This is a genomic window from Candidatus Methanoperedens sp. (assembly GCA_027460535.1).
GTDB lineage: Archaea > Halobacteriota > Methanosarcinia > Methanosarcinales > Methanoperedenaceae > Methanoperedens.
In genome coordinates this window covers 57023-169824 of record JAPZAR010000027.1, presented here as the reverse complement: position 1 = coordinate 169824, position 112802 = coordinate 57023, and the positions used below count along the sequence as shown (strand labels likewise).

The 112802-nt window shown below is 44.6% G+C and carries 127 protein-coding genes and 3 tRNA genes (2 of these 130 running past the window's edge); 71 read left to right on the top strand and 59 right to left on the bottom strand.

The window, feature by feature from the left end:
• The 6 genes from ilvC to O8C65_12200 form a co-directional block, all read right to left on the bottom strand.
• Window positions 1–923, bottom strand: partial view of a ketol-acid reductoisomerase gene (ilvC, locus tag O8C65_12225; protein ID MCZ7357691.1) — the 5' portion only. Its footprint begins 73 nt before the window's first position; 923 of the gene's 996 nt are visible here — the first part of the coding sequence; the start codon lies at window positions 921–923; the stop codon falls past the left edge of the window.
• A 55-nt stretch (window positions 924–978) separates the two neighbouring features.
• Entirely contained in the window at window positions 979–1482 is a 504-nt protein-coding gene (ilvN, locus tag O8C65_12220) for an acetolactate synthase small subunit (GenBank protein MCZ7357690.1), read from the bottom strand.
• Between the two features lie 6 nt (window positions 1483–1488).
• Complete coding sequence (locus O8C65_12215; protein MCZ7357689.1) at window positions 1489–3168, bottom strand: acetolactate synthase large subunit; 1680 nt, start codon at window positions 3166–3168, stop codon at window positions 1489–1491.
• An 84-nt stretch (window positions 3169–3252) separates the two neighbouring features.
• Window positions 3253–4752: a 2-isopropylmalate synthase gene (locus tag O8C65_12210; protein ID MCZ7357688.1), complete on the bottom strand. Its 1500-nt coding sequence runs from the start codon at window positions 4750–4752 to the stop codon at window positions 3253–3255.
• Between the two features lie 57 nt (window positions 4753–4809).
• Window positions 4810–5859 (bottom strand): M42 family metallopeptidase, encoded by a 1050-nt coding sequence (locus O8C65_12205; GenBank protein ID MCZ7357687.1) that lies wholly within the window; start codon window positions 5857–5859, stop codon window positions 4810–4812.
• Between the two features lie 104 nt (window positions 5860–5963).
• Entirely contained in the window at window positions 5964–6257 is a 294-nt protein-coding gene (locus tag O8C65_12200) for a hypothetical protein (GenBank protein MCZ7357686.1), read from the bottom strand.
• Between the two features lie 249 nt (window positions 6258–6506).
• On the opposite strand from O8C65_12200, the gene O8C65_12195 reads away from it, so the two are divergent.
• A complete protein-coding gene (locus tag O8C65_12195; protein ID MCZ7357685.1) occupies window positions 6507–6773 on the top strand; it encodes a hypothetical protein in 267 nt (88 codons plus the stop codon).
• Between the two features lie 8 nt (window positions 6774–6781).
• On the opposite strand, the gene O8C65_12190 is transcribed toward O8C65_12195, so the two are convergent.
• Window positions 6782–6991, bottom strand: coding sequence for a hypothetical protein (locus O8C65_12190; GenBank protein ID MCZ7357684.1), 210 nt, complete (start codon window positions 6989–6991; stop codon window positions 6782–6784).
• A gap of 135 nt (window positions 6992–7126) precedes the next feature.
• On the opposite strand from O8C65_12190, the gene O8C65_12185 reads away from it, so the two are divergent.
• Genes O8C65_12185 through O8C65_12175 form a run of 3 tightly spaced genes read left to right on the top strand, consistent with a single transcriptional unit; the run spans window position 7127 to window position 10591 of the window.
• Window positions 7127–8539, top strand: coding sequence for a DUF262 domain-containing protein (locus tag O8C65_12185; protein ID MCZ7357683.1), 1413 nt, complete (start codon window positions 7127–7129; stop codon window positions 8537–8539).
• A complete protein-coding gene (locus tag O8C65_12180; GenBank protein ID MCZ7357682.1) occupies window positions 8532–9671 on the top strand; it encodes a DUF3696 domain-containing protein in 1140 nt (379 codons plus the stop codon). The genes O8C65_12185 and O8C65_12180 overlap by 8 nt, the downstream gene beginning before the upstream one ends.
• On the top strand, window positions 9668–10591 hold the full coding sequence (locus tag O8C65_12175; protein ID MCZ7357681.1) for a hypothetical protein: 924 nt from the start codon (window positions 9668–9670) through the stop codon (window positions 10589–10591). The genes O8C65_12180 and O8C65_12175 overlap by 4 nt, the downstream gene beginning before the upstream one ends.
• Before the next feature lie 187 nt (window positions 10592–10778).
• Here the strand turns inward: O8C65_12175 and O8C65_12170 are convergent, their stop codons facing one another.
• The 6 genes from O8C65_12170 to O8C65_12145 all read right to left on the bottom strand — a co-directional run bounded on the left by O8C65_12170 (window position 10779) and on the right by O8C65_12145 (window position 17520).
• Window positions 10779–11321 (bottom strand): hypothetical protein, encoded by a 543-nt coding sequence (locus tag O8C65_12170; GenBank protein MCZ7357680.1) that lies wholly within the window; start codon window positions 11319–11321, stop codon window positions 10779–10781.
• Window positions 11318–12631 carry an HD domain-containing protein gene (locus O8C65_12165; GenBank protein MCZ7357679.1) on the bottom strand — a complete coding sequence of 438 codons (1314 nt, stop codon included), beginning with the start codon at window positions 12629–12631 and terminating at the stop codon, window positions 11318–11320. Before O8C65_12165 ends, O8C65_12170 begins: the two co-directional genes overlap by 4 nt.
• A gap of 137 nt (window positions 12632–12768) precedes the next feature.
• The gene (locus O8C65_12160; GenBank protein ID MCZ7357678.1) at window positions 12769–13239 is read right to left on the bottom strand and encodes a hypothetical protein; all 471 of its coding nucleotides are present in this window, start codon (window positions 13237–13239) and stop codon (window positions 12769–12771) included.
• Window positions 13229–14197 (bottom strand): hypothetical protein, encoded by a 969-nt coding sequence (locus O8C65_12155; protein MCZ7357677.1) that lies wholly within the window; start codon window positions 14195–14197, stop codon window positions 13229–13231. Before O8C65_12155 ends, O8C65_12160 begins: the two co-directional genes overlap by 11 nt.
• A gap of 621 nt (window positions 14198–14818) precedes the next feature.
• Window positions 14819–17212: an anaerobic ribonucleoside-triphosphate reductase gene (gene nrdD / locus O8C65_12150; protein ID MCZ7357676.1), complete on the bottom strand. Its 2394-nt coding sequence runs from the start codon at window positions 17210–17212 to the stop codon at window positions 14819–14821.
• A 50-nt stretch (window positions 17213–17262) separates the two neighbouring features.
• Complete coding sequence (locus O8C65_12145) at window positions 17263–17520, bottom strand: glutaredoxin family protein (GenBank protein MCZ7357675.1); 258 nt, start codon at window positions 17518–17520, stop codon at window positions 17263–17265.
• A gap of 211 nt (window positions 17521–17731) precedes the next feature.
• Between O8C65_12145 and argS the strand changes: the two genes are divergently transcribed.
• The 3 genes from argS to O8C65_12130 all read left to right on the top strand — a co-directional run bounded on the left by argS (window position 17732) and on the right by O8C65_12130 (window position 21761).
• Window positions 17732–19426, top strand: coding sequence for an arginine--tRNA ligase (argS, locus tag O8C65_12140; protein ID MCZ7357674.1), 1695 nt, complete (start codon window positions 17732–17734; stop codon window positions 19424–19426).
• Window positions 19427–19476: 50 nt separating this feature from the next.
• Window positions 19477–20304: a molybdopterin synthase gene (locus tag O8C65_12135; GenBank protein MCZ7357673.1), complete on the top strand. Its 828-nt coding sequence runs from the start codon at window positions 19477–19479 to the stop codon at window positions 20302–20304.
• A 764-nt stretch (window positions 20305–21068) separates the two neighbouring features.
• Window positions 21069–21761, top strand: coding sequence for a hypothetical protein (locus O8C65_12130; GenBank protein ID MCZ7357672.1), 693 nt, complete (start codon window positions 21069–21071; stop codon window positions 21759–21761).
• Between the two features lie 207 nt (window positions 21762–21968).
• Here O8C65_12130 and O8C65_12125 read toward each other — a convergent pair.
• Window positions 21969–22051 (bottom strand) — tRNA-Leu (locus O8C65_12125).
• 203 nt (window positions 22052–22254) lie between these two features.
• Here O8C65_12125 and cofG point away from each other — a divergent pair.
• The 3 genes from cofG (at window position 22255) to O8C65_12110 (ending at window position 24767) form a co-directional block, all read left to right on the top strand.
• Window positions 22255–23244 carry a 7,8-didemethyl-8-hydroxy-5-deazariboflavin synthase subunit CofG gene (gene cofG, locus O8C65_12120; protein ID MCZ7357671.1) on the top strand — a complete coding sequence of 330 codons (990 nt, stop codon included), beginning with the start codon at window positions 22255–22257 and terminating at the stop codon, window positions 23242–23244.
• Window positions 23244–24359 carry a 5-amino-6-(D-ribitylamino)uracil--L-tyrosine 4-hydroxyphenyl transferase CofH gene (cofH, locus tag O8C65_12115; GenBank protein ID MCZ7357670.1) on the top strand — a complete coding sequence of 372 codons (1116 nt, stop codon included), beginning with the start codon at window positions 23244–23246 and terminating at the stop codon, window positions 24357–24359. Before cofG ends, cofH begins: the two co-directional genes overlap by 1 nt.
• A 96-nt stretch (window positions 24360–24455) precedes the next feature.
• Window positions 24456–24767, top strand: coding sequence for a DUF4389 domain-containing protein (locus O8C65_12110; protein MCZ7357669.1), 312 nt, complete (start codon window positions 24456–24458; stop codon window positions 24765–24767).
• Between the two features lie 60 nt (window positions 24768–24827).
• Here O8C65_12110 and purM read toward each other — a convergent pair whose 3' ends face one another.
• Entirely contained in the window at window positions 24828–25820 is a 993-nt protein-coding gene (gene purM / locus O8C65_12105) for a phosphoribosylformylglycinamidine cyclo-ligase (protein ID MCZ7357668.1), read from the bottom strand.
• Window positions 25821–26013: 193 nt separating this feature from the next.
• Here purM and hisF point away from each other — a divergent pair, with 193 nt between their 5' ends.
• Entirely contained in the window at window positions 26014–26835 is an 822-nt protein-coding gene (gene hisF, locus O8C65_12100) for an imidazole glycerol phosphate synthase subunit HisF (GenBank protein ID MCZ7357667.1), read from the top strand.
• Between the two features lie 9 nt (window positions 26836–26844).
• On the opposite strand, the gene O8C65_12095 is transcribed toward hisF, so the two are convergent.
• From O8C65_12095 to hisS, 3 genes are all read right to left on the bottom strand, one after another.
• Window positions 26845–27246, bottom strand: coding sequence for a type II toxin-antitoxin system VapC family toxin (locus O8C65_12095; protein MCZ7357666.1), 402 nt, complete (start codon window positions 27244–27246; stop codon window positions 26845–26847).
• Window positions 27243–27500, bottom strand: a complete 258-nt coding sequence (locus O8C65_12090; GenBank protein ID MCZ7357665.1) for an AbrB/MazE/SpoVT family DNA-binding domain-containing protein — start codon at window positions 27498–27500, stop codon at window positions 27243–27245. Before O8C65_12090 ends, O8C65_12095 begins: the two co-directional genes overlap by 4 nt.
• Window positions 27501–27656: 156 nt before the next feature.
• Complete coding sequence (hisS, locus tag O8C65_12085) at window positions 27657–28889, bottom strand: histidine--tRNA ligase (protein MCZ7357664.1); 1233 nt, start codon at window positions 28887–28889, stop codon at window positions 27657–27659.
• Between the two features lie 158 nt (window positions 28890–29047).
• On the opposite strand from hisS, the gene O8C65_12080 reads away from it, so the two are divergent.
• The 4 genes from O8C65_12080 (at window position 29048) to O8C65_12065 (ending at window position 31133) form a co-directional block, all read left to right on the top strand.
• Window positions 29048–29902 (top strand): hypothetical protein, encoded by an 855-nt coding sequence (locus tag O8C65_12080; protein ID MCZ7357663.1) that lies wholly within the window; start codon window positions 29048–29050, stop codon window positions 29900–29902.
• An 85-nt stretch (window positions 29903–29987) separates the two neighbouring features.
• Window positions 29988–30275, top strand: coding sequence for a winged helix-turn-helix domain-containing protein (locus tag O8C65_12075; protein ID MCZ7357662.1), 288 nt, complete (start codon window positions 29988–29990; stop codon window positions 30273–30275).
• Window positions 30276–30285: 10 nt separating this feature from the next.
• Complete coding sequence (locus O8C65_12070) at window positions 30286–30465, top strand: hypothetical protein (GenBank protein MCZ7357661.1); 180 nt, start codon at window positions 30286–30288, stop codon at window positions 30463–30465.
• 5 nt (window positions 30466–30470) lie between these two features.
• A complete protein-coding gene (locus tag O8C65_12065; protein ID MCZ7357660.1) occupies window positions 30471–31133 on the top strand; it encodes a thioredoxin family protein in 663 nt (220 codons plus the stop codon).
• Here the strand turns inward: O8C65_12065 and O8C65_12060 are convergent.
• The 3 genes from O8C65_12060 to O8C65_12050 are packed head-to-tail and all read right to left on the bottom strand — an operon-like array spanning window position 31130 to window position 33475.
• Window positions 31130–31732, bottom strand: a complete 603-nt coding sequence (locus tag O8C65_12060; GenBank protein MCZ7357659.1) for a class I SAM-dependent methyltransferase — start codon at window positions 31730–31732, stop codon at window positions 31130–31132. The genes O8C65_12065 and O8C65_12060 overlap by 4 nt on opposite strands.
• A gap of 32 nt (window positions 31733–31764) precedes the next feature.
• Complete coding sequence (locus O8C65_12055; protein ID MCZ7357658.1) at window positions 31765–32247, bottom strand: pyridoxamine 5'-phosphate oxidase family protein; 483 nt, start codon at window positions 32245–32247, stop codon at window positions 31765–31767.
• Window position 32248: 1 nt separating this feature from the next.
• Window positions 32249–33475, bottom strand: a complete 1227-nt coding sequence (locus tag O8C65_12050) for a pyridoxamine 5'-phosphate oxidase family protein (GenBank protein ID MCZ7357657.1) — start codon at window positions 33473–33475, stop codon at window positions 32249–32251.
• 79 nt (window positions 33476–33554) lie between these two features.
• Between O8C65_12050 and O8C65_12045 the strand changes: the two genes are divergently transcribed.
• From O8C65_12045 to O8C65_12025, 5 genes are all read left to right on the top strand, one after another.
• Window positions 33555–34097 carry a hypothetical protein gene (locus tag O8C65_12045; protein MCZ7357656.1) on the top strand — a complete coding sequence of 181 codons (543 nt, stop codon included), beginning with the start codon at window positions 33555–33557 and terminating at the stop codon, window positions 34095–34097.
• 157 nt (window positions 34098–34254) lie between these two features.
• Window positions 34255–34530 carry a UPF0058 family protein gene (locus tag O8C65_12040; protein MCZ7357655.1) on the top strand — a complete coding sequence of 92 codons (276 nt, stop codon included), beginning with the start codon at window positions 34255–34257 and terminating at the stop codon, window positions 34528–34530.
• Between the two features lie 139 nt (window positions 34531–34669).
• Window positions 34670–35563, top strand: coding sequence for a formylmethanofuran--tetrahydromethanopterin N-formyltransferase (gene fhcD, locus O8C65_12035; GenBank protein MCZ7357654.1), 894 nt, complete (start codon window positions 34670–34672; stop codon window positions 35561–35563).
• Complete coding sequence (gene hypB / locus O8C65_12030; protein ID MCZ7357653.1) at window positions 35514–36275, top strand: hydrogenase nickel incorporation protein HypB; 762 nt, start codon at window positions 35514–35516, stop codon at window positions 36273–36275. Before fhcD ends, hypB begins: the two co-directional genes overlap by 50 nt.
• 15 nt (window positions 36276–36290) lie before the next feature.
• A complete protein-coding gene (locus tag O8C65_12025; protein ID MCZ7357652.1) occupies window positions 36291–36866 on the top strand; it encodes a nitroreductase family protein in 576 nt (191 codons plus the stop codon).
• On the opposite strand, the gene O8C65_12020 is transcribed toward O8C65_12025, so the two are convergent.
• Both O8C65_12020 and O8C65_12015 read right to left on the bottom strand, forming a co-directional pair.
• A complete protein-coding gene (locus tag O8C65_12020) occupies window positions 36858–37541 on the bottom strand; it encodes an endonuclease V (protein ID MCZ7357651.1) in 684 nt (227 codons plus the stop codon). The genes O8C65_12025 and O8C65_12020 overlap by 9 nt on opposite strands.
• Window positions 37542–37554: 13 nt before the next feature.
• Complete coding sequence (locus O8C65_12015) at window positions 37555–38241, bottom strand: thymidylate synthase (protein MCZ7357650.1); 687 nt, start codon at window positions 38239–38241, stop codon at window positions 37555–37557.
• A gap of 196 nt (window positions 38242–38437) precedes the next feature.
• Here O8C65_12015 and mch point away from each other — a divergent pair, with 196 nt between their 5' ends.
• A complete protein-coding gene (mch, locus tag O8C65_12010; GenBank protein MCZ7357649.1) occupies window positions 38438–39388 on the top strand; it encodes a methenyltetrahydromethanopterin cyclohydrolase in 951 nt (316 codons plus the stop codon).
• Here the strand turns inward: mch and O8C65_12005 are convergent.
• Genes O8C65_12005 through O8C65_11995 form a run of 3 tightly spaced genes read right to left on the bottom strand, consistent with a single transcriptional unit; the run spans window position 39385 to window position 41176 of the window.
• Window positions 39385–39687: a transcription factor S gene (locus O8C65_12005; GenBank protein MCZ7357648.1), complete on the bottom strand. Its 303-nt coding sequence runs from the start codon at window positions 39685–39687 to the stop codon at window positions 39385–39387. The two genes, mch and O8C65_12005, sit on opposite strands and share 4 nt — an antisense overlap.
• Entirely contained in the window at window positions 39671–40081 is a 411-nt protein-coding gene (locus O8C65_12000; protein ID MCZ7357647.1) for an NUDIX hydrolase, read from the bottom strand. The genes O8C65_12005 and O8C65_12000 overlap by 17 nt, the downstream gene beginning before the upstream one ends.
• 3 nt (window positions 40082–40084) lie before the next feature.
• Window positions 40085–41176, bottom strand: a complete 1092-nt coding sequence (locus tag O8C65_11995; GenBank protein MCZ7357646.1) for a GTP-binding protein — start codon at window positions 41174–41176, stop codon at window positions 40085–40087.
• 56 nt (window positions 41177–41232) lie between these two features.
• Between O8C65_11995 and O8C65_11990 the strand changes: the two genes are divergently transcribed.
• Window positions 41233–42495: an ArgE/DapE family deacylase gene (locus O8C65_11990; GenBank protein ID MCZ7357645.1), complete on the top strand. Its 1263-nt coding sequence runs from the start codon at window positions 41233–41235 to the stop codon at window positions 42493–42495.
• Window positions 42496–42532: 37 nt separating this feature from the next.
• Here the strand turns inward: O8C65_11990 and O8C65_11985 are convergent, their stop codons facing one another.
• Window positions 42533–42832 (bottom strand): hypothetical protein, encoded by a 300-nt coding sequence (locus tag O8C65_11985; protein ID MCZ7357644.1) that lies wholly within the window; start codon window positions 42830–42832, stop codon window positions 42533–42535.
• A gap of 90 nt (window positions 42833–42922) precedes the next feature.
• Here O8C65_11985 and gatE point away from each other — a divergent pair, with 90 nt between their 5' ends.
• The 4 genes from gatE (at window position 42923) to O8C65_11965 (ending at window position 49888) form a co-directional block, all read left to right on the top strand.
• On the top strand, window positions 42923–44809 hold the full coding sequence (gene gatE / locus O8C65_11980) for a Glu-tRNA(Gln) amidotransferase subunit GatE (GenBank protein MCZ7357643.1): 1887 nt from the start codon (window positions 42923–42925) through the stop codon (window positions 44807–44809).
• A 20-nt stretch (window positions 44810–44829) separates the two neighbouring features.
• Window positions 44830–46173: a sulfatase-like hydrolase/transferase gene (locus O8C65_11975; protein MCZ7357642.1), complete on the top strand. Its 1344-nt coding sequence runs from the start codon at window positions 44830–44832 to the stop codon at window positions 46171–46173.
• Window positions 46174–46492: 319 nt separating this feature from the next.
• Window positions 46493–48616, top strand: coding sequence for an S-layer protein domain-containing protein (locus tag O8C65_11970; protein ID MCZ7357641.1), 2124 nt, complete (start codon window positions 46493–46495; stop codon window positions 48614–48616).
• Window positions 48617–48697: 81 nt separating this feature from the next.
• The gene (locus tag O8C65_11965) at window positions 48698–49888 is read left to right on the top strand and encodes a hypothetical protein (GenBank protein MCZ7357640.1); all 1191 of its coding nucleotides are present in this window, start codon (window positions 48698–48700) and stop codon (window positions 49886–49888) included.
• 127 nt (window positions 49889–50015) lie between these two features.
• On the opposite strand, the gene O8C65_11960 is transcribed toward O8C65_11965, so the two are convergent.
• Together O8C65_11960 and O8C65_11955 are read right to left on the bottom strand one after the other, a co-directional pair.
• The gene (locus tag O8C65_11960; GenBank protein MCZ7357639.1) at window positions 50016–50804 is read right to left on the bottom strand and encodes an ABC transporter permease; all 789 of its coding nucleotides are present in this window, start codon (window positions 50802–50804) and stop codon (window positions 50016–50018) included.
• Complete coding sequence (locus O8C65_11955; protein MCZ7357638.1) at window positions 50805–52919, bottom strand: PAS domain S-box protein; 2115 nt, start codon at window positions 52917–52919, stop codon at window positions 50805–50807.
• Window positions 52920–53280: 361 nt separating this feature from the next.
• Between O8C65_11955 and O8C65_11950 the strand changes: the two genes are divergently transcribed.
• From O8C65_11950 to O8C65_11920, 7 genes are all read left to right on the top strand, one after another.
• Window positions 53281–53682 (top strand): UPF0146 family protein, encoded by a 402-nt coding sequence (locus O8C65_11950; GenBank protein MCZ7357637.1) that lies wholly within the window; start codon window positions 53281–53283, stop codon window positions 53680–53682.
• Between the two features lie 125 nt (window positions 53683–53807).
• Window positions 53808–54512 (top strand): recombinase RecA, encoded by a 705-nt coding sequence (locus O8C65_11945; GenBank protein MCZ7357636.1) that lies wholly within the window; start codon window positions 53808–53810, stop codon window positions 54510–54512.
• Window position 54513: 1 nt separating this feature from the next.
• Window positions 54514–55683, top strand: coding sequence for a GTP-binding protein (locus O8C65_11940; GenBank protein ID MCZ7357635.1), 1170 nt, complete (start codon window positions 54514–54516; stop codon window positions 55681–55683).
• Window positions 55683–56051 (top strand): roadblock/LC7 domain-containing protein, encoded by a 369-nt coding sequence (locus O8C65_11935; protein MCZ7357634.1) that lies wholly within the window; start codon window positions 55683–55685, stop codon window positions 56049–56051. Before O8C65_11940 ends, O8C65_11935 begins: the two co-directional genes overlap by 1 nt.
• Window positions 56048–56302 (top strand): YhbY family RNA-binding protein, encoded by a 255-nt coding sequence (locus O8C65_11930; GenBank protein ID MCZ7357633.1) that lies wholly within the window; start codon window positions 56048–56050, stop codon window positions 56300–56302. Before O8C65_11935 ends, O8C65_11930 begins: the two co-directional genes overlap by 4 nt.
• Before the next feature lie 134 nt (window positions 56303–56436).
• Window positions 56437–56886, top strand: coding sequence for a 30S ribosomal protein S19e (locus O8C65_11925; protein MCZ7357632.1), 450 nt, complete (start codon window positions 56437–56439; stop codon window positions 56884–56886).
• A 2-nt stretch (window positions 56887–56888) separates the two neighbouring features.
• Window positions 56889–57227: a DNA-binding protein gene (locus O8C65_11920; GenBank protein MCZ7357631.1), complete on the top strand. Its 339-nt coding sequence runs from the start codon at window positions 56889–56891 to the stop codon at window positions 57225–57227.
• Here the strand turns inward: O8C65_11920 and cysS are convergent.
• From cysS to O8C65_11905, 3 genes are read right to left on the bottom strand one after another with little or no spacing between them, the layout of a single operon-like run.
• The gene (gene cysS, locus O8C65_11915) at window positions 57214–58431 is read right to left on the bottom strand and encodes a cysteine--tRNA ligase (GenBank protein MCZ7357630.1); all 1218 of its coding nucleotides are present in this window, start codon (window positions 58429–58431) and stop codon (window positions 57214–57216) included. The genes O8C65_11920 and cysS overlap by 14 nt on opposite strands.
• Window positions 58431–59189 carry an ABC transporter permease gene (locus O8C65_11910; protein ID MCZ7357629.1) on the bottom strand — a complete coding sequence of 253 codons (759 nt, stop codon included), beginning with the start codon at window positions 59187–59189 and terminating at the stop codon, window positions 58431–58433. Before O8C65_11910 ends, cysS begins: the two co-directional genes overlap by 1 nt.
• Complete coding sequence (locus O8C65_11905) at window positions 59186–60139, bottom strand: ATP-binding cassette domain-containing protein (protein MCZ7357628.1); 954 nt, start codon at window positions 60137–60139, stop codon at window positions 59186–59188. Before O8C65_11905 ends, O8C65_11910 begins: the two co-directional genes overlap by 4 nt.
• Before the next feature lie 87 nt (window positions 60140–60226).
• Here O8C65_11905 and larA point away from each other — a divergent pair, with 87 nt between their 5' ends.
• Both larA and rtcA read left to right on the top strand, forming a co-directional pair.
• Window positions 60227–61471, top strand: coding sequence for a nickel-dependent lactate racemase (gene larA, locus O8C65_11900; protein ID MCZ7357627.1), 1245 nt, complete (start codon window positions 60227–60229; stop codon window positions 61469–61471).
• A gap of 142 nt (window positions 61472–61613) precedes the next feature.
• Window positions 61614–62630, top strand: a complete 1017-nt coding sequence (gene rtcA, locus O8C65_11895) for an RNA 3'-terminal phosphate cyclase (GenBank protein MCZ7357626.1) — start codon at window positions 61614–61616, stop codon at window positions 62628–62630.
• Between the two features lie 125 nt (window positions 62631–62755).
• Here rtcA and O8C65_11890 read toward each other — a convergent pair whose 3' ends face one another.
• Genes O8C65_11890 through O8C65_11880 form a run of 3 tightly spaced genes read right to left on the bottom strand, consistent with a single transcriptional unit; the run spans window position 62756 to window position 64077 of the window.
• Window positions 62756–63097 carry an Lrp/AsnC family transcriptional regulator gene (locus tag O8C65_11890; GenBank protein ID MCZ7357625.1) on the bottom strand — a complete coding sequence of 114 codons (342 nt, stop codon included), beginning with the start codon at window positions 63095–63097 and terminating at the stop codon, window positions 62756–62758.
• 1 nt (window position 63098) lies between these two features.
• Window positions 63099–63323: an LSM domain-containing protein gene (locus O8C65_11885; protein MCZ7357624.1), complete on the bottom strand. Its 225-nt coding sequence runs from the start codon at window positions 63321–63323 to the stop codon at window positions 63099–63101.
• A 28-nt stretch (window positions 63324–63351) separates the two neighbouring features.
• Window positions 63352–64077: a dihydromethanopterin reductase (acceptor) gene (locus O8C65_11880; protein ID MCZ7357623.1), complete on the bottom strand. Its 726-nt coding sequence runs from the start codon at window positions 64075–64077 to the stop codon at window positions 63352–63354.
• A 149-nt stretch (window positions 64078–64226) separates the two neighbouring features.
• Here O8C65_11880 and O8C65_11875 point away from each other — a divergent pair, with 149 nt between their 5' ends.
• The 3 genes from O8C65_11875 (at window position 64227) to O8C65_11865 (ending at window position 67298) form a co-directional block, all read left to right on the top strand.
• The gene (locus tag O8C65_11875) at window positions 64227–65843 is read left to right on the top strand and encodes an NAD(P)/FAD-dependent oxidoreductase (protein MCZ7357622.1); all 1617 of its coding nucleotides are present in this window, start codon (window positions 64227–64229) and stop codon (window positions 65841–65843) included.
• A gap of 100 nt (window positions 65844–65943) precedes the next feature.
• Window positions 65944–66507 carry a flavin reductase family protein gene (locus O8C65_11870; protein MCZ7357621.1) on the top strand — a complete coding sequence of 188 codons (564 nt, stop codon included), beginning with the start codon at window positions 65944–65946 and terminating at the stop codon, window positions 66505–66507.
• A 50-nt stretch (window positions 66508–66557) separates the two neighbouring features.
• Window positions 66558–67298, top strand: a complete 741-nt coding sequence (locus O8C65_11865) for a type 1 glutamine amidotransferase domain-containing protein (protein MCZ7357620.1) — start codon at window positions 66558–66560, stop codon at window positions 67296–67298.
• Window positions 67299–67416: 118 nt separating this feature from the next.
• Here O8C65_11865 and O8C65_11860 read toward each other — a convergent pair whose 3' ends face one another.
• Complete coding sequence (locus O8C65_11860) at window positions 67417–68178, bottom strand: dienelactone hydrolase family protein (GenBank protein MCZ7357619.1); 762 nt, start codon at window positions 68176–68178, stop codon at window positions 67417–67419.
• A 124-nt stretch (window positions 68179–68302) separates the two neighbouring features.
• The gene (locus O8C65_11855) at window positions 68303–69160 is read right to left on the bottom strand and encodes a pirin family protein (protein ID MCZ7357618.1); all 858 of its coding nucleotides are present in this window, start codon (window positions 69158–69160) and stop codon (window positions 68303–68305) included.
• Between the two features lie 590 nt (window positions 69161–69750).
• Here O8C65_11855 and O8C65_11850 point away from each other — a divergent pair.
• Entirely contained in the window at window positions 69751–71499 is a 1749-nt protein-coding gene (locus O8C65_11850) for an IPT/TIG domain-containing protein (GenBank protein MCZ7357617.1), read from the top strand.
• Between the two features lie 208 nt (window positions 71500–71707).
• On the opposite strand, the gene O8C65_11845 is transcribed toward O8C65_11850, so the two are convergent.
• Genes O8C65_11845 through O8C65_11835 form a run of 3 tightly spaced genes read right to left on the bottom strand, consistent with a single transcriptional unit; the run spans window position 71708 to window position 73946 of the window.
• Window positions 71708–73222, bottom strand: a complete 1515-nt coding sequence (locus O8C65_11845; GenBank protein MCZ7357616.1) for a catalase — start codon at window positions 73220–73222, stop codon at window positions 71708–71710.
• 10 nt (window positions 73223–73232) lie between these two features.
• Window positions 73233–73499, bottom strand: a complete 267-nt coding sequence (locus tag O8C65_11840; GenBank protein MCZ7357615.1) for a hypothetical protein — start codon at window positions 73497–73499, stop codon at window positions 73233–73235.
• 12 nt (window positions 73500–73511) lie between these two features.
• Complete coding sequence (locus O8C65_11835) at window positions 73512–73946, bottom strand: flavodoxin domain-containing protein (protein ID MCZ7357614.1); 435 nt, start codon at window positions 73944–73946, stop codon at window positions 73512–73514.
• 386 nt (window positions 73947–74332) lie between these two features.
• On the opposite strand from O8C65_11835, the gene O8C65_11830 reads away from it, so the two are divergent.
• From O8C65_11830 to O8C65_11815, 4 genes are all read left to right on the top strand, one after another.
• On the top strand, window positions 74333–74692 hold the full coding sequence (locus O8C65_11830; GenBank protein MCZ7357613.1) for a hypothetical protein: 360 nt from the start codon (window positions 74333–74335) through the stop codon (window positions 74690–74692).
• 277 nt (window positions 74693–74969) lie between these two features.
• A complete protein-coding gene (gene eif1A, locus O8C65_11825; GenBank protein ID MCZ7357612.1) occupies window positions 74970–75284 on the top strand; it encodes a translation initiation factor eIF-1A in 315 nt (104 codons plus the stop codon).
• A gap of 418 nt (window positions 75285–75702) precedes the next feature.
• On the top strand, window positions 75703–77340 hold the full coding sequence (gene thsB / locus O8C65_11820; GenBank protein MCZ7357611.1) for a thermosome subunit beta: 1638 nt from the start codon (window positions 75703–75705) through the stop codon (window positions 77338–77340).
• Between the two features lie 268 nt (window positions 77341–77608).
• A complete protein-coding gene (locus O8C65_11815) occupies window positions 77609–78148 on the top strand; it encodes a KH domain-containing protein (protein ID MCZ7357610.1) in 540 nt (179 codons plus the stop codon).
• 454 nt (window positions 78149–78602) lie between these two features.
• On the opposite strand, the gene O8C65_11810 is transcribed toward O8C65_11815, so the two are convergent.
• From O8C65_11810 to O8C65_11800, 3 genes are all read right to left on the bottom strand, one after another.
• Window positions 78603–79604, bottom strand: coding sequence for an ice-binding family protein (locus O8C65_11810; protein ID MCZ7357609.1), 1002 nt, complete (start codon window positions 79602–79604; stop codon window positions 78603–78605).
• Window positions 79605–79647: 43 nt separating this feature from the next.
• Window positions 79648–79827, bottom strand: a complete 180-nt coding sequence (locus tag O8C65_11805; protein MCZ7357608.1) for a CsbD family protein — start codon at window positions 79825–79827, stop codon at window positions 79648–79650.
• A 383-nt stretch (window positions 79828–80210) separates the two neighbouring features.
• On the bottom strand, window positions 80211–80456 hold the full coding sequence (locus tag O8C65_11800; GenBank protein ID MCZ7357607.1) for a pro-sigmaK processing inhibitor BofA family protein: 246 nt from the start codon (window positions 80454–80456) through the stop codon (window positions 80211–80213).
• A gap of 225 nt (window positions 80457–80681) precedes the next feature.
• On the opposite strand from O8C65_11800, the gene O8C65_11795 reads away from it, so the two are divergent.
• Window positions 80682–80834: a lmo0937 family membrane protein gene (locus O8C65_11795; GenBank protein MCZ7357606.1), complete on the top strand. Its 153-nt coding sequence runs from the start codon at window positions 80682–80684 to the stop codon at window positions 80832–80834.
• A 236-nt stretch (window positions 80835–81070) separates the two neighbouring features.
• On the opposite strand, the gene O8C65_11790 is transcribed toward O8C65_11795, so the two are convergent.
• From O8C65_11790 to O8C65_11780, 3 genes are all read right to left on the bottom strand, one after another.
• On the bottom strand, window positions 81071–81364 hold the full coding sequence (locus O8C65_11790) for a hypothetical protein (protein MCZ7357605.1): 294 nt from the start codon (window positions 81362–81364) through the stop codon (window positions 81071–81073).
• Window positions 81364–81585 carry a hypothetical protein gene (locus O8C65_11785; GenBank protein MCZ7357604.1) on the bottom strand — a complete coding sequence of 74 codons (222 nt, stop codon included), beginning with the start codon at window positions 81583–81585 and terminating at the stop codon, window positions 81364–81366. Before O8C65_11785 ends, O8C65_11790 begins: the two co-directional genes overlap by 1 nt.
• A 266-nt stretch (window positions 81586–81851) precedes the next feature.
• Entirely contained in the window at window positions 81852–82016 is a 165-nt protein-coding gene (locus O8C65_11780) for a hypothetical protein (GenBank protein MCZ7357603.1), read from the bottom strand.
• A 93-nt stretch (window positions 82017–82109) separates the two neighbouring features.
• On the opposite strand from O8C65_11780, the gene mgtA reads away from it, so the two are divergent.
• Window positions 82110–84668 (top strand): magnesium-translocating P-type ATPase, encoded by a 2559-nt coding sequence (gene mgtA / locus O8C65_11775; protein MCZ7357602.1) that lies wholly within the window; start codon window positions 82110–82112, stop codon window positions 84666–84668.
• Between the two features lie 4 nt (window positions 84669–84672).
• Here mgtA and O8C65_11770 read toward each other — a convergent pair whose 3' ends face one another.
• From O8C65_11770 to O8C65_11755, 4 genes are all read right to left on the bottom strand, one after another.
• Window positions 84673–85791: a hypothetical protein gene (locus tag O8C65_11770; GenBank protein ID MCZ7357601.1), complete on the bottom strand. Its 1119-nt coding sequence runs from the start codon at window positions 85789–85791 to the stop codon at window positions 84673–84675.
• A gap of 134 nt (window positions 85792–85925) precedes the next feature.
• Window positions 85926–86177, bottom strand: a complete 252-nt coding sequence (locus O8C65_11765) for a hypothetical protein (protein ID MCZ7357600.1) — start codon at window positions 86175–86177, stop codon at window positions 85926–85928.
• Window positions 86178–86198: 21 nt separating this feature from the next.
• Entirely contained in the window at window positions 86199–86321 is a 123-nt protein-coding gene (locus O8C65_11760; protein MCZ7357599.1) for a hypothetical protein, read from the bottom strand.
• Window positions 86322–86394: 73 nt separating this feature from the next.
• Window positions 86395–86504, bottom strand: a tRNA-Met gene (locus tag O8C65_11755).
• Between the two features lie 396 nt (window positions 86505–86900).
• On the opposite strand from O8C65_11755, the gene O8C65_11750 reads away from it, so the two are divergent.
• The gene (locus O8C65_11750; GenBank protein MCZ7357598.1) at window positions 86901–88055 is read left to right on the top strand and encodes a pyridoxal phosphate-dependent aminotransferase; all 1155 of its coding nucleotides are present in this window, start codon (window positions 86901–86903) and stop codon (window positions 88053–88055) included.
• Window positions 88056–88242: 187 nt separating this feature from the next.
• Here O8C65_11750 and O8C65_11745 read toward each other — a convergent pair.
• Window positions 88243–88317 (bottom strand) — tRNA-Met (locus O8C65_11745).
• Between the two features lie 146 nt (window positions 88318–88463).
• Between O8C65_11745 and O8C65_11740 the strand changes: the two genes are divergently transcribed.
• The 3 genes from O8C65_11740 to cofD are packed head-to-tail and all read left to right on the top strand — an operon-like array spanning window position 88464 to window position 91139.
• Window positions 88464–89462 carry an ATP-binding cassette domain-containing protein gene (locus O8C65_11740; GenBank protein MCZ7357597.1) on the top strand — a complete coding sequence of 333 codons (999 nt, stop codon included), beginning with the start codon at window positions 88464–88466 and terminating at the stop codon, window positions 89460–89462.
• A complete protein-coding gene (locus tag O8C65_11735; protein MCZ7357596.1) occupies window positions 89462–90226 on the top strand; it encodes an ABC transporter permease in 765 nt (254 codons plus the stop codon). Before O8C65_11740 ends, O8C65_11735 begins: the two co-directional genes overlap by 1 nt.
• 1 nt (window position 90227) lies before the next feature.
• Complete coding sequence (gene cofD / locus O8C65_11730) at window positions 90228–91139, top strand: 2-phospho-L-lactate transferase (protein MCZ7357595.1); 912 nt, start codon at window positions 90228–90230, stop codon at window positions 91137–91139.
• Here cofD and O8C65_11725 read toward each other — a convergent pair.
• Entirely contained in the window at window positions 91122–91439 is a 318-nt protein-coding gene (locus O8C65_11725; protein ID MCZ7357594.1) for a hypothetical protein, read from the bottom strand. The two genes, cofD and O8C65_11725, sit on opposite strands and share 18 nt — an antisense overlap.
• Window positions 91432–91659 carry a dodecin family protein gene (locus O8C65_11720; GenBank protein MCZ7357593.1) on the bottom strand — a complete coding sequence of 76 codons (228 nt, stop codon included), beginning with the start codon at window positions 91657–91659 and terminating at the stop codon, window positions 91432–91434. Before O8C65_11720 ends, O8C65_11725 begins: the two co-directional genes overlap by 8 nt.
• Before the next feature lie 74 nt (window positions 91660–91733).
• On the opposite strand from O8C65_11720, the gene O8C65_11715 reads away from it, so the two are divergent.
• Window positions 91734–91907, top strand: coding sequence for a hypothetical protein (locus O8C65_11715; GenBank protein ID MCZ7357592.1), 174 nt, complete (start codon window positions 91734–91736; stop codon window positions 91905–91907).
• Window positions 91908–91953: 46 nt separating this feature from the next.
• Here the strand turns inward: O8C65_11715 and O8C65_11710 are convergent, their stop codons facing one another.
• Window positions 91954–92289, bottom strand: coding sequence for a hypothetical protein (locus O8C65_11710; protein MCZ7357591.1), 336 nt, complete (start codon window positions 92287–92289; stop codon window positions 91954–91956).
• A gap of 350 nt (window positions 92290–92639) precedes the next feature.
• Here O8C65_11710 and O8C65_11705 point away from each other — a divergent pair, with 350 nt between their 5' ends.
• From O8C65_11705 to O8C65_11665, 9 genes are all read left to right on the top strand, one after another.
• The gene (locus O8C65_11705; GenBank protein MCZ7357590.1) at window positions 92640–94073 is read left to right on the top strand and encodes a DHH family phosphoesterase; all 1434 of its coding nucleotides are present in this window, start codon (window positions 92640–92642) and stop codon (window positions 94071–94073) included.
• Window positions 94074–94139: 66 nt separating this feature from the next.
• Window positions 94140–96887, top strand: a complete 2748-nt coding sequence (gene alaS / locus O8C65_11700; protein MCZ7357589.1) for an alanine--tRNA ligase — start codon at window positions 94140–94142, stop codon at window positions 96885–96887.
• A gap of 16 nt (window positions 96888–96903) precedes the next feature.
• A complete protein-coding gene (locus tag O8C65_11695) occupies window positions 96904–97536 on the top strand; it encodes a M48 family metalloprotease (protein MCZ7357588.1) in 633 nt (210 codons plus the stop codon).
• A 161-nt stretch (window positions 97537–97697) separates the two neighbouring features.
• Window positions 97698–98009, top strand: coding sequence for a hypothetical protein (locus tag O8C65_11690; protein MCZ7357587.1), 312 nt, complete (start codon window positions 97698–97700; stop codon window positions 98007–98009).
• A gap of 175 nt (window positions 98010–98184) precedes the next feature.
• Window positions 98185–98352, top strand: a complete 168-nt coding sequence (locus tag O8C65_11685) for a hypothetical protein (protein ID MCZ7357586.1) — start codon at window positions 98185–98187, stop codon at window positions 98350–98352.
• Between the two features lie 10 nt (window positions 98353–98362).
• The gene (locus tag O8C65_11680) at window positions 98363–98503 is read left to right on the top strand and encodes a hypothetical protein (protein ID MCZ7357585.1); all 141 of its coding nucleotides are present in this window, start codon (window positions 98363–98365) and stop codon (window positions 98501–98503) included.
• A 122-nt stretch (window positions 98504–98625) separates the two neighbouring features.
• Complete coding sequence (locus tag O8C65_11675) at window positions 98626–99108, top strand: nucleotidyltransferase domain-containing protein (GenBank protein MCZ7357584.1); 483 nt, start codon at window positions 98626–98628, stop codon at window positions 99106–99108.
• On the top strand, window positions 99105–99503 hold the full coding sequence (locus O8C65_11670; GenBank protein ID MCZ7357583.1) for a HEPN domain-containing protein: 399 nt from the start codon (window positions 99105–99107) through the stop codon (window positions 99501–99503). Before O8C65_11675 ends, O8C65_11670 begins: the two co-directional genes overlap by 4 nt.
• A gap of 11 nt (window positions 99504–99514) precedes the next feature.
• A complete protein-coding gene (locus tag O8C65_11665) occupies window positions 99515–99802 on the top strand; it encodes a hypothetical protein (GenBank protein MCZ7357582.1) in 288 nt (95 codons plus the stop codon).
• Between the two features lie 12 nt (window positions 99803–99814).
• On the opposite strand, the gene udg is transcribed toward O8C65_11665, so the two are convergent.
• Window positions 99815–100480, bottom strand: coding sequence for a type-4 uracil-DNA glycosylase (udg, locus tag O8C65_11660; protein ID MCZ7357581.1), 666 nt, complete (start codon window positions 100478–100480; stop codon window positions 99815–99817).
• A 55-nt stretch (window positions 100481–100535) separates the two neighbouring features.
• On the opposite strand from udg, the gene O8C65_11655 reads away from it, so the two are divergent.
• From O8C65_11655 to O8C65_11640, 4 genes are all read left to right on the top strand, one after another.
• A complete protein-coding gene (locus O8C65_11655; protein MCZ7357580.1) occupies window positions 100536–100880 on the top strand; it encodes a histidine triad nucleotide-binding protein in 345 nt (114 codons plus the stop codon).
• A complete protein-coding gene (gene cobB / locus O8C65_11650) occupies window positions 100877–102211 on the top strand; it encodes a hydrogenobyrinic acid a,c-diamide synthase (glutamine-hydrolyzing) (protein ID MCZ7357579.1) in 1335 nt (444 codons plus the stop codon). The genes O8C65_11655 and cobB overlap by 4 nt, the downstream gene beginning before the upstream one ends.
• Window positions 102212–102414: 203 nt before the next feature.
• On the top strand, window positions 102415–103323 hold the full coding sequence (gene nadA / locus O8C65_11645) for a quinolinate synthase NadA (GenBank protein MCZ7357578.1): 909 nt from the start codon (window positions 102415–102417) through the stop codon (window positions 103321–103323).
• Window positions 103323–104165 (top strand): geranylgeranylglycerol-phosphate geranylgeranyltransferase, encoded by an 843-nt coding sequence (locus O8C65_11640; GenBank protein MCZ7357577.1) that lies wholly within the window; start codon window positions 103323–103325, stop codon window positions 104163–104165. Before nadA ends, O8C65_11640 begins: the two co-directional genes overlap by 1 nt.
• Here the strand turns inward: O8C65_11640 and hisB are convergent.
• Window positions 104160–104735: an imidazoleglycerol-phosphate dehydratase HisB gene (gene hisB, locus O8C65_11635; protein MCZ7357576.1), complete on the bottom strand. Its 576-nt coding sequence runs from the start codon at window positions 104733–104735 to the stop codon at window positions 104160–104162. The genes O8C65_11640 and hisB overlap by 6 nt on opposite strands.
• 57 nt (window positions 104736–104792) lie before the next feature.
• Here hisB and O8C65_11630 point away from each other — a divergent pair, with 57 nt between their 5' ends.
• Complete coding sequence (locus O8C65_11630; protein MCZ7357575.1) at window positions 104793–104996, top strand: hypothetical protein; 204 nt, start codon at window positions 104793–104795, stop codon at window positions 104994–104996.
• Between the two features lie 31 nt (window positions 104997–105027).
• Window positions 105028–105867, top strand: coding sequence for a DUF5919 domain-containing protein (locus tag O8C65_11625; GenBank protein MCZ7357574.1), 840 nt, complete (start codon window positions 105028–105030; stop codon window positions 105865–105867).
• 179 nt (window positions 105868–106046) lie between these two features.
• Here O8C65_11625 and O8C65_11620 read toward each other — a convergent pair whose 3' ends face one another.
• The gene (locus O8C65_11620) at window positions 106047–106739 is read right to left on the bottom strand and encodes a TIGR04283 family arsenosugar biosynthesis glycosyltransferase (protein MCZ7357573.1); all 693 of its coding nucleotides are present in this window, start codon (window positions 106737–106739) and stop codon (window positions 106047–106049) included.
• Between the two features lie 46 nt (window positions 106740–106785).
• Between O8C65_11620 and O8C65_11615 the strand changes: the two genes are divergently transcribed.
• The 4 genes from O8C65_11615 (at window position 106786) to O8C65_11600 (ending at window position 110064) form a co-directional block, all read left to right on the top strand.
• Window positions 106786–107439, top strand: coding sequence for a hypothetical protein (locus O8C65_11615; GenBank protein MCZ7357572.1), 654 nt, complete (start codon window positions 106786–106788; stop codon window positions 107437–107439).
• Window positions 107440–107500: 61 nt separating this feature from the next.
• A complete protein-coding gene (locus O8C65_11610) occupies window positions 107501–108586 on the top strand; it encodes a radical SAM protein (protein ID MCZ7357571.1) in 1086 nt (361 codons plus the stop codon).
• Complete coding sequence (locus O8C65_11605; protein MCZ7357570.1) at window positions 108579–109388, top strand: methyltransferase domain-containing protein; 810 nt, start codon at window positions 108579–108581, stop codon at window positions 109386–109388. Before O8C65_11610 ends, O8C65_11605 begins: the two co-directional genes overlap by 8 nt.
• A 4-nt stretch (window positions 109389–109392) precedes the next feature.
• The gene (locus O8C65_11600) at window positions 109393–110064 is read left to right on the top strand and encodes a TIGR04282 family arsenosugar biosynthesis glycosyltransferase (GenBank protein ID MCZ7357569.1); all 672 of its coding nucleotides are present in this window, start codon (window positions 109393–109395) and stop codon (window positions 110062–110064) included.
• A gap of 35 nt (window positions 110065–110099) precedes the next feature.
• On the opposite strand, the gene arsM is transcribed toward O8C65_11600, so the two are convergent.
• The gene (arsM, locus tag O8C65_11595; protein ID MCZ7357568.1) at window positions 110100–110933 is read right to left on the bottom strand and encodes an arsenite methyltransferase; all 834 of its coding nucleotides are present in this window, start codon (window positions 110931–110933) and stop codon (window positions 110100–110102) included.
• A 15-nt stretch (window positions 110934–110948) separates the two neighbouring features.
• Window positions 110949–111218, bottom strand: coding sequence for an HgcAB-associated protein (locus O8C65_11590; protein ID MCZ7357567.1), 270 nt, complete (start codon window positions 111216–111218; stop codon window positions 110949–110951).
• A 250-nt stretch (window positions 111219–111468) separates the two neighbouring features.
• Between O8C65_11590 and O8C65_11585 the strand changes: the two genes are divergently transcribed.
• Window positions 111469–112674: an MBL fold metallo-hydrolase gene (locus tag O8C65_11585; GenBank protein MCZ7357566.1), complete on the top strand. Its 1206-nt coding sequence runs from the start codon at window positions 111469–111471 to the stop codon at window positions 112672–112674.
• A gap of 2 nt (window positions 112675–112676) precedes the next feature.
• A protein-coding gene (locus tag O8C65_11580) for a tRNA (cytidine(56)-2'-O)-methyltransferase (protein ID MCZ7357565.1) crosses the window boundary here: on the top strand, window positions 112677–112802 show its 5' end (the start). 402 nt of this gene lie beyond the right edge of the window; only the first 126 of its 528 coding nucleotides appear in the window; its start codon is at window positions 112677–112679; the stop codon falls past the right edge of the window.

The following is a 112802-nucleotide window of genomic DNA, read 5'->3' as shown; positions in this document are numbered from 1 at the left end:
TGTCTCTCAAGGGCATTCAACACAGGCCTGTTTGCCCGGCTCTCAAGCACGAATTCCTTTGCGAACTCGCCGCTCTGTATCCTGCGCAGCGCCTCTTTCATGGCCTGGCGCGACTGCTCGTTGATTATCTTCGGGCCGACCGTCAATCCTCCGTACTCAGCGGTATTTGAAACATAATACCACATCTTGCTCAAACCGCCCTCATGGATCAGGTCGATAATGAGCTTCATTTCATGGAAAGTTTCAAAATAAGCTATCTCGGGCTGGTATCCGGCGGCAACGAGCGTCTCGAATGATGCTTTCATCAGGCATGTCACCCCGCCGCACAGGTCGACCTGCTCGCCAAAGAGATCTGTTTCAGTCTCTTCCTTAAAGGTGGTTTCTAACACACCCGCACGCGTAGCCCCTATACCTTTTGCATACGCCATACCTGTATCCCTTGCATTCCCCGAGGCATCCTGGTATATCGCGAGAAGCGCGGGAACACCATTACCTTCGGTGTAAGTGCGCCGTACCAGGAAACCCGGGCCTTTTGGCGCCACCATTATCACATCCACATCTTTGGGCGGCACAATCTGGTTATAATGGATGTTAAAACCATGTGAAAAGCACAGCGTCTTGCCCCTGCTCATGTGTGGTGCTATTTCACTGTAATACACTGCGCCCTGTATCTCATCCGGCACCAGCATCTGTATAAGGTCTCCTTTTTCAGCAGCATCTGACATTGTCATGACAGAAAGTCCGTCCGCCTTTGCCTGTGACCATGACTCGCCGCCTTTCCTAGCACCCACGACAACGTCAAGACCTGAATCATGCAGGTTCTGCGCCTGACCCCCGCCCTGGCTGCCGTAACCGATAACTGCGATCGTTTTATTTTTCAATACGTCAAGATCCGCATCCTTGTCATAAAATATTTTAACCATAATTTATCCTCCTTTGTCCTTTTGATTACATTGATAGTTATAAATGTTTCAATCTTTATTGCCGTTTCTCGGATTGAACCGTTTTTGCACCCCGGTTCACCGCTATTTTCCCTGTCCTCACCATTTCCTTTATCCCGAACTGGCGCAGAAGCTGCTCCATCGCATTCACCTTGCTCTCGTCACCCGTTACCTCTACGACAAGTGATTTTATTCCAACGTCCACGATCTTTGCCCTGAACACGTCCACAATCTGCATCACTTCGGCACGAGTGGATGGTTCAACGCCGACTTTGATGAGGGCAAGCTCCCTGTGAACCGCTTCATCCTGTGAGATGTCGCTCACGCGTATTACATCAATGAGCTTGTTGAGCTGCTTCATAACCTGTTCAAGCACGCGGTCGTCCCCGCTCACAACGATGGTCATGCGCGAGGTATCGGGATCTTCGGTGACCCCGACGGCCAGGCTTTCTATGTTGAACCCGCGCCGCGAGAATAAGCCCGCAACCCGTGTCAGGACACCTGATCTATTTTCCACAAGTACGGCAAGAGTATGTTTCATTTTTCTTCACTCCAGATCCAGTATTTCGTTGATTGCCGCGCCTGCCGGGACCATCGGCGAGACGTTCTCCTCATGTTCGACCACAAAATCGATGATGGTTGGTCGTTCAGATTTCACTGCTTCCTTTATGACATCCTTGACTTCGTCCTTCTTTTTCGCCCTCAGGCCCAATGCACCGTAAGCTTCGGCGAGTTTAACAAAATCCACGCTGCCTTCAAGGGACGTAGCTGAATAGCGCCTGTTGAAGAACAATTCCTGCCACTGCCTCACCATGCCGAGGAAGCCATTGTTCAGGATAGCCACGATCACAGGTATGTCGTTCTGGACAACCGTCGCCAGTTCCTGGGAGTTCATCTGGAAAGAGCCATCACCGGCAATATCGATAACCGTGGATTCAGGCTTTCCGACCTTTGCACCCATAGCAGCCGGGAAGCCATAGCCCATTGTGCCAAGACCGCCGCTCGATATGAAGGTGCGCGGGTTTTTATAATTATAGAATTGTGCAGCCCACATCTGGTTCTGCCCAACCTCTGTGACAATTATAGCATCGGGGCATATCTCACTTATCTGCTCCACCACGAACTGAGGGCGCAAAAAGTTATCCTTCTTATATGAAAGCGGATATTCCTTTTTCCATCCGTCGATCTTCTTGATCCACGAGTCTGTTCTTACCTGTTCCTGTTTAACGTATTTGAGAAGGGCTTTCAGGATGTTCTTTGCATCTCCTACGATCGGAATGTCAACCCGAACGTTCTTCCCTATCTCGGCTGGATCAATATCTATGTGGATTATTTTGGCGTTCGGGGCAAAGGCGGATATCTTACCTGTAACGCGGTCGTCAAATCGCACGCCCACGGCTATAATCAAATCTGATTCCTGGATCGCGTAATTGGCATACCTCGTTCCATGCATACCCAGCATCCCAACAGAAAGGGGGTGGGATGTCGGGAAGGCTCCCATGCCCATCAGGGTCGTTGTGACAGGCGCCATAATACCTTCTGCCAGCGCACGAAGTTCTTCGGTAGCATTCGAGAAAATGATCCCCCCGCCGACGTAGAAAATAGGTTTTTCGGACTTCAGGATAAGTGATGCTGCCTTTTTGATCTGCTGTTCATTTCCCGCGTAGGTTGGCTTATACCCGCGCAGTTTTACTTCTTGCGGATATTCGAATTCTATGAGTTCCGTCTGGGTATCCTTGGGCAGATCTATCAAAACTGGGCCCGGGCGCCCTGTCTGTGCAATATAAAATGCTTCCTTGAATACTCGTGGGATGTCCTTTGTGTCCTGGATCAGATAATTGTGCTTTGTTATGGGAAGTGTTATTCCCGTGATATTGGCTTCCTGGAAAGCATCATTTCCTATGAGGGACCGTGGCACCTGCCCGGTTATTGCCACAACGGGTATTGAATCCATATAGGCCGTTGCTATCCCTGTAACGAGGTTCGTGGCTCCGGGTCCGGAGGTGGCAAGGCACACACCCGCTTTGCCGGTAGCCCTTGCATAGCCGTCTGCGGCATGCGCAGCTGCCTGTTCATGTCTTACGAGAATATGTCTTATGTCAGCATCATAGAGTTCATCATACAGGGGCAGCACCTGACCGCCCGGATAGCCGAAGATGACATCTACATTCTCTTTGTAAAGTGATTCTATAACCGCCTTAGCGCCAGGTATTTTGGGTTTTGTCATTTTATTCACCTGTTTGATGAATCCAGATAATATCAATCTTTCTAGACGGGTTCAGTAAAACAGACTGATGTTTAATAAATATTTCTAAGGGCTCTTCTTCTGTTCCTGCTGCATCAACCTGTTAATTCCCTCGAGAACTGCCTCCACGGAAGCCATTATTATATCAGTCCGTGCGCCGCGGGCTGTTATCGTCTTTCCGCCTTTGCTGAGCTTCACCCAGACCTCGACAAGGGCGTCTGTTCCGCCCGTTATTGCATCAACATGGTACTCATCAAGATGGATATCTGCCACGCCCGATACGGCTTTATACAGGGCGTTGATGGCGGCATCAACCGGTCCAGTTCCAACGCCAGCTTCCACCACATGCTTGCCGTTGACGCTGAGGCGAATGGATGCAGTCGGCATAACTGTATTTCCCGAAACGACCGTGAGCTCTTCAAGCTTGACCTTGGCTTCCTGGTATATGCCAAGCACCGTTTCCGCAATGGTCTGGAGGTCTGCATCCGTGACGCGCTTTCCTTTGTCACCCAGTTCCTTCATTCGATCCACTATGTCATCGATCTGCTTTTCGGTAGCAGCTATGCCCATTTCTTTCATTGCAAGCACGACCGAACTTTTTCCCGCATGCTTGCCGAGCACGATGCGCCTCTCGCGCCCAACAAGTTCGGGCGTGATGGGTTCGTATGTAGCTGTGTTCGCAAGAAGGCCGTGTACATGTATGCCTGCTTCATGGGTGAAAGCGTTCCCGCCCACGATGGCCTTATTCGGGGCCACGGGGATGCCGCTCAACCTGCTCACGAGGCGTGAGGTGGTGTAAAGTCCTTTCAGGTCGATTTTGGTTTTGTATCTGTATAAGGAATAAAGCACCATGACAACTTCTTCAAGCGATGTGTTCCCTGCCCGCTCGCCGATACCGTTTATGGTGACGTGCGCTTCATGCGCGCCTGCCCGGAGCGCTGCGACCGTATTCGCCGTTGCCATCCCGAAATCATTGTGGCAGTGGATACTTATGGGGGCTTTGAGCAGCGACAGGTCACTGAAGATCTCATAAGTTCTCTCCGGGACAAGTATACCTACGGTATCACAGAAACACAGCCTGTCCGCGCCTGCATCAATTCCTGCATTGTAAACGGTCTTTAAGTAATCAAGGTCTGCGCGGGATGCATCTTCTCCGCTGAGTTCGACAATCAATCCGTGCGATTTTGCGTACTCCGTCATCTCAACGGCCATTTCTCTTACGGCCTCACGATCCTTTTTGAGTTTCTGCTGGATATGGAGGTCGGATACTGGCACCACAAGATGAATGGAATCCACGTCGCAGCCGAGGGCGCTGTCGATGTCTTCCTTACGGATACGGCAATAGCTGCATATCTCGGCGTTCAGGCCTTCACCTGCTATTTTCTTGATAGAGGCCCTTTCGCCTTCCGAGGTGATCGCAGAACCGGCCTCAATGATATCCACTCCAATGCTGTCAATTTTTCTTGCTATCAGTAACTTGTTCTCGGTCGTGAGCGAAACGCCTGGTGTCTGTTCCCCATCTCTCAGGGTCGTATCCAGGATTCTTATATCGTTAAATAAAGCGATCCCTTCTGTTCATTTGTATCACCGGATTCAGTGTGAGCTTTTCAAATACGCTTCTTATTAGAAAAACCTATCCACAATCTCGACCGCCCTGGCAACAAGTTTGACGGCGTTCTCAAGGTCGCTCATGCTCATAACTGATACGGGTGTGTGGATATACCGCGATGGCGGGCTTATTATGCCTGTGGGTATCCCTTCCTTGGTGAGATGTATCGCGGATGCGTCCGTGGTTCCGCCGCTTCCCACTTCAAGCTGGTAGGGGATGCCGTTTGACTCTGCCGCTTCCTTAAGCCATTTCAACACAGGCTCGGGAACGATGATGCCCCGGCCGTCGGCATCACTTACAGTAACCGCAGGTCCTTTTCCCATCTCGGTGGATGCCTCTTTCTTTTCTATGCCCGGATGGTCGCCTGTTATGGTGACATCGGTGGCCAGTGCAACGTCGGGATTCAATCCGAAGGCACTTGTCTTTGCCCCCTTCAATCCCACCTCTTCCTGAACTGTAAATACGGCATGGATAGTCGCTTTAACGTCCTTCATCTCTGCAAGAGCCCCGATGAGCATCGCGCAGCCTGCACGGTTGTCAAAAGCTTTGCCGGTGACCCTGTCGTTGCCGAGCGATTTGAACTCAGCATCCGAGGTGGCGGGAGTCCCGATCTTCACGCCAATCCTGTCTGCTTCCTCTTTGCTCGTTGCCCCAAAGTCGATGAACATGTCCTCGGCTTTTATCACCTTGTTCTTATCTTCTTCTTTAATGGCATGAGGAGGCTTTGAGCCGAGCACGCCGTAAACCGGGCCGTTCTCTGTGTGCAGTATCATCCTCTGGTTAAGGAGCGTCTGGTCGAACCATCCGCCCGTCTTTGTAAAGCGCGCAAAACCTTTCTCGTCCACGTATTTTATCATGAGGCCTATCTCATCCATGTGCGCAGCGAGCATGACAACGGGAGAGCCGCCGTGTTTTGTAGCGATCAGGTTACCCATCCTGTCCGTCCTGATCTCATCAACATAAGCTCTTACTTCTTCTTCAATGATCTGCCTCACGTTTCCCTCATATCCGGAAACCCCGTGAGCATTCGATAATCGTTCCAAAAGGTCTTTCAGGTCACTCATATTATTACCCCTGTCCTGATTGTCGGGGAGAGTAATTAAAGTATTGGAAAATCAGGTCTTCCGGGAAAGAAAAATCCCTGCATCCGCTGTTGGCGATAAAGCGATCATTTACAGCATTTCTCTTTCCAGTCTTTACCGAACTTGATGCCCCAGGAGGCCCACATCGCTCCAAGAATCGCTACTCCCACAAGCAATGCGACAAGGATAATGGCTATGTTTTGGGTAAGGCTGAATGATGAAGAGAAAAACGTTATGTAAAGAATAGCGAAGATCAGCCAGCCGAAGAAAATGATTATAGATACTGAGACTCTTAAGGCAAGCCCGGATGGGATCGCCCGTTCAACATCCTTGTTCTCACTTTCCACTTCCAAAATGGTTCCGTAGATCGAATCAATCATATGTCCACACTCCATTAAGCAAACATATTCCTGATAGTTAATAAAATTAACTTCAATGCATTGGAGAGATGTTCAAGAGTTATTTCAAAAGCAGGTGTCACCTGAGGAGGAGCTGGAATTATGTTGCGCGCATACTTTTATAAATCATGAACAATTAAAGTCCGGCGCTTTAGCGAAAAACGAACCGCAGATGAAGGCGCCCAGAGTCGCGAGCCTCCCGAGTCACGCCTCGGGAGGGCGTATCCGCATATGGCGTTGCCATATGCGTATGCTGAGTCGAGAACCCGCAGGGTTTCGGAGCGGTGCATTCACGTATGGCTTCGCCATACGTGTCACACAACGCAGATTTGTTGTGCCGGGTCTGTAAAGGAGCAACACGGCCTCGCTGCCGGCTGCGCCAGTGGAGGCGCGCGGAGGGGGCTGGGGTTTGGTGAGAGAGGGGCGCAGGAAGTTAGCATGGACATCACCGCAAAGAACGCAAAGATCGCAAAGATTGATGGATTAATTTTATATTGACTAATTTATTAATCTGCGGCGCTTCCGCAAAAAACGAACCGCAGATGAAGGCGCCCAGAGTCGCGCCTCTGGAGGGCGCACACACGTATTGCTTCGCAATACGTGGATATTGCTGTAGATATTGCCGGGCATGACGCGGATGAACGCAGATTTGTTGTGCCGGGTCTGTACCGGTGTAGAACGGGCTCGCTGCCGGCTGTGCTGGATAGAGCGTTCAAGAGGGAGTTATAATTAAATGAATGAAATAAGGAAAAGCAGTATATAATAAGAAGGTTTAATAACTTTGAAATGTAGTATAATTTCAAAAACATGAATTATTGTACTATTGATATAATTCAAGGCCCATATTGATCATGAAACTAAATATTCAACTAACGGATTCAGAAAATAAATTAGAAGCGATATTAGAAAAGAGCAGCATTGATGAAACATTATGGACTGGCTTTGTTGAAGGATTTAGCGATGATGAATACAGAATATCCATCAAGCTTGACAAAAACAATCAAATTAATTCAATCAAAAAAGGAGACAAAATAGCGAGTTCTCATAACGAATTAAAGGAAGAATTTCGGCGAAATTTAATTGCAATTGCAGAAAATAAATTAGAGAGTGAAATTGCAGGGATTGAAGATACGTTAGAAGAGGCAGATGTCGATCAAGAACCGCAGCCTTATGATCCAGAATTGATCAGGGTTGAAACTAAATCAATGTCTATAAGTTATGTTTTTGAAATGATGACAGGCAGACAAAAAGATTTAGATTTATCTCCTGATTTTCAAAGGAACTTTGTTTGGACTGATATTACTAGAAAATCTAGGTTAATTGAATCAATTTTATTAAGAATTCCGCTCCCTGTATTTTATTTATCACAGGATCAAAAAGGAATGTTGCAGGTGGTTGATGGCGTACAAAGACTTACAGTAATTAAAGATTATTTAAATAATGAATTTAAATTAAAAAATTTGGAATATTTAGAAGATTGTAGCGGGTGTTTTTTTGAGAAAGAAGGGGCAAAAAGCTTGGATCCAAAATATCTTAGAAGAATAAAACAAACACAATTAATTTTCAATATAATTGACCCTCAGACACCTCCAAAAGTCAAATTTGAAATCTTCAAACGTATCAATACAGGTGGTAAACCGCTGAACAATCAAGAAGTTCGTAACTGTTTGGCTAATTATCGCGTGAGAAATATGTTGAAAGATCTCTCCAATTCTAAGGAATTTTTGAAAACTACTGGTGAAAGTATTAGTAAGATTAGGATGGCAGATCAAGAACTAGTAATGAGATTCATTGGATTTTATTATCTTAAGGAACTAGGAAATGAAAATCTAAAATATAAAGGAGATATGGACCAATTTCTCGATGATACTCTAGAATTGTTGAATAAAGGAGAAAGTGAATTAACATTAAACGGAATAAAAAGTGCGTTCTTAAATGCAATGAATATTACTTACTACCTTTTTGGAGACTACTCTTTTAGAAAATGTAAATCCGAACATCTTAAACCTGAAGCGCGAAAACAATTAATCAATAAGTCATTATTTACAACTCTATCGATATTATTATATAATTATGATTTTAATGAAATTACAAAAAAGAATAATCAAGGATGCCTTATACAACCATTTGCTATACAATTGGACTCTAATCAAAGTTTCAATGATGCTATTACTGTCGGTACAAACGATCGGAAAAAAATTGATTTGACCTTTAGTATTGTAAAAAAAATTATCGATGATAATTTGAAGGTTAGTTATGATTAAAAATATAACTATAAACAATTTTAAGTGCTTCTTAGACTCATCAATCAATCTAAATAGGCTAACTATACTAGCTGGATCAAATGCTGTGGGAAAATCGTCATTGATACAAGCACTTCTAATTGTTAGGCAAACGATTGATAAATTAATGTCAGAATATAAATACCTAAAGGATTACCCTGAAATTGACATTCAATTGAATCATGAATATTTTCTGAATTTAGGAGATACCTCACAAGTACTTTCTTCAAATGCAACCTCAGAAGATATAACTTTTATCATAAATGATAAAACTCCATCAAGAGCCTCATTTAAATATTCAATGTCAAAAAAAAGTCCAGAATTAGTGTTAAAATTTCAAAGGGTTGGAATAGTTGTCGATCGAAATGAAGCAGTATCAATTTATCAGAATGAGTTTCATTATCTTAATGCAGAGCGCTTGGGACCAAGAGTCAGACAAGATATCGTCAATCAAAAATTTTCAAATACTGGATTTCAAGGAGAGTATACAGGGTATACCATAGAAAAAAATAATGAATATAAAATTAATGAGAAAAGAAGATTTGATGACGTTGAATTAACAGTCCCTAACCTAAATAAACAGGTTGAATATTGGCTAAATTACATTATTCCGGGTATCGAAATCAATACTACTCTATATCAACAAATTAACATGGTGGGTTATTATTTACGAAGAACTTATTCAGATACTAAACCTTTAAATCCCAACAATGTAGGCTTTGGCATTTCATATGTTCTCCCAATTATAGTAAGCGGATTAATCGCTGAGGAGGGGTGCCTTTTAATTGTAGAAAATCCGGAGGCACACCTGCATCCAAGCGGTCAATCCAGGATCGGTCAGTTTTTAGCGCAGATAGCTTCATCGGGTGTTCAGGTAATAGTAGAAACACATAGCGAACATGTGATTAATGGAATACGAATAGCTACCTTAAAAAAATTAATTTCAAATGATTTAGTTTCCATAAACTTTTTTAGCCTTGATAAAAAATCCAAAAACCCAAATATTCAACATATTACTTTGGATGAGAATGCTGAATTGTCGAATTGGCCTTATGGATTCTTTGATCAAGAAGAAAAAGATTTGGCAGATATATTTGAAGGTAGAAGGAAATGAGGGCTGATTTATTTTTATTCAACTCATCTTTTACTTATAAAGACGGTATCACTCTAGATAATTTGATTACTCAAATTAAAGAACTTAATAACACAATAAAATACATAAAAGAACATAATTCCAAATTCAAGATAAATGAAGATTGTATATACAAAAATGATAGTATATATTATCTTGAGATTTACCAAAATTATACAATTTCTAATTTTTTATTTACTCCTGAAATATCCATTAACATTCCCCACGATATAAAAAAGACTTTTATGATTCTTCTTGATCGTGCAAATACGCGTAACTTGAATGAACAAGAAGTAGTTGATCTCGTAAAATCAAATAGCGGAAGTAATTTAAATGGTTTACTTATCTTGCATTCAATTAATCTTGATGAACATGAAATCGATTCCACGGTTATCATTAAAACAAAAGAACAATGGTATAAATTTCATAGGTATTTTTTGGCAAAAAATCCTATAGATGAACTGAACTTCTATAATGAAGCAAGAAAATATTTTACACAGATAAACTTTCATCCTCATGTAGAAATCTCACTTGGGAGATTAGAAGGGGGTTTGGAAAGGTTCGCTGGTTCGATAATTTATAATCTAGCTCAACTTAATGATAAATTCAAATCATATCGCAATAAATACGATCTTGTTGAAACTCTAAGACGATTTTCCTCTGAGTGCAATGTTGATGCCTCACTTGAGGGTAATGCAGACAAGAAGCCAGCGTTGACTTTTGTATTTACTGATGATAATTCAAACCCAGTTCAGGTTTGTTGTGAACCACACCTCAAACTTAGTAAAAGCGACTCAACAGGTGACACGCATTTTTATTATAATAGAATTTATTTTCATGAGGGAAAGCCTAACATAGATAAGGGCAAAATCTTGGTTGCTCATATAGGAAACCATCTTTAATTATAGATAAGTGGTTCCTATTATCATCGAATACTTCGATGCACTGCAAACAAGATGGACGCGCTCAGGCGCCTCCAGGAAGAAACCGGCGCCGAACTGGATGCGCTGCTGCCGGCTGTGCTGGACAGGGCGTTTAAGGGGGAGTTGTGAAATATTTCATACATATATTTTCCGGCAATTATTCCATTTATACGTCACTCGATTCTTCAATGAACGTATCAACTACCCTGACAGCATCACGTGCTTCATCCAGAGAAACATGAGGTTTGAGCTTATGGATACATTGTGCCCTGGATTCAATACTATTGTCCGTATTTATTTCACGAGTCACATAAAGCGCTGTAGCTAAACGTTCAAGCTCTGTAACACCTTTATCTCCAAGTTTATTTGCAACGAATTTCACCATTGGATTGTACTTTTTCAAAGTTTTTGGATAACGCTTTTTTATTAATTTGCTACCAATGCTATGAATAAAGCTGGGGCCATAAGGTGGTGGTTGGGGTTGTAACTTGAGGATCGCATCTGCCCGCATGGCTGTTAGCTCATCGCTCAGATCAAATGAATACGGACCGTGTTTATACAGAACAAAATCAAATTCTAGAGGAACCCTAAGCAGTTCCTGAATGAAATATGTTGCCTTTTGAATGTGGGTTTCTCCGCACCAGCTTCCTTTTGCCCTGAGATTTTCTATTAACGATAATATAACAGCATCACGCTGTAATCTTTTCATATTTTTTCGCCCTCCTTCTTTGTAATTATAGCTTCACGCTTTTCTTTTAACCATTTTTCAGCCTCTTTTCGATAATCAGGATTGATAAAGACATAATCTACTGCGACGATGGGAACAGTCTTTAATACCTCCGACATTGCCAGGGATGATGATATGCGGCCATCTATAGAGAGCAGTACGGGAAAGTTAAGACCACTACCCTTTTGCTTGTAGGTATCATATCTCACATTTGCCTCACCGAACTTTTTGCATGCCTCGTCGAAGATTAATTTGCCAGCTTCGGGATTTTTTACGATATCATTAGGGTTCCTCTGATATAACAATCTGAAATGCTCTCGATTAATTATACGTCGCGCTGGATCATGTCCTGGATGTTTTTCGTCTCTGGCTGCCTTAAATAACTCTACTGATATTTCGTTGTCTGTCATCCGTAGATGTTCCTCGATCTCGATGGGTAAGTATCCGTTGGGGAACCATTTCTTGAGGAAGTCTCTCAAATGAATATCATAGATCCGCCTGACATGATGGTAGTATAGTTGTGTATACATAAAGTATCTTGCCAGTACCAGTGCTTCCGCTGAGTGCAAACCGCCTTCTTCTATGCCAAGGGCGGGTTCTGCAGAACCATCCTCTTCTTTGGGTAGAATACGCATAGTATCAATAAGTCGGTAATGATCGAACTTTCCGTAAGCTACTCCCACATGGTGAGAATCTCGTATCAAGTAGTCCATTCGGTCAACCCCAAAAGCATCGCCCACGATTATTTCAGAAAGAATTGCCTCCCAATCCGTGAAAGAAGAATCCTTATATTTCTTGGGACCTACGGCAAGTTTTGCAACATCATCTGATTGTATCTTGATCTCCTTCCAAATAGATTCCAGTTCCTCGCTTCTGATAATCTCTAAAGTGAGACGTTCATGATCCCAACCATCAGGAAGCAGATATTCTTCGGCTGTATGGGAAAACGGCAAGTGCCCGATATCATGACATAGAGCCGCCATGCGAAGAACCCGGCGCCAATATGTATGTTCATATGAATTGTGTGCAGGTACGACACTTCTAACGGATTCATGGAATATATTGGATGGCTCAGTTACAGTATCATAGACCCGTCCAGCCAATTCCATAACACCCAGCGAGTGTTCAAACCTTCTATGGGTTGCCCCTGGATATAGAAGATACGTTAAACCAAGCTGATGAATATATCGGAGGCGCTGGAATGGACGAGAATTAAGTACCTTCCTCTCATCCGAATCGAGGCGAATGAAAACGTGCAGTGGATCGCGGATTTCATGCATGTGTTTTGCCATCAGTTCTTTGCCTCCATAACAACTATGAGCCGGTGAACCGCGCTGAGACACTCCTCAAATAGCGAGCCATATTTCGATTTGATGAATGTACTGAGGGGTGTATCTGAGGGCATGATTATGGGTTATTTTGCATATGTCTATGTTAGCTTGTTATTATATTCTTGGAGAGGGATGTGAAAGTATTCACAGTGCGGATGAAATATTGTAATCAGCGGATGTACTTTGATCCTGCCGCTCGCCGGCGGTGTTGTCATTTTTGTCATCTCTGTCGCTTTGTTTAGTCTATGAATATTTTGCTCTCCTGGTGTGCATTGCGGAGTTAATCTTCTCATCGCAGAGAACGCAAAGGTCGCAAAGACAACGAATTTCGGAATGTGCGCATATAGCAAGTTTGCGCAACGATGGTGTGCCGGAGCTTCCACAAAAAACGAACCGTGGATGAACGCAGATTTATTGTGCCGGGTCTGCACATGACCTGCGCGGGGCAGGCTCGCTGTCGGCGCAGGAACAAGGTTGCACCAGTTATTTATAAATATATGGAGATTAATGTCCGACGCTTCTGGTAAAATGGCATGAATTTTACTATCCATAAAAATATTAACTTTCATATATCCTTGATATAAATAACTCATTATTTTTTTCATCATCTTCCAAATTAAAATCCAATACATTTTCTTTATCATTTTTAACTGTAACATTTTTTTGGTACACTGAATCTAGTAAGTATATGTGATTTACTCTCACAGTTACATTGTATTTTTGATATCCAAGTTTAAAAGAAGCAGTTCCCTCATTTCCCGTTGATTTTAGGAGCACTGGAATTGGTTTTTTATATCTGTCACTTCTACTTTCCATCAAATATGGATTCTGAATCATAACTTGTGCGTTGCTAACTGGCTTCCCATTATCAAGAACAACAATAGTTAAATTGCCTCTTTTGATATATTCATCGGACGCATCTATTTTGTTGCCTTGCGGATCTATCGCCTCTAGGTACGAGAATTTCACACTCATAATCTTTTCAAATTCTCTTTTATGACTTCCGATTACATAGTTTTGGGAAGGATCTACAGCGATTCTGTAACCATCGTGCATGTATTCGGCCCAAGCATGATCTTCTCCAGGTGCAGTGATTAACCTTGATTCTATACCCGCTTTGTTCATCATAGTAACAAAAACTCGTGCATATTCTTCACAGTTTGCCAATCTCGAGTAGATTATCCAAGAAACGGGAGCCGGTCGAGCTCCAAACAATCTATAATCTCCATTTACATTGAAGATTCCAAATTTCTGCGCGGTAGAGTTTGGATTATAGAGTGAATATGGATTGTAAAAGTATTGTTTTTCCCATCCCATTATTGCTAAAGCTTTCTTATCTGGGTCGGTAGTATTCGCTATGTATCTTGCCATAGCATGATTAATAACTTCTTCGCCATAAATAAGATCAAAGAAAGTGGGAACCCAAGCAGATGTAATCAGGTATATTGAGAGCGAAAACAATAAAGCATATTTGAAAACCTTTAAAAATTTTATGACAACTTGCTCTTGAATTTTTTCATTTTTCATTCTTTTTATTCTTTCTTTCTATGTATATCTTAAGTTCGTATAAAGGAACTGATTAGAGTTAAATATATTATTTTGAATAGCTTCTATATTCTGATTAACCTGAAGAATATTTTGATTTATTGTGACTATGTTATCTCGAATTTCGTTAACATTTTTATTGGAGGTGTTCGGTGATTCATTTTCATATAGATTTTGATAATACTGCGTCTGATTTTTGTAATAATCTGTCAGGCTCTGCAAATTATTGACTTGGGTTGTTAGATCTGTATAGGACGGAGAAGAACCTGACTGTGTTACAACAGGTGTGGACGGTGGGGCACTACCTATACTTCTTGTAGTCAGTAGAGTAAAACCGTACAGACTAAGAAGAATAAAAACCGAAACTAACCGGATGGCTCTATGTCGGCGGATATTCATCTTACCTCTCCCTTACGCGCATCTTGTGTGTCATGGGTTCTGGCGGTATACATGCAGGCGTAACTGTTCTTCCATTGTTTCTTTTTAGCGATTGACTTTTGCTCATGTTTCGGTCCTCATTCTTGCAAAGACCAATTTGACGGAACCGTCCAGTTGCATTATTTGTGGCAAGGATTGCAATTAATTTGTCAATCCACTTCATCATCACATCCCTCCCACCCCGTATCTCTTCCTGTCCTTCAGCTCCTGCTTCTTTCCCTCATTCCATCCAGAAACAGCCTGTATATACCCAGTAACACGACTAAGATGCTCCACATTCTCACTCTCGCAATTGGGGCATTCCTCCAACAAACCGGAAGCAACATGGAAATCATCCATGCACACCGTCATGTCCTTCGTGAATGCAAAATAACCCACCTGCGTGTTCTTGGCTATGTTCATGGCGAACTCCTTGAGCCCGTGGGGGTCTGGCGCAGCTTCTCCTAACCAGATGTGCAGTATGTTGCCCCCGTCCACTATGGGGAAGAAGGTCTCCTCAAGCTTGATGCGCTGGGGGAGCGACACATCGGCGCCCGGGGGCACGTGCGTACCGTTGGTGTAATACACCGGGAGGTCGCGCGTCTCATGTATGCGTGCCAGGGCCTCGGGTACGTTGCCTTTGATTATGGGCTCTGCGCATTTCCTGTATTCCTTGTGCAGCAGATCCGACACTGCAAAGCGCTGCGCTGTTGTCTCGGCAGGTGTTCTTGCGAGGGCTATCTCCATACCGTGCTTCTGTGAGAGTTCCTTCGCGTAAAACTTCATCTCGAACATCGCCCTGATGGCGAGTCGGCGCGCATCATCGCTCTCATAGATCTGCTTGCCCGTATGGTACTGCACCATCTCGTTGATCCCGACAACGCCTATGGTGTACACGAGCCCCTTCATATCCACGGCGATCTCGCCCTTGCCCATGGTTATCGGGTCCTTGGGTCTCTGCGTGGCAAAGGGCATCCTGTTGTTCTTGATTATGATGTCCATCCACTTTCGCTTCACCTTGAAGAGTTCAATGCTCAGGTCCATCAGATTCTTGAGCTCCCCGAAGAGCGCATCATCGTCCTTCTGCGCCTTGTAAGCAGCGCGCGGGCAGTTAACCGAAACGACCTGCCAGGCGCCCATCGAGAAATGCTTTCCGTCCCTGAAATACAGCTTGTCCTCGAACTCCGAGTCCTTTTCGCTGGAAGAAGAGAAGTTATAGGCGCAGCACTGGTAGCAGCTTATGCCCTTCCCAGCGCCGCGGTACTCGGGCAGCTGGTTATCAAAATACGGCGCTCCGTACTTGGCAGCAAGCTCGAACGCCTTGGTATAGAGTTCGTCGTAGCTCAGAAGCTCTGGATGCATGCGGTTGTATTCCTCGTCCTCGACCATGAAGTCGGGTTCTATGCTTATCTCGGGTTTGGGGAAGTTGAAGGGTTTCCCCCAGTAATCTCCTTTCAGCATCACGTTCATCAATGCCTCAAAGCTCAGGCGCACCTCGCGCTCGAACTCGCCGTATGTGCGCAGAGGTGCCTGCTTGCCGTCAAAGACCTTCCCTTTGTAAACCACAGGTTTGTCGCGCCACAATCCGGGGACGCCGGGGGAGAGCTGGACGGAGGAAAAGACCAGCTGTCCGCCCCGGGCCACCATCATCTGTGTCATTTCATAAACGAACATCTGCATGAGCTGCTCTATCTCGCCGTAGGTCATGCCCTCAAAATAAGGTGCAATGAAAGTGAGGAAATTATAGAATCCCTGGCCGCCCGCGAAATTTGTCTGCGCGCTGCCAAGAGCCTTCACTGCATGCAGTATGGCAACCTCGGCTTTTTTAGCGGGTCCAGCCACGCTTGCTTTTGTTCCGCTGCCATCGGGCATGAGACCGTAGTAGAAGAAGTATCGAAGGTCCCAGTCCTGGCAGAAGGCGCGTGTTCCGAGGTATTCCAGGTCGTGGATGTGAATATCGCCGTTAAGATGCGCATCCGCAAGTTTCGGCGGCACCATGAGAAGGTACTGCTCTTTGCTCATCTTATCCGCTTTCTTTTTATGGGAGGTTTCGGCGTTCTCCTGCAGGTTGGCATTATCGTTTTTCTCAAAACCCGTGCCCATGTCTATCTTATAGGCATCGTAAACCGGTGTGCCAACCCTCGTTGAGATATTCCGCCATTCAGTGTGACCGCGTTCAAGAAGTATTATATTGACCAGTTCACGCACAAGCGGGCCTGACAGGAATTTTACGCCCATATCTTTTATTCGTTTCTCAGTTTCCTTCGCTATTTCCCTGGCTTCCTCTTCTGTGATGGATGCTTTTCCGTGGAACTGCTCGCTCAGCTTTGTTTCTTTCAAAAGCTGTTTGATTATGGTGTTCCTGTCCCAGTCCATCAGGTGTCCGTCCGTTGTCCTGACTTTGGGTATTACGGAGACAGAATAGCCTCCAAGCGTTTTCTGGATGGTCTGGATATCTCTTGCCGCCCTGTTTCTCCCCTGGCTTTCGAGAGACTGGCGCGCCTCTTTCAACGCGTACGCCAGCTCTTCCTTATTTTCTTCTATGAGATTCGATGCTTGAACCTCGATATATTTACCCATCTGACATTCCTCCTTTTTAATGTCTACCGTGCTTACCGGAAAATGTTTGACTAAGTTTTAAGGAGTGTTTCCAGCTTGCTCTGGTCGATCCTGTCCTGGCTGAATAGATCACCGGTCGTATAGAACTTATTACCTATCTGGAGCACCGGCGCAGCCATCGTGAATACGCCGTTGATCCGAAGTTCAGTGAGCGCTGCGGGTGTAGCCATGTCTACCTCTTTGTATTGTATGTTCTTTTTTTCAATAAATTGCTTTAGTACCCTGCAATTTGGACAATTTTTGGTAGAGTAGATCAGGATGTCTTGCATTGCTGCGTCTCCTAGTAAAAGAGAGAAGTGCATTTCAAGGCATATAATGGTTTTCCAAACCAAGTTTGAATATAATAAATTATTAATTTGTTACCAGGTAGTTTATCAACAATGTTCACAACAAATCAACATTGTTATCATATTAGTTACCAATCTCATTGTATAAATTTAAGAAAAAATTATGTACTTGGCTTGTATGTTAGCCCTGTTTATGTTTCTAAAGTTCAAGAATGAGGTATCGTCGATTTTATCGATAGCTCTGGAGAAAGCAGGGTTTGAAACAGAAGATATAGCTTTAAGTGATTCGCCTCATGCAGACATTGCATCTTCCGTGGCATTCAAGCTGGCTCCAAAATACAGGCGAAGCCCAAAAGAGATAAGTGAAATAATTTATACGAATATCAAAATACCGCCGGATTCCTATGTCGACAGGGCGGAAATGAAAGGTCCGTATATCAATTTTTTTGTGAGCCGTCCCTTCCTCAATGAAACGGTTTTGAGCGTTCTGCTTGAACGGGAGGAGTTTGGAACTCTCAGTAACAGGGGAAAAATAATCCTCGAGCATACATCGGCAAACCCCGATGGCCCGCTGCACATAGGCCATATAAGGAACTCCGTGATAGGTGATACCCTTGCCCGGATATTGAAACGCGCGGGCTACGATGTTGAGACCCAGTATTACATAAACGATATGGGAAGGCAGATCGCGGTGGTGGTCTGGGGACTTTCGAACTTCAAATTCGATGATACCAAAAAGAAAGACCATGCCATAGCAGAGGTCTATATCAATGCTAACAAATCACTCGTTGATGAAAAAGAGCACTCGCCTGAAGTTGACATGTTAATGAAAAAGTATGAGACAGGCGACCATGAGATAATTGGAAAATTCAAGGATGCTATTGAAGCAGCAATGGAGGGAATAAAAGAATCACTACTTCGCATTAATATCCATCATGATAAATTCGTATGGGAATCCAGGTTCGTACGCTCTGGAGAGGTCAACAGGATGATAGAGCGCATCAAAGAGACAGGCCGGGCAGATATCAAGGACGGGGCTCTCATGGTTGACCTGAAAAATGAAGGGATCCAGAAATCCCTGGTGATACAGAGATCCGACGGGACCTCTCTCTATACCACACGCGACCTTACTTATCATGAATGGAAGGCATCCCATTGCGACAGGATGATCGACATTCTCGGGGCTGACCATAAGCTCATTTCCTCGCAGCTTAAAGCCGTCCTCGGTATCCTGGGTTTAACGCAACCGGAAATTGTTATCTTTGAGTTCGTGTCGCTGCCGGAAGGTTCGATGAGCACCCGGCGCGGCGTTTTCATCTCGGCGGATGAACTCCTAGACCAGGTTGAGAAAGCCGCGTATGAAGAAGTAAATAAAAAGCGCCCGGAGACCGATGAGGAATTCAAGAAAAAGGTGGCAGCTTTTGTGAGCATAGGTGCCGTAAGATACGATATTATCCGTGTCTCACCCGAAAAGGCAACCACTTTTGATTGGAAGGAAGCTCTGGACTTTGAAAAGCAGGGGGCGCCCTTTATCCAGTATGCCCATGCAAGGGCGTGCAGTATCCTGAAGAATGCACAGGCGGAAGGCATTACCTATGAGAATTACGACCCGAATATTCTCCTCGAGGAACAGGAGATCGCGCTCATTAAGAAACTGGCAAGTTTCGGGAGTATTATCGATAATTCAGCGCGTGAATTGAAACCAAATCTTGTTGCCATATACGCAAGAGAACTCGCGGATGCTTTCAATCAGTTCTACAGGTATATTCCAGTGTTGGGCGCCGAGCCAGAACTCAGAACTGCACGCCTGGCGCTTGTGGATTGTTCCCGTATCGTGCTTGCAAATGCTCTCGATACGCTCGGGATTACTGCGCCTGAGTCCATGTAGTTATGAATAGTGCTTTGAAGATGCACCTGCCATAAATGAGGTTTCGGTTCATGAGAATAATTTCGGTCATAGGCTATAAGAAATCCGGAAAAACCACACTTGTTGAACTGCTTGTAAAGGCTTTAAAAGAATATGGTTCTGTGGGAACAGTAAAACACATGCAGGAGCATAGCGTAAACACGCCGGACACGGATACATGGAAACATGCCCGGGCTGGCGCTGATGTGGTGATAGGTGTTACAGGGAGCGAACTTGTAAAATTCTCACATGACAATAATCTCGTATCAGCTATGGATGAGCTCGCCAATGAGGGAGTTGATTTTGGGGTAGTTGAAGGTTTTAAGGAAAGCACTTTATCTAAAATAGCTCTCGGCAGTGTGGTGGCCACTAATATTGTAAAGACTCTGGATAATTTAGAGAATGTGGATATCGGAGAAATTGTAAAAATTGTCCTGGATCAGCCTGAATATCATACCCTGGAATCACTCATCAAGAAAATAAGAGGATCAAAGGAAATAGAAAAAGCGGGAGCCATCGGGACATTCACAGGGATTGTGAGAACGCAGACAAAGGATGTGCGCACTGAATTTCTTGAATTTGAGGAATATGGAGGACTTGCCCGGCAAAAAATGGATCAGATATGCACCGAACTCAAACACAAAGAAGGTGTTGTGGATGTGCTCATGCATCACAGGACTGGCATTATCAAAGCGGGTGAGGATATTGTGTACGTTGTTGTGGCAGCAGAGCACAGGGAACAACTTTTCCCAGTGCTGCGTGAAGCCGTTGAACGGCTGAAGGCAGAAGTCCCTATCTGGAAAAAAGAACATACGCTAACGGGTGAGTGGTGGGTGCATGATGATTCCGGGCAGGGTTAGTGTGCGTGCGATGGGATTTGAGCGAATGCCTGCGCAACAGGATGATATTTATATTTAAGAAATTGTATTAAATTTAACTCAAAATTTTAAAATAAGCAAGATACTTACATTACAAACCATAATTTTTGGTCCAGGCTATGTGAAGTTAAATATAAGCACTTGATTTTTGCTTGTAATTATTTTAAAAAAGTTTACATGATTAATATTTGCATGCATGATTTTAAATATATGAAAAATATATCCTTTATCTAAGGGATCGAATTCATAGGAGATGAGACCAATGTATCCACTCATACTTGAAAGGAATCTTTATTTGGACCCAATTCACAATACGGCATGCAAACGCCATTTTATTTGTGCAGCGGCCAAATGCCCAAAAGATGATGGAATTTTTGAACAGAATCCATGCTATATAGATAGGTCAACTCGCCATCAGCCGGACGTTGATGCATCAGATACTGATATTTGGTTTGAAAAAAGGAAAAAAATCGTTAGAGATAGCACAAATGACTCATGGACGGCTATTTTAGTGATTATCTTTATTTTTGCATTGTTTGCGTATTTGCTAAGTATATTTTATAAGTTTTATGTTCATCACTAGAGATCATGTGCCATAATTATCTGATAGGCCCTCCACATTGGTCAATACTGGTTGAAACAGAACCAATAGCATCAAATTCAATTCAGTCAAGAGTCAAGTGCTGGGAAATATCACCTATTTTGAGCCGCGAAGAACGGCATTATCCATATCTTAAGAGGAGATAATGATGTGGCCTCAGAATCCACAAAAAAAAGTGAAAAGCATTCTTAATAAAATCAAAGCAGGTCAGGCAAGTGAGATGGACATAGCATCTCTTGGGGCATCACTTGATGAGCAGCCGTCCGTTGTAGCAGAAACTGTAACTTTCCTCACCGGCTTAATTCAAAAGGAGGATGCAAAAGCCTGCAGTATGGCGATTCAGGCTTTAAATGTCGCGGCTGATAAGGATCTCGGGAAGGTAGCGGATTCCTTGGATATGATCGTGGGTTTCATTGATACAGCGGGAAGAAAGTTCCATGAAGATTGGATATTAAGTTCTCTCGAAATACTGTTCAAAATCTGTCAAAAGTATCCGGAGAAGATGAGCATTGCTATTTCTGAATTGTTTGTGTGCCTGGGAAATTCCAGCCCGAAGGTCAGAGAGAAGGCTTATTTCCCGCTGGCCATTCTGGTAGTTACTCAACCAGGTTTTTTTAGGGGCCGCTCCAAAGAACTGATTCGGGCTCTCAGTGGGCTCACAGTAGATGAACGGATTTATGCATGCAGGATAATAAAGAAAATCGCCGAGAAGGATTCAGGGATCGTTGAGGATGTCTCTTGCATTCTGGAAGACTTGCGTTTCAACAGTCCAGATGGCAATTTGCGCTCAGAGGCCGCGTATGCGGTAGAAAAGTTAAAAATTATCGAAACCGCATAAATGTGGAGCCATCTCAGACGATAAAATGTGTTTTCTCTGGACTGCATAAGTGTGCTACTTATCCTGGCATGACTGCCACGGATTGTAGATGTTCGTTGCTTTCTTTATGGCAAAGGTTACCTCAATTGAAAAATGATACCCAGAGAGAAAAATAAAATAGCACAACGTCCATTTTTCTATGCGCCCTTATGCAAAATAGATAGTTGATGCGAGAGATGGGATTTGAACCCACGAATGCCTGCGCAATTGGATCTTAAGTCCAACTCCTTTGGCCGCTTGGATACTCTCGCATATATCAGGGCAAATTATCATCTGATCATATAAGCGAATCGTCATATTTCCGAAATTTTTTAGATTTTCCTCTCTAAAACATTCATCATCCTGTACCTTTGGCTGCTCGGTTACCCCAAATGGAGGTCACTTTAAATATCCTTTTGGTTACTTTAAACTAACGTTCGACATTCTTATGTACAATTCACTTCAATTATAGTCCATGCACCCGGCCTTTGTCACGTTTTCTCGCAATGTCTTTATCCCTCTCACCAATATCTGCAGGAATGACTGCGGTTACTGCGGGTTCAGGCGGGATATCGGAGATCCCGAAGCAAAACTCCTCTCACCCGCGGAAGTAAAGGATATACTTTCAAGAGGATTACATGCGGGCTGCTCTGAAGCGCTTTTCACTTTTGGCGAGAAACCGGAGGAGATTAATGGATTTCTGGAATTGCTGGAAGGTTTCGGATATAGCACGATCCTGGATTATCTTGAAGAGCTTTGCAGGCTTTCGATCAGGATCGGCCTATTGCCACACAGTAATCCCGGGATACTTGAAAGCCGGGAGCTTGAAAAACTGAAACCTTACAACGCAAGCATGGGGCTCATGCTTGAGACAGTGGGAGATGTCAGTGCACATCGCGGATGTTCAGGAAAATATCCTTCGGCGCGCATAAAGACCATCGAATGCGCAGGAAAACTCGGCATTCCTTTTACAACAGGGATCCTCGTGGGCATAGGCGAAACACACGATGACAGGGCACGTTCGATCCACATTATAAGAGAACTTCATGAAAAATACGGACATATCCAGGAAGTCATAATCCAGAATTTTATACCTAAACCCGGGACAAGAATGGCTTCATGTTCCTCTCCAAGCGTCAAAGAAATGATGGAAACCGTTTCTCTGGCCCGGCGGATTCTTCCTGAGGATATCGCCGTGCAGGTATCTCCCAACCTGATTCCCCCGAAGGACCTGATAGGATGCGGTGCTTCCGACCTTGGTGGTATCTCTCCTGAAACCATCGATCATATTAACCCCGAATGTCCATGGCCTGATATAGGGGAACTGCAAACAAGCCTCGGAGTTCCACTTCGCGAACGCTTGCCTATTTATCCGCAATACGTGAAAAAAAAGTGGTACAGTGAGGAAATTGCGCCATTGATTCAAAGTCTTTCTGATGCAGAAGGATTTCGGAAAACATATTAATGAGTATTGCGTTAATACTTCAAACCTCAGGTGGTACAATACAGAAATTACGATACTATCAGGACGATATTCAGGGGCGTATCGAGGCAGGAAAATGCACTCCGGATGATGCCCTGGCTCTTTACAAGGATACTTCGTTCCTGCTTTCATGTGCTGATACGTTGCGCAGGAAGGCAGTGGGGGACTCGGTCACATATGTTATCAACAGGAACATAAATTTTACGAACAGGTGCATCGGAACATGCAGGTTCTGCGCATTTAAGAAGCCGGATGGTTATATCCTGTCAATACCCGAGATTCTTGAAAAAACAAGAGAAGCCGTGCAGATCAATGCCACAGAAATATGCATCCAGGGAGGGCTTCTTCCTGACTGGGACATTTTTAATTACTGCGAGATCCTCGAGAGCATAAAGGAAGAATTCCCGCAATTGCATATCCATGCATATTCGCCCATGGAAGTGTTCCATGCAGCGAGGAACAGTAATATCAGTGTGAAAGAAGCGCTCTCGCGCCTGAAAAGGGCGGGGCTCGGCTCCATGCCTGGCACGGCCGCCGAGATACTTGTTGACAGGGTGAGGGAAGAAATATGTCCTGAAAAGCTCACCACGCATGAATGGATCGATGTTGTAAGGAGCGCGCACAGGCAGGGGATTCCAACAACATCAACGATCATGTACGGGCACATCGAGACTTTGCAGGAGAGAATTGAACATATCTTCATAATTCGAGAAATACAGAAAAAAACAGGAGGCTTTACAGAATTTGTGCCTCTTCCTTTTTTGCCGAATAACAACAGACTTGGCGGTAGCACGAATGTCCCCAGGGGAATTGAGGATTTAAAACTCCATGCGCTTGCAAGGGTGCTCCTTTATCCGCATATCAAGAACATCCAGACGAGCTGGGTGAAGCTTGGCAAGAAAATGGCTCAAGCTGCACTTGATTGCGGTGCCAACGATCTTGGGGGAACATTGATGGAAGAAAATATATCCAGGAGCGCAGGTGCTACTAACGGGGAATACATGACACCTGAAGAGTTTGGTCGATTGATTAGGGAGATCAAGCGTGTTCCACAGCAACGAGATACGTTATACAGATTGCCGATACCTGACAATTAGTAATTAATAATCTTATCATAAATGCGGGTATCGATAAGGCTATAATCATGCAGGCCCAGTTATAATTAGGCTTTTATAAGCCTAAAAGGTGGTACCATGAATGAAGAATCTGGGGAAATGAAACAGCTTTTTGTATATGAGCACGATGCAAGCCGGTTAGAGCTTTTTATCAGAATCCTTTACTGGATTGCGATAGGAATTGTATTAGCGGTGTACGGGATCATCGCCGAAATATGTATGATCATCCAGTGGTTCGGCATATTGATACTGGGTCGCAGGAACGAGGGATTGAGCAACTTCATTAAGGGATATCTTGAATATAAGGTCCACGTTCTGGGCTATATCTATTTCATGACAGACAAGCGTCCGGGGGTAATGCCAAAAACAGTGAAAATATTTGAAAAATAATCGGTGAGAACTTATTATTCAGGGATCATTAAGGTCGAATTGCAGGGCTTGATCCCTGTTCTACTTTATCTTCAGACCCTTTACAAGGATCCCTTCCTCCACGATCTCTCCAACGATCTTTCCGCCCAACATCTCGGAAGCTTTTTTAGCTTCATTGTGCGGCAATACGACCACGAAACCCATTCCCATGTTAAAGGTCTTGTACATCTCAACATCCTCTACATTCCCTTCTTCCTGAAGGAACCTGAAGATTGCCTGGGGCTCTAACGGGTCGCTGATATCGAACCCGTATCTGGTTATGCGGTGGAGTTTCATAAGGCCGCTGCCTGTTATGTGGGCAAGGCCATGAATATCGAGCTTGCCTGCCGCCTCAAGTATTTCCATATAGATCCTTGTGGGAATGAGCAGTTCTTCTCCGATTGTGGTATCTCTATTATAAGGGAATGGATTTGAATAGGAGTAGCCGGCCTGCTTTATGATCTTTCTCACCAGGGAATATCCATTGCTGTGAACCCCACTTGAAGGAATGCCGATAACTGCATCCCCGGGTTCTATGCGTTCACCTATGATTATCCGGTCTTTTTTCACCATCCCAAGGCACGTTCCCGCAAGATCAAAACCCTTTATGATATCGGGAAGAGTGGCGGTTTCCCCCCCAACGATGGTCATCCTTGATATCTCGGCGCCTTTTGCAAGCCCTTCCCCGATCTGCTTCATTATCTCATCATCGGGTTCACTTATGGCTATATAGTCAACGAACGCAAGCGGCTCGATACCCATTGCCAGGAGGTCGTTCACGTTCATGGCAATGCAGTCGATCCCCACTGTGTTCCATTTCTTCATCTCATTCGCGATGAGGACTTTTGAGCCCACGCCATCGGTGGTGAGCGCGAGCGCATATTCCCCGAAATCAATAAGGCCTGCATAATGCCCGACCTCCGTTAAAGGGGCGCCCAGACCTTTGCGTTTATAAGTAAGCTGTCTTGCCAGGGCGGCTATAGCTTTATTTTCCCTCTCGATATCAACGCCGGATTTTGCATAGGTCAGAGCCATGCATCACTCAATAAAAGTGATTGCATAAAGATTTTATGATAGGAAAGAGCAGGCGTGGATAGGAAGTGGAGTGACATAAAACAGCTTAATGCCTGCTCACCATAATAATGAGCATAATAGAATATAAAGTTTTTGGTAATCGTTGGATAGAACACAAAAAACTATTTCATTCCAAAACAACTACAGGAACGCAATGCTTACCAAACGTATCATCCCTTGCCTTGATGTGACACTTGATAAAAAAGGCGGATGTGTTGTCAAAGGGATAGAGTTCGTGAATTTAAAAGAGGCGGGAGACCCTGTCCAGCTTGCAAAGAAATATAACGAGCAGGGGGCGGATGAGCTTGTCTTCCTGGATATTACAGCGTCCCATGAGCGCAGGGGAACGATGATCGATGTGATAGAGAGAACGGCAGATGAGGTATTTATCCCCTTAACGGTAGGAGGCGGAATAAGCAGGTCAGACGCTATACGGAGCATCCTCAGGGCTGGGGCGGATAAGGTCTCGGTTAACACGGCTGCTGTGAAGTCCCCTGATTTCGTGAAAGAATCAGCGGAAATATTCGGCTCCCAATGTATCGTAACCGCGATTGACTGCAGGCGCAATACCGATCTCAGGGACAACCGGGATAAAACAATTATCGAACTTGAAGATGGAACAAAAGCATGGTACGAGGTCGTCATCTACGGGGGCAGGACGCCTACCGGCCTTGATACCGTGCAGTGGGCGCAGAAAGTGGAAAAACTCGGTTCTGGCGAGATACTTCTTACAAGCATGGACAGGGACGGCACGAAGGATGGGTATGATCTTCCTATTACAAGAACGCTCTCCGAGACTCTTGATATTCCCATAATAGCCTCAGGAGGCGCGGGGAATCTCGAGCATATGTACGAGGCATTCACCGAAGGAAAAGCGGATGCTGCGCTTGCGGCGAGCATTTTTCATTTCGAAGAGTACACGATTGGCGAGGCAAAGGAGTATCTAAAGAGAAAGGGTGTGGCAGTGCGGGTGTGAGAATATATTTTAGAACATCCATGTTCTTTTTAAACCCGGGATGTTATCAAAATCCGTATCCTCTGAAAAGATGGTCTCTGCGCCTGCAATAAAAGCCGTTGCTGCATGTATGGAATCTCTCGGTAGAAGCTGGTATTCCCTGATAAGTTCAAGAGATTTCCATATCACACCATCATTAACATCGATAAACCTCATATTTGGCATGGTTAAGAAGGCTTCAAGGTTTTTAATGGCAACGCCAGAGCCTTTGACTTTATTCACCTTATAAAAAACCTCATCGAACGTGAGAAAAGAAGTACATGCAGGCATCTCCTCATTCTGCATACGTTCCAGTAACCCTCTTGCCCACTCTCCAATTTCTGTTTCATCCAGCATTGCGTAGATAATCAGATTTGAATCAAAATAATTCAATTTATCCTCTCTTCCAGTTCCTCTTCATACGCTTCATGAGGATGGAACTTGAGTTTACCCATGCCTTTTGCGCTTTCTCTGAAGATGGCTATTGCGTCCTGTGGAGGTTTTTCTATCTCCAATTTTTTATTGACTAACCTGAACAGCACCTTTGATCCTGGATAGATGTTCAGAGCGTGCCTGATTTCCTGAGGAATTACTACCTGCCCTTTGGGACCTACTTTCATTATGGCTTCCATTTTGATTAGCTCCAATGTTTATGTCTGGTATAACTTGTATTTATACTTAATCGGGAGAGGGGATGTATGGTTGTATTGAAATGGCTGACCAGATGTCGCTAGATTTATTTGAAGAGTTAAAGGATGTTAGAAGCGCTAAAATTGTAAAGGAGAATATCGAAAGCTTAAAATCTATGTAATCATTCTCCCCACCACTTCCTCCATCGTCACCAGCTCCTGCTCGCCAGTCTTCATATCCTTGAGCGCCACCTTCCCTGCATCAAGCTCGTTCTTCCCAACAATCACCACATGGCTTGCGCCTATGGTGTTGGCATAGGAAATCTGATCCTTGAACTTGCGCCCCATCACGTCCAGATATGTCGAGACATGCTCTCTCAGATTCTTTGCGATAACAATTGCCTCCTTTCGCGTGTCATCAAACGATACGACCACTATTCGTTTTATTTCTGCGGGCTTAGCTTCACAAATCTCCATGATCCTGTCAAATCCGATGGCGTAACCTGTAGAAGGTGTGTCCTCCCCCCCGAACAACTGTGCAAGGCGGTACGAACCTCCCCCGCAAACCTGGTTCTGTGCGCCGAGTCCCTCGCAGTATATCTCAAATACCATACCTGTATAATAGTCAAGACCCCTTGCAATACCGAGATCCACCTGATATTCAAGATCGTAGATGTCCAGAAGATCAAGGAGCTCTTCGAACTGCGAAACAGCTTCTATATCGCCCACAAGCTGCCGCGCTTCAGGCACTGCATTGATCCCGCGAAGCCCTATGAGGCGGAATAGCTTCCCGCGCACGTCATCAGGAGCATTTATCTCATCAAGGAATTCCTCAAGACCTTTGTCGTCTTTTTTATCTACTAGCCTCATTATCTTGCTCTGAAGTTCGGGCAGCGTATCTTTCAGCAAAGCCCTGATTATGCCGAGATGCCCTACGTGCAGGTCTCCTTTTACACCTGCGCTTTTTAACATTTCTACAGCCAGCCCGATGACCTCAGCATCTGACTCCGGACGTGAACTGCCTATGATCTCCACGCCGAACTGGAAAAACTCGCGGAAGCGCCCTTTCTGGGGGCGCTCATACCTGAAACAGTTATCAAAATAATAGAATTTCAGGGGCTTTGGCGACCTCTGGAGTTCTTCTACGTACATCCTTACCACGGGCGCAGTGAGTTCCGGGCGCAGTGCGATCTCGCGGTCCCCTTTATCCCTGAAGTTGTAAATCTCGCCCAGTATGCCTTCCCCGGACTTTATGGTGAAAAGCTCGATATGCTCAAAAGTGGGCGTCTTAATTTCCCCGTATCCCCACCTCTCTGCAACCTCACGCAGTTTGTTCTCGACATACCTTCGCCTTGCCATCTCTGTGGGGAGAAAATCACGTGTGCCGCGGGGTCTCTGGATTTCCATTCAAATACTTCCTTTCGCCCGATAAAGGCTTAATCCCTTAAAATCCTTATGTTTTTTTTGCTATCAGTCAAAACGACGAAATCTTTATACCTTAGTAATATAAATTATATAATGTAAGAAAAACTTACATATGAAATAAGTAATTAAAGGTGAAATATATGAACATGAAAACAATTGCGGCGGTAGCAGCAATCATTATCGTGCTGGGAGCAGGCTATGTGGTCGCAAGACCTTCCTATGGCGGGTTCCGTAATGGCATGATGGCCGGCTATGGAAATGTAGCCGGGTATGGAATGATGGGCTCTGGATACGGAAATGGTTATACGGGTGGGATGATGGACGGCGGAATGATGGGATCCGGCGCTGGGGATGGAAAAGGTATGATGGGCGGCTACGGAAATGCGTCTGGAATGATGGGCTCTGGATATGGAAATGGTTATACGGGTGGGATGATGGGCGGCGGAATGATGGGATATGGTGCAAGCTATGGTAATGGCAGCTATGGCTGCGGCGGTTATGCCGGGGTGAATTCAACATCCATAACCATCGAAGATGCGAAAAAAGCAGTGGAACAACATCTTACCGCCTCGGGCAATATTGATCTTAAACTTTCAGAAGTCATGGAATTTGAGAACAATTTCTATGCGGGTGTAAAGGAGAAAAGCACGGATAAATATGCCTTTGAGCTTCTGGTCAATAAATATACGGGCGCAGTTATGCCGGAAATGGGTCCCAACATGATGTGGAACACTAAATACGGGCACATGGGCTGGAATACGCAGGCACAGGCAAATGTGACAGAAAAGCAGGCGCTGGTTCTCGCCCAGAGCTACCTCGACAGGGCGCTGCCAGGAACAAAAGTTAGCGATGCGGATGCTTTTTATGGCTACTACACGATTGAAGTGACGAAAGACGGCAAGATCTACGGAATGCTGAGTGTCAACAGTTACACTGGTGCAGTTTGGTATCACACATGGCACGGAGGTTTTTTAAGAATACTGGAGGTTGAGTAAACTTCCAGTCTTTTTATAGAAGGCTAAAAGATAGATCCCTTTTATTTTAAATATTTTCAGATTCTTTTAGTTAATTGGTGAACCATTGGATAAAAAAGCTCTTTCAGAAATATTAAATGCGCTCGGGAACGAGGTGAGCCTTTCCATTATGGCTGTTCTTGCGGAGGATGAATGCTATGTCTCAGAACTTGCCAAGGAAGTGGGAGTATCACGTCCACTTCTATACCTGCACCTAAAAAAACTTGAAAACGCAGGTCTTGTGGAGAGCGAAATAAGACATTTTGAAGAGCCGCCTTATACAAAGAAATTTTACAAAGCAAAGAATTTTGAATTAATACTGTCATTAAGTATGATTAAGGAGTTAACAAAGTAGGAGGAAAAATATGCAGATGATGCCATGGCTGTCGGATTCAAGCACGCAATGGTCGGTATATGCACTGATAATTGTGGTAGCAATTCTTGGCCTGATATCCATTTACTTAAGTTATATGATCCTGTCGGAGCTGAAAGAGATGAAAACAGTCTTCGAGAGGGTAGAAAAACTTCTTAAATCTGTTGAATAAGATGCATGATCCTCAATCCTGCCCAGAAAGAACTGATAAAAAAGCAGTTGGATAAACTGACCGGAGATGTTGAGCTCATAGTTTTCACTCAGGAGCTGGAGTGCCAGTTCTGCAAGGAAGCGCGCGATATAGTGCTTGAACTGGGGACTTTATCACCAAGGATAAAAACAAAAGTTTATGATTTCGTATTAAATGGCGATGAAGACCTCAAATACAACATAAAAAATATCCCGGCCATCGCAATTGTGGGAAAAAGAGATTACCACATCAGGTATTACGGTGTTCCCGCGGGTTATGAGTTTCCTGTTATAATTGAGGATATATTGGATGCATCTAGAGGCAGCACATCCTTACCCGACAATATAAAGAAAAGGCTGGCCGAGATTCAAAAACCAGTCCATATACAGGTGTTTGTTTCACCAACATGCCCTTATTGCCCGAGAGCGGCGAGGATCGCGCACCAATTCGCCATTGAAAATGAATTCATTCGTTCCGATGTGATCGAGATGACGGAATTCCCGTATCTTGCCCAGAGATACAGCGTGATGAGCGTTCCGACCATTGTGATAAATGAGGACACGTCGTTCATGGGCGCGCAGCCTCCCGAGATTTTCATTGAGCAGATAGGCATGGCGCTTCGCCAGAGCTACAACCCCATGTACTCTTAAAGCTGCACTGCTTTTCTTGCCTGAATAATGAACTCGTCGGCGAAAAGGTTCTTCCAGAGCACTGCAAGCCTGTACCATAAGAAATTCAATCTCTCTTTAAAAAGATAGATACTCGGTGTAACATCCAGCCAGATAAGAATGTATCCTGCGTCACTTGCAAGCTTTTTTGCAGAGTTGAGATCATAAAAACGCAGATGGCTTTTCTCAAAAACACCGCTTTCCGCATACTCAAATTTCCCAAAAAAAATGGTCATTCTCGAATGCCAGTTGACGATGTTCGGGACAGAATATATCAGGAAACCTTTGTCAGAAAGAAATTTCTTAAGTCTGGACAGTACTTCAGCGGGTTCCCTCATATGTTCAAGGACATTTCCAAGGATGATGTAATCGAAAAATCCAGTTTCAAATGGGAGATCGGTATTCTCAACATCAATATTGTGTATCTCCACGCATTTATTTCCCGCAATTACTGCCATTACCGGATCTTTCTCGACGCAATAAACCATGCATTTTTTCTTAAGTGTCAGAAGATTCGCAAGCCTGCCGGATTCGCAGCCAATTTCCAGCACTCTTGATCCTGGCGTTATCCGCGAGAACATTTTATTACGCGAAGTGCAGGTATCGATATACATCACATTACTTTACCTTCTTTGATTCGCACGGATTTAAAATGAGGTCCTTTCCAGTAAACCATTTTTTCGATGCTGATCTGAACTATCACATCATTCTCTCCCAGAGGTCGATTCTCTATTACAGCCTGGTATTTGCTCTTGAATTCCAGGTAAATATCACGGTAAAGCTGAAGCGTCTCTTCAGGCAGGAAATAGATGGGCCCTCTCTCCGTAATCTCCGCTTTGCCTTGTGCCATGACCCCTTCATTGTTGAATGGATTTATCGGATCTCGAATATCTACGGTTATGCTGATATTGGGGTTTTCGGAAATGTTCCCCACCTTTTTTGATTTCTCATTGGTGATGAAAAATATTTTCATGGAATGTTCAACAAATACGAAAAATACCGGGGTAAGATGCGGCTGATCAAGGCTATCGCTTGTGCATAAATAGCCGAAATAATTACCATATAATATGTTCAGCATTTCATCAGGTATTCTCATATCACACCGGAACACTGATCTGTTTTGCGCCTCTCCAGTAAATGATCTTAACCGGTTTTACCTCTACAAGTATTCTTGCGATAATAGGGGTCAACTGCCAGGCTTTTGGCAATTCTGAAGTCGAATATTTTCTTGTGTATTCAGGATATTTTTTTATGAAAAGGTGGACAGCCCCAAGCATCTGGATGAATTTCAGAGGAATATCAAGCAAGCCGTAGATTTTTACCTCGCCTGTGAATAATACGGCTTTGTTCTCGTAGATGTTGCTCATATCCCTTTTATCTATTAAGAAAGCCACCTTATTGTTTTCGCGCATTGTTTTCAATTTTTTTGCCTCTTTTGAGGTGTTAAAAAAAATTTTCTGCCCGTCAAAAATATAAACCACAGGAGTGACATGCGGGACGCCTTTGAGAGAGGTTCCAACATAAGCGAAACTGGACTCTTTTACGAGATTGTATATATCAGGAGGAAGCCAGGGCACCTTTGAGATTATGTAGGCTGAAATAACAGATATAAGAGTGACAAAGACCATGAAAACAACTATTATCGTTACGAGAAAATTGTCAGTTTGCAGAACAGGTAATAGCAGAAGTGATATCATTCCAAAGAGCACATTATTCGTATCGAGTTTTCGAAGGGAGCGCAGTTCGGTATATGGCGTATGCTCAAGTTCAGTCCTTTTTTCTGCAAGCCTTTTGAGCCGGACGGATCGCCAGAGCGCAAGTATGGAAGTCCATATGCCGAGCCCCATCCTGTAACAGATGTCCCAGATGAGAAGGCTCACGAACAGAAGCAATATGAGATTCGGGTTTTTTCCCAGCCAGTATTCCAATAAGTGCGATCCAAAATATATTAGATAAACCATGAATGGAATGAAAATGGCAAGTCCGGGGATGGCTTCGTAATGGTTCCGATGGAAAAGAATTCCTTTGTACCTCTCAAGCAGCTCATTTTCATCCCTGCTCAGTGGCGCCCTGAATTTTCGAAGAGTTGGGCCAAGTTGGAGGATAAGCCGGCTCCATAACACCGCCACAAGTATTGCCAGAGAACCATAAAAGAGAGCGATAGGCTCCAGATTGAAAATGAACCCAAGCATAAGCCCGAGGACCAGAAGGAAGAGCAACTGGAGAAGTATGCTGTATTGATACGAAAGCAGGGAAAATGGAGGGATCCTTCCCACGATCTCTTCATAGATCCATTTCATCTCTTTTTTCTCTTCATTATCCATACATGTGATTCATGTTAGGCAATGATAATAAACTTCTCTGATTAAATCGCTATCAGAGAACAAATCGATAGAGTTATTTATGAACAATGATATTACGAGACAGGTGAATGATTTGAAAAATATTAAGTTAATTTCATTAATTCTTATAATCTTATTTTCCTCTGTCCTTGGATGTGTTAATGCGCCTGTCCGTACTCCGACCCCAACAGAAACTCCAACAGCGACCCTGACCGTATTGCCCACGATTATGCCAACCATTCCCATTCCTACGCCGACCCCAACAATTGCCAGAGTTTCGGTTTTTTATTATTCCGACGTTGATAACTATTATGGTTTTCCCAGGATAGTTAGCAATTCTTCAAGGCCGGTCAAGTATGATGTTTATAATAGAACAATTACCATTAATTCAGGAGATTCCATAATATGGATAAATGATGCCACCAGTCCTGAAGAAAAGCTAACCATTGTGAATGAGGAGGGCTTATGGACAAACAATACAAGAGCGATATTAAGATGGAATCGTGCCCAGTTTAACTACACGTTCAGTCAACCAGGAACATACGGCGTTTATATCAAGGAATATCCGCGTTTCCAACACCTGAAAATCATAGTGACACCATAAAATTAAATAGTCACGATGAATCATTAAGATTAAATCGGAAACTTTAAGTCTATTGGGTAGGAAGGCGTCTTCCGTGCAAATGGTTTTAGTATCGAATAAATGTGAACAGACATACAACTGCTGTGCCCGCAGTTACGCAAAGATAGGAGGCGGTTCTATACACAAAGAAGAGTTGATTCAGCTACACACACTGATGGTGCAGATGAAAAAGTTTTTTGAGGAAAAAGGAGAGGGAGAGTTTTCCCAATACCGGTCTCTTCAAATAAGCCCCATACATGTGCATCGCAGTAAAGCCGAACACAAACATGCAATCTTCGTGCTTGGTAAGGAGATTGCGTCCATAATGTCCCATGATGAATTCTCCGGAGCCGGGAGGACTTCAGTGCGAATGCATGAACTTGCAAGCCGCGCCATGGAAGAATTTGCCAAATAGAAAAACGTTTTATTTTCTTTTCTTCTGCTCGAAACATTTCGAAGCATATATCAGGTAATACATAAAAAACAAAGATTTGTTTGATGAACCTTTTTGAAAGGGATGAATATCTTGGTTTCATCAAAGTGAGGGATATAAAATGGAACTTAATGGAATAGAAATAGAAGATACATTCGCGGAAGCGTTTCCGATAAAGATAGCAAGAATTTTGATCACAGGTGCAACCAAGAGATGGGCTCTTGTTGCGGCGCAGGAAGCAACAGGTTTTGGGACTTCAGTAATAATGTGCCCGGCCGAGGCCGGCGTCGAGAAAGTCGTAAACGGCAATGAAACGCCGGATGGAAGGCCTGGAGCATATATCCAGATATGTACGTTCGGCTTCAAAGCCCTCGAAGAGCAGCTTTTGAAGAGGCTGGGCCAGTGCGTCCTGACCGCGCCAACCGCAGCAATGTGGAACGGTTTACCCAACGCTGAAAAACAGTTCGATACTGGTTTCAAGCTCAAGTTCTTCGGGGATGGCTTTGAATCAGAGACCAATATTGGAGGAAGGAAAGCATATAAGATACCTATGATGCAGGGCGATTTCATTGCAGAGCACAGCATCGGCGCGCAGGAAGGCATTGCAGGCGGGAATTTCTTCATAATGGCCGATAACCAGATGGCTGCCCTTGCAGCGGCCGAGAATGCCGTGGATGCGATAGCCCAGCAGGATGGCACGATAACCCCTTTCCCCGGCGGAATAGTGGCGAGCGGCTCAAAAGTGGGCTTCACGAACTACAAGTTCATGAAAGCCACCACGAACGAGAAATTCAGCCCTTCGCTCAAGGCAAAAATTAAGGATACGAAGGTGCCCGCAAATGTAAATGCCATTTATGAGATCGTTATCAATGGCCTGAGCGTTGACGACATCAGCAGATCCATGAAAGCCGGAATAGCCGCTGCAGTGAAGATCCCTGGTGTCAAAAAGATAAGCGCAGGGAACTATGGCGGCACCCTCGGCCCATACAAGTTCAATCTCAAGGATATGGTTTAGAATAAAAGAGGAATTAGACCTCCCTTTCGATTTTTTTAATATGCATACCATCGAGGATATCTCTATTAATTATGACGTTCTTGGAGAGAATTCCAGGATAGCGAGCAAAACTCGCAATGATCTTTCAAGGCATGGAATTACAGCTTTTAACATAATGGGCGCAATCGGTTCTGGAAAGACATTATTGATAGAGAAAACGATCGAGCGGCTTGGCAGCGAATACAGGATAGGCGCCATCGCAGGCGATGTGATAGCAAGAATTGATGCTGCACGATTTGAAAAGTATGGGATTCCGACAATCGGGCTGAACACAGGGAAAGAATGCCACCTCGATGCGCATCTGGTCGAGCATGGGCTTGAAAGTCTGCCGCTTGACTCTATTGACCTCCTTTTCATAGAGAACGTGGGGAATCTCATCTGCCCCACCGACTATGAACTTGGTGAGCATAAACGGGTAGTAATTGTGAGCGTTAGCGAAGGCGACGACATCGTGGAAAAGCATCCCCTGATCTTCAGTGCCGCAGCCTTAATTATAGTGAATAAAATCGATATTGCTGAAGCTGTAAATGCTGATGCAGACAAAATGGTGAGGGATGCCCGTACCATCAATCCGCGCATTGATGTGCTGAAAATGAGCCTTAAGACGGGGGAAGGATTTTCGGAGTGGATTGGTTTTGTCAGGAAAAGTATAATTGAAATGAAGGATAATTAATCGTGGGGTGTTATTTTGAAAGACATCATTGAAATGATCAAAACACGACGCAGTGTTCGTGAATTTAAGCAAGACCAGATCCCGGATGATGAGATCAAATTCCTCATCGATTGTGCCAGGTATGCGCCAACCGGTTTCAATACGCAGCCATGGAGCTTTCTTGTGATAAAAAATAAAGATGCAATGAGAAAGATATCGGAAAGCGGGAAGAAATCCATGATCCCTCTGCTTGAGCCAATGAAAGATAGTTCTCAAAAGGCAAGAGATTTCCTCGTCTTTCTTAAAACAAAAGGCACGGATATGTTCTATAATGCACCTGTCCTTGTGATTATTCTCGGCAACAAGAGCGCACCGACCGTTGATTTCGATTGTTCAATGGCAGCCCAGAATATGATGCTTGCCGCCCATTCAAAAGGGATCGGGAGCTGCTGGATCGGAGGTGTTCTCCCTGCCCTGATGAATGAAGAATTGCTGAAGGAACTGGGCGCCCCGGACGGCTATAAAGCTATTGCACCTCTGATATTCGGTTATCCAAAAAGCAAAACTTCCATGCCCGAAAAAATAGAACCAAAAGTGGTCTGGTTAAAATAGAGATTCAGAAAGTTTTCTTTTTAGCTCGTTCACGTACTCATGGGCAAGTCTTGCAGGCTCCGGGAGCTTATGCCCGTGAAGGCATGCCTTCGCTATCGAAAGTGAGCTTTCAAGCGAAACCCTGTGACCGGGTGCCACGATGATTGGCTTGGTCTTCTCTCTGGATTTTAACACCCATCCGACTATCTTGCCTTCATGGACAAGAGGCGACGCCTCTCCTTCTTGCGAGGGCTCAACCCCTTTCCCGCAGAGAATCTTTTTGGTAATGCCGATTGTTGGTACGTTTAGCGCGACTCCTATGTGTGTGGCAATACCTGCGAAGCGTGGGTGATTTATCCCGGCGCCGTCCACCATCAGAATGTCGGGAGGATTTTTCAATTTTCTAAAAGCGCTAACAATTGCTGGCCCTTCGCGGAAGCTCAGGAATGTTGGGATGTAGGGATAGCTCACTGTTTCGACAGAATGAACACTCCCGACAACATCAAGCGAACCATAATCCAGGACAACTATCCCTGAGATGATTTTATCTTTCACAAATGCCTGGTCCACGCCCGCGATAAGTCGAAGATCGCCGACATCATCTTTGATTTTCGCTTTCCTGGCTACAATCCTTTGTGCAGCAAGAAGGGATTCTCTCGAAGTATCGGATGGAAAGTATTCAGATAAGATATTCATTTAGACAATATTATTACCTCATCATCTGCGGGCTCTTCGGCAGAGGCTTAACCTTCGATGCCTCTTCCCAGTCCGCCTCATAGATATGCAGCGAATTGCAGAAATCTACCACCTTTAAAAGTTTCAGGTTGTTGGGGTCTAGCACCTCCCGTCTTATCATGGTAAGCAAACCGACCATATTGCTGTTCCATGCAGCAAACAGGTCGCGCGAGCGCCACATGCAATGCATCTCGGCATTTCCTTCACCCAGCGCCCTGACCCACAGGCGCTGAAGGCATGGCTGGTCTTCCTTTACGAAAAGGTCGCGTTCCGGTATCCATGTAATAGCCTGCCTGCGGCGCGATACGCCCTGGGGGAGCAGGTCCCTTATTGCCTTCAACTGGTCAACATCCTTTCCGCGAGATGGATAATTTATCAGCCTGTCCATGTAATTATACTCAAATCCCTGCTTTCTCCAGTCATATTCCCTCTCCCACTGCTTCAGGTACTCCTTAACATGCAACTCTTTTGTAGGGAACTGGGGATGCAGCATGGGTTCTGCATACGGGTCACGGATCTCTATTGCAGAACAGATATCCCTTGACATTGGGCCGTACTCGGTCTTTATCTCCATGCCGTGCTTCATGACAAAATTCACGGCTTGTGCCCAGGCGTCTGCAAGACCGACTGCCTGGATAAGGTTAGTTGGAGGATATTTCATAACTATCGCTTCCTGAAATTACGCGTGCTCCTTCGATAGCACTATTTCATAACACCTATTCGAAGGCATATGATTAAAGGTTAACGTTTGGATGAATCCAATGTTATATCCTTTTTGAACAAATCATGATAGCTGGATAATTTCAAAAACCTTATAAGTCCATTTTGCCTACTATGATTTTAAGTGGTGATTTATTTTGTTAAGCGTTAATGAAAAAGCAATGGAAATCGCGGAAGAAATGATGGACTGGTCGGAGGAATTAAAAGTAAAAGTCATTGAACTTAAAAACGGTGCAAAGGTCATAGACTGCGGGATAAACGCCGACGGGGGATACGAAGCGGGTCTCATGTTCACGGAAATCTGCATGGGTGGGTTCGGGGCAAGCTCAATAACAGTGCATAAAGTGAATGAAATCCCGCTTTCTTTCGTGGATATTTTTACAGACCATCCCGCGATATCCTGCCTTGGCGCACAGAAAGCGGGGTGGCGGATAAGCGTGGATAAGTATTTTGCCATGGGTTCCGGCCCTGCAAGGGCGCTCGCGCTCAAGCCAAAGAAAACCTATGAGCGAATAAAGTACGAGGATGATTACGAATATGCCGTTATCGCTCTTGAATCGAACCAGCTCCCTGATGAGAAGGTGATCGAGACAATTGCCGAGGCAAGCCACGTTGAGCCCGCCAATGTAGTAGCTCTTATTGCGCCCACGGCAAGCATGGTGGGTTCTGTGCAGGTCTCTGGACGTGTGGTCGAGACCGCTATATTCAAACTGAACGAACTGGGTTACGATACCACCAAGATAGTGAGCGGCTCGGGATGCGCACCCATTGCGCCTGTGGTCAAGGATGACCTGAAAGCCATGGGCAGCACTAACGACAGTGTGATATACTACGGCTCAGTGTTCCTGACCGTAAGAGGATTTGATGAAGCGTTATTCAAGCAGGTCCCTTCATCCACTTCAAAGGACTATGGAAAACCGTTTTACAGGACTTTCAAGGATGCCGGTTATGATTTCTTCAAGATAGATGCCAACGTCTTCGCTCCCGCGGAGATTACGGTAAACGACCTCGAAACTGGTATGACCTACCATGCAGGTCACCTGAATGGGGAAGTGATTCTGGAATCCTATGGTATAAGCGGGATCTAGCTATATTCACGCCAGGTCATCCCGCACTTGGTGCACCGGAAGAACCTGACTTCACTTTCATCAGCCGCACGAAGTTGGCGCAACCACCAGTATGCGGTGTCATTCCCGCACTCTTCGCATCTTGCCCGGGTGGTTGGCATTCCCATCTCCCTCTGCTCCAATACCGTTACTTCGCGCTCATTCCTTTCGGTCTTTGAGATAAATCCTTTTTTAATTTCTTGTTCAAATCCGCATTTCCTGCATTTAAAAACATTCTTTGCAGGTATCATCATGCTTTTGCAATTAGGACAGAATTCCATTGATATCACTCTTAGCTTCTTCTATGATCTTATTATGATCAAATGCCAGTTCTGGTATTTCATTAAGACAAGAGAGCTTGATATCCTTAGCATCCGAACCAGCTTTAAGGTTTCCACTCCCGGTGGCGAGGAAACACACAGAAACTGTGTGGCCTCTCGGGTCACGCGAAGGGTCAGAATACACGCCCAGGAGCTTGATAAGCCTGATATCAAGCCCTGTTTCCTCCTTTGCCTCTCGGGCAGCCGCAGCTTCAACCGTCTCCCCTACCTCCACGAAACCGCCCGGGAGTGCGAAATGATCCCTGTAGGGCGCATTCTTGCGTTTTATGAGAACAATTTTACCTTCGTATATTATTAGTGCATCCACGGTCAGGAGAGGCGTCACTGGTTTCATTATTTATTTCCTCAATATTATCGTCAGGATATCATTATCATAAAGTACGTGGTCAAGACCCGTGCGTTGCCCTTTGTGTTTTGCGGAATCGCCCCAGATCTGTGCGTACCTGAACCTGTTCCTGAAATCACGGTGGAGCTTGTCGCATATATCGCCAATTGTGGAGCCGTATCTTACAATCAGGGGTTCGTTCAGGTCGGGCGGCTGCCCCTGGGGTTTCAGGAAAATCCTGATGAACCCGAGTTCCTGATACAGCTTTTCTTTAAGTTCTTCGATATGGACTTTCTTATCAGCCGAAATGAGAAGAGCATCAGGGAATTTCTCATTGCATTCTTCGAGCATTTGTTCATCTGCGAGGTCGATCTTGTTAATTACCACGATAGCAGGTATGTATTTACGGTTGCCCAGTATGGCATCGATCAACTGGTCGATGGTTATATTTTCACGTATCACAACATTTGCGTTATGAATCCTGTACTCTCCCAATATCACTTTTATTGTATCATCATCGAGATTTAGATCTACCGTGCTGTTTACGCTTATGCCGCCCTTTGGTTTTTTCACGATAGTTACATCAGGCGGTCTTGAATTGACACGTATCCCTGCATCATACAGTTCCTGAACAAGAATATCATGGTGAACTGGCTGGAAAACATCAAGCAGTATCACCGCCAGGTCTGCGTTCCTTACCACCGCGAGGACTTCTTTGCCCCTTCCCCTTCCTGAGGCAGCGCCTTTTGTAAGACCGGGCACGTCCAGTATCTGGATAGTGGCCCCTTTGTATTCAAGCGCCCCTGGCACTACATCGAGAGTGGTGAATTCATATGCAGCAACCTGCGACTCTGTTCCCGTAAGGCTGTTCAACAATGTGCTTTTTCCCACGGAGGGGAACCCGACAAGTACGACTGATGCATCCCCGGATTTCTTGACGGAAAAGCCTTCCCCTCCTGATTTGGAGGATGCCCTCTTCAACGCAGTTTCCTTGAGAAAGGCAAGTTTTCCTTTTAACCGACCTATGTGATGTTCGGTGGCCTTATTGTACTTGGTCTTGCTTATTTCTTCTTCGATCGCCTTTATCTCTTCTTCGAGTGTCATTTTTTGTCTAATAGCAGAGGCCAAAGCAAAAAGGATTTGGATGATAACAGCTTCTTATGGTCAAGATGCAGGCTTTAATTGACTATCTGGGATCAAAGACCGATGAAACAATAAAGACACTTGATGGGCTTGTTCGAATTCCCACGCAGGTCCCGCCGGGTGAGAACTATGGAAAGATCATGGAACTCATGGCGCAAAAGCTTGAGAACCTTGACTTCACGGTGGAGACCGTGGTAATGCCGCGCCAATTATTCGAGGAAAAAAATCCAAGGCTTTCTCATCTGGCAGGCGAGCGCATGAACCTGTCTGCAAGACTGGATGTCGGAGCGCCAAAAAACCTTTTGATAAATACTCACCTTGATGTTGTGCCCGCAAGCAATAGCTGGAGCGTGCCGCCGTTTGAATGCACTATTAAGAATGGCAGCATCTTCGGGCGCGGCGTGGCTGACTCAAAGGGTGGACCAGCTGCGCTTTTGACTGTTCTCTCGGCAATGAAGGAACTGGACATTAAACCAAAGTACAACCTGAATATTGCCCTGACCACTGATGAAGAGATGGGGCCGTATTCTGGCCTGTGCTATCTGGCCGACCTGGGGAAACTGAAAGCGGATTATTTCCTGAGTATGGACGGGGACAGCGATGATATCACTATAGCATCCAATGGGAACGTGGACTGGCAGATAGACGTCTTGGGGAGATCGTATCACAGCGGTAGCAGTTTTCTTGGTGTGAATGCTATCGAGAGATCCATCCCGGTCATGAACGAATTGATGGAACTGAAGGCCAAGATTGAGAGAAGACGTTCAAAGGTACCGACAAGCACGGTAATAAGTCAGAAAACCGGGATAAATACCCTTTTGCCAGTCCTCAATATCACTGTGATAAACGCAGGTGTGAAACAAAATATCGTCCCGGACCGTTGCACGATGAAAGGTGACCGCCGCTATATCCCGGAAGAGAAGTTCGATGAGGTATGCAGGGAGATGAATGCAGCAATCTCACGCGTCAGGGAAAAGCATCCTGATATTGATCTAAAGTTGAGCTGCGATGATATCTACGCTCCCATGCTGACTGACATGAATCATCCATGGGTGAAGGAAGTCCAGAATGTGGCAACCGAGGTTGCAGGCAGGGAGGTCAGGCTTGCAGGGGCACAGGGAAGCCTTGACGTGGCTTATGCCGCGAAGGTAACGGGGCTGCCAGCATGCTGTTTTGGACTTGGGAGAAGGCTTGAGAGCAATGCCCATGCAGACGATGAGAATATCCGGGTGGATGATCTGGAAATGTTTACGAAATTTTTGGGGAGGTTGATTTGTTGATAAAGGATATGTCCAAATTATTCCTCAATAAAATCCACTATTTTACAAGCTGTATTCCCCTTCCCATTGTCCAGAAACCAATCAATCCCATCACAAACATATAGCCTGAGGAATAGATAAGGGGAATGATCGAGTTAAAGAATGGGGAAAATGCCTGTGCCATAGCCCTGTTTATGTCAGGCTGTCCTGAAGTAAGTGTGCTGGACACCTGTGGAGAGTCAAGGGCCGGGTATGGTGATTTCATGTAGGAATATGCCTCATAAAATGTGAAAAGCAAAATCGCAAGGCCAATAAAAATTATAATAACTCCGAGCATTTTTAGATGTTTTTCCTGCATACTTATTTCAATATTCAGGATTGTATTTAAAAATATCGACAATTATGAAATGACAATTGTTTTATAGATTGCATAATATCAATGATGCCCATGACTCACGACTACAGAGCGCTTGGATTGAAATCGGGGCTTGAGATTCACCAGCAGCTGGACACAAAAGAAAAGCTGTTCTGCGGATGCCCTACGCTTCTTCATGACACCAAGGATTCCATTTTTGAGTTTTCCAGGTATCTTCGTCCCACGCAGAGCGAGATGGGGGTGGTTGACAGGGCGGCGCTTGAGGAAGTAAAACTCACAAAAAAATTCATCTATAAAGCATACGACACCACCTGTCTTGTGGAGAATGACGAAGAGCCGCCGCGCGAATTGAACCAGGAGGCTCTTGATTATGCGCTCATGATCGCAAGATTGCTGAATATGAATATCGTTGAAGAGCTCTACACCATGAGGAAAATTGTCATAGATGGCTCAAACACATCGGGTTTCCAGAGAACCGGCCTTGTGGCCACAAAAGGATATCTGGATTCGTCTTCTGGCCGGGTGGGGATAGACGTGCTGTGCCTTGAGGAAGAGGCGGCGCAGAAAGTTGAAGATAAAGGGGATTCTGTGGTATATTCACTCGACCGCCTGGGCATTCCACTGGTTGAGATCGGTACTGCTCCGGATATAATATCACCACAGCATGCAAGAGAGGTTGCAGAAAAGCTCGGCATGATATTGCGTTCAACAGGGAAAGTGAAACGCGGCCTGGGCACCATAAGGCAGGATATCAATATTTCGATAACAGAGGGAGCGAGGGTCGAAATCAAAGGAGTGCAGGACCTTTCAATGATCGAAACGATAGTGGAGCAGGAAGTTAAAAGACAGGTCGCCCTTCTGGAAATAAAAAAGGAACTCAATGAACGGAATGCAGCAGTAACTGATGATATCATGGACGTGACATCAATTTTTGCAGATACGAGTTCAAAAGTGATACAAAAGGCACTGAAGGTAGGCGTGGTGTTTGCGGTAAATCTTCCAGGATTTGGCGGTTTTGTTGGGAGGGAAGTTCAGCCCGGTAGGAGATTCGGGACAGAGTTATCGGACCGGGCAAAAAAATCCGGCGTTGGAGGCATATTCCACACGGATGAACTTCCAAATTACGGTATAACCGAAGATGAAACGGGTGTTCTCAGGAGAGCCGTGGGTGCGCAGGATAACGATTGTGTGGTAATGGTCGCAGATGCCAGAGAGAAGGCCAGGGGGGCACTGGAAGCTGTTATTGTCCGGGCAAGAGAGGCACTGGTGTGCGTTCCCGAGGAAACAAGGCGAGCGCTTCCAGATGGTAATTCGGCTTATATGAGACCCCTTCCGGGAGCGGCACGCATGTACCCTGAGACTGATGTCCCACCTGTCGTGATCACAGAAGAAAGGATTGAAGATATAAAATTGCCTGAGCTTATTGAAGATCGCATGGCGAGGTACCAGAAAAAGTTTGCCCTGGGTGAAGAGCTTGCAGCCCTGATCGCCCGTTCACGCAACTTTGTTCTTTTTGAAAATATCATGCGGCAGGCGCCTGGCGCCAGTTCGACCATAGTGGTGCGCACGCTTGAAACAACACTTTATGAACTTGAAAAAGAAGGTGTGCCGGTGCATAATATCATAGAAGCGAATCTTATCCAGCTTTTCAAGCTTCATGCTGATGGAAAGATACCGAATGAAGCGATCGGCAGTGTCCTGAAAATCATAGCCAGTAAGCCAGAATTGGCGGTGGATAAAGCAGTTCAAACACTGGGCATAGGGGTGGAAACTGGAGCATTAGAGACTGTTATCGATAAAATCATAGAATCCAAGATGGATTTTATTATGGAAAAAGGATTGAATTCTGCGGGACCATTGATGGGAGTGGTCATGAAAGAGCTGCGGGGTAAGGTTAGCGGTCAGGAAGTGAGCAAGCTGCTGAACGAAAAAATCTCAAAAATTGTGGGGTCAAAATGAATTCTACCTGTATGTTACTCATGAAAAAAGTTTTGATAATTTGGGTTACGATTTTCTTATTGTCAGGGATTGCTTTTGCAGTCTCTGAAGTGTCATTTAATGATGTCAATAGGCCTCAGAGTGCAATCCTTTTTATTGTGGATGGATTTGGTTCATCGTACTATTATCCGGAATTCAAAGCTTTGAGCCTTGATGGGAGCGAGCTTCCAAAAGCAAATACCAGAAACCTTATCTCGGGTACAAGGATACTCAATATCAAGACTTCCCAACCTGTTACTGGGATAGCTCATTCCATAATTGTCACTGGTTACTCAGGAGCGAACGAGGAGATAGTGGGTTACCCCGAAGCCACCATATACGATATCACAAGGCAGCATGGTTTTTCTAATCTGGCCGTTATGGAAACAGGAGATTTTTCGAACATGCGAGAGGAGCAGGATATAATTCTGTTCATGGAGAATAATTCGATCGATGAACCGCAGTTATCGCTACAGGCAAAAGCGGCGCCATCCGGCGTTTATGAATTAATGAACGATTGGAAGATGAAACTCCCAGAATATTTGAATAAACGGGCAGGCGTGGAGAGATATTCAGCATACAACAAATGGGGAATCGATGCGGCCAATGCTGTTGCAGAATCAATGATAAAGAACCACCCGGCGCAGAAGTTCTTTTTGACATTGAATGTGGGCGCGATAGATAGCGGTGGTCATAATCTTGGAGAGGATGATTATGTTAGCTTGATCGAAGACCTTGATAGGGATTTCTATCCTCTTTACAAAACAGCATCGGAGAACAGGATCGCCATATTTTTCACTGCAGACCACGGGATGTCCTTTGCCAAAAAAGACGCGCAAAGAGGCGGGCACTCGTCGGATAAATACTCATCCAGGCAGGAAAGCCTGAGGATACCATTTGTTATATTTTCTCCAAATTCCAGAGTTGGCGTTGTAAGTGGGGAGTACGATCAGGAAGATATCGCGCCAACGATCCTCAATGTTCTTGACCTTCCCAACCATCTCCAATACGCGGACGGCGGGTCCATTAAGATAAAAAATTATGCAAGTATCTTTGTAAAAGCAGACAATAAATATCAGGTTTCATTGTGGAATGATGGCCAGAAATTATCAGAACGCGGAGATTCTGAGCTTATTTTTGCGGGGCTTCCTCTGAACACCAGCTATACGCTCAAAGCATCCGGCGCTGAGATTGCATATGAAGAGCACATATTCCTTGATTCTGACAAGAATTTGAATTTTTATAGAAAGGAATCTGTATTCAATTACAACAGAATTTTTGCGATTATTTTAATATTAATTGTCATGGCAGCCGGTTTTATCGTCATTAGAAAGATGAAGGATTGAGCATACTGCTGGATATAGCAGTTCGACAATAAGTGAACCTTCAATCGTCGATTGTGCCCATGCATGCATGTTTTTTGCCAAAATCGACCGCAAAAGATTTAAGTACAGCCCTATGTACAAGGTATGTAATCCATAACGGGATTAAATAGAGGGTGATGAAATCGCCTTGGACGGCAGTCATTAAACATGTCGGTTCGGACAAGACGGTTTAGCGATGGCGGCGGAGCTAAAAGTTCTGCCTTTGATTACTATCACTCTTGCCGTTAAGTCGGCATCTCGAAGGAGAACATAAACCATATAGAATATGGAGGAAAGAATAATGAGTAAAAGAATAACAACAGTTGCATTAGCTGTGTTAATGTTAGCAATAGCATTACCTGCAAATGCAGCTATACAGGCGACCAGCGTGGAAATCCGCGGAGCTGTCGTTTCAGTACCAGGCAGTCTTACCGATGCCACGCCTCGTTTCTGGGACGCTAATAACTTTGCAGGATTCTGGTACGATCTAAAAGATAACTTAATGACAGAGAATCTATCGGTCCTGTCAGTAGGTCCTTCAACTAGGTCCATTTCTGGAATTGCCGGATCAGAACAGTTGATTTATACAACGACAAAAACTTTCAAGACTTTGAAAGTGATTGAAAATGGTAAGATCAACGCCACAGATTCTGATATGCTAAAGATCAATGCCAGTGGAACAGGAAAATATCCTATCCTAGGCTGGCAGGCACAGCCCTACATACCGGTAAAATCCAATGCTAAGAAATTAGCCAAGCTTATAATCGAGCAGGGCAATGCCACTAATGAAAAGAAGTCACTGACGGTCGGAGAGACCTGGGACATTGGAGATGGCTGGACATTATCAGCCCAGAGCATTGATGCCAAGGCAAGTCCAAGACAGGCATGGCTTGTCCTAAGCAAGGACGGCGTCAAGAAAGACGATAAGGTAATTGGACAGGGCGGAGTTTATACCTACATAGAGAAAAGCTTTGCAGGCGAGACAGATGTTCCGTTGTTCGTTACATATGTCGACAGCGTATTTGCTGGTGCCACAAGCGATATGGTGCAGCTGAGATATACATGGGCAATAGGTACGTCAGTCATAGAAGTTAAGAGTGCTGATGTATTTGGCAACATGGAAGTAACTCAAGCGGGTGCCGATACCCTTATACTGAAGAACAAAGACAAATCAGTGGACCTTACACAGGATGGAACTGTTGACATCATGGGTGATATGAAGTTCAGAGTGGCAGACAGCGCCACCGATTTGAGATATTACCCAATGGTAGTAAGAACTACTCCTGGAACATATGAGGTACGCGGCTCGGTCATTTCAGTACCAAACAGTCTTAGCGATACCACGCAACGCTTCTGGGATGCTTCAAACTTTGCAGGATTCTGGTATGATCTAAAGAATAACTTAATGACAGAGAATCTATCGGTCGTTAGCGTCTCCAATAGAAACATTGATGGAGCTAATGAAAATTTGACTTACACAACGACCAAAACTTTCAAGACTTTGAAAGTGATCGAAAATAATAAGGTCAACAAGACAGACTCTGATATGCTGAAGATCAATGCCACTGGAACCGGACAATATCCTATCATAGGCTGGCAGGCACAGCCCTACATACCCGTAAAAGCCAATGCTAAGAAATTAGCCAAGCTTATAATCGAGCAGGGCAATGCCACTAATGAAAAGAAGTCACTGACGGTCGGAGAGACCTGGGACATTGGAGATGGCTGGACATTATCAGCCCAGAGCATTGATGCCAAAGCAACTCCAAGACAGGCATGGCTTGTCCTAAGCAAGGACGGCGTCAAGAAAGACGATAAGGTAATTGCACAGGGCGGAGTTTATACCTATATAGAGAAGAGCTTTGCAGGCGAGACAGATGTTCCATTGTTCGTTACCTATGTCGACAGCGTATTTGCTGGTGCCACAAGCGATATGGTGCAGTTGAGATATACATGGGCGATAGGTACGTCAGTCACAGAAGTTAAGAGTGCTGATGTATTTGGCAACATGGAAGTAACAAGTGCAGGTGCCGATACCCTTGTACTGAAGAACAAAGATAAATCAGTGGACCTTACCCAGGACGGAACTGTTGACATCATGGGTGAAATGAAGTTCAGAGTGGCAGACAGCGCCACCGATTTGAGGTACTACCCAGTGGTAGATTACCAGATCGGCGCTGGTCCAGGACCAACAGGCACGGGAGTCACAGTCACAGGATCTGTTACACCAACTGGAACAGGTATGAAGCCAACGGGCAATGCTACCGTCGCAGCAACAGTAGTTGAAACAACGGCACCGGCGGTCACTGAGACAGCCAAGCCAGCAGCAGCAACAGCGACTCCAAAAGAGCCTGGATTCCAGGCAGTCTTCGCGATCGCAGGATTGCTCGCAGTAGCTTACCTCGTGTTGAGACAGAGAAAGTAAATAAATAAAATCGAAGGGAGAGATCCCTTCACCTTTTCTTTTTTAGATTGCTTTAATAATAAACCATGCAATATTGAAGTGATGTTCAAATTGCCTAGGATTGAAAAAGATTTATTAAATTACGATTTAACGAATTTTCCCTCAGTCGTTATTCTGGCCTTAATATTTTTCATTTCACGTATCCCTTTCATAAACCTCGGTTTCAGCACTTTCAGTTCTAAAACTGATTATGACACGCTGTCAGTGGTGAATTCAGCATTTCTTATCAGATATAATCATGTTTATACCGTGTCACGCTTCCCAGGATACCCACTTTACGAATTTGCGAATGCACTTTTCATTCAGAATGGCTGGATTGCCACAAACACTGCAACAATGATTGTTTCGTTTATATCAGTAGTAGTTTTTGGCAAGATATTGAACATTTTTAAAATAGAAAATAGAGCATTACTCGTAATTGCTTTTGCCTTTTTCCCTCTTCTATGGATAAATAGCGTGATAACCATGGATTATATGTGGGCTCTTATGTTCATTTTGCTGGGGAGCTATCTTGCATTCAAGTCTAAATATTCCATTGCAGGAATTGCCATTGGATTTTCAGTTGGAATGAGGTTCACCTCAGCATTTATGATAATTCCTATTCTATTTTGGGCTTTTTCGGAAAAAGGAAATATCAGGGAAGCCTTAGCTTTCGTGTCTATATCTGTCATTACAGCATTGTTATTGTTCTGGCCCGTATTCAGCAAATATGAACTTGAATTTCTTCACGGCTCCGGATATCTCTCTACTACTCCCATCATGAAGCCCATATCCATGCTTTCTGTTTCCGTTGGAGTATCATTTAATAACATGATTATGGAATTATTTGGTATAGTTGCCTTAATATTTCTCATTTTTTTTGTGATATTCAGTCCTAAAAATAGACAGTTCATTGAGCGCAAACAATTATTGAATTTCTGTTGGTTGACGGGGTTTATCTTTGTTTCATCCTATTTCATTTTTCCGTACAAGGTTCCCTACCTGATTCCAATAATTCCATGGGGCTTGATCGCAATTAATGAAAAACTGATGAAGCCATATGCAATTATGGTATGTATTTTGTTATTATTGAACAGCATAGTAGCAGTCGAGATTGTAAATGATGGAACTCCACACATCAGATTGGCTGCAGGGACAGTCATCAAAAATTATGAAGATAGAAAAATCTCAGGTTTGGAACAATCCAAAAGATACATGGAATCGCTGACGGAATTGTCAAAAAATATGAAATAACATATAGTTCTTAGTAATCCAACATATCGCGGTTAATGGTATGCTAATCAAATTATTTTTCTAACAATGAAAATCATTAAATAATTGGAGAATGGATCACGATATTTTTTGGTCTTTTCCAGACTTCTCACTCGGAGAGCCGCAGCAATATGCCTGAGCGCCTTGCCCTCATGATCGCTCTGTCAAGCGCGATAATGCCTGCCGCGAAATAAAATATAGCCAGGGCAAATCCGAGAGTTACATTTGCGGCACCGAAGCCGTAAAATGAACGCATGTATTCAAGGAAATAAGTAAGCGGGATTGCGCGTGCAATCACCTGGATACTTTCCGGAAGCACTGTAACAGGATAATAAATCCCGCAGATGAACATCATTATGCCGGTCATTGTCCATGCGGCCACTTCAGCGCGCTGGCCGAACAGGAGGATTGAGATGCAAACCAGAATACCTATAGCTGCAGAGGTCAGGAAAAGCCCTGCTAAAAAAACAATAATGGGTATCACACCTGCAGCAAAAAAATTAAAACCGAACGCATAAAAGCTGAGTATAACCAGGATAATGGAGACAATAGTCCCTCTTAATATGCCGAAGAGGAGTGAACCGATAATCAGGTGATAGCCCCTTACAGGCGCTATGAAGGTATGTTTTATGCTTTTGCTCCACATATCAAAAAGCATAACATACGCGACATCAATCTGGCATACCTGAACAATGCTGAATGCGATCGCACCTATAAGGATGAAAGAAATGGCATTGGGGCTCATTGATAAAAAATTAGCCATAAGGCCTATGGACATAAGGCCTATGAATGGCCAGAATAAGACTTCAAATATGGTAAAAAAATTCCTTTTAGCCATTATCCAGCTTTTGTAAAAAGAAGCGGCAAACCTGCCCGACTCAATTCCGGCATCGAACATTCAATCCTCCAAGTCTTCTTTCTTGCTTTGTGACAATTTGGGCAGCGTTATATTAAATGTGCTTCCCTTGCTATTACTCTCTGCCCAGATGGAACCGAAGTGTTTTTCTATTATGCTCCTGCATATCGAAAGTCCAAGACCGACTCCCCCGTATTTTCTACTAGTTGAACCATCTACCTGGTAGAACCTGTCAAATATGCGGTCAAGTTTATCAGAGGGGATACCGATGCCCGTATCTATTATTCGGATAATGATACCTTTTGGGCCATCAAATGCAGTAATTGTTATAATTCCTTTTTGCGGTGTGAATTTTACCGCATTGATAAGCAGGTTTATTATCACCTGGATGAGTCTTCCTTCATCCCCCCAGACTTTCGGAAGCTGTTTCATATCAAGGATTATCGAGATTTCCTTCTCTTTTGCCAGGGGCTGAATGTCCTTGATGGATCTTGAGATAATCTCATTTATTGAAGTTAGACCGAATTGAAGTCCAAACTTATTTTTTTCTAGATATGCTGTGTCCAGTAATTCTTTGATCAACCCGATCAGCCTGTTTGAGTTCCGAAGGATGGCTTCCAGGCTCTTTTTTTGCTGGTCATTGATCCTGCCCACTGTCCCATCGTGGATCAATTCAGCAAATCCTTTAATCGATGTCAGAGGTGTAAATAATTCATGGGTTATATTCGAGATGAATTCAGTCTTTATTCTATCGGCTTCCTTGAGAGATTCGTAGGATTTTTCTAATTTTTCATTGTATTCCTTGAGCTTCTGTTCCATCTTCCTTTTTTCAGTTATATCCCCTGCAATGCCGTGGATTGCATTTACCCTGCCATCCTTCTTAATAACCCTTGTTTTTATCTCACCCCACCTGTGCTCCCCGTTCTTGCGGATCACTTCAAGGATTATTGGTTGGTTCCAGGGTTCGCCTGATATTTGTCTTGTCAGGAGTTCCTGAGCTATTATAGAACTCTCCGGTGTCAGCCATCTTGATATATGAGATCCTATAACTTCTTCCTCTATTCCTCCAAATATATCCAGTCCCGCATTATTTATTTCTTTGAAGTAACCCTCTGTATCCATTGTGTACATGGGGTCGTCGGCGTTCTCAAAGAGGTCCCTGTACCTGACCTCGGATTCTTTCAGATTCAATTCAAGTTTCTTATTTTCTGAGATGTCCTTACTGATCCCTATATATTTTATTTTTCCATCAAATTCTGTTTTCGCAGGGGATAGATATATATATTTTATTTCCCCTTTTTTTGTTCTAATTTTAGTTTCATAAGGAATCTCGATCCCATTTTGAATCTCACTCCAGCGTTCCTGCATAAATTCCAGCATATCTTCGGGGATTATCTTTGTGAAAACCTGGCCGATTATTTCTTCTCTCGGCCAGCCTAGGATGTCAAAGAGCGAATCATTGCCGAACTCAAATCTGCCCTGATCATCCACCACTGCTATTCCATCAAGCGAAGATTCAATTATTGCCCTCAGATATCTCTCAGAATTATATAATTTTTTATGTGTTTCATTTATTTTCTCTTCAAGCTGCTCCTTGTATTTATTAAGTTCCAGAACATTATCTTTCAATTGGCCGCATATTCTTGCATTCTGGACCACTGAAGAAGCCTGTGATGCTGCAATTGTAACAAAATTGATCTCTTCGTCCGTAAACTGATGCGGGTCTGTCATGTAAACATTCAGGAGACCAATGACTTTTTGCCCCTTTTTCATGGGAGCGAATATCTGGGCTGAAAAACCAAGTTCTCTTGCTAAATGTGTCCAGGGTATATTTTTGGGTTCTTCGAAAACGTTCGGAACAGAGTAATATTTTCTTGTGATTAATGCTGTCCCTGAAGGGCTTGAGGATATGAGCACATTTGCTTTTTTTGCAGCATTATATACCCTTTCGATATAGTCGCTAGGCAATCCATACGCAGCCACCATCCTCAGTTCATCATTACTTCCATTGACAAGCATGATGGTTCCTGAATGTGCCCTCATCGCTTCGCACATGATTTTCAGTATTTTTGGAAGGATCTCATTAAAATCAAGAGCAATATCTATTGACGAGATATCTGATAGAGCTTTTAATTTGGGGGATTCATTTGTTTCCATATTTTAAAGCTCCGGCTTTTGAGGGAAGGATGCAGAATCAGCGCCTCTTACAAAAAATAAGGAGACTCTGTAGTTGCTACATTCAGATAGGAGTTCTTTGATACTGGAGGACCCTCTTTCTGCGATTTTCCCATACATCATTGGAGACCGTTCTGCAACATGATCGTCTCTGGAAGATACCTTTGCCTGGAAGGCCGGGAAAACAATACTGTTTGAGATGGTAGTGCGATTGATCATCAGATGTCTAAATACACTATTTGAACCCATATATGTGAGATAATGCTATTTGTGTATTTTAATATTTCCAAAAATTGAGCAATATTATTTATTTCTGGAAGTTTTATAAAGGCAGCATCAGGTCATGATTTCAGATTACGAAGATCTTTCAGAATATATACTGAAAAACTACAGCGAGAAAGTGGTGGAGGTCGGAGTGGGTAGCAGACCCGAGGTCGCTCTTTTACTGAAAGATACGATCGAAGTTGTCGTAACAGACATAATCGACCGGGAATATGCTGGGGTCAGGTTTTTCAGGGATGATGTATTCGATCCCAGCATCGGGATTTATAAAAATGCGTCCCTTATTTATTCGATAAGACCGCCCATCGACTTTCAGGAAGCCATGGCCAAAATTGCGGAAGAAGTCGGAGCGGACCTGCTTATCAGACCATTCGGTAATGAAAAGGCTGATCTGAGCAGGTTCTTTAAAAATTATAAGCTAATAAATTATAAAAAAACTAGATTTTATTTGTATAAAGTCTAAGAATGATTCGAATTTTGAAGCAAGCATTTCAAAAATCCAATGTTATATCGGTTTTTTTATAACACATAGTAGTTATTTATATATACTAAAATTTAAATAGTATTATCGGTACTAAAGGCATAAAGATGAGTGATTATACAACTGGTATCAAAGAACTGGATATTGCAATAGGTGGTATAAAAAAGGGCTCGAATATCATGCTGATAGGCCCTCCCATGAGCGGAAAGGAAGTCATCCTGTATTACATAATGTATAACGGCGCCGCAAAGAATGAGAATGCAGTGATAACGGTCACCACCCGTGAATCTGCAACACATATTCTGGAATGGTTCAAGGAAAACAAACTTGCATTGCCGCTATCCAGGGTAGGGATCGTTGATTGCGTCACAAAAACGCTGGGTGGGGCAGCTATTGAGAATGAGAATATAAAAATAGCAAGCAGCCCGGTAGACTTGACAGGGATAGGGGTAAAGATCAGCCAGTTCTTCGAGGATTTCTTTATGAAAAAGAATATCCGGAAAACCCAGCTTCATATTAATTCGCTTTCTACAATATTGATGTATTCAAATATCCAAACCGTCTTCAGGTTCATCCATGTTTTTACCGGACGCATCAAAGCTGCAGGTGCTCTCGGAATCTATGTAATAGAGAGCGGTATGCATGATGAGCAGGCTATCGCGACATTGAAACAGCTGTTCGACGGCATGATAGAGATAAAATCAGAAAATGACAAAAATTTCATAAGAGCGGTTGGGCTTTCCCCGAAACCCACTCCATGGCTTGAATATGAGTTAGAAGGAGCTAATATAAAAATAGTTGGGAGAAAGTAGCATGGCGGAGACTGGTATCCCAAAGCTCGACGAATTTCTGGGAGGGGGTATACCAAAAGGAAAGAGTCTCGTTTATTATATCCAGCCAGGTGTAGAAGGCGAAGTTTTCGGGATGCAAACAGTTTACACCACACTAAAAACTGGTGGAACCTGCGCATTTGTTGTCTCAAGTACCATACCTGATATTATCAGGGGACAGTTCAAGGAGTTTGGCTGGGATTTCAATCCTTACAAAGATAATTTCTTTTTTGTGGATGCTTATAATCCACTGATTGGAGCACCTTCAAAGGAGAAATACGTTGTATCGAATCCTGACAACATTGAGAATTTCAATAATGTGATAATGGATGTAATAAAAGAATTGCCGCCAAGCACCATCGTGTTCGGATCTCTCTCTACCGTAATGGATTTATGCGGTGAGAAAGAAACCATCGAAGCTGTAAGGGGCTGGAATAAAATGGCAATGTTATATGATCATGTGATGGTCTATAATTTCACTGCATGGCCGTATTCCCAGGAAACCCTGGACCTCATTAGAACAGACCTGTTCGATGCGGTCATATCCATTGGCGGCATAGCGGAACGCGTCATTTTCGGGCAGTATTTCGGGATACTTAAATCGTCATGGGCAAAAGAAACGAAGAAATCCATGCTTTTCAGGGTATTGCGCCCTGGAGGAATAAAATTATTCATACCAAAAATCCTTGTTACAGGGCCATTTGATGCCGGAAAATCCTCGTTTGTGCATGCACTTTCAACCAGGGCTATTTCCGTTGACAGGCTGGGCACTACAATCGCCCTTGACCATGGCCATGTTGAATATAAGGGTTTCAGCGCCGATATCTTCGGCACACCGGGCCAGGAGAGGTTCGATCCTATCATAAAACTATTGAGCGGAGAATCCATGGGTATCTTTCTTGTCGTGGATTCCACGAATCCGACAGATTTTATCCGCGCAAAACAGATGCTTGAGATCACGAAATCCTATGGGTTGCCTTATGTAATCATAGCCAATAAACAGGATTTGGCAGGAGCTTTGACCCCTGAAGAGATAAGAAAGCAGTTCAATTTACCTACTGACGTGCCTATCGTCCCCGCAGTTGCAAAAGATAAAATCGGGGTATATGAAGCATTTGAAGTGTTAATAGACAAGATTACAGGAGGAATCTGATGCCCGATACCATTGACATGGTGGACAAAATACTTTCAGACCTGAAGAAAGTCGGGGGCGTGGAAGCCTGTGCCGCGGCAAGCCGTGACGGGTTACTTATTCGTGCGATCCTCCAAAAAGAGCAATTTGCAGAGTCCTTCGCTGCAATGTCGGCCACCATGCTCGGGGCAGCAGAGACAGCAACGACGGAGCTCGGGCAGGGCGTGCCCCACAGGGTTATTGTGGAATCGGAGCGCGGACGCCTTATCGCAGTAGGTGCCGGGCCCAAGGCTCTTCTAATGGCGATTGTAAATACAGACACAGGGCTGGGATTGATCCTTCTCGAGCTGGACAAGGCTGCGGAAAAGCTCAAAGAGATATTGAAATGAAAAGGCAGGAATCCAGGGCAGATGCTACTCTCATTGAACCCTCCCTTCAGGTGGGCAAGTCAGGTATCGAGAGCATGGCGGAAGAATTAAAAAAGCAATTAAAGCTAAAAAAGCTGATAAAAGTCAAATTCCTTAAATCCGCGATCGCTGAAGGGAATAAGCAGGATATGGCAGTGAAACTGGCGGACCTGACAAATTCAGACCTTATAGAAGTAAGGGGAAATACCGCGGTATTTCGCCGAAAAGGGTAAATACTATCCGATAAATAAGGCCACTGAAAGCCCCCCAAACAAGACCTCTGGATTTCAGGGGACTATAGGTTAAGGGGATTTTATACGGACTAATATCCTATTACGCATAAAGATAATTTTATGGAGGATCAACATTGACAACAGTATATGACGTGCCCGCAGAGATGCTAATAAAAAATGTGGCACAGAAACTAAAAAATGAACAGAAAACCAACCCCCCGGAGTGGGCCAGCTATGCCAAGACCGGCGCCCATAAGGAGCTTTCGCCTGATAGTCCTGACTGGTGGTTCGTCAGGTGCGCTTCGATATTGAGGCGGATCTATATCGATGGGCCCGTTGGCGTCTCACGCCTGCGGAGTTTCTACGGCGGAAGGCACAGGAATGGAGTTAAGCCTCATCATTTCTCGAAAGGGAGCGGATCCGTTGCGAGAGAGGCGCTCCAGCAGCTTGAGAAAGCAGGTTTCGTAAAAGCGCAGAAAACCGGCAGGACAGTCTCGCCGCAGGGTCAGTCGTTTTTAGATAATGCGGCAAATGATGTAAAAACAGAACTGATAAAATCCAATCCGGCTATCGCAAAATATTGAATATGGACGATGAACTCGATGAGCTAAGAAAGCGCAAGCTTGAGCAGCTGCAGCAGCAGCAGTATAATGCGCAGGCACAGGCATCGCAGCAGGAGGCGGCGCGTGCCGAGTATGAGGCAAAAAAGCAGTCTGTCATGCGCCAGATACTCACGCCAGAAGCACGGGAGCGTTTAAATACACTCAAAATGACAAAACCCGAACTTGTGGCAAGCGTTGAGGCGCAGTTGGTCACCCTTGCCCAGAGCGGAAGGCTTGCAACGAAGATAGACGATGCTAAACTCAAGGCGCTGCTTCTCCAGCTTCAGCCCAAGAAGAGGGAAATGCAGATCAAGAGGGTTTAAACAGGTCTAATCCCAGTATCGAATCCATGGTTTTAAAGGTCTCAAGGATCTTTTCCAAAGACCTTTTGTCAGGATTGATAGTTCCGATCTCTTCGGTAAACTCTTCCAATATTTTTAAAGCCTTACCCGTGTTCAGGTTATCATCCAGACTCTGCTCAAATTTCTTTCCAGCTCTCCTGGCTATTTTCTCGGCATCTTCTGTACCTTCGGCCGTCTTTAACCTTTCAATGATGCTCTGGATTCTTTCAAGTTTTTTCCCCGCCTCCTCAAGCCCCTGGAATGTAAAATTAAGCCTTCTCCTGTAATTCATAGATAAAAGATGATATTTTATTGCCATTGGTTTGTATCCTTTATCAAGAAGGTCACGTGTGGTAAAGAAATTCCCCGCAGATTTTGACATCTTCTTCCCGTCAACCATAAGGTGCCTGCAATGGAGCCAGTATCGCGATGGGTTTTCGCCGAAAGCGCCAAAATTCTGGGCTATCACGTTCTCATGATGCGGAAAAATATTGTCCACGCCTCCTATATGTAAATCAAACCGTGTCCCAAGATGCCTGGAACACATTGCTGAACACTCGATATGCCAGCCAGGACGCCCTTTACCCAGTTCGGTTTCCCAGAAAACATCTCCGTCCTCTTTTTCGTATGATTTCCATAGCGCGAAATCAGAGATTATTGCCGATTCCTCCCCCCATTCATCGCGCTTTATTTTCTTCTTCCCGGGTTTAAGCTTCAGATGTGAGAGTTTTCCCCAGCCCTTGAATTTGGATACATCGTAGTATATCGAGCCATCGGTTCCGCAATAAGCATAACCGTTTTCCATTAGTTTTTTGATAATTTTGATGATCTCCGGGACATGTTCCGTAGCTCTTGGGAAAACATCTGCAGGCAGGAGATTTAAGGTTTTCATGTCCTCAAAGAACACTTTAGAATAAAATTCCGTCAATTCCTTCAAGGATTTTCCCTCTTTCCTGGCAGTTGTCAATGCCTTGTCCTCGATATCGGTCAGGTTCATTACTCTCTTAACCCTGAAACCTTTGAACCTGAGGTACCTGACCAGCACGTCTTCAAATATGAAAGTCCTGAAATTCCCTATGTGTGCGTACTGGTACACCGATGGCCCGCATGTGTAAATCCCAACAATATCACCCAGGGGCTCAAATTTCTCTCTTCTGCGTGTGAAAGTGTTAAAAAGTTTCAACATTACATTCTCCTGAAGCTCAACACTCCCAGGACCATCATTATCGCTGCAAAAATCATCATTACTGCTACATCAAGATAGAATGGAAAATGATTGATACCAAGGATAATGCCGCGCACAGCATCCACTCCATACGTTAAAGGATTGATATATATCAGCGTGCTAAGCCATCTGGGTGTACTTTCCAACGTAAACAGGGCATTGCTAAAGAAGAACATGGGCCACATGACAAAGTTAATCACAAGCCCAAAACCTTCCGGGCTCTGCAGGTTTGCGCCTATCACTAAACCAATGCTTACCATTGCAATGGAGATTAAAAGGAGCATGAGAAACGCTTCAATGATTCTGATCGGCGTCAATGGGATACTTATTAGAAGACCGATTATCAGAAGAAATATCACCTGCACCATTGCATCTGTTGCTCCGCCCAACACCTTTCCCGCGAACACACTGGCTCTTGATACAGGCGCTACCAGCACTTCTTTTAGAAAATCAAGCTTCCGGTCCCAGATTATGTATATCCCGTAGAAGAGTGATGTGAACAATACCGCCATGACCACTATCCCGGGATAGATAAAAACCTGGTATGGTAATCCCTCGATAGATTTCAGGTTTGCCCCTATACCCGTTCCGAAACCGAATATCCAGAGAAGCGGTGAGACTGCCGAAGATATGAGCCGTTCCTTTTCCCTGACATAAATCTTAGCCTCACGAAGCCAGACTGCGTACATTCCCTCAAGTTCATTCATAAGCAGGCTCATTTCTTCATCACCCTTTCCCAGAAACCGCCTTCACCTTCAGATTCCCGTATCTCCCTTCCCGTATAATGCAGGAACACGTCGTTGAGCGTACCGCTTCTCACTTCCACGAAATCTATGGGGCCCGTGTGGCTGAGGAGGTCCTGCAGATGCTTGCTTGCATCTTTGATGGAAAGATACAGCAAACCATCTTTTTCCTGGACATTTTTTACATAATCGAGCTTTCTTACCGTTTCAATATCTGGATACTTCTGTTTCAGTTTAACTACATCTCCGACAATCCTATTTTTTAGTGTGTGCGGGGAATCAAGTGCAACAACTCTGCCGTAATCAATTATTGCGACCCTGTCGCATAACTGTTCAGCCTCTTCCATATAATGCGTGGTCAGCATGACGGTCATGCATTCCTTTTTCGCAAGGTCCTGGATATATTCCCAGATGTGTTCTCTTGTCTGCGGGTCAAGACCGAGCGTTGGCTCATCCAGGAAAAGTATTTTGGGGTGGTGCATTACCCCGCGCCCAAGTTCAAGTCTGCGCCTCATGCCGCCAGAGTAAGTGTTTACCAGGTCGTCCGCCCGCTTTTCCAGGTTCACAAGCGAGAGGACCTCATCGATGCGCTGCTTTCGTATATCACGGGGCACCCCAAAAAGGAGGTTGTGCATTGCAAGGTTCTCTCGTCCCGTGAGCAGGTCGTCAACGCTTGGCTGCTGGAAAACGATGCCTATAGATTTCCTGACCTTTGCCGATTCCCGAACGATGTCAAAACCATTCACCCATGCCTTGCCTGATGTGGGCTTCAAAATAGTGCAGAGCATTGAGATAAGCGTGGTCTTTCCTGCGCCATTCGGCCCGAGAAGCCCGAAGATCTCACCCTCTTCGATGTGAAGATCAAGAGAGTCTACGGCTGTTATTTTTCCGTATCTTTTGGTAAGATTCTCGGTTTTAATGACCATATTATAACTTACGAGTGTAAAAGATAAAAGTCTAATGCAATTTTCTCATCAAAACTTATAAGTTATTTTTGCACATTCAAGAAAGATGTGCTGTATCATTTGCCTTACGGTCAAACCGAATTATCTATTCTTATTCCTCCAGATTGCCAGGTTGAAGTCGTAAAACCAAGATACTTAGGGGCTGTCACCGACGAGCTGAAAGAGATAGACAGAGCATTGAAAAATCCAATCAACTGCAGGCGTTTGCGCGAGATTGCCATGCAGGGGAAGAAAGCAATAATTATCGTCAATGACACAACACGCCCCACTCCCACCTCAAGGCTTCTGCCTTTGCTGATTTCCGAATTAAGGGCCGGCAAGGTTGAGGATATTACCATTGTATTCGGGCTGGGGATCCACAGGAAACAAACGGAAGATGAGAAGAGGGCCATCGTGGGGGAATTGAACGGGAAAGTAAAATGCATTGAGCACGACACAAATGATTGTGTTTATGTTGGCACTACCACCAGGGGCACGCCAGTGGAGATTTTCAGACCTGTTGCAGAAGCTGATATCGTGGTTTGTACGGGCACAATAGAGTTCCATTACTATGCGGGCTATTCCGGTGGGGCAAAATCAATTCTGCCTGCGGTCTCATCAAAGAGAAGTATCAATGCGAACCATGCCCTGATGCTGGACCCGAAATCATCAGCAGGAAGGCTTGAAAGCCCTGTGAGGGAAGACCTTGAAGAGGCGGCGGGAATGGTTGGTATCGATTTCATCCTGAATGTAGTGCTGAACGAAAAGAAAGAAATAGTTTTTGCGGCGGCCGGTGATTACATCGATGCGCACAGGAGAGGCGCGGCTTTTCTCGATAAGGTTTCAAAAATTGAGGTCAAGCCTGCGGATATCATAATCGTTTCCCCGGGAGGATGGCCCAGGGATATAGATATATTCCAGTCGCATAAGGCGCTTGAGCATGCAAAGAATGCGATAAAAGAAGGAGGTTCCATCATCCTTGTTGCAGAGTGCAGGGAGGGGTACGGGAACCGTATTTTCGAAGATTGGCTGAACTTTGACAAAGACGAGGTGATAGAGAGGTTCAAAAAAGGATTCGTTATGGGTGGGCATAAGGCAGCGCTCATTGCGGCTTTAACGGAGAGGGTAGATCTCTATCTCGTGTCTTCGCTGCAGGATGATATGGTCAGAAAAGCGTATTTTATTCCTGCAACTTTAGAAGATGCACTGGGCACTGCGCTTCAAAAACAGGGTGAAACTGCCCGAATAATCATCATGCCTTACGGGGGCTCCACCCTGATTACCGGGAACGGACCGATAATTAAGAGCCTATGACAAACTATATATATCATAATAATCATAATGATAAAATAACGAGCGGGTAGGTACGACTTTTTTAACTAACCCCCACTCCCACTCCCCCACCCGCTCGTTGATATTCATACATTTTAATGGTTTACAATAATACTTTAATCCAATGCAGAACAATGATGCATCTGTGAAGATAGATGGGTCATACGGCGAAGGCGGGGGTCAGATATTGAGAACGGCAGTTGCGCTTTCGGCTGTCACGGGAAAGCCTGTCGAGATAGATAATATCCGCAAGAATAGGCCAAAACCGGGGCTCGCACCACAGCATGTGAAAGCTGTGAAGGGAGCTGCATCCATCTGCAACGCAGAGGTAAAAGGGTGCGATCTGCATTCCACTCACCTGAATTTTAGGCCCGGAAGAATTAAAGGCGGGATGTACGATATCGATATAGGTACAGCCGGCAGCATATCTCTTCTTCTTCAATGTCTCATGCCTGCCGCCTGCCACGCGCAGGGAACCATTAAGCTAAAGATAACAGGCGGGACAGATGTCTCATGGTCCCCGTCGATCGATTATCTCAGGTTCGTGACGCTATTTGCTTTATCCAGGATGGGATATGACTGCGAGCTGGAACTTGTTCGCAGAGGCTATTATCCGCGTGGTGGAGGATGTGTGGAAGCTGTGATCAATCCATCTGTCCTGGGAAAAATGAGTTTTGACAGAAATACATGTGAGATCGTGAAAGGAATATCCCATTCATCAGGTTTACCCGGACATGTAACTGAAAGACAGGCAGCATCTGCAGAAAAAATATTGCAGGCGGAAGGCTACAGAACTGAAATTTTACGCGAGGTAAATAACTATCCATCTATCGGAAGCGGTATAACCCTCTGGTGTGGAACGATCGGCGCAGGCGCCCTGGGAGAACGGGGCTTAAGAGCTGAGAAGGTGGGCAGCAGTGCAGCTTCTGCGATGATTTCGGAATTGAAAGCCGGTGCAGGCGTGGATATCTATCTAGCCGACCAGTTAGTCCCCTTTATTGCCCTGGCAGGAAACGGTTCTTTCACAACCCGGCTCATAACACCTCACACCCGGACCAATATATGGGTAACAGAAGAGTTCCTGGATTTAAAATTCAAGATAGAAGAACTGGAAACAGGATTATTCAAAGTGTCGGTTTAACCACGGCCAAAAACTATTTAGATTGTTCGTGGATATATGCTTGTTCGTTAAATAACGAACAAGATAGGTGGGTTCATTTTTCACATCTTAACACCAATCCCAAACACCGCTTCTACCCTCTTATCCTATTCTTCGTTGGCGAGACATAAAACCCATTCAGAAAGAGCTATGCAATGTTCCGGTATGCATTCAAGCGCGCATCCCGTACAGGGTTCGAACGCATCCCTCACAAGCAACAGCTTGAAATTCCTGGTTATTTCTTTTTTGGGCTCTAAGTAACTGATGCGGAACGTCCTTGTTCCCTTCGTTGATTCCTGCTCCCTTGCTATCTTTCCTTCTTTTTCAAGCTTGTCAAGAATCCGTGAGCATTTGCGGCGGTCTATATCGGCTTTCTTCCAGAGTTCATTCTGTAAAATCCCTTTTTTCCTGGACTTTATCAATTTCAGGACTTTTTCTTCTATTTCCATTCTACTCCCCGATAGGACATAGCAGGATTATATTATTTCCTCTTAATACCACCGAACCAAGAGAGCGGGACTTCGCTCCATCTGCGATCTCAAAAGTATCTACAAGATGCAGATTCAGATTATCATCAGCGCTCTCAAGTTTTCCCTCAAGAGTATGTTTATCGCCTTTCATTTCTACCTGTACACGTTTACCTATTAATGTTTGGACTTTCTTATTTGGGAACAAGATAATTACCTCCCTCCATTTTATTCCTTTAGTACTTCAATTTTTGCATAGATTTTAGATTTTTGATCACATCAGGAATGCCATCAGGATTGTCAAGCACTGTTATTCCCTCAAGTCCCTGCAATATTCTCACATTTTTCGAATCCACATCCCGGACTTTGAGCCGGGCCAGTCCTCCTCGAATGGCTCCGAAGCTGCAAAGCCTGACACAGAGCCCGCATCCGGTGCATTTTAAGAGCTGGATCTGGTCTGTGATCGCATGTTCAGGGCATTCTTCAGCGGGAGGGCAGAGTTCGCATCTCATGCATATCTCACGGTCAATAGAGTAGGGCATCTTCGACTCTATGGTTCCTGAAATATCCACAGGCACAATGAAAACAGGGACATTTCCCTTTACAGCCTGAGCAACTGCATTGGTCACGAGGGTATCCGCTATCCCGTAAGCGAGCTTTGCTGTGGTATTGGATGTGGCAGGAGAGACGATCAGGCAATCGTATCTTTTCAGCAGGAACCTTCCGGTTTTTGGGAAACTTGAACCCTGCTGGCTTTCATAAAATGCCTCCTCAAGGTAATCGCCGCAGGAGATACCGGAAAGCTCGTTCTTGAGGCCGTACATGGCAATCACTTCCTCACCTGCGCGTGATACAAAGGAATTGATCCTCAGGTCTTTATTTTTTTTTTTGAGATTCTTAAAAATATCGAAACTCTCCTTCAGGAAATGGCCTGCGCCGGTGATACCCCATGCGATTATCATATTAATACCTTATATCAGGACTGATACTTATAAAAAGTCTTTGGATTAGCCTTCATTTAGGATATGCTTTTCAATATTTAATGCCTATGATGTCATTGATAGATTCCTCAATCTGAAAATGACGTGAAAGAAAACATCCAATAAAATATATGAATGAAGTAACCGAGCCGGTGAATGAAAGTAATAATGGCAAAACCAATATTATTACTGATGCCCGCAGCATCATGGATAGCGCCGACGCCATCGTTATCGGGGCCGGGATGGGTGGTCTGTCAGCCGCAGCCTATCTTGCCCGCGCGGGACGCAGAGTGATCGTGCTGGAGCAAGACCATCATCTGGGGGGCACCGCTCATGTCTTCAGACGCAGTGGTTTCACCTTTCCGACCGGCCCTCATTCAGTCACGATGCCTTCATACATCTCAGATTCACTTAGCGAGCTGGGCGTGGAGCAGCCACCGGGCTTTATCCGGGACTGCTTTCAGGTCAGGAGGGGTGCTATGGACGTAGTGATCTCTGTACCCCTTGATCAGCTAGCGAAGCAGTTACTGGATTATTTCCCCAAAGAGCGTAAGGGAATCCTTTCGGTAATCAACATTCTGGAGGAGGTGATGGCTGCCCTCGAAATTCTTCAACCTTCGGATCTCATCGAAACCATGGTAGATCGCACCACAAACAGCGCTGCACGTTTGGTGCTTGAGCGCTGGGGTATCTCAGCTAAGAAGCTGCTTGACAGCCACCTTCAAGATGAGCGGCTCAAGGATCTCCTGGGCAGCCAGGGAACAAGTGAAACCGAGATGCCGGTAGTGCTTCTGGCCGAGATGTGGCGCTTCATGTCCAAAGTGGGGATATGGTATGTAAAAGGAGGGATAGATACCGTCTCACAACTGCTCGCAGGCCGGGTGCGCGCCTTCGGCGGAGAGATTCGTCTGGGTGAAAGGGTAAAACGCATATTGGTGCAGGATGGTGCCGCCGCCGGGGTAGAACTTGCTGGAGGAGAGTGGATAAGATCCCCTCTTGTCATTTCTGACGCTGACTATCGAAAAACCATCCTTGAGCTCCTCCCGCCTGGCAACATCCCGGCCCATGAGAAGGAGGAAGTATCCCGTATGCGGCTCACGTCCTCCGCTTTTACAGTCTTTCTTGGCGTGAAGAGAGAGCATGTGGATCTCTCCGCATTCCGCGGACATCACCTGATGGTAAAACTCAGGGAAGGGAAGGCCGTTCCCTGGGAACAGAAGCGGCCCCGTCCGGAGGACTTCCTTCAGGACGAGATCTGGCTTTCCCTGTGGTCGAGGCACGACCCAACGTTCGCCCCACAGGGATTTGAAGTCCTCATTATCAAGGTGGATGCGCCATTCGATCACTTTGCCCCTTTCTCAGGAGGCGGCCGTGGGCGCCATAATGAACGTTATTACTCGATGAAAGAGGAGATGGCAGACGCCCTTGTAGCCGCTGCTGCGAACGTAGTGCCCGGACTTCCCGGCGCTGTGGTGGTTCGGGAGGTGGCAACTCCCCTTACATACCGATACTGGGGACACCGCAGCGAAGGATCCGTGGCAGGTTGGTCCTGGCGATCCGTCGACCAGCCAAAACCCTGGGCTCGAAGCCTTGCGATCACTCCAGTACCGGGATTGCTCATGGTGGGGTTGCAGTCATTCAGCCATCTTTTCTACGGCGGGATGGGAACGTCGATATACAGTGGCAGGTATGCAGCAGACCTTGTGCTGTCAGGTGCTGCGAAAAGGAACCAGAGGGGGAGCTTGTGACTAGAAATTAGAAATGATTCTTCCTATTCGAATTTCTGATCATGTCGGGGCATATAATTATATAGCAAAATGTCTTATTATCCAGCAAGGGGTTAATGTTATGGTGAAAATCAATATTGGAGCGAACACTTTTGTGTATCCCAACCCGGTGACGTTATTAGGTGTTAATGTTGGACGAAAAGCTAACTTTATGGCACTTGGCTGGGTGTCCCGGGTCAATGCGAATCCTCCTTTTTTGGGAGTTGGGGTCAATAAAGTTCATCATACCTTAAAGGGCATGCTTGAAACAAAAACCTTCAGCGTCAACTTTCCATCTGCAGACATGGTTGAAGCTGTTGATTATTGTGGACTTGTCTCGGGGAAAAATGTCGATAAATCAAACGTCTTCGAACTCTTTTACGGAGAACTCAAAACAGCTCCCATGATCAAGGAATGTCCGCTGTGTCTTGAATGCAAGCTTATTGATAAAGTTGAATTACCGACCAATATTTTTTTTATCGGTGAAATTGTGGCTTCCTACACGGAAGAAAAATATCTCACCGACGGCAAGCTGGATATCAAGAAAATGAATCCACTGCTTTTAACCATGCCGGATAATAGTTTCTGGACTGTTGGGAACTATGTCGGGAAAGCCTGGAATATCGGCAATAAATTCAAAAGATAAAATAATGCCTGAACATATTTTGAGATTAAGAAAAATTGGAGGTAATATTCATGGTCAAAACCGTTAATGCTGTAAGAAGCGAGCCAAAGAAAATCCTGATGGTTGTGGCAAATCCATCGGTAGCCACCACCACTAAATTGCCGGTGGGTTTCTGGGCTTCTGAATTAACTCATCCGTATTACGAATTTATGGAAGTAGGCTATCAAGTTGAGATCGCAAGTCCAAAAGGTGGAAAAGTCGAACTGGATGCATTCAGCGACCCGCGCCATGAAAGCGGTTATTCTGCACATGACCTGATAAGCATGGGGTTCCTGAATACACCAGCACTTGCAGGATTGCTAGAAAACACAAAGAAAATTTCAGAGGTAAAACACCAGGATTATGATGCGATTGTAGTGTGCGGCGGACAAAGCCCGATGTTCACTTTTCCGAATGAAAAGAGCCTCCACAAGATTCTGGCAGAGTTTTACGAATCGGAAAAAATCACGGCTGCATTATGCCACGGGGTAAGCGCATTGCTCAAAGTGAAATTATCAGATGGCAGCAATTTGATAAAAGGAAAGACAATGACCGGGTTTTCGAACATTGAAGAGGATTTTGTCGATAACCTTATGAAACAGAAAGTGATGCCTTTCAGGATAGAGGATGAAGCCAGGAAAATTGGCGCGAACTTCGTGAGTGCTGGCCTCTGGAAAGAATTTGCGATCAGGGATGGAAGATTGATCACAGGGCAACAGCAGTACTCAGGAAAAGCAACTGCAAAATTGGTTATTGAAGCATTGGGATTGTGAGAAATTGACACGGATGGATTTGACGGATATCCACCGATATTTTATCATCCGTGGAATCCGTGTTCCTCGCAATATTTCTATTAACCGATGAAGTATTTAGATTTCACTTGCCGTTCAATCATTCACCCAGTGTGCGGTTAAAGAATGTCACCATCTCCCTGTAAGCATCCCTGGCTTCGAAACTCTGTGAAAGCTGTCCGTTCTCTATCATGAACCCGTGGGGCTGGCCCTGGTAGACCTTGAGCTCAAAATACTTGCCTGAAGCATTCAATGCCGTCGCGTAGCTGTATATGTCTGCTATCGGGCTTGCCATGTCGTGAGTTCCGTGGATCATCAGCATGGGCGCTTTCAACTGGTCAATATAATCTGCGGGTTTGGATTGGTTGGCAAATCCTCCTGAATATGGGAAGCCATACCAGGCAACTCCCGATTTGAACTCAGGCATCTGCGGCAGGAATAGCATGGTGTACCTTCCGCCGGCGCAGAATCCCGTGAGCCCCAGGCGATTTGTATCAACATCATTTCTCGTTCGCAGGTAAGCCACAGAGTCCTTTATCAGTCCTCCCAAAACTTCATCCGCCGGCGTCTTATTGAAAGTCTGCCATTCGGGAGAGATCACAACATAACCTTCACTTGCAAAATTATCGGTCAGGCTGCGGTAGCCGGGTTCAAGGCCATTGAAAGAGTGTATAAGCACCACAGCAGGTTTTTTGCCTTCTGCTGTGGGTGCTGCGAGGTAAGCAGGATAAGTCAGGTTTCCGCTTACGATATCCACAGTTGCGCTCTGTATCTGGCTCTCTGTTGAACCGCGGTCCGCCTTTTGTGTGCAACCTGAAATTACGAGGGCTGCCATCAGCAATCCCAGCATCAATATTTTCATACGAAACCTCCCACTTTATGCGATACGGAAATTTATCCTGGGTGAATATAAGCTTTATGTCCTGCAGAAATTTTCCGCCGTTTAACACCCTAATTTTAGGGCGGACATAATCCTGAATTCAGGATCATTTCGAGGACATGTGTTTGATAAAGGTACCGTTCCGGTATTCCTCAAACGCCATATCCAATTCCTCTTGCGTGTTCATGACAATGGGCCCGTACCAGGCTACTGGCTCGCCAAGTGGTTTGCCTGAGATCAGAAGGAAACGGAGACTTTTATTGTCAGTTGAGATCTTAACATTATCACCATCTTTGAAGATCACGAGATTCTCAATATCTGTCAATTTTCTTTTATCCGGGTCAAAATTGCCGCTGCCTTTAACCACATAAGCAAAAGCTCTGTATCCTTTCTTGATACGGTGTTCAAATTCTGTGTTGGGAGCCATTGTAATATCAAGATATTCCGGGTCAACCACGATATCCCGGACTGGTCCTTTTGTATTCCCTACTTCCCCGCTAATGACCCGGACCTTAACATTTTCATCTATCGAAACTTCAGGTATCTGTTCATTTTTTACTTCCCTGTATCTTGGTTCCATCATTTTATGCGTGGAGGGGAGATTCACCCACAGCTGGAATCCTCCCATACGTCCATTATCTCCCTTGGGCATTTCCTGATGGATTATTCCACTTCCCGCGGTCATCCACTGGACATCGCCCGGAAAGATCACGCCTTTATTTCCCATGCTGTCGCCGTGCTCCACCCTGCCTTCCAGCATGTAGGTCACAGTTTCAATACCCCTGTGAGGATGCCAGGGAAATCCCGCTATATAATCGGCGGGATTATCAGAATGAAAATCATCCAGAAGCAGGAAAGGATCCAGTAAAGGAACTTCGCTGTAACCGAATGCCCTTTTCAGATGAACTCCCGCGCCTTCAAGTGTTGGTTTGCTCTTTGATATCCTGTCTATCTTTCTGTACATTTTGTTGCCACTCCTTTTGATGTATATTTGGCGCACGACTTTATCTTTTTTTCTACACATGTGTGGCGTGAAGTGCGGGTGCATGAAGGTTTCTAATGTTTTTGTCATTCTGGCTTCCTATCGTCTCCGGGAGAATGAGAATAATTTCAGGCGTAGCTTTTTCTAAAACATTTCTAAATTTTCTTTGTCGTCTATTTTTATTATAGTTATTTTTCCAAATACATAAGGACAAACAGAAAACCAGATGGTCTTTTTCATTATTGTTAAAGAAGATCTCAAAACAAAAGCCAGAGATTTGATTTTGGCGTAGAGCCCATCAAATAAATCATGAATGTGACTTATTATGTCATATAATCAAAAAAATCCAAGGGCATTTGACACTATGTTTTCATCATGTGCATAACAATAGAAAAGTATATTAGAATCGTGACGTAACATATAATGTCCTATAATAGGATATATCGTAATAATTTGTGGATGGTATAAGGTGGATAAAATTGATTCTTTCATAGGAGAGTCAATCGACTTCAGTAATTATTTTATCACATATTGTTGCGATTATAAAAAATAGGAGAGATAGGAGTAGAAAAATGAAAAATTTAAGAAAAATAGCGTCAGCCTTACTGCTGTTTGCAGTATTAGCTGGAATAGGATATGCATTTACACCGCCACCCCCACCGCCGGTGCCTCAAACCATTGGTTTGCAAGATATAAGTATAGACTTCCTTGTGACCAATCAAACTGACCAGAGTGTGTGCAGACAATGCCATCAATCAACAGGAACAAACATCAGTGGCGGATACAATAACACACTTGGCGGAGTGGCAACAAGGCATCACACCCTGGTGGTTCAAGGTATATTAAATGCCTGCACTAATAATGTATACGGTTGTCCGTCTTGTCATGCAGTCAATCCAGCCATGCAAGGAGGAGTATTGCTTGACAGAAGCTGTGTAGATTGCCATAATGGGACAGCTTTCTGGGGCAATGGCATCGGTGCACAAGTATGTAATTTTCCCAGACCTCATCATGTCAATACATCATATGCCAGTTCGAATATTGGAAATCCTGCTGCAAACAGGACGTGCAAATTCTGTCATGGCAGTTTCGTGGACGACTACAACGATGGTCATTATAAAGGATCGTATGCTGCGGACTTCATGATAACCCCATACGCTTCCTTTAGGGTGACCAACGTCTCCCAACCGGACGGACTTGGTAACCAGGGTGGCAATATTCTTAGTATCAGTGATAAACATACAGTTGGCGTTTCACCCACAGGTGGCTATAAGACATGGGGCGGTTGTTACTCATGCCATCTGTCCAATTATAGTGCAATACCACAACAAATTGGCAGCAATTACGACAACCATCACTTAAGTATACTTGGAAGCGGAAGTATTGGCGGCACAGGTTATCAAACAAACGCGACTCCGTTTAATCTCAGCTATGCCCCGGGTGGCAGAGCCTGCTTTGTGTGCCATGTGATCGACCCGTCTGGCAGTGGCGGTCCATTAGAGTTAACCTTAACTAATACTTTCGTTACTCCGAACCAGATACTTGTTAATGCGATGGAACTCAGGGATTCAACCATCGAATCAGCAGACGCATTGATAAATTCGTATGAAACAGGGACGACTAATATCACCGTTAATGGTACAGGTTGCGAAAAATGCCACGGTGTAATGTCGCTACACAATATCCAGGGCTCTGGAGGATACACTTACAACGGTCCGCAAGGACTTGGGCATATAAACAATAACACAGATTGCTCTGGTTGCCACAGTTCATGGCTGCCAGCAGATTCATGGACGTCTGGAGCCATTATTCCAACTGTGGACACTGTAAGCCCGTCGGTAATAGCCGTAGGAACTGCCACAACTCTTACTATCACAGGTTCGAACTTCGTGAATGATGCCTATACATCTGTAGTAACCGTAGATGGAGTGACATATACACTCACATCTATAACAGATATGAAGATAGTAGTTAACATACCGGCACTCAGTGCAGGAGTCCATAAACTGCAACTTGTGAAAGGCGGAAATACGCTTAGCAAACTGTCGACATTGACTATTGTATCAAATCCAAAGATAACTTCTGCGAAACTCAGCAAAGGAGTAATAACCATAACCGGTACGAACTTTGGAACTAAGCCTGCAACAAATGCGCAGTATTACGTAAGCGTCAAACACGCAGGAAACCAGATCGTCTCAACGAGTATCAACAGCTGGAGTAATACCCAGATAAAGGCAAAGAATTCGGCTGCTGCAATAGGCGATATTGTGACAGTGATTACTGCGAACTCAGGAGAGGCACAGGCAGTAATAACCAAGTAGAAAATAGATATATAAAATAGAATGGAAGAAGGGATTTCTTCTTTCAATTTTTTTTTAATTTAATATACAGAGATTGTCGGAAAAGTACATAACTTTTACTAAATTCACTTAATGTCATCCCAGTAATAATTTCTCTACTACCGCCCCTGCTCTTTGAGATTCAAATTAGGATTTACAAAACGACACTATTTTTGCATCAAAATATTATCTAAGATGTCGCTTTCGCTCGTTCATCATTTGACATCTTAGCCAATCTCTCAACTTCTTTGATATCCAGTTTAAGCCCCTTCGCCACCCGACGACCATAGTCCGGGTCTGCCTTGAAAAATAGTGCTGTCTGGCGCAGTTGTATACGCTTTTGCGCTCCACCAAGATGACTGATAATATTACCTGCCAGGTTTTCACGATCTTGTTCGGTCATCGCATCACGATACAGATTGCCGGGCTGAACAAAATCATCGTTGGGATGCATATATGGGTAACGATCTGCACATCCTGAGATTTCGATAGGAGGTTCTTTTGCAGAAATATCAGGCTCCGGCCCGTTGAAACTGTTCGGCCAGTAATTCGGGCTGCCACCACTGTTTGAATCGGTACGCATGAATCCATCACGCTGATAGCTGTTCTCAGGTGCATTTTTCGGCGCATTTACTGGCAAAAGGTGGTAGTTCGGTCCCAGTCTATGGATATGGGTATCATGATACGAGAAAAGACGGCCCTGGAGCATCTTATCTGGCGAAGCGGCAATACCTGGCACAAGGTTTCCCGGGGAAAATGCAGCCTGCTCAACTTCAGCAAAGTAATTTTCAGGATTACGGTTCAAAACCATCTTGCCTACTTCGATGGGTGGAAAGTCGGCATGGGGCCAGACTTTAGTAACGTCAAGGATATCAAAACGGTAATCTTCTGCCTGCTCAGGCGTCATTATCTGCATCTGGACAGTCCATGATGGGTAATCTCCCCTTTTTATAGCCTCATAGAGATCCCTTGTAGCATGGTCAGGGTCCTTTGCGCGCATGATCTCTGCGACCTCCCGTGTAAGATTTTTAATTCCCTGATCGGTCTTGAAATGATATTTCACCCAGAAATATTCATCCTTCTCGTTATACCACTTGAATGTGTGACTGCCGTAGCCATTCATGTTCCGATGCGTGGCTGGAATGCCGCGATCGGAAAAGACAATTGTTACCTGGTGAATTGATTCAGGCGTCAGGGAAAGGAAATCCCAGAACATATCCGGATCCTTACAGTTGGTGGCCGGGTTACGCTTCTGCGTGTGTATGAAGTCCGGGAATTTTAAAGGGTCGCGTATGAAAAAAACCGGGGTATTATTTCCGACGAGATCATAGTTGCCTTCCTCGGTATAAAACTTCACCGCAAATCCCCGCGGATCACGCTCGGCATCTGCTGATCCCTTTTCTCCGCCCACAGTTGAAAACCTGACAAATACCTCGGTTCGCTTGCCAACTTCAGAAAGGAACTTTGCCTTTGTGTACCTGGTAACATCTGCAGTGACCTCAAAGTATCCTCCTGCACCTGCCCCCTTTGCATGTACCACACGTTCCGGGATACGTTCACGATCAAAGTGAGCTAACTTCTCTAACAGGTGAACATCCTGCATCAGGACAGGCCCCCGTTCTCCGGCAGTAAGGCTATTCTGATCGTCAGCGACAGGTATCCCAAAGGCCGTAGTTAATTTCTTCTCCTGATTCCTGTTACTCATTAAAATTCCCTCAATCCATCTTTTCCATCATTTCCAGTGATTCATCAAGAGGTAACGCTGGATTTATATGAACAACGCCCAATTCTCTGAACGGGTAGGTTATCTTCAGGATGGCTTCCTCATTCGGGGCATTAAATATTGCCATGGAGACATGCCTTCCGATCAGGAGATATCGGCCTATCAACTTCACTTCTTTTGGATATTTGAATTCTCTCCAGAGTCCAAGAAGTTTTGATGTGTTTTCAGGATCCCACTGGAACCACAGTACGAATAACATATATTCACCTCCTTATGCTTTCTTTATTTTATTTGCGAGATCTTTCCCAAGCCGTTTGCATTCTTCGAGGTCTTTTTCAGCAGGTGCATACTGGACGCGCAGCACAGGATCGATCACTTTCATGCCGATTTCACGCATCTTTTCCGCGATCATTCCCGGGGCCTCACCGCTCCAACCATAGGAGCCGAATGCTGCCCCGATCTTCCCTTTGGCATTGAGTTTACCGAGGCTTTCAATAAATTTTTCCATGGGGGGCAGTATCTTGTAGTGGAATGTTGAAGACCCCAGGGCGATTGCATCTGCGGCTTTCAATTCTTCGATGTTTGCCTCATGGAAATTCATGGCAACGGCGTCAACGTTTCTTGACTGAGCTCCTTCTGCAATAGCATCTGCCATTGCTTTTGTATTTCCTGATGTACTGAGATAGACCACAACTATTTTCGGCATATTCTTCTCCCTTTTTAAGATAGGAATGGTATATTCGCTAACCCCATCTCATGAATATGTTAAATGTAATTTCAGATAAAGGTTTCGCTTATGCCCCGGGATGATAAGCAAATATTCAGTTCTGGCTTACTGGGCGCTGAGATGACATTGATTTTGTTGTAGTTATCATACGCACATATTTAAAAGATATCACATAAAAAATTAGGAATTGCCAGGACATGCTTTCAAAAGCAGGTGCGGCGCTTATTAAAAATGCAAAGCGGAGTTTACGAGAAACCCCCTGATTTAATATAACCTTTGAATGTCGTAAATCATATATAAGTCATATGTAAAATTTGGTGTTAATGGAAATATTTCAAATAGACGAAAATTTGTATCAGAGTTCCATGATAGACGATGCGGAAAGGGTTAAGATGTTTGATGTTTGCATCGATCTGGCGGGTGGCATAGACCCGGATGCAGCCGATTTTAAAATTTATCTGAAATGGACGATAGAAGACGCAGGATTGCCGGATCAAGACATTTTAAAGAGAGTTGCATCTTTCGGATACGATCTGGCTTATAAAAAGAAGATGAAAGTTCTGGTTCATTGCGAACAAGGAATTAATCGGGCAAGTTTGCTTAACGGTGTAATTTTATGGATGAGAGGAATGAGAGGTCAGGAGATCGTTGATTATATCCGGAGTAAAAGACCAGGTGCTTTATTTAATCAAAATTTTGCAGGTTATCTTGTAAATTTAAAATGAGGAGCACTGAAACAGCCATTCCGATAATGACATCAGCCGTATTCATTATTTATGCAAGTAATTGCAGTTTTCATGGACGAAAGTGTCCAGATTTGTCTTTGAGAAGTCTCGTGCCATGTTATGCGCGGTCTTAGAGGAAAAAGCAAGGGCCCGACGGGAAGCGGGATTCTTTATTATCCAATCTGATAATGTCAGGTTATTAAATTTAGTAAGATGCCGAACAATCAGTTACTTTACATATGATTGAGACCATATAGACAATTATCATGAGGTATAATTGAATAGAAATTTAAATAGTAATCAGCAGCCTGAGGAATTTTCCAGAGTTCGCATTCCGCAAAAAAGTGCTCACGAAATCCTGGGGACTGTTGAAGGTCTTTTGGGGGCAAATAAACTGCGTGTAAGGTGTATGGATGGCGTAGTAAGGCTCACCCGCATTCCGGGTAAAATGAAAAAAAGGATATGGATCCGTGAGGGGGACGTAATTATTATCGTTCCATGGTCTTTTCAGAATGAAAAGGCTGATCTTATCTGGAAATACAGCCCTCCTCAGGCTAACTGGCTTGATCGCAAGGGATTTTTGAAAAGCTAATTTTCGTTCTTCCTAAGGCTGCATCACCAGTTGCAATGTCCTCAAGAAATCCATAAGGCATTTAATCTCTGCTCCTTATTCCGAAATTAGCCTGCAGTCCTAGGCTTTTTGAGTCTTAAGCTTTGCCATATCCAATTGCGTTACATGAATTATCAGTTCCGTACCAAAATTATAAATCCCATTAATGTTATACATATTACATGGAGAGTAAACCGGGTGATCATTATCTAAACCTCCGTGGTAATCTCGTAAGTTTAGAATGATATAGAAATGCCAAATGCAGGTAAAACTGCTTGCGGAATAACTATGGATTGGTTCCCGCCCGGGCTTGAATCCCTTTTAAGCATCCAGTCTTTGTGATTTTCGTGCCCCGGCACGAAGGTTGAAGACCGGTTTACGATCGAGATGGAGGTTATTTATGACAGGACAATTAGCAGGACAGCCAATCTATATTCTAAGAGAAGGCAGTCAAAGAACAAAAGGAAGAGAAGCGCAGCATAACAATATCATGGCTGCCAGGGCTGTAGCCGCAGCGGTCAGGACGACCCTGGGACCAAAGGGTATGGATAAAATGCTCGTGGACTCAACGGGAGACATCGTAATCACGAATGATGGTGCCACCATTCTTCAGGCAATGGACATCGAGCATCCGGCAGCCAAGATGATCGTGGAAGTCGCAAAGACCCAGGATGATGAGGTCGGAGATGGCACAACAACGGCAGCAGTGCTTGCAGGTGAATTCCTGAAGAATGCCGAAGAACTCCTAGAGCAGGGTGTGCATCCCACAGTCATTGCCAGCGGATACTGGCTTGCATCGATAAAAGCAAAAGAAATCCTTAAAACCCTTGCAAAACCAGTGACCCTGGAAGATAAGGATCTATTATTGAAAATCGCTGTGACAGCGATCACCGGAAAAGGAGCTGAAGCGTCCAAGGACGTTTTCGCAGACCTTGCGGTAAATGCCATTCTAGCGGTGGTTGATAAAGAAAAAGGCAAATATACAGTAGATGTTGAAGATATCAAAGTTGAGAAGAAAGTGGGTGGCAGTGTAGAGGCATCAGCGCTGATCGAAGGCATGGTAATCGATAAGGAAAGAGTCCATACCAACATGCCAAAGAATGTCCATGATGCCAGAATACTTCTTCTCACCGAAGCTCTCGAGATCAAAAAGACGGAAGTTAAAGCTGAGATCTCAATAAAATCACCTGACCAGCTCCAGTTATTCCTTGACCAGGAAGAACAGATGTTGCATGACATGGTCAGCAAAGTGATCGATAGCGGCGCAAACGTGGTCTTTGTTGAGAAGGGAATAGATGACATTGCACAGCATTATCTTGCAAAAGCCGGCATATACGCAGCAAGGCGAGTGAAGAAGAGCGACATGGAAAAACTGGCACGCGCAACCGGTGCAAAGATACTGACAGGTCTAAAGGAAATCAGCGAGTCTGATATTGGAAAAGCGGATCTTGTAGAAGAGAAAAAGATCGGTGAGGAGGCAATGACATATGTTACCGGGTGCCACAACCCCAAGGCAGTCTCCATTATTCTTCGCGGAGGAACCGAACACGTTGTGGATGAAGCCGAGCGTGCACTTCATGACGCATTGCGTGTAGTTGGAGTTGCGATCGAGGATGAGACACTTGTAGCCGGAGGCGGCTCACCTGAAGTTGAACTGGCATTGCGCCTGCGGGAATATTCAGCCACATTGACAGGAAGGGAACAGCTGGCCGTCGCAAAATTTGCCGATGCGCTTGAAATCATCCCCAGAACCCTTGCGGAGAATGCAGGTCTTGATCCCATTGATATCCTTGTGGAGATGCGAAGTCAGCATGAGAAGGGCAAAAATACCGCAGGTCTCAATGTTTTCACAGGAAAAGTCGTGGACATGTGGAAAGAAGGCGTGCTTGAGCCTCTCAGGGTAAAGACACAGGCTATCGATTCTGCTACGGAAGCAGCCACCATGATCCTGAGGATAGATGATGTTCTTTCAAGCAAATCCGCGCCAGCAGGAGGCATGCCACCCGGAGGCATGGGCGGAATGGAAGGAATGGATTAAGCATGTTAGAAGAAGTTTTGCTGACAGATGCGCTGAATTAATCAAAAACCTTGCAGAAAGTATGGCTGAACTTCACCAGCGTGCTCACAGAAAAAGATTATCGCTTTGTGCCAGACATCCGATTCATAGGCATCCTATCATTTCAACAACTGAAGGTATGCTTTTCCGGTTTAGGAGATGTGAAGAGGAGATTCGCATTTCGGAAAATTAAATATCCCTGTAAATAATGATGAGGTTATTTCAATCATAAAGAGAAAGAGGAAGGAAAATGACAGAATATGTTAAAGTTCCGCTTGAGAGGATAGCGATCCTTGTAGGTCCGAAAGGGAGTACCAGGGAATTGATCGAAGAAAAATCAACTGCCACGCTCAATATCGATAGCGATGGTGGGAATGTGGAGATACGGGATCCTAAAGATGCACTGAAGGGAATGCGTGCACGAGAGGTTGTCCATGCTATAGCCATGGGTTTCAGTCCTGAGAAAGCCATGAAGCTGTTTGATAACGAAGATCTCATATTCGAAACAATGGATCTCTCAAATATCGCCAGGACAGAAAAAGACCTGGAGCGCATCAGGGGAAGGATCATTGGCAGTGGCGGAAAGACACGGGATCTTTTTGAGAACCTGACCAATACAGACATTTCCGTGTATGGAAAAACCGTATCTTTGATCGGATATCCTGAACAGAACGCGGTTGCAAGAAAGGGGATCGATATGCTCCTTGAAGGTGCTGCTCACGGTCCGGTTTATAAGTTCCTTGAGAAAAAGAGAAGTGAACTTAAACAGTCTGAAATGGGTTTAAAATAGAGTCCTCTGGTTATCGGATAGGATAAGTTAATCCGAAAACAATCCTGCTCTAGTTGTTTCGTTCTTCCGGAGAGGCTCTTTCCGTATTTCTGAGAGATCAGATTTCAGTTCCAGAACGGTTTTTTCGAGTTTTCAACCGCTCTGTTAAATGAGCCAGCTTTTGCTCTATACTGCTAATATTGCCAGAACTGAGGCCAAAGTTTAAAACTTCTGGAATTTATAGGAAATTTTTAATAATGTTAAAAAGTAAAGACGATAATAATTATTACGGATGCCCGCCGGCATATCGCGCAGTGATATCCACGTATGGCGTAAGCCATACGTCAAGGGTTGCGCCCCTTGAGGACGCGTCCACATATGCCAGGTGGCATACGTGTGCACGGCGTCAACTGACGGTTGTGGGAAGTCAGCTGGTGCAACGGTTGACGTGCTCTCTCCAGAGGAGTGCTTGGGCTTACCTTCTCTTTTTGCCGAACAGATAAGCCACCGAAAGTATGGCTATTGCAAGTGCAAATTCAAATCCCGGTACCTTATTTGTTGGTGCCGGAGTAGTTGTAACTGTTGGCTTAGCTGGAGTAGCCGTAACTGTTAATTTAGTGGGAGTAGCAGTAACTGTTAGTTTAGCTGGAGTAGCCGTAACTGTTGGATTAGCCGGAGTTCCTGTTACCACACCTGTGCTCCTCGGGGTGTTTGTCGGGTTAACGCCAGGGGCGGTGATAACATTGGCAATTAATGTAACCGCGGTCTGTGCCAGCGCTCTGCCGTCTAGCGTTGCGTCGGTGTTCAGCGAAATCAGCGTTTTAGACAAGATAATTCCCTTGAAGTCAGAAGTCGTTCCAATGGTCGTTTTGCCGGCGACCTGCCAGAAGATGTTACTGGCCTGTGCGCCCCCGCTAAGAGTAACTTTAGCACCGTTGGCCACGGTGAGATCTTGCGCTATCTGGAATATCCAGACATCATTTGCGCCGCCCGATAGAGTGACTCCACCGGGGGGTATTGTAACCCCGGTCCCCCATTTATAAAGACCAGGAGTGAGTGTCATCCCACCAATATTTCCGGCACCCAGTTCAGTATGATCGGGTGATGTTCGTCCGGATGCATCAGTGTACGCGGTTTGCATGTCGCTTACGGCCGTGGTCATTGTAGATGGAGTTGGGGGCGCATAGTTGGCTGCATATACTTTTCCGGTCACTAGAGATGACGTGGAAAATTTATTCGAGGCATCCATTATTAACCCAAATCCAGTTATGGCAGTGCTGGCGATTGGGCTCACTCCGATATCTCCAACAATCGAGGTCGTTCCAGTGGTTGAGATTCCTGTTTTTGCCAGAATCACGAAATTTCCGGCTGTTCCAAGATTTACCGGCGCCTGCGTCGCACTCGCCGTTCCTGCCGCCAATCCCAAAATAAGCAGCACAGCAATTATATTTTTGAAAATAGTAGATTCTTTATTCATAATTACCATTTTCCTCCCAAAAAATTATACTAGTTCATAAATATTACTTCCCAAAGACCTTCTTGATCTGGCCAATCTTTTCTTGAACTTTGCCGGCTATCTTTTCGTCTTTGCCTTCTGTTTCCAGGTCGGGATTCTTGCTGAGTTTCCCGGCGATTTCCTTGATCTCACCCTTCACTTTGTGGATCTTGCCTTCTGCCTGGTCCTGTGTACTGCTTTTCATGGAATTCCCCCGTTTCGTAAATCTGTTCTTATATAATCTTGCAGCGTAATCACGGCTATGGCATCTTATCAGGAGCCTTAAGCCGAATAATTCGGAGAATTATCGATATTACCTGCCGTTATAACTGCCATTCGATATTATTTGTTAGGAACAGATACTATAAAAATATATCGGTGGTTACCAGTGCCCATCTAAAACCATTGGCAACTTATTTCACACTATTGTAACATGTTAAATAGCTGAAATCAGAGCCTGTTTTTGCTCCATACGTTCATCAACGTGCCTCTGGATGATATTATGATTCTGCCCACATCATTCCTCTGATCAATAGATGGCCAAACTTCAGTAATGTTATGCAAATATATTATCTTTCTATACTGAGGTCAGAACGCTATATGGAATACATGAAGCAGCATTATAAGGATCGCACCGGGAATTCCCCCGAGTGCGCAAATCAATACTACTGTAGCGGTATAAGCAATGTCCAATTTAAAAATAATGTTGCCCATAGCAAGAAGAATGAGGCCCAGTATTGAATTTACAATCAGGTACTTTGCAGCCCTCAAAACAATATATACAGCAATCACAGCTATAATTGCCAAAAATAAGATTATTGTCTCGACTGCCATTAATGGTAAAAGGAATCTTATATTTATTAAGCATTTTGGTTCCCTAATTTACTGCATTTTAATATTATGCGCATTCCACTATGAAGTCCAGAAATATTTGGTTTTATAGGCCCATCTTCCCGGTACGGAAAGACGGAATAAAGTTGTAAAGTTAATTGAGAGCCAAAAACAAGCGAAAAGATTATTAGCACTTAGTACAAATGACATTCATGGGAGGTTAGATTTATGGACCTATTCTGGACAATAGTTGTAATTCTGGTGATCCTCTGGCTATTGGGATTTTCGCTCGGTTTACTTGGTGGCTTAATCCATATATTGCTGGTCGTTGCTATCATCGTGATACTGGTCAGAATCATCCAGGGACGCAAACCTTTGTAGCCATTCCTGTTAGAAAAATGGAAGATGTAACGCAGAGGAGATAATAGAAAGTGCTAAAAGAGACTTATTATGGCCAATGCGAACAGAGATTCCCAATGAGGCAGTTAAAGTAAATGTAATCCGAAGTCATGGAAGCTTGCTTCTCGAAATACAGTTTAATCGTTTCTCTCTGGTGGGGCCTTTCTCATCAGATTCAAAGCAAACTGAGCCGCACAGTAATCGGCTGTCTACCCATACTATTTCTTTAACACAAGTGCTCCAGTTAGTACTCCAAGTAAACCTATCAGTACAAATCCCAGGCCTCGCATAGCGAACATCGCATCAATGGCGGATGCAATTCCCCAGAGGATCAAGAAAAACCCGGTACCAGCGAGCGAGATTGCAATGCCGGTAATAAATAACTTTTTTCTGAATTTCTCCATACCTTCTTCTATGGAATTGCCAATTCCACTATGTTTCAGCGCTTCGCTAAAGCCTTCAATTATCGATTTTGAAAGGCCGCTAAGAAAATCTATTATACTTTGTTGCACTAGCCTTTTCCCCTACCGATCACGTAACCCACGATCACCCCGCCCACGAATGCTCCAGCTACATAAGCAAGAGGGTTTTCGTTTATCTTATCTTCAGCATATTCTTTTTTCTCTCCAACTGTTTTCCCGATTGATTTTGATAGTTCATCAATTTTGTCATCAATTTTGACGGTTAGGTCATTGAGTGTTTGCTTTATCTGCTTTAATTCTTCATCCTCCATAAATTAACCTCCACAATGTAACTTATGTAATATCTATAATAAATAGTTTGGTGGTGCAATGCCTTTCGCTGATTACTAACTTCTACTCAAAACCATTATAATTTGCTAACATAATTTTAGTAATTCATATTCCAGGCGACATATCCATTGAGTCTGGTTAAGATGAATAAATTTTTTTACTTTGCCATTCACTCAGAGAATGGATGGAGAGATTTAATAGAATTAGCAATTAATTATAAAATTAATAAACTGAATAGCTTATCAGGTCAGCAAGCTTTTTCATAATATGAGCAAGTCTCAGAACATCCACATAGAGACATTTTATGTATTCTACAATTAGGAATATTCATAAATCCTCTTTGCCCGTCTCCAATCCCAGTAATATCACTCTTTAAATATCCAAAACCGCTACAATCTTCTTTTAAAATCATTTTCTTACCTCTTAGAATGTAATCATTTCGAAGAGGTATATAGTTATGTTAATCAAGAATAAATTAACACTACCGAATTTACCTGATAATCATATGCAATTATTCAACATTTCTAAAAAGATTGACCCGATGAATCAACGACCTCCGGCATTCTGGAGCCTCCCTGCTGCTGAACTGCTTGCGCGACTTCAAACAACACCACAGGGGGTTACAAGCGATGAAGCACGGCAGCGACTCACACGTTATGGCTCCAATCTCCTGACGCCCAAAAGAAGAACGGATGCACTTTCGCTTTTACTTACACAATTCAAAAGCCCCATTACCCTCATACTTCTCTTTGCGGCAGGATTATCATTTTTCCTGCATGAACATGTTGACGTTTTCATTATCCTTGCAATCGTTTTCATAAGCGGCCTTCTGGGATTCTGGCAGGAACGAGGAGCTGCCAGTGCAATAGAGAAGTTACTCGCTATCGTGCAGATAAAGGCTATGGTGCTGCGTGATGGAAGCCCGAGAGAAATTCCTGTCGAAGAGATTGTGCCCGGGGATGTTGTTATCCTCAATGGTGGAGATATCATTCCTGGAGACTGTCTGATCCTGGAGTCTAAAGATTTATTCGTCGATGAAGCCACGCTGACAGGCGAAACATATCCGGTAGAAAAGTCGGCAGGGGAACTGGCGAAGGAAACACAGCTTGGTCAGCGGAAGAATACTCTTTTCATGGGCACCCATGTGGTGAGCGGCAGCGCGAAAGCTGTGGTTGTCTGCACAGGGACAGAAACCGAATTCGGCAAGGTTTCCGAACGGTTGAAACTGCGGCCGCCGGAGACGGAATTTGAACGTGGTGTCCGGCGGTTCGGGTATTTCCTTATGGAAATTACGCTCCTGTTGGTAATTGCAATTTTTGCAATCAACGCCTATCTGGCACGCCCAATTCTGGAATCTCTTCTTTTTTCCCTGGCACTCGCTGTTGGGCTGACCCCTCAACTGCTACCGGCGATTATCAGCGTGAACCTTGCATACGGCGCAAAGCGCATGGCGCTGCAGAAAGTGATCGTTAAACGCCTTGCCTCCATTGAAAATTTTGGCAGTATGAACGTTCTCTGTTCAGATAAGACCGGCACTCTGACCGAAGGGGTAGTGCGGGTGCACTCCACTCTTGATGTTGAAGGAAAGGAGAGCGAAAAAGTTCTTTTCTATGCTTATCTCAATGCATTTTTCCAGACTGGTTTTGCGAACCCGATAGACAGCGCGATCCGAAACTTTAGCCAGTTTAAGGTTCCTGGCTGCCAGAAACTGGATGAAGTGCCGTACGATTTCATCCGTAAGCGACTGAGCATCCTTGTCTCAAAAGATGATAAGCATCTGATGGTGACCAAAGGCGCTCTGCAGAATGTGCTGGCTGTCTGTTCCTCAGCAGAAATTTCCAATGGAAAGATCGCGGATATAGCTACCGTGAAGGAGCAGATTCAGCAGTGCTATGAGAAGCAGAGCAGTAAGGGCTTGCGCATATTGGGAGTTGCTTACCGGGATATCGGGTCTGATTCGCTTATAACCAAAGACCATGAAGCAGCGATGACGTTCTTAGGATTCATCGTCCTATTCGATCCGCCCAAGCCTGGAATTGCCGATACTATAAATCAATTACATCATCTCGGCATTACATTGAAGATCATCACAGGAGACAACAAACTGGTTGCTGCCAATGTCGGCAAACAAGTGGGATTGACTGGACCTTCCATACTTACAGGCCAGGACGTTCGCCAGATGAGTGATGAAGCACTCCTTGGGAGGGTGAATGATGTAAATATCTTTGCGGATATTGAACCAAACCAGAAGGAACGCATCATCCTGGCTCTAAAGAAGACCGGAAATGTTGTGGGCTATATGGGGGATGGAATTAATGACGCGTCAGCTCTCCATGTTGCCGATGTTGGCATCTCAGTTGACAGCGCCGTGGATGTTGCCAAAGATGCGGCTGATATTGTGCTGCTGGAAAAGGATTTAGGTGTCCTTGTGCAGGGTGTGCGTGAAGGGAGAATGACATTTGCCAATACCCTCAAATATGTTTTCATGGCCACGAGCGCCAATTTCGGGAACATGTTCAGCATGGCTGGTGTATCGCTTTTCTTGCCCTTTCTTCCCCTGTTGCCCGGACAGATCCTGCTCACCAATCTCATGACTGATATCCCGGAGATGACCATCGCTACTGATAGCGTGGATGGCGAAATGGTTGATCATCCCAGGCGCTGGGACATAGGCTTCATCCGCAATTTTATGCTTGTATTTGGTATTCTAAGTTCCGTATTCGACATTCTTACATTCGGCGCTTTGTTTTTCATCCTCCATGCTGCAACGGACCAATTCAGGACCGGCTGGTTTATGGAATCTGTTATTTCAGCTTCGATGATCGTGCTTGTTATTCGCACAAAAAAACCTTTCTTCAAGAGCATACCCGGAAAGTATCTGTCCGCAGCCACACTGCTGATCGTTGCAGGCGCACTTCTTTTCCCTTTCATGCCAATCGGGAAAGTATTTGGATTTAGTCAGCTTCCGATTTCGTTCCTCCTTCTTATGGGAGGGATAGTGGCCTTTTACATCATCGCGGCAGAAATAGTGAAAGCGGTATTCTACAGGAGGGTGAAATTTTGATTGATCAGAGCATTTGAATAATAGGTTTAACTACTTCCCATAAGATCAGGAGAACTATTGCAACCTCAAGCCAGAGAGTCAATTGCTCTGTAGAAAGTTCTCTTGCTGTTGAGTAGAGATCCTGGAGAGAATCGATCTTCTCCTGCACCAATTTTCCATAGTCCTGTACTTTGAGGGCATCCAGCATTTCCTGATAGAAAGACTGGTAATACCAATCATTCGTAATCTTGTGAGGATTCATCAGATCTTTAATATCATCAAGGATCACAAGCCCAATTTCACTAACCATAAATAGTGATTTTTCAAGTTTTCTTGGAGCCTGTGTAATGAAATAATATCTTGAGCTGTTAAGTTTTTTCAGGGCGTCGAAAGCATTGGATACTTCAACGTCGATCTTCCTGTCATATATCTGGAACAAAAGCAATAGTGATATTGAAAGTTCCAGTAATTCGCGCAGTTCGTTGATGTACCCATCACAACCAACAACAAAAGCCCCCTCGGTCGTAGCAAGAAAAAGGTCTTCATCGTAATATGAAAGGTCATTTGCGATCTTTTCCATGATTTCCTTGCTATGCAGCGCACGGATGGATGTCTCACCTGAAAGGAAACGTGTGATTATCTCTCCATGTTGCTCTCTCAGGCTTTTCTGGTCGAGCTGGGGGGCAAAATCTTTAATTTTCAGAAAGGTGAATTTTTTAATATCCGGATGATATGCGACCGCCTTTATTGGATTGATTTTCGCGCGTATTTCCTTTATCCTCTTGTTTGCATATGACTGGTAGTCAAGTCCTTCCACGATAATGTTGTTCGAATGAAGGGCTATCTGGATATCATTCAATGTTATCTTATCCCGGATCTCAATTTCTGTGCGTAGTATCGAAACCCCTGCCGCAAAAATATCAGTATACATGTTTGTATTGCAGGTAATTTTTTCATCACCTGCGACAATAACAGTCACGCCTTCTGCTTTTTCAATATCTATTGGTTTATTCCATCTTTCAGCAATTACTTCTGAACCGATCAGCATCTTTAATTGGGTTTTATCCAGTTCTCCACCATGCCCGAATGCCGCAAGAATCGTAAGCCTGCCATTGTGAATTGTCAATTCGCTGGTCGCGTCCATGTCAATATAAGAATATGTTTTAAAAATATATAAAGTTATGATAGTATTATCGAAGACCGATCGAAGGAATCAAATAACTCCCTCTGATACAGGTCTTCAGCTGCACCAGGAAGAACTCATAAGTATTTCTTTATTCATGCAATCACTTTTACAAATTCAGGTTCAAGTTTGCCTTTTTTTGGAGATAGAGCCAGACACTTTGTGCAAATAAATAATTCCCCATCAACATCATCTGGTTTGACATATATTCCTGAATCGTCTCTTGATAACGATTTTACTATTCCAGATTTAGTTTTGGTTATTTTTCCATTCTGTATCCAGTCCCGTATTGCAAATTCTATATGATTCCCAATTTTTATTTCTTTCCCATTAACATCTGTTTGCATGTCTTATTACCTCGTTAGACCTCAAGTTCTTTGACCTGTTTTTCTTTCTTGGATTTTTTTTATCATTTCCGGGGCAAATTCTCTGTCCTTTTTCTTTGTCAGGGCGATACCGAACAACCCCATCTTTTTAAACATTTCCGACATTTGTATTACTCCTTATTAATCAAATCGGTTTAATTGAGGTGACGCACCCAAGGCATTAGATATGGTTAAGACATGCCCAGGACGGGATCCGAACCCGTGACCTCCAGATTTCTCAGGAAGCTTAGCGCCTCTTCAAATTTTACCCTATGAGTCTGGCGCCCTAACCAACTAGGCCACCTGGGCACAACCTACATGCAAAGAAGGTATTAAAATATATCGCATTTTTGAATTGTGAGGAATCATATAGTTTGCGATTACGATTGGAATCCCTTTTAAATCCCCGAAATAGTCACAAAGTCCGATGCGTATAAAGTCTGGAACTATCCACCAAATAATCGTAAAGTTTGCAACCATCGACTTTACACAAAACTTACTCCGAAATCCTCAATCAACGAGTTTGATTTTAAGTTCTATGTCTTGCATATAACGTTGCACTTTAGCGGAATGAGACAGTTGGATAGGTTCAAAGTAACTCTAGTGGGCCCTACTTATAGGCATCAATGCGGCAGCTAGAGCGCAAAGAATTTATAATTCTGAGTACCTACTTCCCTGAAGGGAGGTATTTGTATCTCAATATCTATTAAATTAAGGGAGCAGATGGCTGCTTCATCCTCGGTTACCAGGATGTTTGAGGAAAAGGTTGGAGAGAAGGAAATTTACGATTTTACTCTGGGAAACCCGGAGATAGAGACGCCTGCAAAGTTTACTGAGGAGTTGAAGCGCATTGTAAATAAATCTTTTCCGGGTATGCATCGTTACACACCGATAGCAGGCTATACCAAGACAAGAGAAGCAATAGCTAAGACCATATCAAAGGAACATGGATTATCTTTCAGCGCACAGCATGTAATTATGACTGCTGGCTGCGCCGGTGCGTTAAATGTTGCTTTAAAAGCGCTCCTGAACCCTGGTGAGGAGGTTATTATTTTGGCGCCCAGTTATCTGGAGTATCCCTATTATATAGATAACCACGGTGGAGTTTGCCGGATAGCGGAAACAAACAAGGATTTCACCATAAATATTGATAATTTAGATTCTCAGATAAACTCCAGTACCAAAGCGATCATCCTGAACTCACCCAACAACCCGACGGGGGAAATCTATTCTGAAAAAACCCTGGAATCTGTTGCAAAACTCCTATATGAGAAGAGCCAGGAGTTTGGAAAAGATATTTTTTTGATCCTTGATGAAGCATACCGGGATATAGTTTATGACGGCATCAAGCTTCCTGATGTTTTCAAGATTTATTCAAATACCATTATTGCAGCCGCTTATTCCAAGCCATTATCGATCCCTGGAGAAAGGATAGGATATGCAGCAGTCAATCCTGAAATGGATGATGCCCGGGATATTATGGAGGCAATGACTTTTGCAAATCGCATTCTTGGATTCATTAATGCTCCTGCCCTTATGCAGCAGGTAATTACTAATCTGCAGGGCGTCCGTGTCGATATCTCGGAGTACCAGGAAAGAAGGGACTTTTTCTGTGATGCTTTAGATGATTTCGGTTACTCATTCATACGGCCCAAAGGCACGTATTATATTTTCCCGGAAAGTCCTGTGGATGATCTCGTGTTTGCCAGAGAACTTTCCAGGGAGGGAATCCTTGTATTTCCAGGAACGGTATTTGGAAGAAGTGGATATTTCAGAATAGCCTTCTGCGTCAAGAAGGAGACTATAGAAAAATCTCTGAATGGGTTCAGGAAGGTACTTTTTAAATATAAAAATGTTTAATATACTTATGTCATATAATTTGCCTGTAGTCAATCCATTCAACATAATTTTACATTGCGTCACAAGTATCGAGCGTGCATAGATGTTTGCGTATCACCAGAAATAACAGTTGCAAACATAGGAATATTCTATTTACAAACTCTGTGCTTACAATTGCAAACTTTATGCCGACCCACAAATTCGCCGATAGCGGGGCATGGATTCGAACCATGGATCTACGGGTTATGAGCCCGTCGGGATTTCCTGACTACCCTACCCCGCTTCGATGGAGTAAAAATAGTAACCTTTCAATGTGAATGATGACTGATAAAGACTTCGGTTATAAAATCCATGAGTACTGCATACGTCTATGTGCCTGCTCGCGATGTTGGTCGATAATCTTAAAACTTTATACGTTAAGAAAGGAGCATGCTTTATGCTATAGAGACAGAGGGAATAACCAAGAGATTTGATGAAATAACAGCAGTAAATAATGTCAGCATCTCAGTAAGACCGGGAGAATTGTTCGGGCTGCTTGGTCCCAACGGCGCGGGCAAGACCACGCTTATAAACATGTTATCCACAATGATCGAACCTTCAGGTGGGAACGCCAGGGTCTGGGATTATGATGTGGTGAAACAACCATCTCTGGTCAGGCAGAACATAGGCATGGTGTTCCAGGATACCACGCTGGATGACCGCCTTACGGGAAAGGAGAACCTTGACCTTCACGGCAGACTCTACGGCCTTGATAGCAAAACAAGGAAAAAAAGGATTGGGGAGGTTCTCGCCCTTGTGGAGTTAACGGAGAGGGCAGATGCGATCGTAAGGACGTATTCAGGTGGGATGATGAGGCGTCTTGAAATTGCCCGCGGATTGATGCACCACCCTCATGTTCTATTCCTTGACGAACCTACCCTCGGTCTTGATCCCCAGACAAGGAACCATATATGGGAATACATTAAGAAGCTTAACAAAGAGGAAGGTGTTACTATTGTCCTGACCACGCATTATATGGAAGAAGCGGATCACCTCTGCGGCAGGATTGCGATAATAGACCATGGGGAGATAGTAGCGCTGGACACGCCGACAGCATTAAAAAGCGGGCTTGGGGGAGATGTTATCATACTTGAGATAGAAAAACAAGAAGATATGGCAAGATTATGCGATATCTATTCAAGAAACGGTTGCGCCAATATAATCTCGAAAAAAAACCATGAAGTTTTTATCACTGTCGAAAATGGCGAACATCAGATCCCGCATATCCTTGACCTGTCTTCAAAAGCAGGCATTTCCATTCTTTCGGTGAATCTCCGCAAACCTACACTGGACGATGTATTCCTCCATCACACCGGCCGTGCGATCCGGGATAAGGAGGTCAGTGAGGTTGAAAGGGTAGGGTATATTATCCGCTCACGGAGGAAATAATGGTGAGGAAAGCTTTCAATACGGTATATACTATGTGGTTGCGGGAGATGCTTCGCTTCTGGCGATCAAAATCACGGATCATCGGCTCTCTTGCTACGCCATTTTTTTTCCTGGTCATATTGGGCGCCGGTTTCAGTTCATCTTTCCAGCTTCCGGGAGGCAGCAAGTTCGACAAGAGTTATCTGGCGCCGGGCCTGATAGGCATGGCGATCCTTTTCTCATCCCTGATGGGCGGAGTGTCCATTATCTGGGACAGGGAATTCGGCTTCCTTAAGGAGATATTGATAGCACCTGTTAGCCGCTTCTATGTGTCACTCGGTAAAGCTGTTGGTGGGGTCACGACATCCATGATACAGGGAATTCTGATACTGGTCATTGCCTGGCTGATCGGGATAGAATACAAATCGTTTATTGGTGTCCTGATAAGCATTCCTATCATGTTCATTTCAGGCATAGGGTTCATAGGTTTGGGTATCGCTCTTGCCAGCAAGATAGACAGCCACGAGGGATTCCAGATGGTGATGAGCTTCCTTACAATGCCGCTTGTTCTCTTAAGCCCAGCTTTTTTCCCGATTTCAAATCTCCCCCCCTGGCTCAAGGTCTTGGTATATGCAAATCCTCTTACCTACGGCATTGAAGCGCTTCGCTGGTCTTTACTTGGAAAACCTGCGATTCCAATCGCGTGGAGCATTACAGTCTTGATATTATTCGCTTTAGCAATGGTTGGATTGGGTGGGAAGATGTTTGAAAGAATGAGGGTCTGAAATGATACTCCTCTCAGGTGGTACGGGCACGCCCAAGCTCATCCAGGGATTGAGGAGGCTTATTCCGGACGAGGAAATCACCGTAATAGTGAACACGGCGGAGGATATTGAAATTTCAGGGAATCTTATTTCCCCTGACATTGATACTGTTCTGTACCTTTTTTCGGGACAACTTGATGATAAGAAGTGGTGGGGGATCAAAAAGGATACATTCTGCACTTATCAGATGTTAAAAAAAATGGGCATCAATGAAACACTTATGATAGGCGATGCGGACCGTGCCACTCATATTTTCCGATCAGAATTGATGAGAAAAGGTGCGAGTTTAACTGAGGCCATCGCGCAGCTCTCAATGGCGCTTCGAATTAAAGCAAGAATTCTTCCAATGTGCGATGAAAGGGTTGATACGATTATTGTCACACCTCAGGGGGAAATGCATTTCCAGGATTTCTGGGTAGGAGAACGGGGTGAACCTGATGTATTCGAAGTTAAAATCAAGGGGATCGAAAAAGCAAGAATTACACGAGAGATAATGGAAGCGCTGGGCTCTGATGATAAAGTGATAATCGGACCAAGCAATCCCATAACAAGCATCGGACCCATACTTGCGTTAAAAAATATACCTGGGATCTTATCCATGAAAAAAGTGATTGCCATAAGCCCCATCATAGGAGATTCACCCGTAAGCGGGCCTGCGGGGAAACTGATGAAGGCAAAAGGACTTCCCGTTTCTTCGAGAGGCGTGGCTGAATTCTACGGAGATATTCTGGATATCATGGTGATCGACGAGAGGGATACTGCAAATGAAAAGGACTTTCCAATGAGGACGGCGAGATGTGATACCTTGATGACCTCTGTTGAAAAAAGCGAGGCCCTCGCCAAATATGTTATGGGGCTATTTCGGGATATTTGATAGCAATACAAGCCCCCGATCTGTAAGCCTGAAGTTATCCCCCTCGATTTTGAGGTAATTCCCTTTTATCAGGAAATCGGTCTGGAAATTGAATATGTCATCATTTACACCCGTTTCTTTCATGAGTTCACTCTTAGTTTTTCCAAATACTCCTATGGCTTTTATCATCTTCCGCCTTACCGGATGATCAAGCGCCTTGACCATGAGCTCGTGATCAGCGACCTTTGCTTCTCGCACAGACGGACGGCGCTCGAGCATGGCTTCAAGTTCGTCCTCACTTATTTCGGGTATGTTATTCATTCCCCTCGGCGCCGCTCAGGAACATCTCCACTCTGCAGAGATAAGCAACTATTTTATTATCCTTGATTTCCACATCAAAACCCTTGATCGTGGCTTTCGTAATCCTGCCTTTCTGCCTGAAGATCGGAAGTTTTGAAGATTCTTCTATTGCGTTTTTTGCAGCCTGCTCCCATCCCTCGGTGGACGAGCCTACGGTATCGATAATTTTGACGAATGACATTCATTTTCACCCTATGTATGATGTGTTGCAGGAGTAATAATATTATTTGCTCGTAGACCACTCAAGGGAGGGATATGAAGCTTAAGAAAGAAAAACCGAAATACGGGCCAGAAAATATACCGGTCATAACTCCGGAAAAAATCGCATCCGAAATCGCTGATAAGCTCGCTGGCAAAAAAGAGTCGCTAGTGGAAGGCGTTATGGATATTAAATGCCCTCCCGCGGGAACAGTACGCCTTATGATATAATTTTTGACGTTACTCTACCTGGTATTGTAATCAAAAGTCATAAATTTCAATATCCGCCGGACTTCAGGAAATCATCCGCAAGGTTCTTCCTGATGTTCAGCCTGCTCTCATCAACGACATCGGTGAACTTGATGACCTTCTGGGCCTTTCGCTCTTCTGCTGGACAGCCGCTGCATTCATAAATATAGTGCAGGAATCCCGTTTTGAAATCCTCCACCGTTTTTACGTGGGTATAAGCCATGCCGCAGTTTGGGCAATTGCCAACGTTAGGTACGAGCTCCCTGCAATCCTGGCACTCATGTACCATGACATCGATGACCTTATTGAACCTATCAACAGCCGTAAGTTTAAATTCCGTCTTCTTTTTTTTGGGCTCTTCCAAGGTATATCACCTGAATAAAAAAAATAAAAATGCAAATAAATCCAATTATGGGATTCACTTGCTTTTCTTCTTGTTATCGAGGTTCTTTTTTATTCTTTCCTTTTCTGCCGGGCCGATTACTCCGCCCATTAATATCACCTTTAATCAATAAGAATCCATTATAGATAAATATTCTGTTTGTATTCCGATACAGAACATGGTTAAACGTCGGGCAATCTGCATTCATTTTGCAATCCGAAGAAAAATTATGGCAATGCATTTTTATATATGTTTCTTAATATAGGATACCAGAACAAACAGGAATATCAGGAGGCTTTGCTATCGAGGAGAAATCGTACGACTTAAAGCCGATCAAGGTCATATATGCGGTTCTGGGAAGCGGAGGCATAGGTCTGGCCCTGGCGAACGAACTTGCAGTCAGGGATAAGAATATCATTCTCTTAGACAATGATTCAGCAAAAGTTGAAACACTGAAAGAGCAAAACCTTAATGCGGTACTGGGCGACATCGGTGATGTCTCAGTCCTTTCAAAACTTGATTTCAAGAACCTCAAATCTGTCTTTGTAATGAGCTCTGATATCGAGGCAAACAAACAGGCCCTTGCCTTTATAAAAAAAACCGCACCAGATGTTCAAATTGTGGTAAGAGGGGATGATTATCAGCAAAAGGAAGAGATAGAGGCTGCGGGCGCAGACCTGGTAGTCCTTCCGTCAAAACTTCCTCATAAATCAATTGCCCTTGCTATTGTCCAGTATATCGAGAGGATCACTTCCGTAAAATTGGCACAGGAATTGAAAAAATTGGTGAGCAACGTAAGGGATGGGAAATTCGCCATCATAGTTCATGACAACCCTGACCCGGATGCAATTTCAAGTGCTATGGGATTGAAAGAGATAGCGAACAGCGTGGGGGTCAAAGGGGAAATACTCTACAAGGGGATGATAGGGCATAATGAGAACAAGGCGTTCGTCAATCTTCTGGATGTTGAATTAGACCAGTCGAAGGATTTCAAGGCTTCTGATTATACAAAAATAGCCATGATCGAAAGTTCAGTCCCGGGCGTGAACAACCTCCTTCCACCGTCCACAGAGGTCAGCATTGTTATCGATCACCACCAGGCGAATATCGATGAGGTAAAGGCAGAATATGTCGATATAAGGCCAAATATTGGCGCAACCGCGACCATAATGACAAAATATCTACAGGATCTTGAAATACCAATCAAGACCGAGCTTGCTACTGCTCTTCTGTATGGTATTAAAGTAGATACCAATGATTTTCGAAGAAATACGGACCCGGCCGATCTGACCGCTGCAGCATATCTGTATCCTCTTGCCAACCATGACATTTTAAGCAAGATAGAGACCCCATCGAGGTCCACCGAGGAGATCGAGGTCCTGGGGGATGCCATCAAGAACAGGGAGATAAAAGGAAGTTATCTTATCTCGAACGTAGGGACAATTCGTAACAGAGATACGCTTGCACAGGCTGCAGATTATTTGCTCACGCTGGAAGGGGTGACCACAACCATTGTATTCGGTCTTGGAGAAGATCATATCTACGTCTCGGGAAGGAGCAGGGATACCCGAATAAATATCGGGAAGGTGATGCAGGATGCCTTCGGGTCGGATAAAGGCGGTGGGCATGCCATGCTTGCCGGGGCACAGATCCCGCTGGGGGTGTTGAGCGGAACGAAGGATAAACAGACGCTGATGAAACTTGCCGAAGAGGTCGTTGTCAAGCGAGTGCTTTCAGTAATAGGGATACAGAAAGAAACAGGTTAAACGTCAAGGGTGCCTTCCAGATAATCCAGATATGATTATGTATTCCTTTTACAATTACTGACCCATATGCCTGATGACGAGTATCAACTGGATTATTTCAAAGAGAACGGCTTTGTGCGAAAACAATGCCCAAAATGCGGCACGAATTTCTGGACGCGGGATGAAGAAACTGAATTTTGTGGGGATCCTCCATGCGTATCATACACTTTTATCGGCAACCCTGTGTTCAAAAAAGAATACGATATTTCCTCCATGCGCGAAGCATATTTATCATTTTTCGAAAGACATGGCCACACGCGTGTAAAACGGTATCCTGTAATCGCACGCTGGCGAGATGATATTTACCTGACGATCGCTTCAATAGCAGATTTCCAACCCTTTGTGACATCCGGGCTTGTTCCGCCGCCAGCGAACCCTCTCACCATTTCACAGCCCTGCATCAGGCTTGATGACCTGGACGCTGTGGGGCGAAGCGGCCGCCACCTCACCACTTTTGAGATGATGGCCCATCATGCTTTCAACTCGCGTGAGAACGAGATTTACTGGAAGGACAGGACAGTGGAATTATGCGATACCCTGCTATCAGATCTTGGTCTTGACCTGAATTCAGTAACATATAAGGAATCCCCATGGGCAGGAGGGGGCAATGCCGGCCCCAGCGTGGAAGTGCTTGTGGGCGGGCTTGAACTTGCCACACTTGTCTTCATGGACCTGAAGCAGGCAAAAGATGGGCCGATAGACATCAAGGGGGAACGTTATGAGAAAATGGATAATTATATCGTCGACACAGGCTATGGCCTGGAGCGGTTTGTCTGGGCGTCCAAAGGCTCGCCAACGATATATGATGCTGTTTTCCCCAAGATCGTTTCTGAACTAATGGACCTTGCGGGTATCGAACACAGCATAGAGAATCCAGAATATGCGAAAATATTCTCTCAGAACGCGAGATTCGCAGGGGTAATGGATATCAGCGGGCAGGCGAATCTTCTCCAGTTAAGAAAGAAGGTGGCGGAAAGCATCGGCACTACTGTAGAAAAACTCCAGAATCTGATGGAACCCGTAGAAACCGTATACTCAATCACGGATCATACCCGGTGCCTTGCCTTCATGCTGGGTGACGGCATTATTCCTTCCAATGTGAAGGCAGGCTATCTTGAGAGGCTTGTGCTTCGAAGGACTCTACGCATGATGAAATCCCTTGGTATAAGAGAGCCACTCGTAGAACTCATCGAGATGCAGATCAGGAACTTCCCGGAATATCCTGAGTTCAGGGAGCGTCTTGATACCATCAGAGAGATCGTTACGCTTGAGGAGGAAAAATACGCCGACACAATTGAACGCGGATCAAAACTGGTCAGAAAAATGGCAGGGCATTTCAAGGAAAAAAAGCAAAAAATACCGCTTGGGGAATTGATCCAGTTATATGACACGCACGGCATCCCGCCCGAGATCGCGCGGGAGGTGGCAAAAGAAACAGACGTGGAAGTGGAGCTGCCTGATACCTTCTATTCGCTTGTGGCAAAAAAACACAGCAAAGCAGAAGAGGAAGAAAAAGAAGTCCTGCCGCTTGAGATACAGCCAACACGAAAGCTGTATTATGAACATCCGGAAAAGACGGAATTTTTTGCACACGTACTATCGGTCATTGAGAACAAAATAATCCTTGACCAGACCCTGTTCTATCCTGAGGGAGGAGGCCAGCCTGCAGACCAAGGGACTTTATCAGTGGATGATTTTCTTGTGAATGTAGTGGATGCCCAGAGCATTAACGGGGTCATTGTCCATGAGACAGACTCGGATTTTGGATTTAAGAAGGGAGACAGGGTGAAGGGAAAGATAGATGTGGAGCGCAGAATGGCCCATGCCCGCCATCACACAGCCACGCATATCGTTAACGAGTCAGCAAAAATTGTCCTCGGAAATCATATCTGGCAGACCGGGGCGCAGAAATCCACGGACAGGGCAAGGCTTGACCTCACACATTACAAGCGTATAACGGATTCGGAGTTCAGGGAAATCGAATTGCTCGCTAACAAAGCGGTGATGAAAAACCAGCCCGTGCACATAGACTGGATGGACAGGGTGGAGGCGGAAAAGCGCTATGGTTTCGTACTCTATCAGGGCGGCGTGCCTCCGGGAAAGGAGATACGCATCCTGCGAGTGGGGAACGACGTGGAAGCCTGCGGGGGAACGCATGTCTCGAACACGGGGCTTATCGGGCCCATCAAACTCATCAAGACAGAAAGGATACAGGATGGCGTGGAGCGCATTGAGTTCTCGGCAGGTGAGGCTGCCATCAAACGGTGGCAGGAAAGGGACGAATTGCTGAATAGATCCTCGGAAGGCCTGAGGGTTTCGCCTGAACAGTTGCCTGATACGGTCAATCGTTTTTTCGACGAATGGAAGGATTTTAAGAAGGATAACGAGCGGCTGAAGGCTGAATTGGCTGAGGTGAGGGTTAAAGCGATGATGAGCGAAGCCGTGAGTATAAGCGGCCTGAAAGTTCTCTGCAAGAAGCTGACACACGCAGACGTGGAAGAACTCATAAAAGCAGCCACGGAGTTCAGCAAGGATGACGATTTTGTGGTGCTCCTGGCAAGCGACCTCGGCGGCGTTAAGTTCGTGGTGGCGGCGGGTGAGCGGGCGCAAAAGATGGGGGTGAATGCGGGCGCTATCGTGCGCGAGATGTCAAAGCTTGTGGGCGGCGGAGGAGGAGGGAAGCCGGGGATTGCGCAGGGCGGGGGGACGGATGCTGGGAGGATTGAGGAGGCGCTTGAGAGGGGTGTAGAGATGGTGAGGGAGACTTTAAGTTGAGATTTTTATAATTAAAATGACAATAAGCCTTATAAATAAAGGAGATTTAAAATCTCATTTTAATAAAAGCAAGAAAAAACTGGGAATACGGCATCCTGTTCTTCTTTTGAAAATAGCTTCCGATGAAATGAATGCAGGCGCATTCTTTTTTGGAGTCATTATATATTCAATAGTTCTGGAGAAGTTAAATAAAGATGAACAATTTGCATTCTTAGATCATGAGTTGGGTCATATAAAAAGATGGAAAGACCTATTTTTAATAATTTATTTTCTAATGCCTTTAACATTATTAGTTCTAGGTGTATTCATAGTTTTAAATTTATTATTTTATTTTAAAATTAGATTTTTGGAGATATGGTTACCATTACTTTTTACATTTTTAGTATTAAGATTTTCCCTTTTGAATCATATGATAAATCTAAAAATAAAATCCGAATATGGAGCAGATAAAATTTCTGTAGGTCTTGGAAATGCTAAAGCATTGATTTCTGCGCTAAAAAAGGTGAAAGAATGCGCTAAAAACCAGCCTTTTTCAAGGTTTCAAGAGCTTATTAATGTGATTTATTTTGCAAATCGCCCAACTCACCCTTCCATAGAAGAACGGATTATAAGATTAGAAGAGTTTTCATTCAAAGCATCTTCTAAATGAATCTATGGGCAACTATTTTGCTTACACTATCTCCCTACCCGCTCCCCTCCCTTTCGCGCCTATATGCAAGGATGCGAGAAATACTATAAACCCTAATTCTGATAGCTCTTTCAGGAAAGTTTTAATAACTCATTAGAACTAAAAGCTAATAGGTGAATAAAATGCCAGTCTCAGTAAAACTTCCCTCCGAATTCCAATATATCTACCAAAATCTCTTAAAAAAAGAACCTGAGGAGGGTACAATCCAGCTAGTAATTAACGAATTGCGCAGGCGTCTTGCCGAATATAAGTTGATGGATAAGACTTTTCATGAGCGTTATAAAATGGATTTTGATGAACTCAAGATGAAACAGGTCGTAAAAGAATCAGGTCATTCTTTTAAGGTTGAAGAGGATTACTGTGATTGGGAACTCGCTCTTGACGGAATTAAGATGATCACGGCAGAACTTAAGAAGCTTGCAAAATACTCATGAAGCTGGCGGATTTTATTTATGCCCTTGAAAAAGCTGCTTCAAAATATTTGTTAAAACCGCGAGTTCTAGTAAAAACTGACAACGCAGTCAAAGCCAGAATCGAGATTTCAGATAATATTTATATCCAGTTCTATTTTCATCAGATTTCAGGCACATCGAATTATGTACTTGTGGGATGGAACAACCGGTTATCGGCAGGGATTGTGTAGGTGGCAATTGGCATCGGCATCCTTTTGAGAATCCAGAGGCACATGAAACAACTGGTGATAGTGCTAAGGATGCGACGCCAGAAGAGTTCCTCGATGAAGTGTTCGAAATATTATTGAGAGAAAAACTGATATGATAAGGAAAGGATGGGCGATTCGGGTGTGATAGTGCACGAGATGTCAAAGCTCGTGGGCGGCGGAGGCGCGGGAAGCCGGGAATTGCGCAGGGCGGGGGAACGGATGTTACGAGGATTGAGGAGGCGCTTGATAAGGGGGTGGAGATGGTGAGGGAGAAGGTTGAATAAGTAGTTCTCTCAATCTGGGCGCCTTCAATCACAAAAAGTACCTGAACCTCCATGTACTATAGTATCCTTTAATAACTCGAAAATCAAATAAAAAGATAAAAAAATATGCGCGGTTACAAAGATCATAAAGAAATTCTCACCAGATTTGGACAATCGCTTCTAAAGAAATTTGGAGATAATCTTATTTCTGTAGTCCTCTACGGTTCAGTAGCCAGAGGTACAGCAAAAGAAGAAAGCGATATAGACCTCCTTATCATTTTAAAGAACGCTCCCGCTGCGTATTATGAACGCCTGGAACCTGTAATAGACATCGAGATAAAACTGCGAAAGAACATCTCAGGAACGGCGCCGATCTTCAGCAGCATAATCTTATCAAAAGAAGAGGCGATGGAAAATCGCAATATTTTTCTGGACATGATAGATGACTCAGTGATCCTGTTCGATAAAGATAACTTTTTCAAAAACAGGCTGAAAGAACTGAAAAATCGGCTCATCCAGCTTGGTTCAAGAAAAGTGACTCTCAAGGACAACACATGGTACTGGCAGTTAAAGCCTGACCTAAAGGCTGGAGAAATCCTCGAACTATGACAACGAATCGGGAGTTTGGGGAGAAACTGTTGAAAGAGGCGGAATGGATATTCGAAAAAGACCTGAAAACTGCTGTAGAAGAAGAAAACTATAACATCGCTGTAAGAAGGGCGCAGGAAGTGGTTGAGCTAACTCTCAAGGGATGCTTGCGAATATTAGGGATCGATTACCCTAAAGTACATGATGCTGGGGGCATTTTTACCATAGAAGCCGGCAAAAAGTTCCCCTTTAAAGAAAGCTCGCTCAAAGAGATAGAAAGGATATCCAGATGGCTTGCAGAAGCAAGAGCGCCTTCATTCTATGGCGAGAAAGATTTTACGAATGAAGATGCTAAAAAGGCTCTCGATGATGCAAATTTTGTACTTAATGAAATAAAAACCATGATCAAGAAGTAATATTTTTGAAAATGAGAACGCGAAAACCTCAATCCAAAACATCTCGATGCAGATCTGAAGAAGCCACTATACCTCTCGTCATTAACGAATTACAGAGGCGGCTTGCAAAGTATAATCTAATAGATAAAACATTCCGAGAAAAATATCAAATGGATTTTGATGATTTCAAGCGGGGACATGTTGTTGAAGAATCAGGTCATTCATTTCAGGTTGAAGAGGATTACTGCGATTGGGAGCTTGCCATAGACGGGATCCAATCGATAAGTACAGAGCTTGAAAAGCTTGCAAAATACACATGAAACTTACAGATTTTATTGAATCCCTTGAGAGTGCTGCTTAGATAGTTCCATCTTTATCTTCCTGAAATCCTCTTCAAGCACAGACCTGTACCGCGGGTTGTGTAGCACCGCTGCAGGGTGAAAGGTTGGCATTATTTTAACCTGAAGATCAAGAAGCCTTCCTTCGTAGATCTGGCCTCTGACGTCGGTTATTCTCTCAAATTCCACATTCATTTTCAAAAGAATGTATCTTGTCGAATGCATTCCCAAAGTCACGATTATCCCGGGCTTTATTATCCGGATCTGTTCATCAAGATAAGGGGTGCACGCCTTGATTTCATCCTCTTTTGGCTGCCTATTCTCAGGAGGCCTGTGCTTCACAACATTGCCTATATAAATGTCCTCGCGCCTGAGGTCGATGCCTGAAAGCAGCTTATCCAGGATTTTTCCCGCTCTTCCTGCGAAAGGCTTGCCCTTGAGGTCTTCCTGGTAACCCGGCGCTTCGCCGATGAGCATCAGCGATGCATCAAGGCTTCCCTCACCCGGGACAGGATTTGTTGCATACTGCCAGAGGCGGCATTTTCTGCAATTGCGTACTCTGACAATAACATCATCCATGAGTTTCTGCTTTGGCGTAATACCTTCTGGTTTTTCTATTAGGGGCAGCATGCTGCTCAAAATTTCTTTGGAAATGGCCATCACGATGCAGGGATTTAATAGATAGTGTTATCATATACGATATTCCGGATAATATATGAATAGCGATGATTGCATTTTCTGCAAAATTATCAGAGGTGAAGCTCCAGCGAAATTTGTTCATAAGGAAGAGGACTTCGTGGTTTTTTATGACACAAGACCCTCTGCGCCCGTTCACGTGCTGTTAGTCCCAGTGGAGCATATCGAAAGCGTTAATTCCATAGAAGAGCGGCATAGTGTGATTATATCAAAAATGATGATGAAAGCAAAGGAGATAGCAAGAAAACTGGGCATTGCCGACAGCGGCTACAAGCTTGTGATAAACGTGGGTAGTGGAGCAGGCCAGATAGTATTCCACCTGCATATCCATCTCATAGGAGGCTGGAGCTCCGTGAGTATATGAACACGCCTTCTGTCATGATCGCCGGCACGGGCAGCGGTGTCGGGAAAACCACAATTGCTATGGGCCTGATGGCTTCGCTCTGCGGAAAGTATAGAGTTCAGCCTTTCAAGGTCGGGCCGGATTTCATTGACCCGGGTCACCATACGAAAATATGCGGCAGGCCTTCCAGGAACCTGGACAGCTACATGATGGGCGAGACAGGAGTGCTTGAGACCTTTTCTCGCGCATTTGATGACGCGGATTTCTGCATAATCGAAGGTGTGATGGGGCTTTATGACGGCCTTGATGCCACGGAGATCGCAAGCTCAGCGCATGTGGCCAAGATGCTGAATGTTCCTGTGATACTGGTGGTGGATGCGCATGGCGTATCGCGCAGCATAGCTGCCGTGGTGAAAGGCTTTTCTGAATTTGACAGGGTCAATATACAGGGTATAATTCTCAATAACACAGGCAGTGAAAGGCACATTAAGCTCATCAGAGATTCGCTTTGCGACGCAGGTATAAAGATCCCTGTCATCGGGGCGCTCCCGAAATCCAGGGAGATATCCATACCATCACGTCATCTCGGGCTTCACATGGCGGGCGAGGATGAATGTGATATGAAAATGCTTTCAGATCTAATAGAGAAGAACATAGATGTAGAGTCGGTAATGGCTATCGCAAGCAGTTTTATCTCGACAGGGGTGGAATTTAAGGAGCCAGATGAAAAGTTCGATGTCAATATCGGGATTGCCTGGGACAGCGCATTCTGTTTCTACTACCAGGATTCTTTCGATGTTCTCCGCAAGTCCGGTGCAGAGCTTACTTTTTTCAGCCCGATGAGCGATGAGTTACCGCAGGTTGATGGTCTTTACCTGGGCGGCGGATATCCCGAACTTTACGCGCAGGAACTTTCCGACTCAAAAACGCGAGGCCAGATAAGAAAAGTGGCTGAAAACGGAATGCCGGTATACGGTGAATGCGGGGCGCTGCTCTATCTGAACGAGAGCCTTGAGACGGACAGGAGTTATAAAATGGCAGGAATACTGGGTGCAAGCTCAAGGATGACGGATAAGCTTCAGGCGCTTGGTTACACCGAGGCCTGCATAGTATCGGATTCACTTCTTGCAAAAAAAGGGAAAATTATCAGGGGTCACGAGTTCCATTATTCGGTCACTGAATGCGACAGGGATGCACATTTTGCGTATAAATTGAGGCGAGGGAAGGGCATAAACGCAGGTATGGACGGTCTTACGGAGCACAATACTCTGGGAAGCTACATGCATACGCATCCGGCAGCGGTTTCTTTTGATGAGTTTTTGAGGCGTTGCAGAAGGCACAATAAAATATAGCCTTTTTCGGAATGGAACTGTAAAAAAGTTTGGTATTGAGCAAATCCTTTGCGTACTTTGCGCCCTCTGTGGTGAAAAATCCTGCACCGCAAAGCACGCAAAGAGCGCAAAGTTACTTTATACGAAGATTTGACACCAAAGAATTTTACAACAACTTTTCGGTAAAACATTTAAGCAATAGGATACAGTTTTACACACAAATTATGGACGAACTCGCAAGGATCAAACAATTGAAGAAAGAAAGAAATGCGATCATCCTTGCCCACAATTACCAGCGTGGCGATGTGCAGGATGCGGCGGATTTCGTGGGAGATTCTTTCGGCCTGAGCCAGAAGGCGGTTTCGAGCGGCGCGGATGTTATTGTTTTTTGCGGCGTGGACTTCATGGCAGAGAGCGCGGCCATTCTGAACCCGGAAAAAATAGTTCTTATGCCGGAATTGAACGCCCAGTGCCCCATGGCGGCCATGATAACCCCTGAGTCCCTGAGGGTTGAGAAAAAAAAACATCCCGGTGCTGCCGTGGTTTGTTATGTCAACACGCCGGCTTCCGTGAAAGCTGAAAGCGATATCTGCTGCACATCAGCAAATGCCATCAAAGTCGTAAATGCGCTGGAAGAAAAGGAGATACTCTTTGTCCCGGACAAAAATCTGGCCATGTACGTGGCAGCGAATACCGAAAAGAAGATCATCCCATGGAATGGGTACTGCCCCACGCATCATCTGATCCTCCCTGGTGACATTCTGCTTGAAAAGGAAGAGCATCCTGAAGCCGAGATTCTTGTCCATCCTGAATGCAGGCCCGATGTCATCGCGCTTGCAGATAAGGTTCTAAGCACGGCAGGCATGCTGAAATATGCAGGCCAGTCAAATTCCAGAGAGTTCATAATAGGAACAGAGATAGGGCTTTTGCATCGCCTGATTAAAGAGAACCCGGGAAAGAAATTCTTCCCAGCCACAAGATACGCGGTCTGCCCGAACATGAAAATGAACACGCTGGGAAGTATAATCCGGGCGCTTGAAAAAAATGAGCATGTAATCAAAGTCCCTGAAGGTATCAGGATAAAAGCAAAGCAGGCGCTTGACAGGATGCTGGCCGTGGGACGGGGCGATTGATGGTATTTCTTGAATTGATGAGATACAGGAACTGCGCCATGGCAGGGCTTGCCGCTGTCATCGGTGCGGCCATAGCATACAGTGCTGTGCCTGGAGAACTCATCTGGATGCCGCTGGTTTTCATCACGGTTTTCCTGATAACAGGCGCGGGGAACGCGATCAATGATTATTTTGATTCGGGTATCGATGCCATCAACCGCCCGGGCCGCCCCATACCTTCAGGGCGAATAAAAAAAGAATCAGCTTTTGGTTTTTCAATCGCCCTGTTTGCGGGAGGTATCATGATCGCCTACTTTATAGGTGAGTCCATCATCCCTTTAATTATTGCCGTAATCAACTCCCTGCTGCTCTGTCTCTATGCTTTTTCCCTGAAAAGGAAAGTCTTTGTGGGTAACCTAAGCGTGAGTTACCTCTCCGGCTCAACATTCCTTTTTGGCGGGGCCGCATACGGCGGAAAAGGTATCGAGATCACTATCATCCTCTTTTTCCTATCCATGCTGGCTACCCTCGCCAGGGAGATAGTAAAGGCGATCGAGGATATCGAAGGGGACAGAAAGGATGGGGCTATGACTCTGCCCATCAGGATAGGAGAGCGTCCTTCTGCCTATATCGCATCGCTAATCGGGCTCCTTGCAGTTGGTTTGAGCCCCGTACCTTACGTTATGGGACTTTTCAGCAGGCATTATCTCTTTGCGGTCGGTGTCGCCGATCTCATTTTTATATATGCTGTGCTCCTGATACTAAAAAAGGAACCATCGGCTTCTTCCAGATATTTTAAGGTGGCGATGTTCTTTGCACTTATCGCCTTCATCGCCGGAAGTATCCTGAATAAGGTTTTATAGAACGCCCTTTGTGCTCGGCACACCGGAGCCGCTTATTTCTGCCGCTCTTTTGAGTGCGATGCCAAAAGCCTTGAAGAGCGCCTCGATCTTATGGTGGTCGTTCTCACCCGTGACGCTCATGTGCGCATTGATGCCCGCATTGCTTACCAGCGATTCGAAAAAGTGCCGCGTGTTCTGCGGATTGAACCCACCTATCTTCTGGTTTGCGAAAGTGGCATTGAATGCGAGAAAACTTCGCCCACTGATATCGATCGCAACGTCAGCAAGCGCCTCATCCATGGGTACGCGGGCGTCAGAGAAGCGTTCAATTCCTTTCTTATCACCCAGTGCTTTTACAATCGCGCTGCCCAATGTTATGCCTACATCCTCTATTGTATGGTGGTCGTCCACCGTGAGGTCGCCGCTTGCCTTTACCATAAGGTTGAAGGAGCCGTGTTTTGCAAAAGAGTTGAGCATGTGATCAAAGAACGCGATACCGGTGTTGATGTCAGTATTACCAGAACCCTCCAGTGAAAATTTAAGTTCGATATCGGTCTCGTTGGTTTTCCGTGTAAGTTTTGATTCCCGCATGATGGGGGATTATATTATTGGATAGGAATATAAAGGTATTGTAATTCCGCGGGTGGGGTGAAACTCCAAATTGCTTTTGTTAGAACAATTCAGCCAGAATCGATCTTAGGACGCTTTTCTAAGGCTTTTGGATGGCAAAGGAACATGAATGAAGTAATAGTGATGAAAAAAAATCAGCGAAAAAATGTCAGGACTGCATTTAACCTGAAAAAGAATACAATGCAAACCATCATACAAGGTTTGAAATACGATGCCGTTTAGATAATTATATTAATAGCGCTGGGGTGAGGAAATGGCACAAATAGCAGAGAAATTATTAAAACTGGTTTTATTTTATAAAATAATTCTTCTCTCTTTATCTATTCTTATCTCAGGTGCAATCATCGTCATACTGGTATCACCAGACAAAGACTTGATTTCCATTATCAGGGAGGATGTGTTCAAAGAAATAGGGATTGCATTGATAATCATTGGTTTTGCGATATTATTCTATGAATATTTCTTACGCAGGAATATGATGGATCTTATTGAGGAGTTTTTCAGAACCAACTTCATGTTCATGATAACACAACACTGTGAAAAAGTAAAATCAATAAGTGAATCTGTCAGGAAATCCGGACTTCTAAACGTGTATAAAAAAGGAGGAAGTACCGATATCCTTGATCTTGCCACAAAAAATATTAAATTGCTGGGTGTATCGCTCAATTATTATTTCTATCCCGACAGCGACGAATGGACAAGACTTAAATCTATTGTAGAGGAGGGATGTACTTTGCAGATCTTGATCTTGAATCCAGACTCACCACATGTAGCATATAGGGAAAAGGATGAAAACAATGAAAACCTCAAAGGTCAAATAATTCGCCTGCATAATCTTGAAAAAGAGTTTATGAAGAATTTAAAAGATGAATTTAAACAAAATGTGGAAATAAGATTTTACGATAACTATCCATTGTGCGCCATGACGATCATAGATGAAAATCTGATGAGAGTAACACCTTATTTATATAATAAGAGACGAAGAGCTTGTCCGACCATGGAATTCACGCGCAGCAAAGACGGAATATTTGAGTCATACCTGGAGCATTTTAATGACCTGTGGAAAAAAGCGGAAAATATCGGCATGAAATGAACAAGTAAAATAAAAAGGATCAAGCTAATTATGATAAAAGTATGAGCCGGATAGTAATAGCGATAGGCGGGAATGCAATATTGATCATGCAAAGTGAAGAGCAGCAGGAAAAGATAGAAGGAACATGCAGGGAATATCAACACAAACTTTTTGACACTATCGTAATTCCTAAACCTCCTCTATTTATCCACGATATATTCTGTAAGGAACCCGGGGTGCAAACCCACCGCATTGAACAAGATGGCAAGAATGAAGGCAGCCATCAGCCTGGCTCTTCCCTTGCTCAGATACCGCCTGGGTGATGTGGTTATGACCCGGTCTATGCGGGCAAGCCTGCCGAACTTCTTTGCTTTCCTGCAGATTTCCACATCCTCAAGGAAGGGAACATTATCGAACCCGCCCATCTTTTCAAAAATATCTTTTCTCATAAATATCCCGTAATCCCCGTAGAATGTCCCTGTGATCTTTGCGCGCATGTTCCCGATGGCGCTCTGGAGCTTTAAGAACGTATCAGGATTGGCAAAAGCCTGCCTGAAACCCCCACCTGCAGCCATTTCTTGATAAACCGTTCTCTCAATCAGAAAGAGCGAATCCTTCGGGATAAAACAGTCCACGTGGAGGAATAACAGGATATCTCCCCGGGCATTCTTTGCGCCCACGTTCATCTGGCTGGCCCTGCCGCGAGAACCTTCCAGCAGAATAAACCTGTGCTCGAATCCCTTCCTGCATCTTCCCGCTTCCTCCAATGTTCCGTCGCTACTTTTGCCGTCCACCAGTATCAGTTCAAAATCACCTTGCAGCTCCCTGAGATGAGAAATGAAAGGCTCGATATAGCCTTCCTCGTTGAGAAGCGGCGTAATTATAGAGATCATACGGATAGAGAAACTCTCAAATATTTAAAAATTAATATGGTTATCAGTGGGAACGTTAAAACTTGAATTAGACAAGGCCATGACAGTCGGCACAGCATTTTTATTGATAGGAATAGCATGGCTTTTATTCTGGCTCGGCCCCGCATACCCTTTATTTGAGAAAGACCCTCGCTGGGGGCATAACTTCATTATCCCCATAGTTTTCATAACGGTGGGCCTGGCATATAATCTGAGAAAGCTCTCCTGCCAGCTGATAACGGTCATTTCCGCTTTCGTGGTGACCATCCCGACCATGCTTGCCATCCTGCCGTGGGATACTGGTATTATCATCGCTATCGCGTTCCTCATCGTCGTTGTCATTTTATTCCTGGTTGAGAAAGGGGGCACCGAACTCATGCATCCGAATCCGAGACTCAGGGCGTGGCTTTCGATACATCTTTTGAACTTCTCCTATATCGGGCTTGCACACATGCCTCTGATATTCTTTGTGACAAGGTGGTCAAATCCGGCTCCTTTCCTCAATGACCTGCCGGTAGAACATGATATTCCCACGACCATCTTCAACGCCATGCTTTTGGTACTGATCCCGCTCGCTGCAATGGAGAGATATGTCAAAACGCTGGGAGGGTTTGCGGTCTCAAAGCTTTGTTTTGCCTGGGCCATTTTGATGATAATTATTCCTCTGCTTTCTATCCGATGAATTTGGAATCAATACAGATATATATGCTGAACAAGTTTACTGAATGCTGATGTGATATAAGATGGGTAACGAGTCTGTAATGACCTGCGGCTGCCTGCATCCGGATTATTCCGAAGAAATGAGGTATTTCAATGAAGGGAAAGTGTATTCCGTTCAGATCGAGTCAAATCTCGCCTGCCCCCAGGGATGCCTTTACTGTTATGCTTTTTCCGGGGGCGCACCGATGAAAGAGCTTCCGGCATCAGACATCCTTGCAGTCATTGATTCCGCGGCAGGGATGGGAGTTAAAGCCATCGACTGGCTCGGCGGCGATCCACTTGTGCGTGAAGACTGGTATGAACTGATGCAGTATGCCATGAATAAGGGTTTGAGGAACAATATCTGGACAAGCGGAATTCCACTGGAGAATAGAGATGTGGCAAGAAAAGCAGTCGAGATGTCAGAAGGGGGGTTCATATCAGTGCATCTTGATAGTCTTGATGAAGGAATATATGGCAGGCTCCACACAGGGGATCCGGAAAAGAAGATAAAAGCGATATTACAGGGCATTGATAATATCCAATCCCTTGGCAAGAGACCCGAGAATATGATCAACTGCATCACATTCACGAACCTTGTTGCCGGAGAGGATGTCAGGAGGACGACCAGATTCTTCTTCGAAGAAAAAGGTATGAGAACCTGCCTGACCCAGATGTGCATGGCAGGTCTTGCCCTGGAACATCCCGAATGGAGCCCCAGCATCCGGAATATCAGGGAAGCATGCGAGTTCAGGGATGAGGTCAACTACTCTAATTCAAGTCTTTCAATGAGCACCATGGATGCCAATAAGTTCTATTGCGGCGGGATTGTATGTGTTACCATTGACGGGGACGTTACACCATGTTCTGTCATAAGGAAAGGGTTTGGGAATATCCATGAGACTTCTCTGGAAAATATAATTGAGCAGCAGAGAGATAATCTCCTTCTAACTCACATCCGGAATCCGGGCAATATGCAGGGATACTGCGGGACATGTGAAAATAATTCGGTGTGCTGGGGATGCAGGGCGCAGGCATATTATGAAACAGGGGACATGCTCGCACCTGATCCAAAATGCTGGATGAACCCTGATAATTATTCAAATGCCGGAAAAATGAAAAATGGATAAAATTGTAAAAGGAAAAAGACTGGATTTCACCATAGCAGACGTTAATGGAATATATGAAGGCCCGGTGGGTGTATTATGGGAGGCGCTGATGGGGGAAGAAATTCACGTGGGGGGCGAGCGTGAGACAGAGATTCTGGCCGAGAAAGCGAGGATAACCAGGAACATGATGGTACTGGACGTGTGCAGCGCCCTGGGCGGGCCAGCGAGGCACCTGGCACGGAAGTATGGATGCAGGGTGAAGGGGCTTGACGCCACAATAAAGATGGTGAACGAAGCTACCGAGCGAACGAAAAGTGAAGGTCTCTCCCATCTTGTCACTTTCAGGCCGGGGAATGCCCTGGACATGCCTTTTCATGCAGGCACTTTCGATGTGGTTTGGGGGCAGGATGCCTGGTGCTATATTACAGATAAGAAAAAGCTGATAAGCGAGGCCCACAGGGTTCTGAAACCGGGAGGAACTATCGCTTTTACGGATTGGATACAGACAGGAAATATGACTGATATGGAGTGGGAGAACCTCAATAATTTCATGGCATTCCCATACATGGAAACGCTGGAGGGATATGAACAATTATTGATGGAAGAGGGTTTTGCGATTGTAGAAATAGAGGACATAAGCAAAGATTTTGTCTGTCATTGTCACATATACCAGAATAAGCTTCGCAACGAATTGAAAAATTTGATAATTGAGCAGTATGGAGAAAAGATATTCCAGGTGGCTGATCAGGGTCTTCATGAATGGGTCAGGGCTGCAGACGAGGGAAAAGTGGGATGGGGCAGGCTGATAGGTAAAAAGGCGTAAACCTATGGACGCGATTGTAATTATGGCCAAGGCACCTTTACCGAATGAAGTCAAGACCAGGCTGACCCCTCCGCTGAAACCGGAAGCAGCAGCTCGCCTCTATCATAATTTCCTGCTGGATAAGATTGAGCAGGTTAAAACTATAAAGGAAGCGCAACCCTTTTTGGCCTATACACCTGTCGCCGAAGAGAAATTTTTTCGAAGCATCATACCTCCTGCGTTTACTCTCATCAGCCAGGTGGGTGCTGATCTTGGTGAAAGACTTGCAAACATATCGAATATCCTGTTTGATCGAGGCTTTGAGAAGGTTGTGATGCTGGATAGCGATACTCCAAACCTGCCCCCGGATTATATACGGGAGGCGCTGCGACGATTGGATGAAGTTGATATTGTCATTGGGCCTTGCGAGGATGGAGGGTACTTCCTGGCAGGCATGAAAAGGAGCATACCTGAACTTTTCAAGGGAATCCCCTGGAGTACATCAGAGGTGACTTCGCATACAGTGAAGAAAGCGCGTGCCATGGGCCTCTTGATATCGCAGATCGAAAAATGGTATGACGTGGATACTATGGATGACCTCAGCCGCCTGAAGAGAGATATGTCATCAGGAGAAGAAAAAGGCAGTTTCTTCGCTGCTAATACTTTTAATTTTTTATCGGGGATGAAAATCGATTGATGGCTGGGATTAGCTGAAATGTGCAGAAAGAGGGATTATTTTTTCATCCCCTGGACCTTAATACTGACAACAGACCCGGCAACCTCGTGTATCTCTTCCTGCGAAATGTCAAAATTTTCAATAATAGCATTTGCCGTAGGATCGTTGGCCATTAGTTCGATAGGATAATGCGTTTCGTCGATCACTCTGACATCCCGGAATCCTGCATTCTTTATCGCCTGGAGGTATTCGGCTTTCATTATTGCTCCTGAAAGGCAGCCGATATAAGCCTCAATGGAATTTTTCAGTCCATCAGGCAGCTCTTTTAACAGAACAAGATCCGAGACCATCAATCTTCCTCCAGACCTCAAGACCCTGATAGCTTCTTTGAAAACCCTTTCCTTGTCAGGTGCGAGATTGATCACGCAATTTGAGATGATGACATCGACCGAATCATCTTGAGCAGGCAGGTTTTCGATTTCCCCGAGCCTGAATTCTACATTCGAATAATTGCCTTTCCTCGCATTTTCCCTGGCTTTCTGGATCATCTCGGGGGTCATATCCACACCAATGACTTTTCCCCCGACTCCCACCTTTTGGGCAGCGAGGAAGCAGTCAAAACCAGCGCCAGAACCAAGATCAAGCACCGTTTCACCTTTTTTCAGCGATGCAAGAGCCACAGGATTCCCGCATCCAAGACCCAAGTTTGCACCTTCAGGAACTGAACCGAGTTCTTCATCCGCATATCCTATCCTCTTGCTTATACCCACTGCAATTTCTTCGTTCTTACTTCCGCAACAGGCAGTTACAGGAGTGCAGCATGAGCTTTCTTTCCTGGCTATTTTGGCATATCCTTCCCTTACTACTTTCTTTATTTCTTCTTCTTTCATTTTGATTCCCTCTTTTTATAGAATTTCTTTCATTAGCGGCCCAAGCATATTTTTTACCATTTCAGCAAGCCCCTCTGATTTGATCAAGGAAATACAACAAACTTTTCCATCCTTTTCCCAGCTTACAAGCGCCAGCTTGTCTCCCGCATGGATATTTGCCTTATCCCTTATCTCCTTGGGAAGCACCATCTGTCCCCGGTCATCTATGCTTACAAGCGCTTCTACTTTACAGCAGCCCATTACTGCCCCTTCGCAGCAGGAGCCTTTTTCGGTTTTCTTGGCCATATTTGTCGATCAATGATTGGATTTCAGGATATTTAAACTTTTCTGATAAATCAGAATATTCTGAAAAAAATCAATAATATGTTTTTATATTGCATGTAACAATTATTGGAAAAAAAACAACGAGCTAATACTAACCCATACGGCCTTAGGTCGAGTTCTTTGTGAGTTCGTTCCAAGTTCGTTGTTTTATATTATGCAAATAAGCTGAGGCGATAACATTAATATACGATTTTTAGGCGGAGCAAGAGAAGTGGGACGGTCTGCAATACTTGTGGATGAGGAGCTTCTTCTTGATTATGGGATTAAACCCACTGACCCTCCCACGTTCCCAAAGAACGGGCTTCGTCCGAAAGCCCTCATAATATCTCACGGGCACCTCGATCACTGCGGGCTTGCGCCCAATCTAATGGACCTAAAGCCAGAAATATACTGCACGAACCTGACAGCCAGGCTGAGCGGGCTCCTGGCAAGGGACACTCTTAAAATAGCGAAAAATAAAGGGCACCACATACCGTATTATAACGAAGAAATCAAGGAGTTTGAGAGAAGCGCAAGGCCTGTAGCTTATGGAAAGGAATTCCAGACCTGCGGTTATACTGCATGTCTTTACGACGCGGGACATATTCCAGGCTCTGCATTGGTTTATCTTGAAAAAGGCAAACAAAGCCTGGTTTATACAGGCGACATAAATACTATCCAGACAGAACTCCAGGAAGGAGCGGACTCTGAGCTTCCCGATAGCGATATACTTTTGATAGAAAGCACATATTTTGGCAGAGACCACACGCCTCGAAAGACTCTTGAAGAGCGTTTTATCGAATCAGTAAAAGAAACGGTTGACAATGGCGGAAAAGCTATAATTCCGGCTTTCAGCATAGGAAGGACGCAGGAGATACTGCTTATCCTGAAAAAACACGGGCTCCATGCGTATGTTGACGGCATGGGTGTGGATGTATTCAACATTATGAAAGGATCGCCTGAATATGTGAGGGATATTAGCAAGCTTGAAAAGATGTTCACGAGCTCAAGCATTGTGGAGCCGGAAGAGCGGAAAGATATCATAAGGGAACCCTCGATAATAGTGACGAGCGCAGGGATGTTAAACGGCGGTCCTGTGCTTTATTATATCAACGAGATTTACAGAGACCATAAATCAAAGATCCACCTCACAGGTTATCAGGCAGAAGGAACAAACGGGAGAACGGCGCTGGAAAGAGGATATATAGTTGACAGGAGTGATATCATCCACCTTAATTGCCGGCTTGAAATGTACGATTTCTCGGCGCACTGCGGAGATACTCAGTTAAAAGACCTGGCAAAAAAATTCTGCGATAACGGAACGGAAACAGTTTTTACGGTCCATGGCGATAATACTTCCGGCTTTGCTGATTGGATAAAAGAAGAGATAGGCGTACAGTCATTTGCACCTGCCAATGGTGAAACGATTTACATATAACTATGCGAACAATAATTCTAAGACTCGGCCACCGTGTTCAGAGAGACCAGCGGATTACTACCCATGTGGCCCTTACGGCGCGTGCGCTGGGGGCAGAAGGTATGCTTCTAGATTCTGACGACGCGGGG

What these genes read in the sequence shown, in the direction of transcription:
- ilvN (MCZ7357690.1), bottom strand. Translation starts at nt 1,482, where the DNA reads ATGAAACATACTCTTGCCGTACTTGTGGAAAATAGATCAGGTGTCCTG.
- O8C65_12215 (MCZ7357689.1), bottom strand. Translation starts at nt 3,168, where the DNA reads ATGACAAAACCCAAAATACCTGGCGCTAAGGCGGTTATAGAATCACTT.
- O8C65_12205 (MCZ7357687.1), bottom strand. Translation starts at nt 5,859, where the DNA reads ATGAGTGACCTGAAAGACCTTTTGGAACGATTATCGAATGCTCACGGG.
- O8C65_12200 (MCZ7357686.1), bottom strand. Translation starts at nt 6,257, where the DNA reads ATGATTGATTCGATCTACGGAACCATTTTGGAAGTGGAAAGTGAGAAC.
- O8C65_12195 (MCZ7357685.1), top strand. Translation starts at nt 6,507, where the DNA reads ATGGCGTTGCCATATGCGTATGCTGAGTCGAGAACCCGCAGGGTTTCG.
- O8C65_12185 (MCZ7357683.1), top strand. Translation starts at nt 7,127, where the DNA reads ATGAAACTAAATATTCAACTAACGGATTCAGAAAATAAATTAGAAGCG.
- O8C65_12180 (MCZ7357682.1), top strand. Translation starts at nt 8,532, where the DNA reads ATGATTAAAAATATAACTATAAACAATTTTAAGTGCTTCTTAGACTCA.
- O8C65_12175 (MCZ7357681.1), top strand. Translation starts at nt 9,668, where the DNA reads ATGAGGGCTGATTTATTTTTATTCAACTCATCTTTTACTTATAAAGAC.
- O8C65_12170 (MCZ7357680.1), bottom strand. Translation starts at nt 11,321, where the DNA reads ATGAAAAGATTACAGCGTGATGCTGTTATATTATCGTTAATAGAAAAT.
- O8C65_12165 (MCZ7357679.1), bottom strand. Translation starts at nt 12,631, where the DNA reads ATGGCAAAACACATGCATGAAATCCGCGATCCACTGCACGTTTTCATT.
- O8C65_12160 (MCZ7357678.1), bottom strand. Translation starts at nt 13,239, where the DNA reads ATGAAAGTTAATATTTTTATGGATAGTAAAATTCATGCCATTTTACCA.
- O8C65_12155 (MCZ7357677.1), bottom strand. Translation starts at nt 14,197, where the DNA reads ATGAAAAATGAAAAAATTCAAGAGCAAGTTGTCATAAAATTTTTAAAG.
- nrdD (MCZ7357676.1), bottom strand. Translation starts at nt 17,212, where the DNA reads ATGGGTAAATATATCGAGGTTCAAGCATCGAATCTCATAGAAGAAAAT.
- O8C65_12145 (MCZ7357675.1), bottom strand. Translation starts at nt 17,520, where the DNA reads ATGCAAGACATCCTGATCTACTCTACCAAAAATTGTCCAAATTGCAGG.
- argS (MCZ7357674.1), top strand. Translation starts at nt 17,732, where the DNA reads ATGTTTCTAAAGTTCAAGAATGAGGTATCGTCGATTTTATCGATAGCT.
- O8C65_12135 (MCZ7357673.1), top strand. Translation starts at nt 19,477, where the DNA reads ATGAGAATAATTTCGGTCATAGGCTATAAGAAATCCGGAAAAACCACA.
- O8C65_12130 (MCZ7357672.1), top strand. Translation starts at nt 21,069, where the DNA reads ATGATGTGGCCTCAGAATCCACAAAAAAAAGTGAAAAGCATTCTTAAT.
- cofG (MCZ7357671.1), top strand. Translation starts at nt 22,255, where the DNA reads ATGCACCCGGCCTTTGTCACGTTTTCTCGCAATGTCTTTATCCCTCTC.
- cofH (MCZ7357670.1), top strand. Translation starts at nt 23,244, where the DNA reads ATGAGTATTGCGTTAATACTTCAAACCTCAGGTGGTACAATACAGAAA.
- O8C65_12110 (MCZ7357669.1), top strand. Translation starts at nt 24,456, where the DNA reads ATGAATGAAGAATCTGGGGAAATGAAACAGCTTTTTGTATATGAGCAC.
- purM (MCZ7357668.1), bottom strand. Translation starts at nt 25,820, where the DNA reads ATGGCTCTGACCTATGCAAAATCCGGCGTTGATATCGAGAGGGAAAAT.
- hisF (MCZ7357667.1), top strand. Translation starts at nt 26,014, where the DNA reads ATGCTTACCAAACGTATCATCCCTTGCCTTGATGTGACACTTGATAAA.
- hisS (MCZ7357664.1), bottom strand. Translation starts at nt 28,889, where the DNA reads ATGGAAATCCAGAGACCCCGCGGCACACGTGATTTTCTCCCCACAGAG.
- O8C65_12080 (MCZ7357663.1), top strand. Translation starts at nt 29,048, where the DNA reads ATGAACATGAAAACAATTGCGGCGGTAGCAGCAATCATTATCGTGCTG.
- O8C65_12070 (MCZ7357661.1), top strand. Translation starts at nt 30,286, where the DNA reads ATGCAGATGATGCCATGGCTGTCGGATTCAAGCACGCAATGGTCGGTA.
- O8C65_12065 (MCZ7357660.1), top strand. Translation starts at nt 30,471, where the DNA reads ATGATCCTCAATCCTGCCCAGAAAGAACTGATAAAAAAGCAGTTGGAT.
- O8C65_12060 (MCZ7357659.1), bottom strand. Translation starts at nt 31,732, where the DNA reads ATGTTCTCGCGGATAACGCCAGGATCAAGAGTGCTGGAAATTGGCTGC.
- O8C65_12055 (MCZ7357658.1), bottom strand. Translation starts at nt 32,247, where the DNA reads ATGAGAATACCTGATGAAATGCTGAACATATTATATGGTAATTATTTC.
- O8C65_12050 (MCZ7357657.1), bottom strand. Translation starts at nt 33,475, where the DNA reads ATGGATAATGAAGAGAAAAAAGAGATGAAATGGATCTATGAAGAGATC.
- O8C65_12045 (MCZ7357656.1), top strand. Translation starts at nt 33,555, where the DNA reads ATGAACAATGATATTACGAGACAGGTGAATGATTTGAAAAATATTAAG.
- fhcD (MCZ7357654.1), top strand. Translation starts at nt 34,670, where the DNA reads ATGGAACTTAATGGAATAGAAATAGAAGATACATTCGCGGAAGCGTTT.
- hypB (MCZ7357653.1), top strand. Translation starts at nt 35,514, where the DNA reads ATGGCGGCACCCTCGGCCCATACAAGTTCAATCTCAAGGATATGGTTT.
- O8C65_12020 (MCZ7357651.1), bottom strand. Translation starts at nt 37,541, where the DNA reads ATGAATATCTTATCTGAATACTTTCCATCCGATACTTCGAGAGAATCC.
- O8C65_12015 (MCZ7357650.1), bottom strand. Translation starts at nt 38,241, where the DNA reads ATGAAATATCCTCCAACTAACCTTATCCAGGCAGTCGGTCTTGCAGAC.
- O8C65_12005 (MCZ7357648.1), bottom strand. Translation starts at nt 39,687, where the DNA reads ATGGAATTCTGTCCTAATTGCAAAAGCATGATGATACCTGCAAAGAAT.
- O8C65_12000 (MCZ7357647.1), bottom strand. Translation starts at nt 40,081, where the DNA reads ATGAAACCAGTGACGCCTCTCCTGACCGTGGATGCACTAATAATATAC.
- O8C65_11995 (MCZ7357646.1), bottom strand. Translation starts at nt 41,176, where the DNA reads ATGACACTCGAAGAAGAGATAAAGGCGATCGAAGAAGAAATAAGCAAG.
- O8C65_11990 (MCZ7357645.1), top strand. Translation starts at nt 41,233, where the DNA reads ATGGTCAAGATGCAGGCTTTAATTGACTATCTGGGATCAAAGACCGAT.
- O8C65_11985 (MCZ7357644.1), bottom strand. Translation starts at nt 42,832, where the DNA reads ATGCAGGAAAAACATCTAAAAATGCTCGGAGTTATTATAATTTTTATT.
- gatE (MCZ7357643.1), top strand. Translation starts at nt 42,923, where the DNA reads ATGACTCACGACTACAGAGCGCTTGGATTGAAATCGGGGCTTGAGATT.
- O8C65_11975 (MCZ7357642.1), top strand. Translation starts at nt 44,830, where the DNA reads ATGAAAAAAGTTTTGATAATTTGGGTTACGATTTTCTTATTGTCAGGG.
- O8C65_11970 (MCZ7357641.1), top strand. Translation starts at nt 46,493, where the DNA reads ATGAGTAAAAGAATAACAACAGTTGCATTAGCTGTGTTAATGTTAGCA.
- O8C65_11965 (MCZ7357640.1), top strand. Translation starts at nt 48,698, where the DNA reads ATGTTCAAATTGCCTAGGATTGAAAAAGATTTATTAAATTACGATTTA.
- O8C65_11960 (MCZ7357639.1), bottom strand. Translation starts at nt 50,804, where the DNA reads ATGTTCGATGCCGGAATTGAGTCGGGCAGGTTTGCCGCTTCTTTTTAC.
- O8C65_11955 (MCZ7357638.1), bottom strand. Translation starts at nt 52,919, where the DNA reads ATGGAAACAAATGAATCCCCCAAATTAAAAGCTCTATCAGATATCTCG.
- O8C65_11950 (MCZ7357637.1), top strand. Translation starts at nt 53,281, where the DNA reads ATGATTTCAGATTACGAAGATCTTTCAGAATATATACTGAAAAACTAC.
- O8C65_11945 (MCZ7357636.1), top strand. Translation starts at nt 53,808, where the DNA reads ATGAGTGATTATACAACTGGTATCAAAGAACTGGATATTGCAATAGGT.
- O8C65_11940 (MCZ7357635.1), top strand. Translation starts at nt 54,514, where the DNA reads ATGGCGGAGACTGGTATCCCAAAGCTCGACGAATTTCTGGGAGGGGGT.
- O8C65_11935 (MCZ7357634.1), top strand. Translation starts at nt 55,683, where the DNA reads ATGCCCGATACCATTGACATGGTGGACAAAATACTTTCAGACCTGAAG.
- O8C65_11930 (MCZ7357633.1), top strand. Translation starts at nt 56,048, where the DNA reads ATGAAAAGGCAGGAATCCAGGGCAGATGCTACTCTCATTGAACCCTCC.
- O8C65_11920 (MCZ7357631.1), top strand. Translation starts at nt 56,889, where the DNA reads ATGGACGATGAACTCGATGAGCTAAGAAAGCGCAAGCTTGAGCAGCTG.
- cysS (MCZ7357630.1), bottom strand. Translation starts at nt 58,431, where the DNA reads ATGTTGAAACTTTTTAACACTTTCACACGCAGAAGAGAGAAATTTGAG.
- O8C65_11910 (MCZ7357629.1), bottom strand. Translation starts at nt 59,189, where the DNA reads ATGAGCCTGCTTATGAATGAACTTGAGGGAATGTACGCAGTCTGGCTT.
- O8C65_11905 (MCZ7357628.1), bottom strand. Translation starts at nt 60,139, where the DNA reads ATGGTCATTAAAACCGAGAATCTTACCAAAAGATACGGAAAAATAACA.
- rtcA (MCZ7357626.1), top strand. Translation starts at nt 61,614, where the DNA reads ATGCAGAACAATGATGCATCTGTGAAGATAGATGGGTCATACGGCGAA.
- O8C65_11890 (MCZ7357625.1), bottom strand. Translation starts at nt 63,097, where the DNA reads ATGGAAATAGAAGAAAAAGTCCTGAAATTGATAAAGTCCAGGAAAAAA.
- O8C65_11880 (MCZ7357623.1), bottom strand. Translation starts at nt 64,077, where the DNA reads ATGATAATCGCATGGGGTATCACCGGCGCAGGCCATTTCCTGAAGGAG.
- O8C65_11875 (MCZ7357622.1), top strand. Translation starts at nt 64,227, where the DNA reads ATGAATGAAGTAACCGAGCCGGTGAATGAAAGTAATAATGGCAAAACC.
- O8C65_11870 (MCZ7357621.1), top strand. Translation starts at nt 65,944, where the DNA reads ATGGTGAAAATCAATATTGGAGCGAACACTTTTGTGTATCCCAACCCG.
- O8C65_11865 (MCZ7357620.1), top strand. Translation starts at nt 66,558, where the DNA reads ATGGTCAAAACCGTTAATGCTGTAAGAAGCGAGCCAAAGAAAATCCTG.
- O8C65_11860 (MCZ7357619.1), bottom strand. Translation starts at nt 68,178, where the DNA reads ATGAAAATATTGATGCTGGGATTGCTGATGGCAGCCCTCGTAATTTCA.
- O8C65_11855 (MCZ7357618.1), bottom strand. Translation starts at nt 69,160, where the DNA reads ATGTACAGAAAGATAGACAGGATATCAAAGAGCAAACCAACACTTGAA.
- O8C65_11850 (MCZ7357617.1), top strand. Translation starts at nt 69,751, where the DNA reads ATGAAAAATTTAAGAAAAATAGCGTCAGCCTTACTGCTGTTTGCAGTA.
- O8C65_11845 (MCZ7357616.1), bottom strand. Translation starts at nt 73,222, where the DNA reads ATGAGTAACAGGAATCAGGAGAAGAAATTAACTACGGCCTTTGGGATA.
- O8C65_11840 (MCZ7357615.1), bottom strand. Translation starts at nt 73,499, where the DNA reads ATGTTATTCGTACTGTGGTTCCAGTGGGATCCTGAAAACACATCAAAA.
- O8C65_11835 (MCZ7357614.1), bottom strand. Translation starts at nt 73,946, where the DNA reads ATGCCGAAAATAGTTGTGGTCTATCTCAGTACATCAGGAAATACAAAA.
- O8C65_11830 (MCZ7357613.1), top strand. Translation starts at nt 74,333, where the DNA reads ATGATAGACGATGCGGAAAGGGTTAAGATGTTTGATGTTTGCATCGAT.
- thsB (MCZ7357611.1), top strand. Translation starts at nt 75,703, where the DNA reads ATGACAGGACAATTAGCAGGACAGCCAATCTATATTCTAAGAGAAGGC.
- O8C65_11815 (MCZ7357610.1), top strand. Translation starts at nt 77,609, where the DNA reads ATGACAGAATATGTTAAAGTTCCGCTTGAGAGGATAGCGATCCTTGTA.
- O8C65_11810 (MCZ7357609.1), bottom strand. Translation starts at nt 79,604, where the DNA reads ATGAATAAAGAATCTACTATTTTCAAAAATATAATTGCTGTGCTGCTT.
- O8C65_11805 (MCZ7357608.1), bottom strand. Translation starts at nt 79,827, where the DNA reads ATGAAAAGCAGTACACAGGACCAGGCAGAAGGCAAGATCCACAAAGTG.
- O8C65_11800 (MCZ7357607.1), bottom strand. Translation starts at nt 80,456, where the DNA reads ATGGCAGTCGAGACAATAATCTTATTTTTGGCAATTATAGCTGTGATT.
- O8C65_11795 (MCZ7357606.1), top strand. Translation starts at nt 80,682, where the DNA reads ATGGACCTATTCTGGACAATAGTTGTAATTCTGGTGATCCTCTGGCTA.
- O8C65_11785 (MCZ7357604.1), bottom strand. Translation starts at nt 81,585, where the DNA reads ATGGAGGATGAAGAATTAAAGCAGATAAAGCAAACACTCAATGACCTA.
- O8C65_11780 (MCZ7357603.1), bottom strand. Translation starts at nt 82,016, where the DNA reads ATGATTTTAAAAGAAGATTGTAGCGGTTTTGGATATTTAAAGAGTGAT.
- mgtA (MCZ7357602.1), top strand. Translation starts at nt 82,110, where the DNA reads ATGCAATTATTCAACATTTCTAAAAAGATTGACCCGATGAATCAACGA.
- O8C65_11770 (MCZ7357601.1), bottom strand. Translation starts at nt 85,791, where the DNA reads ATGGACGCGACCAGCGAATTGACAATTCACAATGGCAGGCTTACGATT.
- O8C65_11765 (MCZ7357600.1), bottom strand. Translation starts at nt 86,177, where the DNA reads ATGCAAACAGATGTTAATGGGAAAGAAATAAAAATTGGGAATCATATA.
- O8C65_11760 (MCZ7357599.1), bottom strand. Translation starts at nt 86,321, where the DNA reads ATGTCGGAAATGTTTAAAAAGATGGGGTTGTTCGGTATCGCCCTGACA.
- O8C65_11740 (MCZ7357597.1), top strand. Translation starts at nt 88,464, where the DNA reads ATGCTTTATGCTATAGAGACAGAGGGAATAACCAAGAGATTTGATGAA.
- O8C65_11735 (MCZ7357596.1), top strand. Translation starts at nt 89,462, where the DNA reads ATGGTGAGGAAAGCTTTCAATACGGTATATACTATGTGGTTGCGGGAG.
- cofD (MCZ7357595.1), top strand. Translation starts at nt 90,228, where the DNA reads ATGATACTCCTCTCAGGTGGTACGGGCACGCCCAAGCTCATCCAGGGA.
- O8C65_11725 (MCZ7357594.1), bottom strand. Translation starts at nt 91,439, where the DNA reads ATGAATAACATACCCGAAATAAGTGAGGACGAACTTGAAGCCATGCTC.
- O8C65_11720 (MCZ7357593.1), bottom strand. Translation starts at nt 91,659, where the DNA reads ATGTCATTCGTCAAAATTATCGATACCGTAGGCTCGTCCACCGAGGGA.
- O8C65_11715 (MCZ7357592.1), top strand. Translation starts at nt 91,734, where the DNA reads ATGAAGCTTAAGAAAGAAAAACCGAAATACGGGCCAGAAAATATACCG.
- alaS (MCZ7357589.1), top strand. Translation starts at nt 94,140, where the DNA reads ATGCCTGATGACGAGTATCAACTGGATTATTTCAAAGAGAACGGCTTT.
- O8C65_11695 (MCZ7357588.1), top strand. Translation starts at nt 96,904, where the DNA reads ATGACAATAAGCCTTATAAATAAAGGAGATTTAAAATCTCATTTTAAT.
- O8C65_11690 (MCZ7357587.1), top strand. Translation starts at nt 97,698, where the DNA reads ATGCCAGTCTCAGTAAAACTTCCCTCCGAATTCCAATATATCTACCAA.
- O8C65_11685 (MCZ7357586.1), top strand. Translation starts at nt 98,185, where the DNA reads ATGGAACAACCGGTTATCGGCAGGGATTGTGTAGGTGGCAATTGGCAT.
- O8C65_11680 (MCZ7357585.1), top strand. Translation starts at nt 98,363, where the DNA reads ATGGGCGATTCGGGTGTGATAGTGCACGAGATGTCAAAGCTCGTGGGC.
- O8C65_11675 (MCZ7357584.1), top strand. Translation starts at nt 98,626, where the DNA reads ATGCGCGGTTACAAAGATCATAAAGAAATTCTCACCAGATTTGGACAA.
- O8C65_11670 (MCZ7357583.1), top strand. Translation starts at nt 99,105, where the DNA reads ATGACAACGAATCGGGAGTTTGGGGAGAAACTGTTGAAAGAGGCGGAA.
- O8C65_11665 (MCZ7357582.1), top strand. Translation starts at nt 99,515, where the DNA reads ATGAGAACGCGAAAACCTCAATCCAAAACATCTCGATGCAGATCTGAA.
- udg (MCZ7357581.1), bottom strand. Translation starts at nt 100,480, where the DNA reads ATGGCCATTTCCAAAGAAATTTTGAGCAGCATGCTGCCCCTAATAGAA.
- O8C65_11655 (MCZ7357580.1), top strand. Translation starts at nt 100,536, where the DNA reads ATGAATAGCGATGATTGCATTTTCTGCAAAATTATCAGAGGTGAAGCT.
- cobB (MCZ7357579.1), top strand. Translation starts at nt 100,877, where the DNA reads ATGAACACGCCTTCTGTCATGATCGCCGGCACGGGCAGCGGTGTCGGG.
- nadA (MCZ7357578.1), top strand. Translation starts at nt 102,415, where the DNA reads ATGGACGAACTCGCAAGGATCAAACAATTGAAGAAAGAAAGAAATGCG.
- O8C65_11640 (MCZ7357577.1), top strand. Translation starts at nt 103,323, where the DNA reads ATGGTATTTCTTGAATTGATGAGATACAGGAACTGCGCCATGGCAGGG.
- hisB (MCZ7357576.1), bottom strand. Translation starts at nt 104,735, where the DNA reads ATGCGGGAATCAAAACTTACACGGAAAACCAACGAGACCGATATCGAA.
- O8C65_11625 (MCZ7357574.1), top strand. Translation starts at nt 105,028, where the DNA reads ATGGCACAAATAGCAGAGAAATTATTAAAACTGGTTTTATTTTATAAA.
- O8C65_11620 (MCZ7357573.1), bottom strand. Translation starts at nt 106,739, where the DNA reads ATGATCTCTATAATTACGCCGCTTCTCAACGAGGAAGGCTATATCGAG.
- O8C65_11610 (MCZ7357571.1), top strand. Translation starts at nt 107,501, where the DNA reads ATGGGTAACGAGTCTGTAATGACCTGCGGCTGCCTGCATCCGGATTAT.
- O8C65_11605 (MCZ7357570.1), top strand. Translation starts at nt 108,579, where the DNA reads ATGGATAAAATTGTAAAAGGAAAAAGACTGGATTTCACCATAGCAGAC.
- O8C65_11600 (MCZ7357569.1), top strand. Translation starts at nt 109,393, where the DNA reads ATGGACGCGATTGTAATTATGGCCAAGGCACCTTTACCGAATGAAGTC.
- arsM (MCZ7357568.1), bottom strand. Translation starts at nt 110,933, where the DNA reads ATGAAAGAAGAAGAAATAAAGAAAGTAGTAAGGGAAGGATATGCCAAA.
- O8C65_11590 (MCZ7357567.1), bottom strand. Translation starts at nt 111,218, where the DNA reads ATGGCCAAGAAAACCGAAAAAGGCTCCTGCTGCGAAGGGGCAGTAATG.